General features: G+C 70.8%; 111 protein-coding genes and 1 pseudogene (1 of these 112 running past the window's edge). 65 read left to right on the top strand and 47 right to left on the bottom strand.

The window, feature by feature from the left end:
* Both pstB and KSO97_RS03920 read left to right on the top strand, forming a co-directional pair.
* Positions 1 to 772: the 3' portion of a phosphate ABC transporter ATP-binding protein PstB gene (gene pstB / locus KSO97_RS03925; RefSeq protein ID WP_232676625.1), read on the top strand. Its footprint begins 8 nt before the window's first position; the window shows 772 of its 780 coding nt (coding positions 9–780); the start codon falls outside the window, past its left edge; its stop codon occupies positions 770 to 772.
* A 922-nt stretch (positions 773 to 1,694) separates the two neighbouring features.
* The gene (locus KSO97_RS03920) at positions 1,695 to 2,177 is read left to right on the top strand and encodes a hypothetical protein (RefSeq protein WP_232676623.1); all 483 of its coding nucleotides are present in this window, start codon (positions 1,695 to 1,697) and stop codon (positions 2,175 to 2,177) included.
* 83 nt (positions 2,178 to 2,260) lie between these two features.
* Here KSO97_RS03920 and KSO97_RS03915 read toward each other — a convergent pair whose 3' ends face one another.
* Complete coding sequence (locus tag KSO97_RS03915) at positions 2,261 to 2,914, bottom strand: TetR/AcrR family transcriptional regulator (RefSeq protein ID WP_232676622.1); 654 nt, start codon at positions 2,912 to 2,914, stop codon at positions 2,261 to 2,263.
* A 143-nt stretch (positions 2,915 to 3,057) separates the two neighbouring features.
* Between KSO97_RS03915 and KSO97_RS03910 the strand changes: the two genes are divergently transcribed.
* From KSO97_RS03910 to KSO97_RS03895, 4 genes are all read left to right on the top strand, one after another.
* On the top strand, positions 3,058 to 3,891 hold the full coding sequence (locus KSO97_RS03910; RefSeq protein WP_232676621.1) for an SDR family oxidoreductase: 834 nt from the start codon (positions 3,058 to 3,060) through the stop codon (positions 3,889 to 3,891).
* Positions 3,888 to 4,838, top strand: a complete 951-nt coding sequence (locus KSO97_RS03905; RefSeq protein WP_232676620.1) for a ferritin-like domain-containing protein — start codon at positions 3,888 to 3,890, stop codon at positions 4,836 to 4,838. The genes KSO97_RS03910 and KSO97_RS03905 overlap by 4 nt, the downstream gene beginning before the upstream one ends.
* A 113-nt stretch (positions 4,839 to 4,951) precedes the next feature.
* Positions 4,952 to 5,518 carry a hypothetical protein gene (locus tag KSO97_RS03900; RefSeq protein WP_232676619.1) on the top strand — a complete coding sequence of 189 codons (567 nt, stop codon included), beginning with the start codon at positions 4,952 to 4,954 and terminating at the stop codon, positions 5,516 to 5,518.
* Complete coding sequence (locus tag KSO97_RS03895; RefSeq protein ID WP_232676618.1) at positions 5,515 to 7,065, top strand: NAD(P)/FAD-dependent oxidoreductase; 1,551 nt, start codon at positions 5,515 to 5,517, stop codon at positions 7,063 to 7,065. The genes KSO97_RS03900 and KSO97_RS03895 overlap by 4 nt, the downstream gene beginning before the upstream one ends.
* Here KSO97_RS03895 and KSO97_RS03890 read toward each other — a convergent pair.
* A complete protein-coding gene (locus KSO97_RS03890) occupies positions 6,987 to 7,967 on the bottom strand; it encodes an AraC family transcriptional regulator (protein ID WP_232676617.1) in 981 nt (326 codons plus the stop codon). The two genes, KSO97_RS03895 and KSO97_RS03890, sit on opposite strands and share 79 nt — an antisense overlap.
* A 49-nt stretch (positions 7,968 to 8,016) precedes the next feature.
* Here KSO97_RS03890 and KSO97_RS03885 point away from each other — a divergent pair, with 49 nt between their 5' ends.
* The 4 genes from KSO97_RS03885 to KSO97_RS03870 all read left to right on the top strand — a co-directional run bounded on the left by KSO97_RS03885 (position 8,017) and on the right by KSO97_RS03870 (position 11,591).
* Positions 8,017 to 9,492: an NAD(P)/FAD-dependent oxidoreductase gene (locus KSO97_RS03885; RefSeq protein WP_232676616.1), complete on the top strand. Its 1,476-nt coding sequence runs from the start codon at positions 8,017 to 8,019 to the stop codon at positions 9,490 to 9,492.
* A 206-nt stretch (positions 9,493 to 9,698) separates the two neighbouring features.
* Positions 9,699 to 10,175 carry a hypothetical protein gene (locus KSO97_RS03880; RefSeq protein WP_232676615.1) on the top strand — a complete coding sequence of 159 codons (477 nt, stop codon included), beginning with the start codon at positions 9,699 to 9,701 and terminating at the stop codon, positions 10,173 to 10,175.
* Positions 10,172 to 10,783 carry a hypothetical protein gene (locus KSO97_RS03875; RefSeq protein ID WP_232676613.1) on the top strand — a complete coding sequence of 204 codons (612 nt, stop codon included), beginning with the start codon at positions 10,172 to 10,174 and terminating at the stop codon, positions 10,781 to 10,783. Before KSO97_RS03880 ends, KSO97_RS03875 begins: the two co-directional genes overlap by 4 nt.
* A 64-nt stretch (positions 10,784 to 10,847) precedes the next feature.
* Positions 10,848 to 11,591: an SDR family NAD(P)-dependent oxidoreductase gene (locus tag KSO97_RS03870; protein ID WP_232676612.1), complete on the top strand. Its 744-nt coding sequence runs from the start codon at positions 10,848 to 10,850 to the stop codon at positions 11,589 to 11,591.
* A 19-nt stretch (positions 11,592 to 11,610) separates the two neighbouring features.
* Here KSO97_RS03870 and KSO97_RS03865 read toward each other — a convergent pair whose 3' ends face one another.
* Complete coding sequence (locus KSO97_RS03865) at positions 11,611 to 13,254, bottom strand: pilus assembly protein TadG-related protein (protein ID WP_232676611.1); 1,644 nt, start codon at positions 13,252 to 13,254, stop codon at positions 11,611 to 11,613.
* A gap of 210 nt (positions 13,255 to 13,464) precedes the next feature.
* On the opposite strand from KSO97_RS03865, the pseudogene mshA reads away from it, so the two are divergent.
* From mshA to KSO97_RS03845, 5 genes and pseudogenes are all read left to right on the top strand, one after another.
* Positions 13,465 to 14,460 (top strand): annotated as a pseudogene (gene mshA, locus KSO97_RS03860) (D-inositol-3-phosphate glycosyltransferase); the annotation flags it as partial.
* Between the two features lie 61 nt (positions 14,461 to 14,521).
* Positions 14,522 to 14,740 (top strand): hypothetical protein, encoded by a 219-nt coding sequence (locus KSO97_RS18180; RefSeq protein WP_308188252.1) that lies wholly within the window; start codon positions 14,522 to 14,524, stop codon positions 14,738 to 14,740.
* A 124-nt stretch (positions 14,741 to 14,864) separates the two neighbouring features.
* Positions 14,865 to 15,386 carry a YbjN domain-containing protein gene (locus KSO97_RS03855; RefSeq protein ID WP_269781986.1) on the top strand — a complete coding sequence of 174 codons (522 nt, stop codon included), beginning with the start codon at positions 14,865 to 14,867 and terminating at the stop codon, positions 15,384 to 15,386.
* Positions 15,387 to 15,520: 134 nt separating this feature from the next.
* Complete coding sequence (locus KSO97_RS03850) at positions 15,521 to 15,964, top strand: hypothetical protein (protein ID WP_232676609.1); 444 nt, start codon at positions 15,521 to 15,523, stop codon at positions 15,962 to 15,964.
* A 50-nt stretch (positions 15,965 to 16,014) separates the two neighbouring features.
* Complete coding sequence (locus KSO97_RS03845; RefSeq protein ID WP_232676608.1) at positions 16,015 to 17,712, top strand: DUF4012 domain-containing protein; 1,698 nt, start codon at positions 16,015 to 16,017, stop codon at positions 17,710 to 17,712.
* A 22-nt stretch (positions 17,713 to 17,734) separates the two neighbouring features.
* On the opposite strand, the gene KSO97_RS03840 is transcribed toward KSO97_RS03845, so the two are convergent.
* Positions 17,735 to 19,420, bottom strand: a complete 1,686-nt coding sequence (locus KSO97_RS03840; RefSeq protein ID WP_232676606.1) for a DUF4012 domain-containing protein — start codon at positions 19,418 to 19,420, stop codon at positions 17,735 to 17,737.
* Between the two features lie 114 nt (positions 19,421 to 19,534).
* Entirely contained in the window at positions 19,535 to 20,260 is a 726-nt protein-coding gene (locus tag KSO97_RS03835) for a response regulator transcription factor (RefSeq protein WP_232676604.1), read from the bottom strand.
* Positions 20,261 to 20,380: 120 nt separating this feature from the next.
* Between KSO97_RS03835 and KSO97_RS03830 the strand changes: the two genes are divergently transcribed.
* The 6 genes from KSO97_RS03830 to KSO97_RS03805 all read left to right on the top strand — a co-directional run bounded on the left by KSO97_RS03830 (position 20,381) and on the right by KSO97_RS03805 (position 24,006).
* Complete coding sequence (locus KSO97_RS03830) at positions 20,381 to 20,650, top strand: MoaD/ThiS family protein (RefSeq protein ID WP_232676602.1); 270 nt, start codon at positions 20,381 to 20,383, stop codon at positions 20,648 to 20,650.
* A 78-nt stretch (positions 20,651 to 20,728) separates the two neighbouring features.
* The gene (locus KSO97_RS03825; RefSeq protein WP_232676600.1) at positions 20,729 to 21,613 is read left to right on the top strand and encodes a hypothetical protein; all 885 of its coding nucleotides are present in this window, start codon (positions 20,729 to 20,731) and stop codon (positions 21,611 to 21,613) included.
* Positions 21,614 to 21,677: 64 nt separating this feature from the next.
* On the top strand, positions 21,678 to 22,112 hold the full coding sequence (locus KSO97_RS03820) for a thioredoxin family protein (protein WP_232676598.1): 435 nt from the start codon (positions 21,678 to 21,680) through the stop codon (positions 22,110 to 22,112).
* A gap of 196 nt (positions 22,113 to 22,308) precedes the next feature.
* On the top strand, positions 22,309 to 22,839 hold the full coding sequence (locus tag KSO97_RS03815) for a DUF4395 domain-containing protein (RefSeq protein WP_232676597.1): 531 nt from the start codon (positions 22,309 to 22,311) through the stop codon (positions 22,837 to 22,839).
* A gap of 22 nt (positions 22,840 to 22,861) precedes the next feature.
* Positions 22,862 to 23,710: a sulfurtransferase gene (locus tag KSO97_RS03810; RefSeq protein ID WP_232676596.1), complete on the top strand. Its 849-nt coding sequence runs from the start codon at positions 22,862 to 22,864 to the stop codon at positions 23,708 to 23,710.
* Entirely contained in the window at positions 23,710 to 24,006 is a 297-nt protein-coding gene (locus tag KSO97_RS03805; RefSeq protein ID WP_232676595.1) for a DUF1416 domain-containing protein, read from the top strand. Before KSO97_RS03810 ends, KSO97_RS03805 begins: the two co-directional genes overlap by 1 nt.
* 151 nt (positions 24,007 to 24,157) lie before the next feature.
* On the opposite strand, the gene KSO97_RS03800 is transcribed toward KSO97_RS03805, so the two are convergent.
* Positions 24,158 to 25,423, bottom strand: coding sequence for a sulfate adenylyltransferase subunit 1 (locus KSO97_RS03800; RefSeq protein WP_232676594.1), 1,266 nt, complete (start codon positions 25,421 to 25,423; stop codon positions 24,158 to 24,160).
* Positions 25,423 to 26,337 carry a sulfate adenylyltransferase subunit CysD gene (gene cysD / locus KSO97_RS03795; protein ID WP_232676593.1) on the bottom strand — a complete coding sequence of 305 codons (915 nt, stop codon included), beginning with the start codon at positions 26,335 to 26,337 and terminating at the stop codon, positions 25,423 to 25,425. Before cysD ends, KSO97_RS03800 begins: the two co-directional genes overlap by 1 nt.
* A 169-nt stretch (positions 26,338 to 26,506) precedes the next feature.
* Between cysD and KSO97_RS03790 the strand changes: the two genes are divergently transcribed.
* Positions 26,507 to 27,280, top strand: coding sequence for a DUF4143 domain-containing protein (locus tag KSO97_RS03790; protein WP_232676592.1), 774 nt, complete (start codon positions 26,507 to 26,509; stop codon positions 27,278 to 27,280).
* Between the two features lie 74 nt (positions 27,281 to 27,354).
* On the top strand, positions 27,355 to 28,521 hold the full coding sequence (locus KSO97_RS03785) for a nucleotide sugar dehydrogenase (RefSeq protein ID WP_232676590.1): 1,167 nt from the start codon (positions 27,355 to 27,357) through the stop codon (positions 28,519 to 28,521).
* 72 nt (positions 28,522 to 28,593) lie between these two features.
* Here KSO97_RS03785 and KSO97_RS03780 read toward each other — a convergent pair whose 3' ends face one another.
* The 3 genes from KSO97_RS03780 to manA all read right to left on the bottom strand — a co-directional run bounded on the left by KSO97_RS03780 (position 28,594) and on the right by manA (position 32,755).
* Positions 28,594 to 29,586, bottom strand: coding sequence for a sulfite exporter TauE/SafE family protein (locus tag KSO97_RS03780; protein ID WP_232676589.1), 993 nt, complete (start codon positions 29,584 to 29,586; stop codon positions 28,594 to 28,596).
* Between the two features lie 38 nt (positions 29,587 to 29,624).
* Complete coding sequence (gene cysC, locus KSO97_RS03775; protein ID WP_232676588.1) at positions 29,625 to 31,463, bottom strand: adenylyl-sulfate kinase; 1,839 nt, start codon at positions 31,461 to 31,463, stop codon at positions 29,625 to 29,627.
* Positions 31,464 to 31,564: 101 nt separating this feature from the next.
* Positions 31,565 to 32,755: a mannose-6-phosphate isomerase, class I gene (gene manA, locus KSO97_RS03770; protein WP_232676587.1), complete on the bottom strand. Its 1,191-nt coding sequence runs from the start codon at positions 32,753 to 32,755 to the stop codon at positions 31,565 to 31,567.
* A 93-nt stretch (positions 32,756 to 32,848) separates the two neighbouring features.
* Between manA and KSO97_RS03765 the strand changes: the two genes are divergently transcribed.
* Together KSO97_RS03765 and KSO97_RS03760 are read left to right on the top strand one after the other, a co-directional pair.
* Positions 32,849 to 33,295 (top strand): helix-turn-helix domain-containing protein, encoded by a 447-nt coding sequence (locus KSO97_RS03765; RefSeq protein ID WP_232676586.1) that lies wholly within the window; start codon positions 32,849 to 32,851, stop codon positions 33,293 to 33,295.
* 1 nt (position 33,296) lies between these two features.
* Positions 33,297 to 33,857 (top strand): hypothetical protein, encoded by a 561-nt coding sequence (locus KSO97_RS03760; protein ID WP_232676585.1) that lies wholly within the window; start codon positions 33,297 to 33,299, stop codon positions 33,855 to 33,857.
* Positions 33,858 to 33,941: 84 nt separating this feature from the next.
* On the opposite strand, the gene KSO97_RS03755 is transcribed toward KSO97_RS03760, so the two are convergent.
* Positions 33,942 to 35,063: a glycosyltransferase gene (locus KSO97_RS03755; protein WP_232676824.1), complete on the bottom strand. Its 1,122-nt coding sequence runs from the start codon at positions 35,061 to 35,063 to the stop codon at positions 33,942 to 33,944.
* On the opposite strand from KSO97_RS03755, the gene KSO97_RS03750 reads away from it, so the two are divergent.
* Positions 35,040 to 35,324: a DUF2516 family protein gene (locus KSO97_RS03750; RefSeq protein WP_232676584.1), complete on the top strand. Its 285-nt coding sequence runs from the start codon at positions 35,040 to 35,042 to the stop codon at positions 35,322 to 35,324. The two genes, KSO97_RS03755 and KSO97_RS03750, sit on opposite strands and share 24 nt — an antisense overlap.
* A gap of 12 nt (positions 35,325 to 35,336) precedes the next feature.
* Here the strand turns inward: KSO97_RS03750 and KSO97_RS03745 are convergent, their stop codons facing one another.
* From KSO97_RS03745 to gmd, 4 genes are read right to left on the bottom strand one after another with little or no spacing between them, the layout of a single operon-like run.
* On the bottom strand, positions 35,337 to 36,734 hold the full coding sequence (locus tag KSO97_RS03745) for a bifunctional dTDP-4-dehydrorhamnose 3,5-epimerase family protein/NAD(P)-dependent oxidoreductase (RefSeq protein ID WP_232676583.1): 1,398 nt from the start codon (positions 36,732 to 36,734) through the stop codon (positions 35,337 to 35,339).
* Complete coding sequence (rfbB, locus tag KSO97_RS03740) at positions 36,731 to 37,729, bottom strand: dTDP-glucose 4,6-dehydratase (protein WP_232676582.1); 999 nt, start codon at positions 37,727 to 37,729, stop codon at positions 36,731 to 36,733. The genes KSO97_RS03745 and rfbB overlap by 4 nt, the downstream gene beginning before the upstream one ends.
* Positions 37,730 to 37,748: 19 nt before the next feature.
* Positions 37,749 to 38,702 (bottom strand): GDP-mannose 4,6-dehydratase, encoded by a 954-nt coding sequence (locus KSO97_RS03735; protein ID WP_232676580.1) that lies wholly within the window; start codon positions 38,700 to 38,702, stop codon positions 37,749 to 37,751.
* A gap of 12 nt (positions 38,703 to 38,714) precedes the next feature.
* Positions 38,715 to 39,695, bottom strand: coding sequence for a GDP-mannose 4,6-dehydratase (gene gmd / locus KSO97_RS03730; protein WP_232676579.1), 981 nt, complete (start codon positions 39,693 to 39,695; stop codon positions 38,715 to 38,717).
* A 69-nt stretch (positions 39,696 to 39,764) separates the two neighbouring features.
* Here gmd and rfbA point away from each other — a divergent pair, with 69 nt between their 5' ends.
* From rfbA to KSO97_RS03700, 6 genes are all read left to right on the top strand, one after another.
* A complete protein-coding gene (rfbA, locus tag KSO97_RS03725; protein WP_232676578.1) occupies positions 39,765 to 40,637 on the top strand; it encodes a glucose-1-phosphate thymidylyltransferase RfbA in 873 nt (290 codons plus the stop codon).
* Positions 40,634 to 42,073: a bifunctional cytidylyltransferase/SDR family oxidoreductase gene (locus KSO97_RS03720; RefSeq protein ID WP_232676577.1), complete on the top strand. Its 1,440-nt coding sequence runs from the start codon at positions 40,634 to 40,636 to the stop codon at positions 42,071 to 42,073. The genes rfbA and KSO97_RS03720 overlap by 4 nt, the downstream gene beginning before the upstream one ends.
* A gap of 163 nt (positions 42,074 to 42,236) precedes the next feature.
* A complete protein-coding gene (locus KSO97_RS03715; protein WP_232676576.1) occupies positions 42,237 to 43,673 on the top strand; it encodes a polysaccharide biosynthesis tyrosine autokinase in 1,437 nt (478 codons plus the stop codon).
* A gap of 93 nt (positions 43,674 to 43,766) precedes the next feature.
* Positions 43,767 to 46,013 (top strand): LicD family protein, encoded by a 2,247-nt coding sequence (locus tag KSO97_RS03710; RefSeq protein ID WP_232676575.1) that lies wholly within the window; start codon positions 43,767 to 43,769, stop codon positions 46,011 to 46,013.
* Positions 46,010 to 46,858: a phosphorylcholine transferase LicD gene (locus KSO97_RS03705; protein ID WP_232676574.1), complete on the top strand. Its 849-nt coding sequence runs from the start codon at positions 46,010 to 46,012 to the stop codon at positions 46,856 to 46,858. The genes KSO97_RS03710 and KSO97_RS03705 overlap by 4 nt, the downstream gene beginning before the upstream one ends.
* On the top strand, positions 46,855 to 48,492 hold the full coding sequence (locus KSO97_RS03700) for an O-antigen ligase (protein WP_232676573.1): 1,638 nt from the start codon (positions 46,855 to 46,857) through the stop codon (positions 48,490 to 48,492). Before KSO97_RS03705 ends, KSO97_RS03700 begins: the two co-directional genes overlap by 4 nt.
* Here KSO97_RS03700 and galE read toward each other — a convergent pair.
* A complete protein-coding gene (gene galE / locus KSO97_RS03695) occupies positions 48,419 to 49,423 on the bottom strand; it encodes a UDP-glucose 4-epimerase GalE (protein ID WP_232676572.1) in 1,005 nt (334 codons plus the stop codon). The genes KSO97_RS03700 and galE overlap by 74 nt on opposite strands.
* 77 nt (positions 49,424 to 49,500) lie before the next feature.
* Positions 49,501 to 49,641 (bottom strand): hypothetical protein, encoded by a 141-nt coding sequence (locus KSO97_RS03690; protein ID WP_232676571.1) that lies wholly within the window; start codon positions 49,639 to 49,641, stop codon positions 49,501 to 49,503.
* A gap of 186 nt (positions 49,642 to 49,827) precedes the next feature.
* Here KSO97_RS03690 and KSO97_RS03685 point away from each other — a divergent pair, with 186 nt between their 5' ends.
* Positions 49,828 to 51,294: a sugar transferase gene (locus KSO97_RS03685; protein WP_232676570.1), complete on the top strand. Its 1,467-nt coding sequence runs from the start codon at positions 49,828 to 49,830 to the stop codon at positions 51,292 to 51,294.
* Between the two features lie 125 nt (positions 51,295 to 51,419).
* On the top strand, positions 51,420 to 52,574 hold the full coding sequence (locus KSO97_RS03680) for a glycerophosphodiester phosphodiesterase family protein (protein ID WP_232676569.1): 1,155 nt from the start codon (positions 51,420 to 51,422) through the stop codon (positions 52,572 to 52,574).
* A gap of 10 nt (positions 52,575 to 52,584) precedes the next feature.
* Here the strand turns inward: KSO97_RS03680 and KSO97_RS03675 are convergent, their stop codons facing one another.
* Positions 52,585 to 53,484 (bottom strand): dihydropteroate synthase, encoded by a 900-nt coding sequence (locus tag KSO97_RS03675; protein WP_232676568.1) that lies wholly within the window; start codon positions 53,482 to 53,484, stop codon positions 52,585 to 52,587.
* Positions 53,481 to 54,233 carry a dihydrofolate reductase family protein gene (locus KSO97_RS03670; RefSeq protein ID WP_232676567.1) on the bottom strand — a complete coding sequence of 251 codons (753 nt, stop codon included), beginning with the start codon at positions 54,231 to 54,233 and terminating at the stop codon, positions 53,481 to 53,483. The genes KSO97_RS03675 and KSO97_RS03670 overlap by 4 nt, the downstream gene beginning before the upstream one ends.
* A 104-nt stretch (positions 54,234 to 54,337) precedes the next feature.
* On the opposite strand from KSO97_RS03670, the gene KSO97_RS03665 reads away from it, so the two are divergent.
* Both KSO97_RS03665 and KSO97_RS03660 read left to right on the top strand, forming a co-directional pair.
* Positions 54,338 to 55,252, top strand: coding sequence for an LLM class flavin-dependent oxidoreductase (locus KSO97_RS03665; protein ID WP_232676566.1), 915 nt, complete (start codon positions 54,338 to 54,340; stop codon positions 55,250 to 55,252).
* Positions 55,249 to 55,836 carry a rhomboid family intramembrane serine protease gene (locus KSO97_RS03660; protein WP_232676565.1) on the top strand — a complete coding sequence of 196 codons (588 nt, stop codon included), beginning with the start codon at positions 55,249 to 55,251 and terminating at the stop codon, positions 55,834 to 55,836. The genes KSO97_RS03665 and KSO97_RS03660 overlap by 4 nt, the downstream gene beginning before the upstream one ends.
* Here the strand turns inward: KSO97_RS03660 and KSO97_RS03655 are convergent.
* Together KSO97_RS03655 and KSO97_RS03650 are read right to left on the bottom strand one after the other, a co-directional pair.
* The gene (locus tag KSO97_RS03655) at positions 55,833 to 56,906 is read right to left on the bottom strand and encodes an acyltransferase (protein ID WP_232676563.1); all 1,074 of its coding nucleotides are present in this window, start codon (positions 56,904 to 56,906) and stop codon (positions 55,833 to 55,835) included. The genes KSO97_RS03660 and KSO97_RS03655 overlap by 4 nt on opposite strands.
* Positions 56,907 to 56,959: 53 nt before the next feature.
* Positions 56,960 to 58,420, bottom strand: a complete 1,461-nt coding sequence (locus KSO97_RS03650) for an MFS transporter (protein WP_232676562.1) — start codon at positions 58,418 to 58,420, stop codon at positions 56,960 to 56,962.
* 124 nt (positions 58,421 to 58,544) lie between these two features.
* On the opposite strand from KSO97_RS03650, the gene KSO97_RS03645 reads away from it, so the two are divergent.
* Positions 58,545 to 59,177, top strand: coding sequence for a lysoplasmalogenase family protein (locus tag KSO97_RS03645; protein WP_232676561.1), 633 nt, complete (start codon positions 58,545 to 58,547; stop codon positions 59,175 to 59,177).
* Positions 59,178 to 59,204: 27 nt separating this feature from the next.
* Here the strand turns inward: KSO97_RS03645 and KSO97_RS03640 are convergent, their stop codons facing one another.
* From KSO97_RS03640 to KSO97_RS03620, 5 genes are all read right to left on the bottom strand, one after another.
* Positions 59,205 to 59,879 carry a hypothetical protein gene (locus tag KSO97_RS03640; RefSeq protein WP_232676560.1) on the bottom strand — a complete coding sequence of 225 codons (675 nt, stop codon included), beginning with the start codon at positions 59,877 to 59,879 and terminating at the stop codon, positions 59,205 to 59,207.
* A gap of 88 nt (positions 59,880 to 59,967) precedes the next feature.
* Complete coding sequence (locus KSO97_RS03635; RefSeq protein WP_232676559.1) at positions 59,968 to 61,269, bottom strand: APC family permease; 1,302 nt, start codon at positions 61,267 to 61,269, stop codon at positions 59,968 to 59,970.
* Positions 61,266 to 61,673, bottom strand: a complete 408-nt coding sequence (locus tag KSO97_RS03630; protein ID WP_232676558.1) for an arsenate reductase ArsC — start codon at positions 61,671 to 61,673, stop codon at positions 61,266 to 61,268. The genes KSO97_RS03635 and KSO97_RS03630 overlap by 4 nt, the downstream gene beginning before the upstream one ends.
* Positions 61,670 to 62,407 (bottom strand): aquaporin, encoded by a 738-nt coding sequence (locus KSO97_RS03625; protein WP_232676557.1) that lies wholly within the window; start codon positions 62,405 to 62,407, stop codon positions 61,670 to 61,672. Before KSO97_RS03625 ends, KSO97_RS03630 begins: the two co-directional genes overlap by 4 nt.
* The gene (locus KSO97_RS03620) at positions 62,404 to 62,817 is read right to left on the bottom strand and encodes an ArsR/SmtB family transcription factor (RefSeq protein ID WP_374198443.1); all 414 of its coding nucleotides are present in this window, start codon (positions 62,815 to 62,817) and stop codon (positions 62,404 to 62,406) included. The genes KSO97_RS03625 and KSO97_RS03620 overlap by 4 nt, the downstream gene beginning before the upstream one ends.
* On the opposite strand from KSO97_RS03620, the gene KSO97_RS03615 reads away from it, so the two are divergent.
* Positions 62,816 to 63,565 carry an SDR family oxidoreductase gene (locus KSO97_RS03615; RefSeq protein WP_232676556.1) on the top strand — a complete coding sequence of 250 codons (750 nt, stop codon included), beginning with the start codon at positions 62,816 to 62,818 and terminating at the stop codon, positions 63,563 to 63,565. The genes KSO97_RS03620 and KSO97_RS03615 overlap by 2 nt on opposite strands.
* Before the next feature lie 72 nt (positions 63,566 to 63,637).
* Positions 63,638 to 64,651, top strand: a complete 1,014-nt coding sequence (locus tag KSO97_RS03610) for a TIGR03617 family F420-dependent LLM class oxidoreductase (protein WP_232676555.1) — start codon at positions 63,638 to 63,640, stop codon at positions 64,649 to 64,651.
* A 43-nt stretch (positions 64,652 to 64,694) separates the two neighbouring features.
* On the opposite strand, the gene KSO97_RS03605 is transcribed toward KSO97_RS03610, so the two are convergent.
* Positions 64,695 to 65,783 (bottom strand): acyltransferase, encoded by a 1,089-nt coding sequence (locus KSO97_RS03605; RefSeq protein ID WP_269781952.1) that lies wholly within the window; start codon positions 65,781 to 65,783, stop codon positions 64,695 to 64,697.
* Between the two features lie 257 nt (positions 65,784 to 66,040).
* Between KSO97_RS03605 and KSO97_RS17770 the strand changes: the two genes are divergently transcribed.
* Positions 66,041 to 67,327, top strand: a complete 1,287-nt coding sequence (locus tag KSO97_RS17770) for a calcium-binding protein (protein WP_269781951.1) — start codon at positions 66,041 to 66,043, stop codon at positions 67,325 to 67,327.
* A 119-nt stretch (positions 67,328 to 67,446) separates the two neighbouring features.
* On the opposite strand, the gene typA is transcribed toward KSO97_RS17770, so the two are convergent.
* Positions 67,447 to 69,336 carry a translational GTPase TypA gene (gene typA / locus KSO97_RS03585; RefSeq protein WP_374198442.1) on the bottom strand — a complete coding sequence of 630 codons (1,890 nt, stop codon included), beginning with the start codon at positions 69,334 to 69,336 and terminating at the stop codon, positions 67,447 to 67,449.
* 157 nt (positions 69,337 to 69,493) lie between these two features.
* The gene (locus tag KSO97_RS03580) at positions 69,494 to 70,183 is read right to left on the bottom strand and encodes an aspartate/glutamate racemase family protein (RefSeq protein WP_232676552.1); all 690 of its coding nucleotides are present in this window, start codon (positions 70,181 to 70,183) and stop codon (positions 69,494 to 69,496) included.
* Positions 70,184 to 70,270: 87 nt separating this feature from the next.
* On the opposite strand from KSO97_RS03580, the gene KSO97_RS03575 reads away from it, so the two are divergent.
* Positions 70,271 to 71,350 carry an alpha/beta hydrolase gene (locus KSO97_RS03575; protein WP_232676550.1) on the top strand — a complete coding sequence of 360 codons (1,080 nt, stop codon included), beginning with the start codon at positions 70,271 to 70,273 and terminating at the stop codon, positions 71,348 to 71,350.
* Between the two features lie 119 nt (positions 71,351 to 71,469).
* Entirely contained in the window at positions 71,470 to 71,985 is a 516-nt protein-coding gene (locus tag KSO97_RS03570; RefSeq protein WP_232676548.1) for a TspO/MBR family protein, read from the top strand.
* A gap of 53 nt (positions 71,986 to 72,038) precedes the next feature.
* Here KSO97_RS03570 and KSO97_RS03565 read toward each other — a convergent pair whose 3' ends face one another.
* Entirely contained in the window at positions 72,039 to 72,452 is a 414-nt protein-coding gene (locus KSO97_RS03565; protein ID WP_232676546.1) for a MarR family winged helix-turn-helix transcriptional regulator, read from the bottom strand.
* 147 nt (positions 72,453 to 72,599) lie between these two features.
* Here KSO97_RS03565 and KSO97_RS03560 point away from each other — a divergent pair, with 147 nt between their 5' ends.
* Positions 72,600 to 73,712 (top strand): substrate-binding domain-containing protein, encoded by a 1,113-nt coding sequence (locus tag KSO97_RS03560; RefSeq protein ID WP_232676545.1) that lies wholly within the window; start codon positions 72,600 to 72,602, stop codon positions 73,710 to 73,712.
* Positions 73,713 to 73,779: 67 nt separating this feature from the next.
* Here the strand turns inward: KSO97_RS03560 and KSO97_RS03555 are convergent, their stop codons facing one another.
* The 11 genes from KSO97_RS03555 to urtA all read right to left on the bottom strand — a co-directional run bounded on the left by KSO97_RS03555 (position 73,780) and on the right by urtA (position 83,261).
* Positions 73,780 to 74,649: an urease accessory protein UreD gene (locus KSO97_RS03555; protein WP_232676544.1), complete on the bottom strand. Its 870-nt coding sequence runs from the start codon at positions 74,647 to 74,649 to the stop codon at positions 73,780 to 73,782.
* On the bottom strand, positions 74,630 to 75,370 hold the full coding sequence (ureG, locus tag KSO97_RS03550; RefSeq protein WP_232676543.1) for an urease accessory protein UreG: 741 nt from the start codon (positions 75,368 to 75,370) through the stop codon (positions 74,630 to 74,632). The genes KSO97_RS03555 and ureG overlap by 20 nt, the downstream gene beginning before the upstream one ends.
* The gene (locus tag KSO97_RS03545; RefSeq protein ID WP_232676542.1) at positions 75,363 to 76,061 is read right to left on the bottom strand and encodes an urease accessory protein UreF; all 699 of its coding nucleotides are present in this window, start codon (positions 76,059 to 76,061) and stop codon (positions 75,363 to 75,365) included. Before KSO97_RS03545 ends, ureG begins: the two co-directional genes overlap by 8 nt.
* A gap of 28 nt (positions 76,062 to 76,089) precedes the next feature.
* The gene (locus KSO97_RS03540; RefSeq protein ID WP_232676541.1) at positions 76,090 to 77,793 is read right to left on the bottom strand and encodes an urease subunit alpha; all 1,704 of its coding nucleotides are present in this window, start codon (positions 77,791 to 77,793) and stop codon (positions 76,090 to 76,092) included.
* Complete coding sequence (gene ureB / locus KSO97_RS03535) at positions 77,786 to 78,112, bottom strand: urease subunit beta (protein WP_232676540.1); 327 nt, start codon at positions 78,110 to 78,112, stop codon at positions 77,786 to 77,788. The genes KSO97_RS03540 and ureB overlap by 8 nt, the downstream gene beginning before the upstream one ends.
* Positions 78,113 to 78,124: 12 nt before the next feature.
* A complete protein-coding gene (locus KSO97_RS03530) occupies positions 78,125 to 78,427 on the bottom strand; it encodes an urease subunit gamma (protein ID WP_232676539.1) in 303 nt (100 codons plus the stop codon).
* A gap of 16 nt (positions 78,428 to 78,443) precedes the next feature.
* Positions 78,444 to 79,124 carry an ATP-binding cassette domain-containing protein gene (locus tag KSO97_RS03525; RefSeq protein WP_232676538.1) on the bottom strand — a complete coding sequence of 227 codons (681 nt, stop codon included), beginning with the start codon at positions 79,122 to 79,124 and terminating at the stop codon, positions 78,444 to 78,446.
* The gene (gene urtD, locus KSO97_RS03520) at positions 79,117 to 79,923 is read right to left on the bottom strand and encodes an urea ABC transporter ATP-binding protein UrtD (protein ID WP_232676536.1); all 807 of its coding nucleotides are present in this window, start codon (positions 79,921 to 79,923) and stop codon (positions 79,117 to 79,119) included. Before urtD ends, KSO97_RS03525 begins: the two co-directional genes overlap by 8 nt.
* Positions 79,920 to 80,981: an urea ABC transporter permease subunit UrtC gene (gene urtC / locus KSO97_RS03515; protein ID WP_232676535.1), complete on the bottom strand. Its 1,062-nt coding sequence runs from the start codon at positions 80,979 to 80,981 to the stop codon at positions 79,920 to 79,922. The genes urtD and urtC overlap by 4 nt, the downstream gene beginning before the upstream one ends.
* Positions 80,978 to 81,862, bottom strand: coding sequence for an urea ABC transporter permease subunit UrtB (urtB, locus tag KSO97_RS03510; protein ID WP_232676534.1), 885 nt, complete (start codon positions 81,860 to 81,862; stop codon positions 80,978 to 80,980). Before urtB ends, urtC begins: the two co-directional genes overlap by 4 nt.
* A 151-nt stretch (positions 81,863 to 82,013) precedes the next feature.
* Positions 82,014 to 83,261, bottom strand: coding sequence for an urea ABC transporter substrate-binding protein (gene urtA, locus KSO97_RS03505; protein ID WP_232676533.1), 1,248 nt, complete (start codon positions 83,259 to 83,261; stop codon positions 82,014 to 82,016).
* Between the two features lie 209 nt (positions 83,262 to 83,470).
* On the opposite strand from urtA, the gene KSO97_RS03500 reads away from it, so the two are divergent.
* The gene (locus tag KSO97_RS03500) at positions 83,471 to 84,817 is read left to right on the top strand and encodes a hypothetical protein (RefSeq protein ID WP_232676532.1); all 1,347 of its coding nucleotides are present in this window, start codon (positions 83,471 to 83,473) and stop codon (positions 84,815 to 84,817) included.
* Positions 84,818 to 84,919: 102 nt separating this feature from the next.
* Here the strand turns inward: KSO97_RS03500 and KSO97_RS03495 are convergent, their stop codons facing one another.
* The gene (locus KSO97_RS03495; protein ID WP_232676531.1) at positions 84,920 to 86,404 is read right to left on the bottom strand and encodes an ABC transporter substrate-binding protein; all 1,485 of its coding nucleotides are present in this window, start codon (positions 86,402 to 86,404) and stop codon (positions 84,920 to 84,922) included.
* A 192-nt stretch (positions 86,405 to 86,596) separates the two neighbouring features.
* On the opposite strand from KSO97_RS03495, the gene KSO97_RS03490 reads away from it, so the two are divergent.
* The 15 genes from KSO97_RS03490 to KSO97_RS03420 all read left to right on the top strand — a co-directional run bounded on the left by KSO97_RS03490 (position 86,597) and on the right by KSO97_RS03420 (position 100,671).
* Entirely contained in the window at positions 86,597 to 87,184 is a 588-nt protein-coding gene (locus KSO97_RS03490) for a TetR family transcriptional regulator (RefSeq protein ID WP_232676530.1), read from the top strand.
* Between the two features lie 20 nt (positions 87,185 to 87,204).
* Positions 87,205 to 88,050, top strand: a complete 846-nt coding sequence (locus KSO97_RS03485; RefSeq protein WP_232676528.1) for an LLM class F420-dependent oxidoreductase — start codon at positions 87,205 to 87,207, stop codon at positions 88,048 to 88,050.
* Between the two features lie 282 nt (positions 88,051 to 88,332).
* Entirely contained in the window at positions 88,333 to 89,919 is a 1,587-nt protein-coding gene (gene fadD1, locus KSO97_RS03480; protein ID WP_232676527.1) for a fatty-acid--CoA ligase FadD1, read from the top strand.
* A 130-nt stretch (positions 89,920 to 90,049) separates the two neighbouring features.
* Positions 90,050 to 90,622, top strand: coding sequence for a TetR/AcrR family transcriptional regulator (locus tag KSO97_RS03475; protein ID WP_232676526.1), 573 nt, complete (start codon positions 90,050 to 90,052; stop codon positions 90,620 to 90,622).
* Positions 90,622 to 91,857 (top strand): cytochrome P450, encoded by a 1,236-nt coding sequence (locus KSO97_RS03470; RefSeq protein WP_232676525.1) that lies wholly within the window; start codon positions 90,622 to 90,624, stop codon positions 91,855 to 91,857. Before KSO97_RS03475 ends, KSO97_RS03470 begins: the two co-directional genes overlap by 1 nt.
* A complete protein-coding gene (locus KSO97_RS03465; protein ID WP_232676524.1) occupies positions 91,854 to 92,642 on the top strand; it encodes an SDR family oxidoreductase in 789 nt (262 codons plus the stop codon). Before KSO97_RS03470 ends, KSO97_RS03465 begins: the two co-directional genes overlap by 4 nt.
* Complete coding sequence (locus KSO97_RS03460) at positions 92,639 to 94,006, top strand: cytochrome P450 (protein WP_308188251.1); 1,368 nt, start codon at positions 92,639 to 92,641, stop codon at positions 94,004 to 94,006. Before KSO97_RS03465 ends, KSO97_RS03460 begins: the two co-directional genes overlap by 4 nt.
* The gene (locus tag KSO97_RS03455) at positions 94,003 to 94,218 is read left to right on the top strand and encodes a ferredoxin (RefSeq protein ID WP_232676523.1); all 216 of its coding nucleotides are present in this window, start codon (positions 94,003 to 94,005) and stop codon (positions 94,216 to 94,218) included. Before KSO97_RS03460 ends, KSO97_RS03455 begins: the two co-directional genes overlap by 4 nt.
* 4 nt (positions 94,219 to 94,222) lie before the next feature.
* Positions 94,223 to 94,852 (top strand): hypothetical protein, encoded by a 630-nt coding sequence (locus tag KSO97_RS03450; RefSeq protein ID WP_232676522.1) that lies wholly within the window; start codon positions 94,223 to 94,225, stop codon positions 94,850 to 94,852.
* Complete coding sequence (locus KSO97_RS03445; protein WP_232676521.1) at positions 94,849 to 96,312, top strand: aldehyde dehydrogenase; 1,464 nt, start codon at positions 94,849 to 94,851, stop codon at positions 96,310 to 96,312. Before KSO97_RS03450 ends, KSO97_RS03445 begins: the two co-directional genes overlap by 4 nt.
* Positions 96,313 to 96,525: 213 nt before the next feature.
* Complete coding sequence (locus KSO97_RS03440) at positions 96,526 to 97,281, top strand: SDR family oxidoreductase (protein ID WP_232676519.1); 756 nt, start codon at positions 96,526 to 96,528, stop codon at positions 97,279 to 97,281.
* Between the two features lie 19 nt (positions 97,282 to 97,300).
* On the top strand, positions 97,301 to 98,164 hold the full coding sequence (locus KSO97_RS03435) for an NAD(P)-dependent oxidoreductase (protein WP_232676518.1): 864 nt from the start codon (positions 97,301 to 97,303) through the stop codon (positions 98,162 to 98,164).
* Position 98,165: 1 nt separating this feature from the next.
* On the top strand, positions 98,166 to 98,621 hold the full coding sequence (locus KSO97_RS03430) for a carboxymuconolactone decarboxylase family protein (protein ID WP_232676517.1): 456 nt from the start codon (positions 98,166 to 98,168) through the stop codon (positions 98,619 to 98,621).
* An 8-nt stretch (positions 98,622 to 98,629) separates the two neighbouring features.
* Positions 98,630 to 99,772 carry a hypothetical protein gene (locus tag KSO97_RS03425; protein WP_232676516.1) on the top strand — a complete coding sequence of 381 codons (1,143 nt, stop codon included), beginning with the start codon at positions 98,630 to 98,632 and terminating at the stop codon, positions 99,770 to 99,772.
* Entirely contained in the window at positions 99,769 to 100,671 is a 903-nt protein-coding gene (locus KSO97_RS03420; RefSeq protein ID WP_232676515.1) for an alpha/beta fold hydrolase, read from the top strand. The genes KSO97_RS03425 and KSO97_RS03420 overlap by 4 nt, the downstream gene beginning before the upstream one ends.
* 60 nt (positions 100,672 to 100,731) lie before the next feature.
* Here KSO97_RS03420 and KSO97_RS03415 read toward each other — a convergent pair whose 3' ends face one another.
* Entirely contained in the window at positions 100,732 to 102,540 is a 1,809-nt protein-coding gene (locus KSO97_RS03415) for an amidohydrolase family protein (protein ID WP_232676514.1), read from the bottom strand.
* An 89-nt stretch (positions 102,541 to 102,629) separates the two neighbouring features.
* On the opposite strand from KSO97_RS03415, the gene KSO97_RS03410 reads away from it, so the two are divergent.
* The 3 genes from KSO97_RS03410 to KSO97_RS03400 are packed head-to-tail and all read left to right on the top strand — an operon-like array spanning position 102,630 to position 105,861.
* Positions 102,630 to 103,697: an NAD(P)-dependent oxidoreductase gene (locus KSO97_RS03410; RefSeq protein WP_232676513.1), complete on the top strand. Its 1,068-nt coding sequence runs from the start codon at positions 102,630 to 102,632 to the stop codon at positions 103,695 to 103,697.
* Entirely contained in the window at positions 103,694 to 104,794 is a 1,101-nt protein-coding gene (locus tag KSO97_RS03405; RefSeq protein WP_232676512.1) for a TIGR03857 family LLM class F420-dependent oxidoreductase, read from the top strand. Before KSO97_RS03410 ends, KSO97_RS03405 begins: the two co-directional genes overlap by 4 nt.
* Positions 104,791 to 105,861, top strand: a complete 1,071-nt coding sequence (locus KSO97_RS03400) for a phosphotransferase family protein (protein ID WP_232676511.1) — start codon at positions 104,791 to 104,793, stop codon at positions 105,859 to 105,861. The genes KSO97_RS03405 and KSO97_RS03400 overlap by 4 nt, the downstream gene beginning before the upstream one ends.
* Positions 105,862 to 106,093: 232 nt before the next feature.
* Here KSO97_RS03400 and KSO97_RS03395 read toward each other — a convergent pair whose 3' ends face one another.
* From KSO97_RS03395 to KSO97_RS03385, 3 genes are read right to left on the bottom strand one after another with little or no spacing between them, the layout of a single operon-like run.
* On the bottom strand, positions 106,094 to 106,996 hold the full coding sequence (locus KSO97_RS03395) for an alpha/beta hydrolase (protein WP_232676510.1): 903 nt from the start codon (positions 106,994 to 106,996) through the stop codon (positions 106,094 to 106,096).
* Complete coding sequence (locus tag KSO97_RS03390; protein WP_232676509.1) at positions 106,993 to 107,625, bottom strand: TetR/AcrR family transcriptional regulator; 633 nt, start codon at positions 107,623 to 107,625, stop codon at positions 106,993 to 106,995. The genes KSO97_RS03395 and KSO97_RS03390 overlap by 4 nt, the downstream gene beginning before the upstream one ends.
* A gap of 11 nt (positions 107,626 to 107,636) precedes the next feature.
* Positions 107,637 to 109,034 carry an NAD(P)/FAD-dependent oxidoreductase gene (locus tag KSO97_RS03385; protein ID WP_232676508.1) on the bottom strand — a complete coding sequence of 466 codons (1,398 nt, stop codon included), beginning with the start codon at positions 109,032 to 109,034 and terminating at the stop codon, positions 107,637 to 107,639.
* A gap of 74 nt (positions 109,035 to 109,108) precedes the next feature.
* Here KSO97_RS03385 and KSO97_RS18175 point away from each other — a divergent pair, with 74 nt between their 5' ends.
* Positions 109,109 to 109,741, top strand: coding sequence for a PaaI family thioesterase (locus KSO97_RS18175; protein WP_232676506.1), 633 nt, complete (start codon positions 109,109 to 109,111; stop codon positions 109,739 to 109,741).
* A gap of 77 nt (positions 109,742 to 109,818) precedes the next feature.
* Positions 109,819 to 110,664, top strand: a complete 846-nt coding sequence (locus KSO97_RS03375) for an SDR family NAD(P)-dependent oxidoreductase (RefSeq protein ID WP_232676505.1) — start codon at positions 109,819 to 109,821, stop codon at positions 110,662 to 110,664.
* 154 nt (positions 110,665 to 110,818) lie between these two features.
* On the opposite strand, the gene KSO97_RS03370 is transcribed toward KSO97_RS03375, so the two are convergent.
* Positions 110,819 to 111,898 carry a hypothetical protein gene (locus tag KSO97_RS03370; RefSeq protein WP_232676504.1) on the bottom strand — a complete coding sequence of 360 codons (1,080 nt, stop codon included), beginning with the start codon at positions 111,896 to 111,898 and terminating at the stop codon, positions 110,819 to 110,821.
* 111 nt (positions 111,899 to 112,009) lie between these two features.
* Between KSO97_RS03370 and KSO97_RS03365 the strand changes: the two genes are divergently transcribed.
* On the top strand, positions 112,010 to 112,835 hold an 826-nt coding region (locus tag KSO97_RS03365), incomplete at its 3' end, for an AMP-binding protein (RefSeq protein ID WP_232676503.1).

The raw sequence follows: 112,835 nt of genomic DNA, 5'->3' as shown, positions 1-112,835 counted from the left end.
GAGCATCGACGTCTCCGACCTGAACATCTACTACGGCGACTTCCTCGCCGTCGAGGGTGTGAACATGACGATCAAGGCGCGCTCGGTGACCGCCTTCATCGGTCCGTCGGGGTGCGGCAAGTCGACCTTCCTCCGTTCGCTCAACCGGATGCACGAGGTCATCCCGGGTGCGCGGGTCGAGGGCAAGATCGTCGTCGACGGACAGTCCCTCTACGACCCGGCGATCGACCCGGTCGCCGTCCGGCGGCAGATCGGCATGGTCTTCCAGCGCCCGAACCCGTTCCCGACGATGTCGATCTACGACAACGTGCTCGCGGGCAACCGGCTGAACTCCAAGCGCATGAAGAAGTCCGAGGCGGACTCCATCGTGGAAAAGTCGCTGCGGGGTGCGAATCTGTGGAACGAGGTGAAGGACAGGCTGGGCAAGCCCGGCATGGGTCTCTCCGGCGGTCAGCAGCAGCGTCTGTGCATCGCGCGCGCCATCGCCGTCGAGCCGCAGGTGCTGCTCATGGACGAGCCGTGCTCGGCGCTGGACCCGATCTCGACGTCGGCGATCGAGGACCTCATCCACGAGCTGAAATCGGAGTACACGATCGTGATCGTGACCCACAACATGCAGCAGGCCGCCCGGGTCTCCGACGACACCGGGTTCTTCAACCTCAAGGCCGCGGGGCAGCCGGGTCACCTGGTGGAGTTCAACGCCACCAAGAAGATGTTCTCCAACCCTGACGAGCCCTCCACCGAGGCCTACATCTCGGGTCGGTTCGGCTGATCGGCCGCCCCGCGCCTCGCCCTGACGCCCGTCGTGCCCGTGTGGGTCGGCGGACGTCGTCGCGCGCGGGTCGGGGGAGCGGTGAGTATGGGACGGATTCGACATCGCCAACCCTCCCGTGTCCACCGCTATCGGGAGTCGCTGACGCGCGGCGGTGAGTGAGGGACGTTGGGGCCCGCCGGAACCGCTCCAGACTCACCGGCCCCAGGGAAGCCCCGTAGCGCGTCTGGTGTCCGGGGGCGTCGTCGGTGCCACTTCGTCAGGACGCTGTCCACAGGCCACATGGCGCGCGCCCCATCCACATGGCGGAGCAGGCGGACGGCGATGCGGGCGCGCTGTCGTGTCCGCTGCCGTATGCGACCCATCCCGGACACGTTGCTGCGTCGTCCTTTCACTGTCAATCAGGCCGAGGCGGCGGGACTCCCTCGCCACATGCTGCGTGGCAGCCGTTTCGTCAGGCTGTACCCCAATGTGTGGTGTGTCAGCGGCGCTGAGCTCGCGCACGATGATCGGGTGGCCGCGGTGCGGCTCATTCTCCCCGAGGACGCGCGCCCGACGGGTCTCACGCGCGTACAACTCGCTGGCCTCGACTTCGGGCCGCGCATCCCCTTGCGTTTCGTCGTGGCGCGCGACCACCACCTCGACATCGAAGGAGTCTTCCTGCATCGCACGAGAGCGATGCCGCCGACCGACGCTGTCGGAGTCTCGCCGGCTGCTGCGTTCGTCGCGTTCTGCGCCCAGAGCACCGTGATACGGGCGATTGCGGCATCGGCATATGACACGGCTGGAAGTCGGCTCATTGGTCACCGAGACACCGTGGCGCCGGGGTGCCCACGAGGCCGGCTGGGTCCTCGAGTACCTCGATGACCGCGCCGATTCGCTCATCGAGTCCGAGGTGCGGTCTCTCTTGATCTTCAGCGGCATGGCGGCACCCGCGGTGAACGCACCCCTGGTGGTCGCTGGCCGCACCCTGCACGGCGACCTCGCGTATCCCGACGTGGGCACGATCATGGAGGTCGAGGGGCTGCAACACCAGACCGATCGCCACCACTACCTGAACTACCTCGAGCGGTACGCGGCGTTCCGGCGCGCCGGTCTTCAGTGTGTGCAGCTAACTCGCGAATCGTTGAGAACGCCCCGGCGAACCGTCGAACAGGTTCACCGAGCGCTCACCGAGTTCGGCTACGACGGTCCGGCGCCCGCGTTCGACGAGCGCTCACCGAGTTCGGCTACGACGGTCCGGCGCCCGCGTTCGACGAGCGGTGGGACCTGCTCTGGTCGCGGACGACGTACGCGGCCGGCCCACGTCGTCATGGCGCTGCAGGGTGGTGAGTCTGGGACGTTCTTCGACCCGCGGAACGTTCCAGACTCACCAGCCCCGGCCCGCGCGCCGGGGTGGCGGTGACACTGGAGCGGTTCTGCCGTCGGCGACCGTCTCAGACTCACCGCTCACCGCCCGCCGCGGTGTCCGACAGCCCGGTGGTCCGACTAGGGCCAGGGTGTGACGAAGCGGGGAGCGAGATCGTCGCCGATGCGCACGGCGTGGGCGTAGAGCTCGTCGCGGGTCAGGTCGAGGGCGCCGGAGCGCCAGGCGAGCACGATCTCCACGAACCCTCCGATACCGGCGAGGGTGTGCACCCGCAGCGCCTTGACGTCGGCGCCCTCGCGCAGGTGGGTGCTGGCGAGGAGCACGAACATCTCGGTCACCTGCTGGATCGTGCTGCGACGCCGTGACTCCAGGACCTCGCTCCCCGCGTGGTCGCCGAAGAGGATCAGGGCGGACGGCGGGTCGTCTGCCACGACGCGGGTGATCGCGCCGATCGCCGCGTACATCTGTTCTGACGGCGACGCGCCCGCGGCGGTGACGGCGGAGGCGAGATGCGTGACGACGTCGTCACGCACGCGATCCCAGACGACGCCGAGGAGCGCGTCGCGGTCCTCGAAGCTCTCGTAGAAGTAGCGGTCGGTGAGCCGGGCGCGCGAGCACACCCCCCGCATGGTGACCGCGGCCCAGCCCTGCTCCTGCCAGATCGTGGTCGCCGCGTCGATCAGCACCTCGCGACGTTCCCGGCGGCGTTCGTCAGCCGTCTTTCCGCCGTAGCGGCGCGCGGGAGAGGCCGTCGTCGCAGCGGATCGATTCACCCGAGCATCTTGACGGCACCCGCCCTCAGAATGCAATGTGACGGCATGCGCCACCAGATCGACGCGTGCTCGCGCCGTCGCCCCAGTTGCCGAGGCACCGACGACGAGCCGGTGTGTGCGGGCCGTCGGCGGGAGGCCGCCTGATGGCACGACGACGCACCGATCGCGCCCGGGCCGTCGTCACCGGGGCGGGCAGCGGCATCGGCCGGGCGCCCGCCGTCGAGCTCGGACGCCGCGGGGGGCACGTGGTGTGTGCCGACCTCGACGACGTCAGCGCGAAGGAGACCGTCGGCCTCGTCGAGCGGAGCGGTGGTCGGGCGATCTCGGTGCCCACCGATGTCGCCGACCTCGACGACGTCACCCACCTGGCTGCCCGAGCGACCGAGTGGTTCGAGGAGCCACCCACCCTGGTGTGCAACAACGCCGGCATCGGTGCGGGTGGACGCCGGGTCGGCGACACCTCGATCGAGTCGTGGCAGCGCACCATCGACGTGAACCTGTGGGGGGTGATCCACGGGTGCCACGTGTTCGCGCCGCTGCTACGTGATGCCGGCCGGGGCGGCGTGATCAACGTGGCCTCGGCCGCCGGGTTCAGCGCGGCACCGCTCATGGCCGCCTACAACGTCAGCAAGGCCGGAGTGATGAGCCTCTCGGAGACGTTGGCGGCCGAGTTCTCCGGCACCTCGCTCGCGGTGACGGTGCTGTGCCCGACCTTCGTGCGCACCAACATCTTCGACGGCGAGCTGATCGAGGACTCCGCCCAGAGGATGGCCCGACGGGTGGCCGGCATCGCCAGCTTCTCGGCCGAGCGGGTCGCCCGGACGACGCTCGATGCCCACGACAAGGGCCGGCTCTACGTCGTCCCTCAGCCCGACGCCCAACTGATCTGGCGCACCAAGCGCCTGCTGCCCGCCCCGTACACCCGCGTCGCCGGCCTCCTCGGTCGCGTCGCCCCCACCGAGGAGTCATCCCGATGACCAGCACCACGAGCGCGGCCACCTACGACTTCGACGCGATGCTGCAGACGATCAAGGACAAGCAGTGGTCGCTGGCCGACATCGACTGGGAGGCGCCCGGCGCCGAGCTGATGACTCCGGACCTTCGCGCGAAGATGAAGCCGTTCCTGGCGGACCTGGTGTGGATCGAGCACGTGGGCGCTCGCGGCTTCGCCTCGTTGGCCACCAAAGCGCCGACATCGACGATCGCCGAGATCTACCGCTACTTCCATGCCGAGGAGCAGAAGCACGCGAACGCCGAGCTCGCGCTGATGAAGCGCTGGGGCATGCTCGACGAGGACGGCAGCGTCCCCGAGCCCAACATCAACGTCAAGATGGCGATCAAGACCCTCGACGACTTCGGCGACAGCCTGCCCCTGACCGGTCTGGCCACGCTGATCCCGCTGCTCGAGTGCGCCCTGGACGGCGCGCTGGTGAAGTTCCTGCTCGACGAGGTACCGGACCCGGTCTGTCACGAGGTCTTCCGGCACATCAACTCCGACGAGGCGCGCCACATCGCCGTCGACTTCCAGGTGCTGGAGCTGATCGGCGCCGGACCGCTCCACAAGCTGCTCATCGAGAGCATCGGCAATCTGAAGCCGCAGGTCGTACTCGGACTGATCGTCGTCTTCGTCCCGCTCATCAACAAGATGCGTGACAACATCGTCGCGATGGGCCTGCCGGAGCAGAAGCTCTACAACGCGGTGAAGCGGTTCGGCACGATCGGTGGACGCGGGGTCCACACCGCACGTATCCCCGCCTATCACGTGCTCAAGGCTCAGGCGGCGATGATCATCGACCGCACCCACCCCTATCACCGCTTCCTGGCCGATCCGCTGGTCAAGGTCACGTCGTTCGTGCCGGCCCGCGTCCTCGGCAAGCCCCAGTCATGGACCGAGGAGCTCACCCACGAACCGGTCGCCTCGTGAGCGGCGCACCCACGACCCCCGCGCCGTCGGGAGCCTCCGGGTCCAGGAGCCGCGACTCGCGTCGCACGACACCCCGCGCGGCGACGGCGTCCAGGGTCGGGTTCGCCGGTCCCGTGCTGCGCGACGACGCGTGGCGCGGCCGCGATTTCAGCGGTCAGCGGGTGGCGGTGATCGGTCCCGGTGACGAGGTGGCACGCATCGTGCCGTCCGTGATCGCGACGGCCGCGCGGGTGAAGGTCTTCCAGGAGGAGGCGCGCTGGCTCCGCCCGCCCGGGCCTCCCGCGGGTTCACTCGGAGGTTCCGTCGCGCGGCTGGTGACGACGCCGATCGGGCAGGTCGCGGACCTGCTGGGCGTGGCCGGCCCGGTCGATCGCCTCGTCGGTGAGCGGCTCTCGCGGCGTCACCTGCGGCGCAGCGTGGACGACGCGTGGACCCGGCGCCTGCTGACGCCGCATCGCCGTTTCGGCGCGCGCGGCACCAGCGTCGAGCGCGACTACTACCGCGCCCTGGCCGACGAGCGCTGCGTCCTGGTGGCGTGGCCCGTCTACGCCCTCGTGACTGACGGCGTCCGCTCGGCCGAGGGCGTGGAGCATCGGGTCGACGTCGTGGTCGTCACCGCCGGCTCGCGTCTGCGTGCGACCCTTCAGGACACCGACCGATCCGAGGAGCAGAGCCGATGACACCGGGCGAGACCTTCGTGGACGTGGCGATCATCGGGGGCGGCTTCTCCGGTATCGGCGCTGCGATCCTGCTCGACCGGGCCGGCTTCGACGACTACCTCGTGCTGGAGGCCGGTGACGGCCTCGGGGGAGCCTGGCACTGGAACACCTACCCCGGTGTCGGCGTCGACATCCCTTCCTTCTCCTACCAGTTCTCCTTCGAGCAGACCACGCGATGGTCGCGGGTCTACGCGCCGGGCCGGGAGCTCAAGGCCTATGCGGAGCACTGCGTGGACAAGTACGACGTCCGTCGTCGGGTCCGCCTCGGGGCCAGAGTCGTGTCCGCCCGGTTCGTCGAGTCCGAGGACCGGTGGCACCTCGAGCTCCATGGTGGCGACGTGGTGCGGGCTCGCTTCGTGGTGTCGGCGACCGGTGTGCTGACGCAGCCGAAGCTGCCCGACATCGCCGGCGTCGATTCCTTCGCAGGCGTCACCATGCACACCGCCCGCTGGGATCACGACGTCGCGCTCGCCGGGAAGCGGGTCGGCGTCGTGGGCACCGGGGCCTCCGCGGTGCAGGTGATCCCCACGATCGCTCCTCGGGTCGAGCAGTTGACGGTGTTCCAACGCACCCCGATCTGGTGCCTGCCCAAGCCGGACGTCGCCCTGCCGAGTCTCGCGCGAGCGGGGCTCCGGGCGGTTCCCGGGGCGAAGTTCGCCGCGCGGCTGGCCAGCCAGACGTTCGTCGAGGCGACCTTCCCCATCGCAGCGCACTTCCACGGCCTGCTCCCGACTGCGTCGGCGGGCGAGCGCATCGGGCGCGCCTACCTGCGTCGTGCCGTCCACGATCCGGTCGTCCGGGAGCGACTCACGCCGGCCTACTCCCTGGGATGCAAGCGGCCGAGCTTCTCCAACGCCTACCTGCCGGCGTTCAACCTGCCCCAGGTGCATCTGGAGACGCACGGCATCGCCGAGATCACGCCGTCCGGGGTGCGCACGGCCGACGGCGAGCACCACGACCTCGACGTCCTCGTGCTGGCCACGGGCTTCAAGGTGTTCGAGCGCGGCAACCTGCCCTCGTTCCAGGTCGTAGGGCGCGACGGTCGCGATCTCGAGGAGTGGTGGATGCGGGAGCGGTTCCAGGCCTACCAGGGGATCAGCGTGCCGGGATTCCCGAACCTGTTCTCGATCCTGGGGCCTTACGGGTACAACGGCTCGTCGTACTTCAACCTCATCGAGACCCAGATGACCCACATCACCCGGCTGCTCCGCCAGGCGCGACGCCGTGACGCCGCGCGGGTGGAGGTGACGCCCGAGGCCAACTCCGCCTACCACCGCAAGATGCTCGGACGCCGCAAGCACCAGGTCTTCTTCCAGGGCCAGTGCGGCGGCGCGAACAGCTATTACTTCGACGAGCACGGCGACGTGCCGTTCCGCGCTTCGCCGACGCTCGAGACGATGTGGGAGGCGGCCCGGTTCCCGCTGAGCGACTACACCTTCGAGGGATCGGTGGAGCCGAGCGCGTCGACGTCGACCGCGCGTGGCGAGCGTCCGGTCCAGCGCCGGTAGGCGTGGATGAAGCTCGCCGACTCGGCATAGCCCAGCCGGACGGCGATGTCGCCCACGGTGAGCGCCCCGATGGCGAGAAATTCTTCCGCGAGGGAGGAGCGGACCTCGTCGAGCAGCTCGCGATAGCTGGTCCCGGCCTCCGCCAGGCGACGGCGCAGCGTGCGCTCACTCCAGCCCGACTCGGCGGCGACCAGGCCGGCCGGGGCGCCGACGGCGAGATGGCGGGTGATCCCCGCCCGCACCGTCTGCGCGGCCCCGGTGCGGGACCGCCGACGTGAGACGGCGTCGAGGCAGGCCGCCTCGCATCGCGCGCGCGCCGCGGGATCCGATCGCGGCATGGGTGCCGCGAGCCAGGCGGCGCCGAAGGTGATCGACCGCCCTGTCCGGTCGATCGCCAGCTCGACGACGCCGCCGGTGCTCTCGTCGATGAGTCGCGCGATCGCGCTGAGGTCCCGGTCGGCGAGCAGGTGCGCCAGGTGGTCGGGGAGCCCGGACGGGACCGGAACCACGAGGCGCACCCGGTCGCCGTCCAGAGTCGGCTCGGGCGTCGCGAAGGCGAAGCTCAGATCGAGGAACCGCAGGCCGACGTCGATCGCCTCCTGAAGGGTGCGGCTGGTGGAGATCGCGAAGCCGAGCACCCCGTAGGTGCTCAGCCCGTAGTGCGCCCCGAGCTCGAAGCCGGAGACGCGCGGTCCTCCGAGGTCGACCAGGCGCTGGACGACCTGGAGCTCGCTCCGTGCCGGGATCTCCGTCGTGCCCTCGGTGACGTCGGACGGCGTCAGGGCGCTGGTCGGAAGCAGGCGCTCCGGTGCGATACCCAGAACGGCGGCGTAGCCGAGCAGCGGGACGAGTCCGCCGGCGCGGCGCGGGTGGTCCCATACCGCACGGGTCGTGGCCGCCATGGCCGGAATTATCAATCATGCCCGGCTCATCTCGGCCTACGGTCGTGGCATGTCGACTGGAGGACGTCTGCGCGTGGTCGTGATCGGTGCCGGGTTCGGCGGCCTCGGTGCCGCCGTCGCTCTGCGTCGTGGCGGGATCACCGAGGTCACCGTGCTCGAGCGTGCCGACGACGTCGGCGGCGTCTGGCGGGAGAACACCTACCCCGGCGCTGCGTGCGACGTGCCGAGCGCGCTGTACTCCTGGAGCTGGGCGCCGAACCCCGACTGGCCCCGTCGCTACAGCCCCCAGGCCGACATCCTCGGCTACATCGAGCGCGTCGCTCGCGAGACCGGCATCCGCGACAGCGTCATCACCGGCACCAGCGTCACCGCGCTGCGCTACGACGACGCCACCCACGTGTGGACCGTCACCGCCGAGGGACCTGACGGCGTCCGCACCTACGAGGCCGAGCTCGTCGTCAGTGCGGTCGGCCAGCTCTCCGCGCCTGTCGTGCCGAGCCTGCCGGGGCGCGAGGCTTTCGCCGGGCCGGCGTTCCACTCCGCCGAGTGGCGCCACGACGTCGACCTGCGCGGACGTCGCGTCGCCGTCGTCGGTACCGGGGCCAGCGCGATCCAGTTCGTTCCCGGTATCGCCGACGACGCCGCCCACATCACGGTGTTCCAGCGCTCGGCGCCCTACGTGATACCCAAGCCTGACGGACCCCGCGTCAGGGTGCAGCGTGCTGCTCTGCGTCGGATCCCGGGCCTCCAACGTCTCGAGCGACGCGCGGTCTTCTGGCTCACCGAGCAGATGAACCGCGCCTTGACCGAGGAGACCTGGCTCAAGGGCCTCATCCACCGGTGGTGGCGGATGCACCTGCGCCGCACCATCGCCGATCCCGCGCTGCGTGACGCGCTGCAGCCGGACTACGAGCTCGGCTGCAAGCGGGTGCTCTTCTCCAACACCTGGTACCGCACGCTGGCCCGCGACCACGTCGATGTCGTCACCGATGACGTCGCCGCCCTCGAGGCCGACGGTGTGCGCACCCGCGACGGCGTGCTGCACGAGGCCGACGTGGTGATCTGGGGCACGGGTTTCGCGGCCACCGACTTCCTGCGAGGGATCGACGTCACCGGCCGTGACGGCGCCCGGTTGGCCGATGTCTGGGCCGACGGCGCGTTCGCGCACCTCGGCGTCAGCGTGCCGGGCTTCCCCGGCCTCGCCGTCGTCTACGGCCCCAACACCAACCTGGGTGGCAGTTCGATCATCGGCATGATGGAGGCCCAGAGCGCCTATGTCGTCCAGCTCGCGCAGGCGATGACGCAGGGCCGGATCGTCAGCCCGGAGGTGAGGGCCGACGTCGCCGCCGCGTACGACCGCGAGATGCAGGAGCGACTCGGCACGAGCGTCTGGGCACGCTGCGACAGCTGGTACCGCACGGCGTCGGGCCGGGTGAGCACGAACTGGCCGGGCATGGTGGCGGAGTACCAGCGCCGGTTGTCGCAGCTGGACCTCGGCGACTTCGTCGATGCGGCCGCGTCGTAGTCCGGTGGGGCGGTGACCTGCTGAGGGTCGGGGTGGGCGGTGAGGTACTGAGTGATCGCGGGAGGTCATTCCTCTGCAGGTCACCGCCCCGGCGGGCGGCAGGGTGAGGAACCTCTGTAGGTCACCGCTCCGCCGCCCAGCCGACCCGCGCGCCTCGCCGACGACGGCATTCAGGCGACGTGCGGATGGCGGCATAGGCTCTCCGGGTGATCCGAGTCCTTCAAGCGCTCCTCGTCGCGGCGGCGATCGCCCTGGGGGTCACGGCGGTCTCGTTGCGTGCCGACGAGGCGGTCGAGAAGCCGCAGGTGTCGGCCGACGCGCCGTTGGACGCCGCGCAGCACGCCGTCGAGACCTTCTTCGGGCTGGCTCCCGGTCGGGCGCGTCGTGGCATGGCCACGCTGAAGGAGATCAGCACGGAGACCTTCGCTGCGGACTTCCGTGCTCAGCGCCAACGGCTGCTCCGCGAGCTCAACGACCGACGCCTCGTGCTCGTCGTCAAGGTGCCTGACACCGGTGCCGCGGTCGAGTTCCTCACGCCCGACCAGGCGTGGGTGCTCGTCGCCGCGGACGTCGTCAGCACCAGTGCGGAGGGCACGTCGGCGACGACGAAGTACCGGGTCCGGGTGCAGCTGAAGCACGAGGACGAGGAGTGGCTGGTCGCGGGGATGGAGCAGATCGCATGAGGTTCCTGGGTCGAGCACTCACCCCGATGCTGGCGCTCGTCGTCGTCGCTCTCTCGGCGCTCGTGTGGCGCCTCAGCGACGGCGCCGGCAAGCCCGCCCCCTCCGCGTCGCTGCCCGGGGTGACCGAGGACGGCTACCGCGTCGGGACCCTCGCCGACGACCCAGATGACGTCACCCCCCGCGACGACCGCGCTGCGGTGCAGGCTGCGGTCGACGCCGTCGTCCCGGTCTTGACCTTCGAGCCCGAAGCGCTGGACGAGAACCTCGCCGAGGCGACGTCGTGGATGACCGAGTCGTTCGCCGCGAAGTACAGCAAGGCCTTCGGATCGACCGTGCGACCGATGGCCACCGACAAGGACGCCTCTGCCACGGCTGTCGTGCTCGGGGCCGGCATCCTCGGAGCCGCAACGGACGGCGGAGAGGCTGAGGGCGAGGATGACGCCGGCACCGTCCGCGTCCTCGTCTTCGCCGACCAGACGGTCACCTCGACCGCGGGTGTGGTCGGTGGCGAGGCCCGACCTGCGCCGACCGAGGGTCAGCTCCGGTTGGTGCTCACCATGACGCGCGTCGCGGGCGACTGGAAGGTCGACGGACTGGTCGCCCTCTGACGTGATCGCGCCTGTCGACCCGACCCGTCGACGCATCGTGCGCGGACACGAGGAGGATGGGCCCATGACTCAGGAGCGGATCGCGGTCGTCACGGGTGCGAGCAGCGGCATCGGCGAGGCGACAGCGCGGCACCTGGCCGGTGCCGGATTCCACGTGATCTGCGCGGCCCGGCGTCGTGAGCGGATCGAGGCCCTGGCCGCCGAGATCGGTGGAACGGCGATCGCCTGCGACGTCACCAGCCCCGACGACGTCGCCGCGCTCGCCGAGGCGGCCGGCCCCCGGCTCCATGCCTTGGTGAACAACGCGGGAGGAGCGATCGGCCTGGAGCCGATCGCCGATGCCGGCCCGGCCCAGTGGCGGGAGATGTACGACGTCAACGTGGTCGGGCTCCTGCAGGTCACCCAGGCGGGGGTGCCTGCCCTGATCGCCAGCGAGGACGGCGTGATCTGCAATGTCGGCTCCATCGCGGGCCGGACGCCGTACGAGGGCGGGGCGGGTTACGTGGCGGCCAAGCACGGCACCCGTGCGGTCACCGAGACGCTTCGACTGGAGCTGTGGGACCAGCCCGTGCGGATCTGTGAGATCGCGCCCGGGATGGTGGCGACGGAGGAGTTCTCCCTGGTGCGGTTCGGCGGGGACGCTGAGCGCGCGGCCGCCGTCTATGCGGGCGTGGCCGAACCGCTGGTCGCCGACGACATCGCCGACGCGATCACCTGGGTGGTCACGCGCCCGCGGCACGTGAACATCGACACCATGGTGATCAAGCCACGGGCCCAGGCGGCGCCGCACAAGGTGCATCGCGCCTGAGTGCTGCCGGACGGGTGGTTCAGCCGACGAGCTTCGGGATTCCGCAGTCGACGGGTGCCGTGGCGTAGTAGTCGGCGCCGGCGACGTTGACGCCGAGCAGGTCGAGCAGCGGGCTCAGCAGGTAGCGGTCGAGCGTGGCGATCAGCGGGTTCAGCACGAGGGTCAGCAGCGGACTGATGATCCCGTCGGTGATCTGACCGAGCGGGAGGCCGAGGGCGCGCAGTCCGCTGGTGTCGACCGCGAGCGTCGGGACGCCCAGCGTGTGCTGGCCGGTCTCGACGACGTCGCCCTTGCCCGAGTCGGGGACGGGCAGCGAGATCACGGCGTCCGGGCTCGAACGCTGGGTGCTGACGTCGATGGGCACGTCGAGGAGGGTCACGCCGCCGAAGAGCGCGGGCAGCAGCACGAGCCTGGCCTGCAGGGCGATGTCGATGTCGAGGAGGCCGTTGGCTGCCAGCACCGAGACGCGTCGGCTCGTCGGAGTGCACTCCAGTGCGGTGATCGTGCCCTCGGCGGCGGCGAGCTTGATCTCGAGGCGGATGGGACTGGTGAGGGAGAGCAGGCCCAGGTCGAGGTTCACGAGCCGCCCGCTGAGCACGACCCGCACCTGCGATGCCTCGGCACGCGTGCCCACGGGTCCGCAGGTGAGGATCGGCTTCTGACCGATGTGCAGGCTGATGTCGAGGTTGGTGATCCCGAGATCGACGCCGAGCCCGGGGACGCTGACGACGTTGGTGCCGTTGGCGATGAACGCTGCGCCGGTGACCAGATCCAGCAGGTTCACTCGCGCCCCGAGCGCCTCGGCGCCGGCGGTATCGATCTCCACCAGTTCGCCGAGCGTGAGATCCAGGTGCGGGAGATCCAGCTGTGCGAGGTCCTCCAGGAGCCCGACCTCGGCGGTGCGGCCGGACTCCCGCTCCAGGGCCTTGGCCGTGAGCAGGTAGAAGTCGGCCAGGCCGAGGGAGGTGTCGAGCAGCTCGTCGAAGCTGGCGACCCCGGCGTCGGCGCCGACGAGACCGAGCAGGTCGATGCTGGTCGAGGCGAGCCCGTCGATGTCGAGGACGTCGAGCCGCACGTCGGTACCCAGCACGCCGAGGAGGCCGCCGAGCAGCCAGCTGTCGCCGAGGTTGGCGCGCACCGAGAACGTGCCGACCGAGAAGCACCCGAACGGGCGCGCCGACGCGATCGCCGTCCGGCTCGAGCTGCCGCTGTCGCCGTGGAAGGCGAAGTCGACGACGCCGCTCGCCGTCACGCGGACGGCTGTCGGCACCTGGCCCGGTGCGATGGTGCTGAAGGCGCCATGCTGGTCGACGCGCCCCAGCTCGTAGTCGACGTCGAGGTCCCGGCCCAGCACGGTGGCGTCGTTGCGCTCCACCGAGAGGTCGCGTTGGCGGTCGAACTCGGTGCGCAGTGTCGCCGAGCGGGGAGTGCCGTCGAGGAGGCGAGCCAGGTCGAGGGAGACGACGTCCGCCACGGACTGCAGGTCACGCCTCAGCACCCGCTGCATCCCGAGATCGACGGTGAACCCCGCGATCACCACGAGCGCCGTCATGACGGCTGCCGCCACCAGCGCGATCGCGCCGGCGTCGTCGCGTGCGCCGGGGCGGACGCGGGTCGATCGGCGAGCGCCCGCGGGCATCGAGGAGCCGTTGGTGCCGGACACGTCCACTCCTGCGAGAAAATGCACGTGACCGAGCCGTGCGAGATCAGGGAGCAGGACGCCGGGGGACGTCGTGTGCACCCTACACATGCCGGCCGGTGCCCGCCCAGACCACGGCGACCACCCGGGTGATGCCGCCGGGAATCAGGCACCTGGCAGGGTGGTTGTGTGCACGTGAGCCAGACCGAGGGGGAGCAGCCGCGTCGCGTCGCGATGATCAGCCTGCACACCTCCCCTCTCGACCAGCCGGGCACCGGCGACGCCGGCGGCTTGAACGTCTACGTCGTCGAGCTGGCCCGGCGCCTGGCACGCCAGGGCGTCGAGGTCGACGTGTTTACGCGTGCCACGAGCTCGCGGCTGGCGCCCGTCGTCCCTCTCGACGACGGTGTGATCGTGCGGCACGTGGCCGCCGGGCCGTTCGAGGGGCTGACCAAGCAGGAGCTGCCCGGACAGTTGTGCATGTTCGCGCGTGAGGTGCTGCGCACCGAGGCTGCGCAGCCGCACGGCTACTACGACGTCGTCCACTCCCACTACTGGCTCTCGGGTCAGGTCGGGGCGTTGGCGCGTGATCGGTGGGGTGTGCCGTTGGTGCACAGCATGCACACCATGGCGAAGGTCAAGAACGAGGCGCTCGCCGCCGGCGACACCCCCGAGCCACGGGTGCGGGTGATCGGTGAGCAGCAGGTGGTCGAGGCCGCTGACGTCCTCGTCGCGAACACCGACGTCGAGGCCAAGCAGCTCATCAATCTCTACGACGCCGACCCGGGCCGGGTCGAGGTCGTGCACCCCGGCGTCGACCTGGACCGGTTCCGGCCGAGCCCGGTCGACGTCGCGCGGGCGCGGCTGATGCTGCCGCAGGACGCCTTCGTCGTGCTGTTCGCGGGTCGGGTGCAGCCGCTCAAGGCCCCCGACGTCCTCGTGCGAGCGACGGCCGTGCTCGTCGAGCGGCACCCCGAGCTGCGAGGTCGCCTCGTGGTCCCCGTCGTCGGCGGCCCCTCGGGCAGCGGTCTGGAGCAACCGACGGCGCTGGTCGAGCTGGCGCACCGGCTCGGCGTCGCCGACGTCGTCCGGTTCGTGCCTCCGGTGAGCCAGACCGAACTGGCCCAGTGGTACGCGGCTGCCTCGGTGGTCGCGGTGCCCTCCTACAACGAGTCGTTCGGCCTGGTCGCCGTCGAGGCCCAGGCGTGCGGCACCCCGGTCGTCGCGGCGGGCGGGGGCGGGGGCCCCCCCGCCGGGGGGGGCGGCGCCCCCGGGCGGGCTCCCGACGGCGGTGCGCGACGGCGCCAGCGGACTGCTGATCGACTCTCACGACCCGACGATCTGGGCCGACACGCTCGCCCGACTCGCGCACGACCCGGTCGAGCTGGATCGGCTCGCGGGCGGCGCCCTGCGCCAGGCCCAGGCGTTCTCCTGGGACGTCGCCGCGCGCCAGATGATCGACGTCTACCGCCGCGCGCGCATCCCGACGACCGGGGCCCTCCGTGGCTGAGGAACGGTCGGTGGTCGAGGAGTCCGCCTCCGAGCGCGACCCGTCGGTGGTTGAGGAGTCCGCCCCCTCGTTCCTCGGAGGCGGACACCTCAACCANGGAGACCCGGTCATCGAGCTTGTCGAGATGCCGGTCTCGACAAGCTCGACCGCCGGTGTCATCCGCGCCTGGCTCGAGGAGAACGAGCTCGAGTACACCGAGGACGGCGCCCTCTTCTCCTTCGCCCTCCCGGGCGAGCGCAAGTTGTCGACGCCCGTGCGCCTCGACGTCGGTGCCCACGCCCTCGGCGTCCACGCCTTCGTGTGCCGGCAGCCCGATGAGAACCACGAGGGCGTCTACCGCTGGCTCCTGCAACGCAACCTGCGGCTCTACGGCGTCGCGTTCGCGATCGACCACGCGGGTGACATCTACCTCGACGGGCGGCTCCCGCTCGCGATCGTCACGACCGACGAGCTCGACCGGCTGATGGGCGCCCTCCTGAGCACCGCCGACGAGTCGTTCAACCACATCCTCGAACTCGGGTTCGCGTCCTCGATCCGCAAGGAGTGGGAATGGCGCAAGCTGCGCGGGGAGCCGACGGCGAATCTCGAGGCGTTCCGCGGTTGGCTGGAGAGCGACGGTGGCGGCGGATCGGACGAGGGTCGCTGACCCCTGCTCGCGGCTCTCGGGGTCTCCGGACCGCCTGCAGAACGAGCGGCTCCACCCGAAAGCACCCGTGACCACCAGGAATGTGGTCGAATACGGTTCTATCTGACAACTGTCAACTGCGTGACGTTTTCGACATGGGGAGAACGATGAAGAAGTACCTGGCTGCCATCCTGACCGCGCTGGCGATGACCGCCGGCCTGCTGGTCGGTGCAAGTGCACCTTCGTCGGCGGCGTGCCCGTACGTCGGATGTGCCCGGACGACCACGACCTTCCAGGCTCCGGCGAAGGTCGCCCGCGGCAACGCGCCGGTGGTCAAGGCGCGTGTGCGTACCCAGGGCAACGCCGTTCCCAAGGGTGTCTTCAAGGTGATCGCGCGCGGCACCAAGGGCAATGCCAAGGGCACCCGCGTCACGCGCATCGTGAAGGTGAACAAGAACGGTCGCGCCACCATCGCGCTCCCGAAGAACCTCAAGCTCGGCCGTTACAGCCTGGTGGTCCGGTACGTGAAGCAGGAGAACAGCGCCTTCAAGAGCTCGGGGTCGAAGAAGGCGCCGCTCCGGGTCGTCCGCCGGAAGTGAGTCGGCGCGACCCCGCGTCCTCTCGGCGCCGTCCGCGTCGTCGTCGGCTGGTGCGGAGGGTCCTGGGCGCCGCGTCGGTGCTGATCGTGGCCGGCGCGCTGTACAGCGTCTGGAACGGGTTCCAGACCGCGCGTGACCTCCGTGCCGCGCAGGACGCCGTGCTCGACGTCAACCGCGCGATCGGCGATGGTGATGCAGCCGAGCGCAATCGCGCGCTCATCCGGCTCGAAGCCGCCGCCAGCGACGCCAAGGGGCGCACCGACGGGCCGCTCTGGGGTGCGTTGACCATCCTGCCGTTCGTCGGCGACGACGCCGCGGGCGTCCGGGCGCTCAGCGCGAGCCTGGACCAGGTGGCCGCCGCAGGCGGCGACTTCGCTGCCGCGATGGACGAGCTCGAGCAGATGCCGGTGGCAGGCGGGGTCGACATCGGAGCTGTGCGTCGCTCCCAGGAGCCGGTCCGACGTGTGAGCGAGGCCTTCGCGCGTGCCGACGACCTGATCGAGGCTGAGCCCAGCGACGGATTCATCGGTGCCTTCCGCACTCCCTACGACGACTACGCCGAGCTCATCGCGAGCTTGACCCGCGCCTTCTCGGCCGCCGACTCCGCCAGCCGGGTGCTGCCCGACATGCTCGGCGCCGAGGGCCCGCGCACCTATCTCCTGGCCGCTCAGAACAATGCCGAGACCCGTGCCACCGGTGGCCTTCCCGGTTCGTGGTCCCAGGTCCGCGCCGACCGGGGCCAGCTTCGCATCGTGCGCCAGGGCGCCGGCACGGACTTCCCCGCGCTCGACGACCCCGTGATCCCGTTGAGCGCCGACGAGACCACCGTCTTCGGCCCCGAGCTCGGGCGGTTCTTCATCGACGCCAACTTCGTCCCCCACGTACCGCGGGTCGCGGAGCTGATGGCGGCCCACTGGGCGCGGGCGTTTCCCCAGGAACCGCTCGACGGCGTCGTCCTGATGGACTCGGTCTCGCTCTCCTACATCCTCGGCGCGGTCGGGCCGGTCAACGTCCGCGGCGTGCCGGTGACCGAGGACAACGTTGTGCCCGGCCTGCTCAACGAGGTCTACAAGGTCGTCTTGGACACCGACGAGCAGGACGAGATCTTCGAGGAGGTCGTCAAGGCGACCTTCGACGAGATCACGCAGGGCGTCCAGCAGCCGCAGAAGTTCCTCTCCGCGCTCGACCGCTCGGTGCTCGAGCGACGGCTGGCCATCGCCCCGTTCGTCCAGAGCGACATCGCCGAGCTCGCCGAGCTCGACGTGCTCGGCGACTGGACGACTCCACGCGCGGGGGATCGGATGTACCTCACGATCGACGACGCGACCGGCTCGAAGATGTCGTTCTACCTGCGGTACCTGGTCGAGGCCGAACGCTCCTGCACCGACGGCGAGTCGACCGTCGCCGGAGTGCTGCGCCTGCGTCAGACGGAGAGTTCCCAGCAGCTGGCGAACCTGCCCCCCTACCTGACCGGCGGCGGTGCCTACGGCATCGATCCCGGAACCGAGATGGTCGTGGCCCGGCTCTACGGAACGCCGGGCATGTCGTTCGCCGACGTCGCGGTCGACGGCGAGCCCCTCGACGTCGTGGTCGACGAGCTCGACGGCCGCCCGGTGGTCTCCCTGGTGCTGCTCGTCTCGGGCGAGGACTACCTGAACGTGACCTTCACCGCCCGTGGCGACACCACGGGGATCGCGGTCACGCCGTCGATCCTCGACGGCAGTCGCGACGTCGAGCTCGCCTGCTGAGTACACCTCGTCCGATCAGGCCCTAGGGGCAGACGACCGGCACCCGGCGCACCCCGGTGACCGGCACAACGCCGGGCGTGGTGTGCACCGCCAGCTCGCGCGCGTCGTCCGACGGCGCGGACAACCTGACGGCGACCGTCGTCGCGGTCGCTCCCGCCGCGACGCCGACGCGTACGGCAGGACGCCCGCCGACGTCGATCACGTCGGTCTCCACGGGTGCGCCGTCCACCCGGACGGCGTCGATGCGCGAGCCCGGCGGGCCGAACACCCGCACGGTGAGGGGCAGCAGCGCATCCGGATCCGGCTCTCCGGGAACGGGCCGGCGCAGCACCGTGAGTGTCGCCTCCAGGTCGGTGAGCTCCCCGCAAGCGACCGTGGTGACGGCGGACTCCCAACGCAGACCGAACGAGCTGGGGGAATCGGTCTCGGCGTCGACCGTCAGGTCGACGCGCGGTAGGTCACCGACCTCCGCGGTGCCGCCGAGCAGGCCGGTTCCCTCCAGAGCCCGACGGGCACCGTCGGCGAACGGCACGACGTGGGCGCGCCCCTGAGCGGCACCGTCGACGAGGGCATCGAGGGTGTCGCCTGCCCCGGCGTGCTGCACCAGCTGCTCGAGGACGGCGACGGCGGCGCGCTGCAGGAAGGCGGCCCGTTCGGCCGGCGACTGCTGGTAGGCAGCGCCCAGGAGCAGTTCCTGGGCGGCGTTGGCCCCGGTCAGCGTCACGTCGGGGGTGACGGTGACCGGAGGCAGGCCGCGCAGGAGGTAGCCCAGCGCCACGGTGTCGAGCGTGATGACGCCGTCGAGTGGCACCGGCGCGCCCGCGGCGTCCCACTGCGCCCGCAGGATCTCGGCCATCCGCGGGACGTCGGGCGTCATCGTCGCGTCCAGCACGTCGCGCGCCAGTGACGGTCCGTAGAGCGCCCGCTCTGCCGGGGTGAGGCGCAGGACCGGCCGCGTGCGGGTCGGATAGTCCGCGTCGGTGCCGTGGGCGGTGACGTCCCACTGCCCCTCATCGCTCTGCAGCAGGGCCCAGGCCTGAGGGGTACCGCCGGTCGCGCGCGCCTCCGCATTGTTCTGCAGGACGACGAGGTAGTGCTGCGGCCGGGTCTCGCCCAGCGCGCCGGGCAGCGTGGCGAGGACGTCGCGCGCGCGGTCGACGAGAGCGTCGAGGTCGGCGAGCTGGTCGACGTAGTCCTGGTAGGGACGGCGCACCCGGTCCATCAGCCCGCCGGCGTCGATCGGGGCCACCGGAGCCGAGGCGGCCGTCAGGGCCGTAGCAGCGTGATCGACGGTGCCCGAGATCTCCTCGAGGACGGCCAGGTCGACTCCGCCGCCGGCGAGGAGACCGTCGGCGCGCTCGACGGCGTCGAGCAGGGCGGGCCCGGCGCGGCGTGCCAGCAGGTCGAGGGACGTCGCGACGCCCTGTACCGCCCGGGCGTCGTCACCGAGGAAGGGGACATGGGTCAGCGGAGCCCAGCGCAACCCGCTGGTGCGGTCGTGCGCGGAGCCCGCGGCACCCTGGAGTCGGTCGAGCGCGCCGTCGCGAGCATCCGCGTCGTTCTCCCGGAGGGCGTCGCGCAGATCGCCCACGGCGGCCTGGGCGTCGCGGAGGTCGTCGGCGGCCCGCTGGGCGTTGAGGCCGAGGAGGATCACCACCGCAGCCAGGGTCGCCGCCGCCAGGAGGAGGGTCCGGCGGCGGGGCGGCATCCCTCTATCGTGACCGATCGCCGTGCTCGGTCTGTCACCGCCGTCCGGCGCGTTCGCCCGGGAGGGCGTCGCGAGCGCCCGAGAAGACCCGCGGCAGCCGAGCAGGCTCGGCGGTCAGCGCACGCTGAGCTGGGCGTCGTCGGCCGCGGCGTCCTTCTCCTTGGCTGGGAGCACGAACCGGTAGCCGACATTGCGGACGGTGCCGATCAGGGTCTCGTTCTCGGGCCCGAGCTTGGCGCGCAGTCGGCGCACGTGGACGTCGACGGTGCGGGTTCCGCCGAAGTAGTCGTAGCCCCAGACCTCCTGGAGCAGCTGCTGGCGGCTGAACACCCGGCCGGGGTGCTGGGCCAGGAACTTCAGCAGCTCGAACTCCTTGAACGTGAGGTCGAGCGGGCGCGCACCGATCTTGGCGGTGTAGGTGGCCTCGTCGACGACCACGTCGCCGGAGCGGATCACGTGCGCATCGGGGTCTGCCGCCGAGCGCGCCGCCGTCACCCGGCCGATCGCCAGCTTCAGGCGAGCCTCGAGCTCGGCGGGACCACAGGTGTGCAGCACGACGTCGTCCATGCCCCAGTCGTGAGTGACCACGGACAGACCGCCCTCGGTCACCACGAGCAGGACCGGGATCTCCGAGCCGGTCGTGCGGATCAGGCGGCACAGGTCGCGGGCGCCCGCGAGGTCCTGGCGACCGTCGACGAGGAGGAGGTCGGAATCGGGGGCCTCGAGCAGCGCGCTTCCCTCGGCGGGCAGGATCTTCACCTGATGACCGAGCAGAGCCAGCGAGGGCAGGACCTCGACGGAGGACTGCAAGGAGCTGGTGAGCAGCAGCAGAGCGCTCATGGATGGGTCTCCTCCCGGGGAACTGGGCGAGACCGCAGCACGTCGTCGGGCTCCGGCCGGTTAACTACTCATGCAGGATAGGGAAACGTGGGCGATACACACAGCGTTTGTCACGATTCTGTGACCGAGACCATCCTGGTTCGTTACTGGGCGTCGGTGCGTGCGGCGGCGGGGCTGGACGAGGAGACCCTGTCGGTCTCCGGCTCCACGACGCTCGCCGACGTGATCGCCCGACTGTGGCTGTTGCACCCGGATCGGCGCTTCACCGACGCCCTCGGCTGCTGCTCGGTGCTCGTGGGGGACCGGCCGGTCAACACCGAGGAACCCGAGGACGTCGTGATCCTCGCGGGATCGACCATCGAGTTCCTGCCTCCCTTCGCCGGCGGCTGAGCCCGTCCGGGCCGTACCCGTCAGTAGCACTCACCGGTAGCCGGAACGCCTCCGATCTCACCAGTAAGGTGCCGCTTCATGGCCTCCCCGACACCTGTCCAGCGCGCAGTCATGGCGCTGCGGCGATGGACTCCGATGTTCCTCGTTCCCCTCGTCGTGCGTTTCCGTGCGTTCCGTGACTGGCGCAACCCCGAGCGCCGCCGGCTTGCACGGGAGCAGATGGACTTCGTGATCGGCGAGCTGCGTCCCGAAGCCGACCTGGACGCCGTCGCCAAGCGGTTCGTCGAGCGCAACGCCTGGCGCGGCGAGCTCCGCTGGCACCCGGCGCCCCTCGCGACGCAGGAGGTCCGGGGCATCGAGCACCTCCGCGACCGCGATCCCGAGCGCGGATGCGTGCTGATCTTCATGCACCACGGCCAGTACGACGGGTTGGCGGCGTCCGTCGCCCGCGCCGGCGGCGGCATGGAGGTGCACGGGATCGTGCACCCGCGCATGATGCGCGAGGACGCTCCGACGTGGATGAAGCAGCACTTCAAGGTGTTGGCCGGCGGTGGCACGATGCACAGCACCGACATCGGCTCCGACGGCATCACCCAGCTCGTGCTGGAGAAGAAGATCGTGGGTCTCGCGCTCGACGTCCCCGGCCGCAGCGCCACCCGGTTCCTGGGGCGCGACGTCATCGGCAGCAGCGGTGCCATCCACCTCGCGCGCGGCACCAACAGCCCGCTCGTCGTCGCCACGTCCTCGCCGGGCCCGACCTGGTCGAGCATGCCGGTGGTCACGATCCACCCGCCCCTGGAGCCGGCCGACTACGAGACGGCCGACGACCTGCGCGCCGCCGCGCTGAAGATCCAGGAGGACGCGTTCCTGGCCTGGCCCGAAGGCGCCGACTGGCCGCGGACGCGCTGGACCCGGCTCGACGAGGGCGGTCAGCCTCTGCCGGAGGAGAAGCCCAGCTTCTGACCGTGCGACGCCCACGAGCGAGACCGGCCGGGAACATCTGCGGTCGCGCTCGGGTTCACCCGAGGTGACCGGTCTCCTGGTGCTCGTGGGTGTCGCGCTCTTCGTGGCCGTCGTCGCGTGGCGTCGCTCGCGCACCGACGGTCGGGTCGCGCAGCGATCCGGCACGGCGCCGGCGGGGGGGGCGGCGGCGGTGGGCGTCCTCGACGGCACCCCCTGGGCGGGCGCGCTCGGCGATCGGGCGACCCTGGTGCAGTTCTCCTCGGCCTTCTGCGCTCCGTGCCGCGCGACGCGGGTGGTGCTGGCCGACGTCGCGGCCGAGGCCGACGGCGTCGTCCACCTCGAGATCGACGCCGAGCAGCACCTCGACGTCGTCCGCGCGCTCAAGGTGCTGCGCACGCCGACCACGTTGGTACTCGATCGGGACGGCGTGGAGCGCGGTCGGGCGACGGGGGCGCCGTCACGTGACCAGGTGAAACACTCATTGAGTCTCATCAAATGAGACTGCCGTCCATGATGTGGACAACGATGCGGCGATCCGACCTCGCCTTCCCTACTGTGGTGCTCGTGTCGACGACCATGCTGACCAAGCGCCGCGCAGTGGATCACTGCCGCACGCGCTCGGCCCTGTGTCGCTGAACCCTCGTTAACTAGATCTATTTAGTAAACTTTGGGCACTGCCCATCCGAGGAGTTCACATGTCCACCCCGTCTGTCGCGGGTATCGACCCGCGTGGGCCGCGGTTCACCGCGGCCGTGACATCAGCCGTCCTGGCCGCGGTACTGCTGCTCGCACCGCGGCCAGCTGCGGTCGTGCTGCTCGCCGTCCAGACAGGCCTGTTCGCCTGGGGGGCGGCTCTGGGAGTCCAGCGCACACCGCTGGCCTGGCTGTTCCGGACGGTCGTCCGGCCCCGGCTCGACGGTCCTGCCGTGCTCGAGCACCCCACGCCGCCGCGCTTCGCCCAGGTCGTCGGCCTCGCGTTCGCGGTGGTGGGCCTGGTCGGCTTCTCCATCGGCGCAGACGCTCTCGGATTCGTCGCGGTCGGCATGGCGCTGGCCGCGGCGCTGCTCAATGCGGTCACGGGCTTCTGCCTGGGCTGCGAGATGTACCTGCTGGCGTTGCGTCTGCGGCGCCGTCACCCACCGGCGGTCGCGTCTGCTCAGACGCCCGCCACCGCGACGAGCACGACCGGCGATCCGGCCGAGCACGTCCAGACCACCGTCAGCTGACACCAACCCGAAAGGCATCACCATGTCCCGCGAGAACGCACTCGTCTCGACCCAGTGGGTCGAGGAGAACCTCGACACCCCCGGCATCGTCCTGGTCGAGGTGGACGAGGACACCACGGCCTACGACAAGGGCCACATCAAGGGCGCCATCAAGCTCGACTGGACCACCGACCTCCAGGACCAGGTCCGCCGCGACTTCGTGAGCAAGGAGCAGTTCGAGGCGCTCCTGAGTGCCAAGGGCGTCTCCAACGACGACACCGTCGTGCTCTACGGCGGGAACAACAACTGGTTCGCGGCCTACGCCTACTGGTACTTCACCCTCTACGGCCACGCCGACGTCAAGCTCATGGACGGCGGCCGCAAGAAGTGGGAGCTGGACTCTCGCGAGCTGACCGACGAGCTGCCCGAGCGCGCGGCGACGTCGTACACCGCCACCGAGCAGGACCGTTCGATCCGTGCCTTCCGTGACGACGCTGTCGCGGCGATCGGCGTGTCGAACCTGATCGACGTGCGGAGCCCCGACGAGTACGCCGGTCGCCTGCTCGCCCCGGCCCACCTGCCGCAGGAGCAGTCCCAGCGCGCCGGCCACGTCCCGACCTCGCTGAACGTGCCGTGGAGCAAGAACTGCAACGACGACGGCACCTTCAAGTCCGACGACGACCTCAAGGCGCTCTACGCCGAGGCCGGCATCGACGACTCCAAGGACACCATCGCCCTGTGCCGCATCGGTGAGCGCTCCTCGCTGACCTGGTTCGTGCTCAAGGAGCTCCTGGGCCACCAGAGCGTGAAGAACTACGACGGCTCGTGGACCGAGTACGGCTCCCTCGTCGGCGTCCCGATCGCGCTCGGCGACGAGCCCGGTGACGCCTGATGTGTGGGGCAACCGAGGGCGGCCTCTCGCTCGACGGCGTCAACGTCGCCAAGGAGGCGATCATCCAGGGCCAGGTGCTGCGTGACGGCGAGCCCGTCGGCAACGCCTACGTGCGCCTGCTCGACCGCACCGGCGAGTTCACCGCCGAGGTCCCGACGTCCGCGTCCGGCCACTTCCGGTTCTTCGCCGGCGAGGGCGACTGGACCCTGCGCACTCTGGCGCCGAAGGCCGACCCGGTCGACCGCGCGGTGAGGGCCAGCGTGGGCAGCATCGCCGAGGTCAGCATCGCTGTCTGACCTGTCTGACTCAGCGCTCGACGGTGACATCGGCAGAACGACGAAGGCCCCCTCCCGATCGGGAGGGGGCCTTCGTGGTCGGTGGNCCCCCACGCCCCCCGGAGCCCCCCCCCGGGGGGGGGGGGGGCCCTTCGTGGTCGGTGGTCCGTGCTCAGCCGTTGATCATGCCCGCGCCGACGGTCACGCCGGTCGCCTCGTCGATCAGGATGAACGAGCCGGTCGTGCGGTTCTTCGCGTAGGGGTCGCAGAGCAGGGGGACGGTCGTGCGCAGCTGCACGCGGCCGATCTCGTTGACGCCGAGCTCCTTGGTGTCCTGGTCGCGGTGCAGGGTGTTGACGTCCAGGCGGTACTGGATGTCCTTCACCAGGGCACGCCCGGTGCGGGTGGTGTGCTTGATGGCGAGCTTCTGACGCGGCTTGAGCGGCGTCGTCGTCATCCAGCACACCATCGCGTCGATGTCCTGGCTGGGCGTCGGGGCGTTGTTCACGCGGGCGATCATGTCGCCCCGCGAGACGTCGACGTCGTCCTCCAGGCGGACCGTGACGCTCATCGGCGGGAACGCCTGCGGCACCTCGGTGCCGAAGAGGTCGATGCCGGCGATCTTGCTGGTCATGCCGCTCGGCAGCACGACGACCTCGTCCCCGGGCTTGAGGACGCCGCCGGCCACCTGGCCCGCGTAGCCGCGGTAGTCGTGGTGCTCGTCGCTCTGCGGGCGCACCACGTACTGCACGGGGAAGCGGACGTCGACGAGGTCGCGATCCGAGGCCACGTGCACGTGCTCCAGGTGGTGCATGAGCGTCGGGCCCGAATACCAGTCCATGTTGGTGGAGCGGTCCACCACGTTGTCACCCTGCAGCGCCGAGATCGGGATGACCTCGAGGTCGGGGATGTTGAGCTTCGTCGCGAACTGCGTGAACTCGGCGTGGATCTTCTCGTAGGTCTCCTGCGAGTAGTCGACGAGGTCCATCTTGTTGACGCACAGCACCAGGTGCGGCACCCGCAGCAGACTCAGCAGGACGGCGTGGCGCCGGCTCTGCTCGGTCAGCCCGTGACGGGCGTCCACCAGCACGAGGCCGAGGTCGGCCGTCGAGGCGCCGGTCACCATGTTCCGCGTGTACTGCACGTGGCCCGGGGTGTCGGCGATGATGAACTTGCGGCTCGGCGTCGCGAAGTAGCGGTACGCCACATCGATGGTGATGCCCTGCTCGCGCTCGGAGCGCAGCCCGTCGGTCAGCAGCGAGAGGTCGACATAGCTGTGACCCTTCGCCTCCGACGTCTTCTCCACGGCCTCCAGCTGGTCTGCGAAGATCGACTTGCTGTCGTAGAGGAGGCGCCCGATCAGGGTCGACTTGCCGTCGTCCACCGATCCGGCGGTGGCGAAGCGGAGGAGGTCCATCTGGCCGGTCTCGGTGCTCATCAGAAGTAGCCTTCCTTCTTGCGGTCCTCCATGGCGGCCTCGGAGAACCGGTCGTCACCGCGAGTGGCGCCACGCTCGGTGAGCCGGGCCACGGAGATCTCATCGATGATCTCGGGGATGGTGCTGGCCGTGCTCTCGACGCAGCCGGTCAGGGTGATGTCGCCGCAGGTGCGGAAGCGCACCGTGCGCTCCTCGACGACCTCGCCCTCGCGCAGCGGGTTGAGGGGCGTCTCGCTCATCAACATGCCGTCGCGCACGAAGACCCGGCGCTGGTGGCTGAAGTAGATGTCGGGGATCTCGATGCCCTCGCGACCGATGTAGTCCCACACGTCGAGCTCGGTCCAGTTGCTGATCGGGAAGATCCGCATGTGCTCGCCCTCGTGCAGGCGGCCGTTGTAGAGGCTCCACAGCTCGGGGCGCTGGTTCTTGGGGTCCCACTGCCCGAACTCGTCGCGGTGGGAGTAGACGCGCTCCTTGGCGCGCGCCTTCTCCTCGTCGCGGCGTCCACCACCGAAGGCGGCGGTGAAGCCGTTCTCCTCGATCGCGTTGAGCAGCGTGCCGATCTGCAGGCGGTTGCGGCTCGTCTTGCCGTCGTCGACCACGACGCCGTTGGCGATCGCGTCGTCGATGCTCGCCACGACGAGCTTCACGCCGAGGCGGTTGACCCAGTTGTCACGCGTCGTGAGGACCTCGTCGAAGTCGAGGCCCGTGTCGACCTGCAACACCGGGAAGGGGATCTTCGCCGGGAAGAAGGCCTTCTCCGCGAGGCGGAGCATCACGATGGAGTCCTTGCCACCGGAGAACATGAGCACCGGCTTCTCGAACTCGGCGGCGACCTCACGGAAGATGTGGATCGACTCGGCTTCGAGTTGGTCGAGCTGGCTCAGTCGGTAGTCGCTGTGCGTCTGCGTCATGCGCGGGCGACCCGTCCTTTCGTTGTCACTGCGAGAGAGCACTACAGGCGAACTGCCCGGCACCGACCGGTGCTTGGGCGCCGCTCATCGTGCCATGACCGATCGCGGCGGGACGCACTGACGATCCCGTTCTAGACAAATCGGCGAGATTGACGATTAGCCTGGAGGGGTGGTCACCGATCTCGTCGCGCGCCTGGGGTCACGAGCGCTCGTCCCGGCGGAGGTTCAGACGGGCTGGGACCTGTCTGACTACGTCGGACTGCTCTACCGCGACGGCGTCGGCGCCGAGGTCGAGTCGATCGTGCGACGCGCACGCGAGCTGCGGCGGCTCGACCCGGCCCGGCTCCGCGCCGTCCTCACGGCGCTGGCCGATCCTCCCGGCGCGGAACTCAACAAGGCCCGCATCGCGGCCGCGTCCGGGGTCCCGGTGACGACGCTCGCGCCGTACGTCGACGCCTTGGTCGAACTCGGTGTGGTGGTGCTGCTGCCCGGCTGCCGCGCTGCTGTGGCCAAGCGCGCCATCCGTCGACCGCGAGCGCTGGTCGCCGACGCCGCGCTGGGGCGCCACCTCGGCGCACGCCGGTTCGCCTCGCGGTCCGATCTCGGTGCGCGGCGATGGCTGGCACCGCATCTGCGCAGCCTCGTCGCGACCGAGCTGGTCCGCCAGCAGGCCACGAGCGTCGTCGGCCACCGGGTGGGCTACCTGCGGGAGCGCAACGGCCTCGCGGTCGATCTCGTGGTCGAGCTGCCCGACGAGCGCGTCTTCAGCATCGAGGTGCGCACGGCCGCCGCCCTCCGTCCGCATCAGTTCGACGCCCTGCACGCGCTCTCCCGACGGGCGGGTAGCCGGATGATCGGGGGTGTCGTGCTCAACACCGCCTCGCGGGGGCATCGGTACGGCCCGCAGATGTGGAGCCTGCCGATCTCGGCCGTGTGGGAGTAGGGCGTGGCCCGATCGTCGTCCCACGGCCACCCGACGTCTGCCCAACGTTCCACCGACCTCGTAGGGTCACGTGGGTGAAGATCGCCGTCGTCGGCCTGGGCTATGTCGGACTCTCGAACGCCGTCGTGCTGGCTCGCCACCACGACGTCTGGGCAGTCGACCTGGACGTCGAGCGCGTCGCGGCGGTCGCGCGTGGTGAGTCTCCTGTCGCGGACCCCGAGCTGGAGGAGTACCTGGGTCGCGGCGACCTGGGGCTCACGGCGACGACGGACGCCGCGGCGGCCATCGTCGACGCCGAGTTCGTGGTGGTCGCCACGCCGACGAACTACGACATGGACACCAACGCGTTCGACACCTCCAGCGTCGAGGCGGTGATCGCGTCCGTGGCCGACCTCGAGCCCTCGTCCACGGTCGTCATCAAGTCCACCGTGCCCGTCGGGTTCACGCGCAGGATGCGGGAGGCGCATCCGGGGCTCGCACTCGTGTTCAGCCCCGAGTTCCTGCGGGAGGGGCGGGCTCTCTTCGACAACCTGCACCCGTCGCGCATCGTGGTGGGGGAGCGCGGCGAACGGGGACGACGGTTCGCCGACCTCCTCGTCGAGGGCTCCCTCGACGACGATGTCCCGGTGCTGCTGGTGGGCTCCACCGAGGCCGAGGCGATCAAGCTCTTCGCCAACACCTACCTGGCGCTGCGGGTCGCCTACTTCAACGAGCTCGACACCTACGCCGTCTCGCGCGGCCTCGACGCGGCGCAGATCATCGCCGGCGTCGGACTCGACCCGAGGATCGGCGATCACTACAACAACCCGAGCTTCGGCTACGGCGGCTACTGCCTGCCCAAGGACACCAAGCAGTTGCAGGCGAACTACAGCGACGTGCCGCAGAACCTGATCAGCGCGATCGTCGATGCCAACACCACACGCAAGGACTTCATCGCCGCCGACATCCTGCGTCGCGAGCCCGCGACCGTCGGCGTCTACCGGCTGGTCATGAAGGAGGGCTCCGACAACTTCCGGATGTCCTCGATCCAAGGCGTGATGAAGCGGATCAAGGCCAAGGGGGTCGAGGTCGTGGTCTACGAGCCGACGCTCGACGACGAGACGTTCTTCCACTCCGAGGTGATCGCCGACCTGGCGGAGTTCAAGGCACGGGCCGACGTGATCATCGCCAATCGCCGCGCACCCGAGCTCGACGACGTCGCACAGAAGGTCTACACCCGCGACATCTACGGCCGCGACTGACGGGGTTCGCGGCGGGTGGGGGTCTCGACAGGCTCGACCACCGGGTCGGTCATCGAGCTCGTCGAGATGCGCCTACCGCCGACGATGCCGCTCCGTGGTGCCCTCGAGCTCGGCGACCGTGGGAGCGCCGAACATCGGGAGCCCCTGCCCTCGTCGCAGGAAGCCCCACACCAGCGGCACCAGCACCACCATGGCGACACCCACGCCCGCGATCAGGATCGGATGCGTCTCGTCGCGGCCGAGGGGCGCCCAGCCGGCCTTGTCGAGCAGTGCGACGCCCGACATCGTGAGGACGACGACGATGCCGCGCCGGATGAACGACTGCGGCACACGCGGCGCGAGGCGGCTGCCGAGGATGGTGCCGGGCACGCTGCCGATCACCAGCGGCACCAGCAGTTCCCAGTCGAGGCCGTGGATCGCGACGTTGGAGATGGCCGCGGCCATGACCAGCGGGACGGCCTGCACGAGGTCGGTGCCGACCAGCTTCACCGCGGAGAGGCCGGGGTAGAGCATCAGCAGCGCGACCATGATGACCGAGCCGGAGCCGACGCTGGTCACGCCGACCAGGATGCCGCCGAGGGCCCCGACCAGCAGCGTGGCGACCGGCCGGATCCGCGGGTTCTCCTCGCCCGGTGAACCGCCCGCCCGCACGCGGCGCAGGTTGATGTAGAGGCGAGCGGCATAGGTCCCGGCTGCGAGCAGCAAGGCGAAGCCGATCGACATCTTGAGCACGAAGTCGAGCTGCTCGGGGTCGTCGGTCAGCGCCTTGACGACGTAAGGCCCGAGGAGGGCCATCGGGACCGAGCCGATGATCAGCCACTTCGCCAGCGTCCAGTTGGGCGAGCCCTCGCGCGCGTGCACGGCGGCGCCGCCCGTCTTGTAGATCGCCGCTGCCGTCAGGTCCGCAGCGACGACGGTGGCGGCCTCGCCCTCTCCCGCCCCCAGGAACAGCAGCGCCGGTGTCATCAGCGCACCGCCGCCCATACCCGTCAGGCCGACCACGATGCCGACCAGGAAACCCGCGGCGAGAATCGAGTAGAAGTCGTGGCTCAACAGATCAGGCACGCGCGGAGTCTCCCAGGTGAGGTCAACGGATGGTCGGATCAGCGCCGGGTCAGGGCGGGGACGGCGATCCGGAGCAGGTAGTCGATCGTGGCAGCGGCGCGGCGGGCCGCTTCGTCGCCGCGCCCGTACGGGTCGGCGACATCGGTGTCGAGGTTCGCCGGCGCGCGACGCTCGACGATCCGCTGCAGGAGGGTGTCGCGGTCGAGCTCCTCGTTCGCCTCGACGCCCTCGACGAACTGCCCGAGCGTGAACACCTTGCGGAAGGCCTCCGGGTGCTCCTCGAGGATCAGCGACCGGTGGCTCGACTCGGCCGTCAGCACGAGATCGGCCCACGCGAGCAGGGTGGGCGTGACCGGCTGGCTCCGGAACTCGCCGGTGTCGATGGCGCGCTCGCGCAGGAGCGATGCCATGGGCTCGTCCATCGGGTGGGCGCGCATGCCGTGGGTTCCGGCGCTGGCGAAGACCACATGACGCTCGGGCTCGGCGCTCGCGCGAGCCGTCAGCTCCATGTACGGGCTGCGACAGATGTTGGCGGTGCAGACGAAGAGCACGTGGAACGGCTTCGCGTCGGAGGCGGGGGTCTCGAGACGGCCCCGTTCCTCGGCGTCCTCGACCCGCGAGTGCGACGGTGTCCGAGCAGCGAGTGCCGCCGAGTCCCTCGAGACCCCGTCGGTACGCAGGTCGAGGTACCCCGCCTCGGCGAGAGCATCGACGACGTCGTCGAGTGCGTCGTCGATGGTGCGACCGGTGGTGTCGACCCGGACGTCGGCGTCCTGCGGCTCCTCGTACGGCGAGGAGATGCCGGTGAACTCGGGGATCTCGCCGCGCCGTGCCTTGGCGTAGAGGCCCTTGCGATCACGCCGTTCGCACTCCTCGAGCGGGGTCGCGACGTGCACCAGGAAGAAGGCGCCGCCGGCGTCGTCCACCATCTGTCGTACCTGCTGGCGAGTCTCGTCGAACGGCGCGATCGGGCTGCACACCGCGACGCCCCCGTGCCGGGAGATCTCGGCGGCCACCCAGCCGATGCGGCGGATGTTGGTCTCGCGGTCCTCCTTGGAGAAGGTCAGACCCGCCGACAGGTTGCGGCGCACCACATCGCCGTCGAGGCTCGTCAGGGATCGCACGCCCTGCTCCAGCAGGCGATCCATGAGGGCGCGCGCGAGGGTGGACTTCCCGCTGCCGGAGAGACCGGTGAAGAAGAGCACCAGGCCCTGCTCGGCAGGTGCCGGCAGGTCGGCCTCGATGATGTCGAAGAGGTGGGCCAGGGGCTCCCCGGCGTCGGGGAGACCCAGGACGGGATCCTCCCCGGCGTAGTTCGACACCACCTGCACGCCGAGTGCGTGGTCGGCTTCGGCGTCGCCGTGCGCAGCGAGCGGCACCGCGACCACGACGGCGTCCAGGTGCTCGGCCACCCGCAGGGTGGCACGCAGGGTCGCGACCGAGGACAGGTCCGAGGTGCCCGCGCCGACCAGCGCCAGCAGCACGATCGGTCCCATGCCGACGAGCAGGTCGAGCTGGGTGTCGGTGATCGGCCCCGTCACGGGGACGACCGTGCGCCCGGCGTGCTCGGCGCGCACCTGGTCCGGCGTCAGGTAGAGGCGACGGAAGGGACCGTAGGCCGCGCGTGAGAGGGGCGTCAGCGCCCGGGAGCCGTCTTCGGCGCGCGTCGCGGTGGCGAGCGGCAGGCCCTCGGGGTCGACCAGCTCGATCTCGGCGACGTCGGCGAGCGCTGGGGGCAGACTCAAGGTGACGACGCTGCCGGGCTCGTCGAAGCCGCGCAGTGGAGCGAGGGCTCCGGAGAGCAGGAGTTCGAGGTCGTCGAGCTCGCGTGGGCTCGGGCAGTGCTGTGGGGCGGGCTGCGGAGAGGGGCTCGACACGGCGGTCATCCTGCCAGGGGAGGCCGCATGCCGGGCGACGGGCGGAGTTTCGAGACCACCGACGGTGGCCGTCTCAGGACCAGGTGAGCCGACGAGCCGCCTCAGACGACGTCGATCAACCGGGAGTGCACGGCGCGTCTGGCCGGCTCGAAGGCCTGCGCGACCTCGCCCAGGCCGACCACCACGCAGTCGCGGTCGTCGGGGCCCAGGTAGATCGACTCGCCCCGGGCCAGCCGCGCGGTCTCGCCGGCGTCGCTGCGGACCTCGACCTCCCCGCCCGTGCAGATGAGCAGTGATCGCTTGGCGTTGACCAGCGAGACGCCTTCGGGGTCGGCGTGCGACACCTGGGTGACGGCGAGCGCGAACTCGACGTCGGCGGGGCTGAAGACCTCGGTGTCGGCCAGGGCGAACTCCGGGTTGACGCGCGCGATCCGCGCCATGCCGGTGTGCCCCAGGCAGGCCACCAGACCGGCGGGGTCGACGTGCTTGGCGGTGAGACCGGCGCGCAGCACGTTGTCGGAGGAGGCCATCACCTCCAGGCACAGGCCGCGGAGGTGCGCGTGGATGATCCCCGCGCCCAGGTAGGCGGCCTCGCCCGGCTGCAGCGTCATCCGGTTGAGCATCAGCGAGATCACCACGCCGACGTCGTCGGGGTGGTACTCGGCGATCTCGACGGCCGTGGAGTAGGCGCGTTTGATGTCCAGGCCCAGCCGGCCCAGGGCCCGGCAGGCGCCGACGACCTCGCCGACCTGGGCGGCCGTCACCTCCTCGGTGAGCAGCCACTCCAGTCGGCGCACGATGCCCGCGAAACCGGGGTCTGCCCGCAGGTCCTCGACCAGCCGCTTGGTCAACGGGGTCTCCAGCGGCGCCAGCACGCGCAGGATCTCCACCGTCGGGCGGAAGCCGATGAGGGTGTCGAAGGTGGTGAGCGCGTAGACCATCTCGGGCTTGTGGTTGGCGTCCTTGAAGACGCGGTCAGGAGAGTCCAGCGGGATCCCCGCACTCTCCTCCATCGAGAACCCGTCCTCGGCCTGCGACTTGCTGGGGTGGACCTGAAGCGAGAGGGGCTGGTCGGCGGCGAGGACCTTGAGCATGAAGGGGAGGTCGCCGGCGACGTCGGAGAGCTGCTTGACGTCGCCGTCGGAGTCGATGGCCGTCGACGGCTGGAGGGGGTGGGTGCCGATCCAGACCTCGGCGACGGGGGTGCCGTCGGCGCGCTCGCCGAAGAACCGCGGGATCGCCTCCGGGGACCCCCACGAGTAGTTCTGGACGCCGTTGCGCAGGCGGTACATGGGGCCCAGGGTAGGACGGCCGTCGCCGGCGAGTGACGGATGCCACGCTTGCTGAGTTTGCAAAGTGCTAACTATTGCTAGCACCATGGAGTCATGGCCAAGGGAATGGTCGGGCAGACCGTCGAGTCGCTCGGTGACTACCTCAAGGAGCAGCGCACGGAGTCGCGCCTCTCCCTGCGGCAGCTCGCCCAGCAGGCAGGCGTGTCGAACCCGTACCTCAGCCAGATCGAACGCGGTCTGCGCAAGCCCTCGGCCGAGGTGCTGCAGCAGCTCGCCCGGGCGCTGCGGATCTCTGCGGAGCAGCTCTACGTTCGCGCAGGAATTCTCAGCCCGGGCGACGGTGTCGGGGGCTCGGTGGAGATCGCCGTGCTCAACGATCCCGCGCTCACCGAGCGGCAGAAGCAGTCCCTCCTCGATGTCTACTCATCGTTCCTCGCCATGAACGCGGCCGCGGAGGCTCCCGCCGTCGTCGGCCCGGTCGAGAGCGAGACGGCGGGCGACGAGGAACCATCCATCCCTCACCACACTCAGGAGAGCTGACATGGCCAAGGCCAAGTTCGACTTCAAGTCCATCGAGATCCCCGCGGCCGCCCAGAAGCCGCTCTACGCCGGTGTCGGCGCCGGCGACCTCGTCGTCGCCGCCGTCAAGGAGTACGTCGACGACGTGCAGCAGAAGCTGACCGGCTATCAGAAGGACGCTCAGGCGCGCGTCTCCGACGTGCAGAAGACCGTCACCGCGATCGACGCCAAGACGCTGCGCGCCGTCGCCGTCGACTCCGCCAAGACGCGCCGCGCGCGGGTCGAGGCCCGGGTCATCGAGCTGCAGGCCGACGCCAAGGCGATCCCGGCCAAGGTGCAGAAGAGCGTCGACGACAACGTCGCGATCGTGACCGCGACCTACGGTGAGCTCGCCAAGCGCGGCGAGGCCGTCGTCAAGGGCGCCAAGCTGCCCTCGACCGCCTCGGTCGAGGTGAAGGTCAACCCCACCAAGCCCGCCGCCAAGAAGGCCCCCGCCAAGAAGGCGGCTGCGAAGAAGGCGCCGGCCAAGAAGGCTGCCGCGAAGAAGGCCCCGGCCAAGAAGGCCCCGGCCGCTCAGGCCTGATCAGACCGCTCTCGAACGGCTCCCACGGCTTCGGTCGTGGGAGCCGTTCGTCGTCTTCCCCAGGTGGGAGGGCGATCGCCGGGGTCAGCGCGCCCGGGCGACGGTGAGGGCGTAGGCCGTGTCGAGCTGCTGGGTCAGCTGTTCGGGGCGACGCGCGGCGTGGAACGTCGCGGATCGGCCCGCCTCGGCCGTCAGGGCGTCGGCGTTCTCGATGAGTCCGCGCAGGACGTGGGCGGCCGCCTCCGGCGTCCTCACCTTGGACAGGTCGGTGTCGCTGAGGCAGGCGATGTCGCGGGCGACCACCGGAGTGCCCACCGCGGCGGCGTCCAGGATGCTCATCGCGAAGCCTTCGTAGCACGCGGTGTGGAAGTAGACCGTCGTCGCCCGCAGCACCTCCGCGACGCCGGCGGGATCGAGCCACCCGGTGACGTCGACGCCGAGGTCGCGCAGGCGCGCGGTCGGCTCGTCGTCCCCCGCCCCGACCCACGTCCACTCGGCGTCCCAGCCGGCGGCACGAGCCGCCTCGATGGTGCGGGCGAAGAACTCGGGGTCCTTCTGGCCGGTGACGCGGCCGACCATCGTGATGCGTGGGCGGGCGGGCGGGGACCAGCCACCGTGGAGGCCGACGTCGAGGTCGGTGAGGTTCTCGATCGGCACGACGGAGGCAGAGGCGTCGAGGCCGTGCGCCAGCCGCCCCTCGTGGGGAGTGAGGACGGCGAAGGCGTCGGTGTGGCGCGCCGCCCACCGCTCGACGGCGCGGAACGCCGCGCGCGCGGGCCCGCTGCGGGCGCCCGGCTCGAAGGCGAAGCCGTGCGGCTGGTAGAGCACCGGCGCGGAAAGCGGGCCACGACGCGCGAAGAACCCCGCCCAGCTGGAGTGCACGTGCACGACGTCGGGCGCGAGCTCTGCGACGCGCTCGACGATCGCGCGACGTCGGCCGCGCTCGCCGACCAGGCGCACCGAGGCGACGTCCGCGGGCGGGAACTCCTCCTCCACGCCGGCGATGAGCAGGTGGTGCTCCAGATGCGGTGTGGCCGCGATGTAGCGCTGCAGCGCGGTGCGGAGCCCGCCGCCGTAGGCGAGCGTGACATGCAGCACCCGGAACCGCTCGGCCTCTGACATGGCCACATTGTGTCCGCTGCTCGTGACGACGCGGGTCGCCGGGCCGGATACGGTGACGTCGTGGCCGAGGTCTTCGAGGTTCAGAGCACGATGATGCTCATCGTCTTCTTCGTCATTCTGGCGACCACGATCTTCGCCTTCGTGAACTCGCTGCTCTACTCGGCCGAGTCGTACCTGGCGGCGGGCAAGCTCACCAAGCCGACCTGGTGCATCATCCTCGGCATCGCGGTCGTGCTGCAGTTCGTGCCGCTGGGGTTGTCGATCCTCAACATCGCGTTCCTGATCGCCGCGCTCGTCTATCTCGCCGACGTCCGACCGGCGCTGGCGGGCCTGCGCCGTCGCTGACTCCCGCGTCGTTCAGCCCGCGAGGTAGCGACGCAAGGCCGTGAAGGCGTCCTCGGGATCGAAGCCGGTGGCACGGAGCTTGGCCAGGTCGAACGCGCTGTGAGACGGACGTGGCGCCATCGTCTTGCCGGCGAAGTAGTCCGCGGTGGTCACGGCCGTGACGTCGTCCGCCTGCCGTCCCCGCAGCCGGAACACCTCGGCGGCGATCTGCGCCCACGAGGTCGCCGGGCCGCCGTTGCTGACGTGATAGGTGCCGAACGGCGCCGAGGCGTCGAGCAGGTGCCGGGTGGCGCGCACCAGCTCGTCGGTGAAGGTCAGGCGACCGACCTGGTCGTCGACCACGCTGGGAGACACGCCGTCCGTGGCCAGGCGGGCCATGGTCCGCACGAAGTTCCCACCGTCGCCGATCAGCCAGCTCGTGCGCAGCAGGTAGTGACGCGGGGTCGTGCCGACGGCGACCTCGCCCGCAGCCTTGCTCTGGCCGTAGACGCCGAGCGGTGCGACGGGCTCGTCCTCGCGATGCTCGGGCACGATGCCGTCGAAGACGTACTCGGTGGAGTAGTGGACGAGCGTGATCCCGTGGTGGCTGGCGATCTCGGCGAGGGTCGCGGGCGCGACGGCGTTGGCTGCCCACGCCTCCGCACGACCCTCGCCCTCAGCGGCGTCGACGGCGGTGTAGGCGGCGGCGTTCAGCACCACGTCGTGGTCGTGCCAGGGCCAGGTCCGCACCGCGGCGACGTCGGTCAGGTCGAGCTCGACGGGGGCACCGGTGCCCGGTCGGTCGATGCCGACCGCATCGGGGAACGCCGTCATGAGCGCGCGGCCGAGCTGTCCCCGGCATCCGGTGACCACCGGGCGGCGCGGCGGCATCGGGGTCACGGCGTCCAGCCTCGGGTTCTTCCGGTCCTTCTCCGAGATCTCGCACTCGGGCAGCGGGATCGGCCATCGGATCGCCGCGGTCGGGTCGTCCAGCGCCAGTGCGGGATAGCTCACTCCGGGGCGCCAGTGGTCGTTGACCAGGTAGCTGTAGGCGACGTCGTCGGTGAGCGTCTGGTAGCTGTTGCCGACGCCACGCGGCACGAACACGGCGACACCCGGCTCGAGCTCGATCGTGAAGGTCGCCCCGAAGCTCGAGCCCTCGCGCAGGTCCACCCAGGCGCCGAAGGCGCGCCCGGTGGCCAGGGAGACGAACTTGTCCCAGGGCTCGGCATGGATGCCGCGTGTCGCGCCGCGGGCGTGGTTGAAGGAGACGTTGTTCTGCACGGGCCCGAAGTCGGGCAGACCCAGCGCGACCATCTTCTGCCGCTGCCAGCTCTCCTTGAACCAGCCTCGCGCGTCCTCGTGCAGCGGCAGGTGGACGACGAGCAGCCCGGGGATCGGCGTGGTATCGATGCGCAGGTCGCTGCTCACGCCTGGCCCTTGGCGGCGTAGCCGGCCTCGACGGCGGCCTTGTGGGGGCGCCACCACGACTCGTGGGCGCGGTACCAGTCGATCGTCTGCGCGAGGCCGCGTGCGAAGTCGCGGTAGGCGGGCTGCCAGCCCAACTCGGTCTGCAGCTTGGTGGCGTCGATCGCGTAGCGGAGATCGTGTCCGGCGCGATCGGTGACGAGGTCGTAGTCGTCGCTCGCGCGCCCCAGTGCCGTCAGGATCTGCCGGACGACGTCCAGGTTGTCGCGCTCGCCGTCCGCCCCGATCAGGTAGGTCTCGCCGATGCGTCCGCGCTGGAGGATCTCCCAGACGGCGCTGCTGTGGTCGGCGACGTGGATCCAGTCGCGCACGTTGGCCCCCGAGCCGTAGACCTTCGGGCGGTCGCCGTCCAGGACGTTGGTGATCTGGCGCGGGATGAACTTCTCGATGTGCTGCCAGGGGCCGTAGTTGTTCGAGCAGTTGCTGATCGTGGCCCGGACGCCGAAGCTGCGCACCCAGGCCCGCACGAGGTGGTCCGAACCGGCCTTCGCGGCGCTGTAGGGGCTGCTCGGGTTGTAGGCGGTGGTCTCGGTGAAGCGCGCCGGGTCGTCGAGCTCGAGGTCGCCGTAGACCTCGTCGGTGGAGATGTGATGGAGCCGGACGTCGTGCTTGCGGCAGGCCTCCAGGACGCAGAACGTGCCCACCAGGTTGGTCTGGATGAACGGCCCGGGCTCGGACAGGGAGTTGTCGTTGTGGCTCTCCGCGGCGAAGTGCACGACCGCGTCGTGCTCGGCCACGAGCTTCTCGACCAGCGGCTGGTCGGCGACGTCACCGACGACGAGCTCGACCCGATCGCCACCACCGTCGAGCGACTCTCGCGACGCGGCATAGGTGAGCTTGTCGAGCACGGTCACCGCGGCGTCGGAGGCGCCGAGGGCGTGGTGGACGAAGTTCGAGCCGATGAAGCCGGCGCCACCTGTCACGAGGATGCGTCGCATAGGCCCGAGGGTAGTGCCGCTACTGCGCGAGATCGTGCTCGACCATCCGGCGCACCAGGTCGTCGAAGCCGACCGTCGGACGCCAGCCGAGCACGTCCCGGGCGAGGGTCGCGTCGCCGACGAGCTCGTGGGCGTCCGCGGGTCGCACGAACTCCGGATCGGTGCGCACGAACGCTGCCCAGTCGTCGATCCCCGCGTGCCGGAACGCCGCCGCCACGAAGTCGGCGACCGAGTGGGAGACGCCGGTCGCGACGACGAAGTCGCCCGGCGTCTCGGTGCGTGCCGCGGCCCGCATCGCCTCCACGTAGTCGGGTGCCCACCCCCAGTCACGTCGGGCATCGAGATTGCCGAGCACGAGTGACTCGGCGCGGCCCTGTCGGATGGCGGCGACCGTCGAGGTGATCTTGCGGGTCACGAAACCGGTCGGACGGCGCGGCGACTCGTGGTTGTACAGGATCAGGCTGGAGGTCGCGAGGCCTCGCCCGCGGTAGACGCGCGCCATCAGATGGCCATAGGCCTTGGCGGCGCCGTACGGGTTGACCGGGGCGAGTGCGGTCGACTCGCTCTGGGGCGTCGTGGTGGTGACGCCGAAGATCTCCGCGCTCGAGGCCTGGACGAACGACACCGGGTCGCCGTGCTTCTCCTGGCAGCGCCAGGCGGACTCCATCAGCGCCACAGCCGCCGTGCCGTTGACGGCGGAGGTGAGGTCGGGCTGATCCCACGAGCGGGCGACCGAGCTGATCGCGGCGAGGTTGTAGAGCTGTGCCGGCGCGAGCTCCAGCACCAAGGTGCGGACGGCGTCGACGTCGCGCAGGTCCAGCGCGTGCACCGTGACGTCGTCGGGCAGGTGGGGGATCGGCGTCGGCGCGGTGTCGATGGCGTGCACCTCGACGCCGTCGGCGAGCAGCGCCTCCGCGAGGTAGGTGCCGTCCTGGCCGCCGACGCCGGTGATCAGTGCGCGCTGTGCAGGCATGATCACGAGCACCTACCAGCCGGTGCGGAACGCGTCGATGTCGGTGTCGACCATCATCGCCACGAGCTCGGCGAAGCCGACCTTGGGCTTCCAGCCCAGCTGTCGGTGTGCCTTGGAGGCGTCCCCGACCAGCTGGTCGACCTCGGCGGGCCGCATGAAGCGCTCGTCGTAGCGCACGTGGCGCTCCCAGCCGTCGATGCCGACGTGGGCGAAGGCCGCCTGCACGAACTCGCGCACCGAGTGGGTCTCCCCGGTCGCCACCACGTAGTCGTCGGCGACGTCCTGCTGGAGCATCAGCCACATCGCCTCGACGTAGTCGCCGGCGAAACCCCAGTCGCGCTCGGCGTCGAGGTTGCCCAAGGTGACGTGGTCCTGCAGGCCGAGGTGGATCCGAGCCACCGCCTGGCTGATCTTGCGGGTCACGAACTCCTGCCCGCGTCGTGGCGACTCGTGGTTGAACAGGATGCCCGAGCTGGCGTGCATGCCGTAGGACTCGCGGTAGTTGATCGTCATGTAGTGGCCGAACACCTTCGCCACGCCGTACGGCGAGCGGGGCCACAGCAGCGTCGTCTCGCGCTGGGGCACCTCCTGCACCTTGCCGAACATCTCCGAGCTCGAGGCCTGGTAGAAGCGGACCGAACTCGGGTCGTCCCCTGCGTGCAGCCGCACCGCCTCGAGCATGTTCAGCACGCCCTTGCCTGTGACGTCGGTGGTCAGCGCCGCGTTCTCCCACGAATACGCCACGAAGGAGACGGCGCCGAGGTTGTAGACCTCGGCCGGGTCGCACTCGCGGAGCGCGCGGATCAGGCTCGACATGTCGGTCAGGTCGCCGTTGTGGAGGGTGACCTCGGGAAGCAGCTCCTCGACCAGGTCGCGCTTGGGGTTGTTCTGCCCGCGCAGGAGCCCGTGCACGTCGTAACCCTGACCCAGCAGGAACTCCGCGAGGTACAGGCCGTCCTGGCCGGTGATGCCGGTGATGAGTGCGCGGGGCATGGCAGGAGTGTGGCAGGCTGTCGCGGCGTCAGCCGATCCGCCGGTCCGGGGCGGCGAGAGGGAGTGATGATGCGCGGGATCATCTTGGCCGGTGGCACCGGCAGCAGGCTGCACCCGATCACGTACGCGGTGAGCAAGCAGCTGATGCCGGTCTATGACAAGCCGATGATCTACTACCCGATCTCCACGTTGATGCTCGCCGGCATCCGGGAGATCCTGGTGATCACCACGCCGCACGAGGCCGACCAGTTCGTCCGGCTGCTCGGCGACGGCTCGCAGTGGGGCATCTCGATCACCTACGCGGTGCAACCGTCGCCGGACGGCCTCGCCCAGGCCTTCCTGATCGGCGAGCAGCACCTCGACGGTGACCACGCCGGACTCGTGCTCGGCGACAACATCTTCTACGGAGGCGGGCTCGGCACGCGTCTACGGCGCTTCGAGGACCTGGACGGCGCCGCCGTCTTCGGCTATCCCGTCGCGGACCCCTCGGCCTACGGCGTCGTGGAGTTCGACGGTGAGGGGCGCGCGATCTCGCTGGAGGAGAAGCCCGCGCGTCCCCGCAGCCGCTACGCCGTCCCGGGGCTCTACTTCTACGGCCCCGACGTCGTCGAGCGGGCCAAGACGCTGCGTCCCTCGCCGCGGGGCGAGCTGGAGATCACCGACCTCAACCGCCTCTACCTCCAGGAGGGCCGTCTCCAGGTCGAGGTGCTGCCCCGTGGCGCAGCCTGGCTCGACACCGGCACGTTCGACGACCTCAACGACGCCAGCAACTACGTGCGTGCGATCGAGGCGCGGCAGGGTGCGAAGATCGGCGCGCCCGAGGAGGTGGCGTGGCGGATGGGGTACCTGGACGCCGACGCGCTCGCTGCGCTGGCCGAGCCGCTCGTCAAGAGCGGGTACGGCGCCTATCTGTTGACGTTGCTCGAAGAGGAGATCGCGTGAGTGCAGTGCCGTTGGGGTCGTCGGAGTCGGCGGCCCCGTTGAAGCGGGTCGCGGTGATCCTCGCCGGTGGCACCGGGACGCGGGTCGGCCTCGCTCTCCCCAAGCAACTGATCACCGTGGCCGGCAAGCCGATCATCGAGCACACCATCGCGACGTTCCAGGCCTCCCCGGTCGTCGACGAGATCATCGTGATGATGGCGCCCGGGCACCTCGACGCCGTGCGCTCGATCGTGCGCTCGGGCTCCTACGGCAAGGTGTCGGCGATCCACGAGGGCGCAGGAACACGCTCGGACACCACCCGCGCCGCGCTGGACGCCGTCGCGGGGACGCTGCCCGACGGCGAGGACTGCCACGTGCTCCTGCACGACGCCGTCCGCCCGTTGGTCTCCCACTCCATCATCGAGGCCAACGTCGAGGCGTTGCGCACCTACGACGCCGTCGACACCGCGATCCCGTCGGCCGACACGGTGATCCGGGTCGCCGGCGAGGCGCCCGTCATCGCCGAGGTACCGCCCCGCGCGGATCTGCGGCGTGGGCAGACGCCCCAGTCGTTCCGTCTCAGCGTGCTCCGACGTGCCTACGAGATCGCCGCGAGCGATCCGGAGTTCACCGCGACCGACGACTGCACGGTCGTGCTGCGTTACCTCCCGGACGTCCCGATCGCGGTGGTGAACGGCGCGGAGCGCAACCTGAAGGTCACCGAGCCGATCGACATCCACATCGCCGACAAGCTCTTCCAGCTCGCCTCGACCGACACCTCGCCGATCGACGACGCCGGTCTGCGGGCCGCCCTGGAGGGCCGGACGATGGCCGTGTTCGGCGCGTCCTACGGCATCGGCGAGGCGATCGCCGCACAGGCCGAGGGCTTCGGTGCGCACGTCCACCGGTTCAGCCGCTCGGGCAGCGGCACGCACGTGGAGTCCCGTGCCGAGGTCGCCGCGGCCCGCGACGTCGCTCTGGAGACGACGGGTCGCATCGACTTCGTCGTCAACGCCGCGGGCGTGTTGCCGCGCGGCGAGCTGCACGAGCTCTCCGAGGAGGCGGTCTTCCACGCCACGGAGGTCAACTACCTCGCACCCGTGTGGATCGCCCAGGCCTTCGGGGAGGCGCTCCTCGCCTCGCGCGGCTCGATGCTGCTCTTCACCTCCTCCTCCTACACCCGGGGTCGAGCCGGCTACGCGCTCTACTCCTCGGCGAAGGCCGGTGTCGTCAACCTCACCCAGGCCGTCGCGGCCGAGTGGGCCGAGCGCGGCGCACGGATCAACTGTGTGAACCCCGAGCGCACCGCGACACCCATGCGGAGCGCCGCCTTCGGCGAGGAACCGCCGGAGTCCCTGCTGGAGGCCGACGTCGTCGCACGCCGGTCTCTGGAGGTGATGGTGTCCGATCTCACCGGCCAGGTCGTCGACGTCCGTCGGAACCAGCTCGTGCCGTGACTGCTCAGGTAGGGGCCCGACGAGCCGATCTGACCGGCGCCGCGAACCGACTGCGGAACATCTTGAGCGGCGGGTATCTCGGACACGCCGGACGTGTGCGCTTAGGCTGCTCTCAGTTGCCGGGGCCCGAGGGTCGGCGCCTGGCATCATCGATGGGAGAACTGTGAATCTTCGCGGCTACGTGCGCGCGCTTCGTCGGCACGCCGTCCTGATCGCGCTGTGTGTGGTGGTGTCCACAGCCGTGATCTCCACGGCTGTCCAGTTCGCCTCGGACACCTACGAGTCACGTGCGCGCGTGATCGTCTCGTCGGCTCAGTCGGAGATCGGCGAGGCTTACACCGCCGGTCTGCTCTCCGCCCAGCGCGCAGGCACCTACGTGCAGGTCTTGAAGAGCCGTCTGGTGGCGCAGCGCGTGCGCGACGAGCTCGGCATGACCGAGTCGCTCTCCGACGTCATCGGCAAGGTCGAGGCCTCGGTCGTGCCGGACACCTCGGTGATCGAGCTGAAGGTGCGCGAGAGCGATCCCGCGGTAGCGCAGGAACTCGCGCAGTCCTACGCCGAGCAGCTGGTCGCCGTGGCGGCCGACATCGAGACCCCCGCCGACGGCAGCAACCCGCCGACCACGGTGACCGTGATCGACTCCGCCACCTTCAACGCCCAGCCGGTGGCACCCAAGCCGATCCTCTACGGAGTCCTGGCGGCGATGCTCGGCCTGATCGTCGGAGTCTCGATCGCGCTCCTGCGTGAGCTCCTGGACACCAGCATCTCCTCGACCGAGGACCTCGAGAGCGTCACGGACCTGCCCGTGCTGGGGTCGATCGCTCATGAGGGTGCCAACGCCAAGCGTCGCCTGGTGTCCCAGGACGATCTGCACACCCAACGGGTGGAGGCTTTCCGCGTCCTCCGCACCAACGTGCAGTTCGTCGACGTCGACTCCTCGCACAAGTCGATCGTGGTGACCTCCTCGATGAAGGAGGAGGGCAAGACCTCCACGGCGGCCAACCTCGCCATCGCGCTGGCCCTCAACGGTGCGCGCACCCTGCTGGTCGACGGCGACCTGCGGCGTCCGCAGGTGGCCGAGCTGTTCGGGATCGACGGCAGTATCGGTGTCACGACGGTGCTGCTCGGCAAGGTCAGCCTCCGCGACGCGATCGTCGAGCACGCCGACTCGGGCCTGCACCTGCTGCCCTCGGGCGTCGTGCCGCCGAACCCGGCCGAGCTGCTGCAGACGCATGCGATGGAGCGGATGATGGCTGAGGTCAAGAACGAGTACGACATCGTCATCATCGACACCCCGCCGCTGCTCCCGGTGACCGACGCGGCGATCCTCTCGGCCGGCGTCGACGCCACCCTGCTCGTCGTCCGGCACGCCCGGTCCAAGCGTCCTGAGCTGCGGACCGCCCTGGAGCGCCTCAACCAGGTCAACGCCGTCCCGGTCGGTGTGGTGCTCAACGACATCCCGCTCTCCCGCGAGCGATGGGGCTACGGCGGCTACGCCGCCTACGGCTCCTACATCAGCTACGGAAGCCGTGACCAGGTCTCCTCCTCGCGTGATGACGCCGGCGCGCGACGTGCGCGGCGAGGACGTTCGGCGGAGTGATGTTCGCTGTCGGCGCGCTGGCCGCGCCGACGGCATGTTCGGCCGCACCGTCACCTGCCGGTGCCATCCCAGCGCACGATTGATGTGAACCAGATGAGCGAGTCGACGTTCGACGACCTCCAGGTCGCCACCTACCTGGATGCGACGCACCACGTGGGCGAGTACCTGCTCGGCACGCTCGACGACCTGTGCCGTCGCCACGACGTCGGCTACTTCGTCACGTCGGGGACCCTGCTCGGCGCGGCACGCTCGGGCGGATGGATCCCCTGGGACGACGACGTCGACGCGATCATGTTCCGCGACGACTACGAGCGCCTCGTATCGGTCGTCGGCGGCTCGGACCGCGGCGGCCTGCCCGACGACGTGATCTTCTCCTCGCAGGAGACCCGCCGCGATCACATCACCGTGATCCCGCGACTCCTGCACACGGGCAGCGAGCGACTCCACGTCGGTCGGACGCGCTCGCGAGAGCCGATCGAGACCCGTCACGTGCCTCTCGACATCTTCGTCCTGGACCGCGGGCCGCGCTCGCACCGGCTGCGCCAGGCGTGGTCGCGTGGCGCGCGGGCGCTCGACCTGTGCGCCGTGGCCCGCTACACGACCGTGCGCGACGTGCTCGCCGAGGCTCAGGTCTCCCGGGCTCGCAAGCTGGTGGAGGTGCTGGTCGTCCTGGCCGCCCTCGTCCTGCCCCGGCGAGGGTGGATCGGGCTGCGGACGTGGTGGGTGCGGTTGCCGGCCCGCTGCCGGATGCGCGGCCCGTTCGTGGCCACCAACTACTCCACGCCGCGCGGCCGCCGGATGTCCTTCGAGGAGGACTGGTACCGGCCGGGCTCGGAGATCGAGTTCTGCGGCCGCGCCTACCCGGCGCCGCAGAGCCCCGTCGCGGTGCTCACCGAGCTGTACGGCCCCGACTACCTGACCCCGCCCGACGCCGCGATGCGTCAGCCCGAGCACATCCGGGGCGGCCTGCGGGTCCGGCTCGGAGACCGGTCCTGGGAGATCGGCCAGCACGACCGTGACGACACGTCGACCGTCGAGGGGCCCGACGGCGTGGTCGACGTCGGTGGCACCGAGGCCCCAGCGGACCCCGACGACACCCCGCCGCCCGCGACCGACCATCTCTCCGGCGCCACCTTCCGCCGTCAGGTGCTCTGGTCGCTGACGGCGCGCCTGACCGCCGCCGTGCTGCAGATCGTCATCCTGGTCCTGCTCGCGCGCGGGTTGCCGCCGGCGCAGTTCGCCTTCGTCATCGGCGCGAACACGGTGATGCAGATCGTGGTCGCGGTGAACGGCTTCGGGCTCCTGCGCCAGATCCAATTCCGGCGCAGCCGCGACCCGCACGACGCCAGCCTGGCTCCCCTCTTCCGGCTCCGACTCAACTTCAGCTGGGGCAGCGCCGCCGCCTGGGTCGTCCTCTGCGTGATCGCGTGGGCGGTCACCGGCCACGAGTACGTCGTCGCGCTCCTGCCGGCCGCGATCTGGCTGGTCGCCGAGCAGACCACGCAGGTCTGGAACGGCGTGTCGGTCGCCGATGGCCGCTCCCAGGACCTGCTCCCCTCCTACGTGGCCCGCCGGCTCCCGGTCGTGCTCGTCGTGGGCGCCGCGCTGGTCCTCGACGCCAGCGGCGAGGAGCTGTTGTGGTCGTGGACGTCGGGCCTCGCGCTCGGTGCGGTGCTCGCCTACCTGATCGGGTTCCGCGGGCAGGAGTCCTGGGCCCGTGCGCTGATGCCCGGACGTCCGCAGCTCGCCGAGCGCTTCCCGTTCGAGATGGGGTACTGGTGGGGCCTCGTCGGCGTCCAGCTCCGTGACCTCGACGTCGCCGCCGCCGGCGCGGTCAGCGCCCAGGTCGCCGGCATCTACGCGTTCCCGGCCCGGCTCGTGGCGCCCATGAACCTGGTCACCCTCGCGACGGCGGGGACGGCGTTCCCGCAGGTCGCGCGGCACGGGATCACCCGCCGTCAGCTCAGTCGCGGTCTGGTCGTGGGCCTGGCGCCCGTCACGATCTTCGGGGTGCTGACGGCGCTGTGCGCTCCGCTCCTGCCGGTGATCATCGGCGACGACTACCAGGACGCCGTCGGCGTGCTGCGGATCGCCTGCATCACGGCGGTCGCCACGGGCGCCGGCTCGCTGATCGGCATGATCGCGCAGGCGCTGTCCACCGAGATCGCGCGCATCGTCGGCTACTTCTCGCTCGGCTTCGCGGTACTGCAGGTTGCCGGAGCGGCGATCGCCGCCTCGCTGGGCGACGCCACGACGGTCGCCGCGACCGTCGCGGTGACGAACACGCTCGGAGCCCTCTGGCTGTGGCGCTACACCGCACGACAGGTGGCGGATCGATGAGCACGGGTCCCGAGATCGACCGCGAGGGCCTCGCGGCGCTCCAGGCGCTGGTACGCGGCCTGATGGCGGAGTTCGACCGGGCGCTCGGCGTCCTGCAGATCCCGTACCACCTGGCGTACGGCACCGCGATCGGAGCGGTCCGCGACGCCGACCTGATCCCGTGGGACGTCGACGCCGACGTGTGGGTGGAGCACCGGCACTACCGCCGGCTGCTGGCCGAGCTGCCCGCTGTGCTCGGCGACGACTTCGAGCTGGTCGCGCCGGAGAACACCCCCGGCTACGAGTACCTCTTCCCGCGGCTGGCCTACCGCCGGATCCATCACGTGCTGATCCGACTCGATGTCTTCCCGCTCGACCCCGCGTGGCGCCGGCCGTGGAGTCGGCGGGTCTACACCCGGTTGATGCGAGCGCTCGACCGCGCCTACTTCGTCAAGCAGGCGGATCTGGCCGAGCGCCGGCACTACAGCGCGCGGAAGCGGATGCTCACCACGGCCCTCCGCACGCTGCTGGCGCCGGTGCCTGCCGCGGCGTTGCGCGGTGTCTTCCGGCGCCTGCAGGCCTCGGGCAGCCGCGACCATCTGGTCAATTCGTGTGGCGCCTACGGTGCCCGGGAGACCTTCCGCGCCGCCTGGTTCGACGGCGAGCAGCGCTATCGGGTGGGTTCGATGAGCCTTCCGGTGCCGCGCGAGGTGGAGGCGGTGCTCGGACAGCTCTACGGTGACTTCATGACCCCCGTGTCGGCCGAGCAGCAGGAACGCGAACTGGTGGCCGCCACCGATTTCTGTGTCGCGCCGCTCCGGGCGCAAGGTGTTCTCGCCGGACCGAACGAGGAGGGAAGCCGATGACCGCTCTGGCGCTGCCACCCCGCTCCCGCACATCGCCGGACGACGACGCGCCGGCCTCCGACGGACGCTGGATGCTGGCTGTCGCCAGCTGTGTGCTCGGCGTGCTGCTGATCCTCACCTGGCTCGTCGCGCGGTCGATCGCGCTCAGCCGCGGCGGAGTCTCGCCCGACGGCATGCTCGCGGGTGGCGTTGCGCTGATCGTCTCGGCGCCGTTCTGCCGCAACATCGTGGACACGATCGTCGTCTCGTGTCCCTTCATGTTCTACATGCTCTCGCCGATCGGCGGCGCGCTCACCGTGGGCAGCTCGGACGCCCTGATGCCGTTCTTCATCGGTGCCATGGCGATCGGCTACGCCATCCACAAGTACGACCGGCGCGAGTTCGAGCCGATTCCGATCGCCCTGCCGCTGCTGATCCTCAGCGGGCTGACCGGCGCCGCGACGACGGTGCTCTGGACGGTCTTCAGCCCCGACTTCCTGCTGGCCCGCGCGGTCGCCGATCTCTTCAAGCTGGCCATCTGCCTGGTCTACATGGTGGTCGTCGCAGCCGTCGTCCGACGGTCGGGCTGGGACGCCGCCGTCCGGGCGCTGCGCCTGTGGGCGTGGACCGCGACGGTGCTCTCGGTCGGATCGCTCATGGGCGTGACGGGTGCGATCACGGTCGTGCCCAGCGACGGATTCCGCTCCTACGGCTACTTCGGTGACGCCAACCTCTACGCGGGCTACCTGCTGGTCTCGCTGGCCATCGTGATCTTCCTGGCTCTCGAGCGGCCCTCGCCGGTCCTGCCGGCGCAAGCCTTGCTGATCGTCGGCGGCGTCGTGATGACCGGGTCGCGCGGTGGTCTGCTCTCGCTGGGCCTGCTCGTGGTCTTCTCGGTCGTCGTCATCAACTCGGCGCGTCTGCGCATCGCCATCACGATCCTCGGTGGTCTGCTCACCCTGGCCGGCGCCTGGCTGCTCGGACAGCGGGACTCGGGAGTCCAGATCCTCGGCCTGGACCGGCTCTTCTCGGCCACCGACACCCGCTCGGTGGAGGAGGACCCGCGCTTCGCGCTGTGGCGTCTGGCCGTGGAGAAGTGGGCCGAGTCGCCGCTCTGGGGCATCGGTCCTGGTCAGTTCGAACGCTTCTCAGGTGAATCGATCCGCACGCTGAAGTCGACCGGTGTGGGCTATGTGACCCACAACTCGTTCCTGTTCTTCCTGGTGAGCTTCGGGCTGATCGGGTTCGTGTTGTTCGTGTTCCTCATCGCGTGGGTGGTGAAGTACGTCTTCTCCATCGACTCGATCTCCCGCAGCTCGCGATGGGCGCTCATCGCCGGCCTCGTGGCGATCACCAGCCAGATGATGACGCTGAACCTGCAGAACCTGCGCTACGTCTGGATCTACTTCGGCCTGCTGCTCGGGATGGCGACGATCGCCCGGCCCCTGTCGGGCGGGCGCCGGGCGGAGTACCGGGGCTCACAGGACGCCGGGGCCCCGGCTGCCGACGCCGAGCGCCTCGATGCCGTAGGAACGCGATCGCGCCAGCTCGTCGGGGGGCTCGCTCTGCCGCCCCGCGGCGCTACTCGTAGCCGAGGATCTCGAGACGTCGGTCGGCCCAGGCGAGGGCGGAGCCGATCGCGTCGTCGATGGTGAGCTCGGTCTGCCAGTCGAGCAGCTCGCGGGCACGGTCGACGTTGGCGAACGCTCCCACGGCGTCGCCGGGTCGCGGCGGCGCCTCGGCCAGGGGCACCGCGCGACCGAACACGCGCTCGAAGGACGCGACGAGCTCGCGGACCGTCACCCCGGAACCCGTGCCGATGTTGAGGACGGCGGAGGGCGCCCCGGCCGATGCCAGGACGTCGTCGAACCGCTCGACGGCGCGCACGTGGGCGCGGGCGAGGTCCCAGACATGGATGTAGTCGCGGATGCCGGTGCCGTCGCGGGTGGGGTGCTCGGTGCCGGTGATGGTGAAGGCCGGCTTGAGCCCGCGCGCGGCGAGCACGAGCTGTCCCAGCACATGGCTCGGCTCCTTGACGTAGATGCCCGACTCCAGGTCCGGGTCGGACCCGATCGGGTTGAAGTAGCGCAGGATGATCGCGCGGAGCTCGCCGGCGCTGGAGAGGTCCTGGAGGGCCTCCTCCATCATCCGCTTGGTCCGTGCGTAGGGCGAGGTGGGGGCGAGGGGATCGGCCTCGGTGACCTCGAAGCCCTCCTTGACCGCGTACAGCGACGCTGAGGAGGAGAACAGCACCCGGTGGAGCCCGAGCGTCGTCAGCTGGTCGAAGAGCTCGAGTGACTTCGCGACGTTGTCGCGGTAGTACTCGTAGGGCAGCTCCATCGACTCCGGCACCACGATCCGCGCCGCCATGTGGATGGTGGCGTCGATGTCGGGGTGCTCGGTCGCGATGCGCTCGATCAGTGCACGGTCGGCGATGTCGCCCTCGTAGAAGATGCGGTCGCGGACGAAGGCCCGCGGGCCGGACAGCAGGGAGTCCAGGATCACGGGCGTGTGCCCGGCCGACTCGAGCGCCTTGGCGGTGGTCGACCCGATGTATCCGGCTCCGCCGGTGATGAGCACCTTCATGCTCACGAGCGTAGCGAGATGCGACGACGCCGCCGACGACCTCCCTCCGGCCGTCGGCGGGGCCGCTCGCAGTCGTGCTAGACGGCGAGGTGGTAGTCGCTGCGACGCGATCCGGGCTCCCAACCGGATGCGCCCAACCCGCGACCGAGGGCGACTGCCACCGGAAGTGACAGTGCCGTCCAGGTCGCGAGTCCGATGACCAGCCACAACGTCAGCACGTGACCGATTCTGTCGAGCGGCGATCACCGCGGCATCGGCTCCGGAGCGCGGTCCGTCTAGTCACATCTACCTAGGCCGTCGGTCCGAAAGTTGGCTCGTAGTCGGCGCGTAACTGTTCTGTTGATGAGTCGTTGAAGTCGTGTCTATTCGGAGACGCCCGTGGGGAGAACGGGGAGGAGGGCCCGATGGCAGCAACTGCAGCAATGGCGACCGAGGTGATCGTCGCACCCGAGCGCGCCCGCGGAAGGGCGGCACAACGCCTCATCGTGCGGGGCCTCGCCCTGCTCGACCTGGGGATCGTCGCCCTCGTCTGCGCCGTCGCCCTGATGGCGCGCGACCTGCTCGCCCCGATCTGGGGCAGCGAGACGGCCAGCATGTCGCTCTGGGCGGCAGCGATCGTCTTCGGCCTCGGCTGGGTGGTCGCACTGCGCACCTGCGGCGCCTACGAGCCGCACGTCCTCACTGTCGGCAGCGACGAGTTCAAGCGGGTCGCGCGAGCCACGGCGGCCAACGTCGCCGCGGTCTCGATCGCCTGCTACTTCGCCGGCTTCACGCTCTCGCGCTCGTTCGTGGCGATCACGGTGGTGGTCGGGCTGCCGTGCCTGTTGGTCGGCCGGCTGTCGATGCGCCGTGCGCTCCACCGGGCGCACCGCCGCAACCGCCTGACCTCCCGCGTGCTCCTCTCCGGTGTCGCGCAGCACATCGACGAGATCGCCGAGATCCTCGAGCGCCAGGCCTGGCTCGGTTACGAGATCTGCGGGGCGCTCACGCCGGGAGGCATCGGGGCGACGACGCCGCGCGGCATCCCGGTGGTCGGTGCCGTGGAGTCCCCGCGTGCCGCCATCGACCTCGTCGGCGCCGATGTGCTCTTCCTCGCCGACACCTCGATCTCCTCCAGCCAGCAGCTGCGCGAGATGGTGTGGGAGCTGGAGGAGCACGACGTCTCCCTGGTCGTGGCGCCCCGCGTGGCAGACATCTCCCACGAGCGGGTGCGCGTCCGCCCGGTCGGCGGCCTTCCGCTGATCCACCTGGAGAAGACCCGCGGCCTCGCCGCGACCCGGCGCCTCAAGCGCATCTTCGACGTCGTGGTCACCCTCGGCCTGATCGTCGCGATCGCGCCACTGATGTTGCTCATCGCGGCTCGTGTGCGCTTCCACGACGGGGGCCCGGTGCTCTACCGCCAGGACCGCGTCGGCCGGGACGGCTCGGTCTTCGGGTGCCTGAAGTTCCGCACGATGGTGACCAACGCCGACGACCTGCGGGCCGAGCTGGCCGAGGCGAACGGCATCAGCCTGTTCTACTTCAAGCTCGCCGACGACCCGCGGATCACCCGGCCAGGACGCTGGCTGCGCCGGCTCTCGCTCGACGAGCTGCCGCAGCTGTTCAACGTGCTGCGCGGCGAGATGAGCCTGGTCGGACCTCGTCCGCTGAGTGTGGCCGAGGTGGCCGCCTACAGCGGCTCGATGCAGCGTCGGCACCTGATCAAGCCCGGGCTCACCGGCCTGTGGCAGGTCTCGGGACGCAGCGAGCTGTCGGCCGAAGAGGCCATGCGGCTCGACCTGTTCTACGTGGACAACTGGTCCATCGTGCAGGACTTGATCATCCTGTGGCGTACCTTCGGCGCTGTCCTCGGATCTCGCGGAGCGTACTGAGCCCACGCTGGGATCACGGGGAAACCTGAGCCACGACGTGGTGGCGCACCGGACGGCGACGCCGTCGCGGTGACGTCGCACGCCGCCGCCCGGCAACGACCGGGGGCGACACGAGAGGAGAATCGGTGAGGAAGGCGCTACTCGCGGCAGCGATCTGCCTGGTGTCGATCGGCATGGTCGCGGCAGGAATCGTGCTCGGCGGCCGCGGCGACGACCCCGCCTCCGGGCCGGTCAGCGGCTTGGAGACCGACGTCGCCATCGCGTCGCCCGGAGCGACGGACCGGCGCGACCTCACCGAGGAGTTCCAGCGCAACCGCCCGATCGTCGTGGGCCACCGGGGCGCGTGGGCCACCTGGCCGGACTACACCGAAGGTGGCTACCGGGCCGCTGTCGAGGGCGGCGCCGACTTCGTCGACGTCGCGACCGTGATGACCAAGGACGGCGTCCTGCTCGCCCGCTACGACGGCGACCTGGCGATCTCCACCGACATCGCCTCCCGATCCGCCTTCAAGGGCCGTCGGACGACCCGCGTCGTCAACGGCCGCGAGGTCAAGGGCTGGTTCGCCGAGGACTTCACCTGGCGCGAGCTCTCCAAGCTGCGCAGCCGCTCCTCCCTCGGCGACTACCGGCGCGCCGCCCAGCAGCGCGACGACCGCGAGCAGATCCTCCGCCTGGAGGACGTGCTCGACCTGGTGCGCCGGCTCTCGCGCGAGAGCGGTCGCGACATCGGCGTGGTCATCGAGCCGCGCGACACCGAGTACGTGCGAGGTCTGGGCCAGCCGATCGAGCCGCTGCTCACCGCGCTCCTGAAGGACTCCCCGCTGGCCGAGGAACCGGGCCGGGTCCTCGTCCAGACCGACGACACCCGCACCGTCACTGCTCTCGCCGACTCCCTGCCGGCGTCGGTCGCGACCGCCTTCCAGGTGACCGAGGAAGTTCTCGAGGGCGGGATATCGGGTGAGTCCCTGCGCGCGCTGCCCTCCAAGATCGACCTGGTGGTCGCCGACATCGACCTCTTCGTGCGCTATCCGGTGCGCGACGCCGTCACCGCGGCCCACGAGGAGGGCCTGGCGCTCTTCGTGCGGATGATCGCACCGGAGAACGCGCTGCTCCTGCCGCAGTTCCGACAGGGCGATGACCTTCGCGCCAACGGCGACCAAGCCGCCGAGGTGCGCTTCTTCCTCGCCGCCGGCGTCGACGGCGTGTTCGCCGACGCCCCGGCAGAGGTGAGCGCCGCGGTCGACCGCCTGCTGCCCGTCTGGCGACGGGCCCGACGCTGATCCAGGCCCTCTAGAGCGGCAGCGCGTCGAGCTCGCCGAGCGCGTCGAGCACGGCGACGACGTGCGGGACCTCGTGCGTGCGGTAGATGCCCGTGCGTCCGAGGTGCGCGAGCACCGTGAAGAAGCCCTCGGCGGTCCGGAACTGATCCTCGAAGAGGTCGAACGCATGCGGCATCGCGTGGCAGACCGGCACGCCGAGCGAGCGGAGCCGGAACGTCTGCAGCAGCGTGGCGGCCTGGTAGCGCGCACGCGCACGCTGGTCGCCGAGCCGGAACCCGAACCCGAGACCGGGGTCGATGGCGATGCCCGGTACACCGAGCTCGCGGGCGCGTGCGATGCGGGGGCCGAACCGGTCGAGCATGCCTGGAACCGGGTCTGCGTCGACGTCGGAACCGTCGAGCGCGCGCGCATGCGTGCCCAGCACGTGGCACAGCACCACGGAAGCGCCGTGCTCGGCCGCGAGCGCGAAGATCGCGTCGTCGTCGGTGCTGCCGGTCAGGTTGACCACGGCCGCGCCCGCCGTGAGGCCGGCCCTCACCACAGCGGTGTCGTAGCCCTCCACCGACACGCAGAGTCCCTCGGCCGCCAGGGCCTCCACGACCGGCACCAGCCGGGCCGACTGGGCGGAGGCATCGACCCGATCCGCAGTGGCCCTGCTCGACTCAGCGCCGACGTCGATCAGGTGCGCGCCCTGGGCCGCCATCACGCGGCCCTTGCGAATGGCGGACGCGGTGGTGACGGCGACGCTCTCGCGGTAGGTGGAGTCGCGACTGAGGTTGATCGCACCCATCACGATCGGGCGCTCGTCCGTGTCGTGGCTGCGCCCGCCCATCACGAACGGCTCCACGCTGCGCGCGAGCTCGTCGGCGTGCGTCGTGGCGAGCGCCGCCAGCGTCGCGAGGTCGATCATGCGTCGTGCCGGACGTAGCGCATCATCAAGAAGTCGTCGGCGGTGAGCACGTGCTCGAGTCTCAACCATGCGACCGACTCCGGTCCGACGCCGTTCGGGGAGTGGGCGGTGCCCGCGAACCCGGGGGAGAGGCTGATGTCCGCCTCGTCGAGAAGCCCGGTGCGGACGAACTCGTCCAACAGCGTCGGACCGCCCTCGCACACGATGCGGCGCAGCCCGCGCCGCTCGAGGACCGCCACCACGTCGCCGGCCGAGGGGCGCGGGGAGTCCACCACCTCCAGGTCGCACTGGGTACGGGCCCAGGCGACCTGCATCGGATCGGCGTCGGTGCCGGTCACGACGATCGGCGTCTGGGCCGACTCCGCGAACACCGGCTCGCTCCACGGCAGGTCCAGCGAGCCGCTGACGACGACGAGCGTCGGGGCGGGCAGCTGACCGGCAGCGCGACGACGCTCGGCATCGGCGTCCTGGGCCCGCATCGGCCGGTACCGCTCGGCGCGGAGCGTCCCGGCGCCGATCAGCACGGCGTCGGCGAAGCGACGGACGGCGTCGAAGACCGCCTTGTCCGCCTCCGAGGAGATCGATCCGCTGAGTCCGTCGGGCCCTGCCGCCGCGCCGTCCAAGGTCGTGACCATCATCGCCCGGACCCAGCGGCCCTCCTCGGGCCAGCGGTAGAGGTCGGCGACGTCGTCGTGCGACAGGTCGCGGCCGGCCTCGGCTCCCCACAGACAACGCACACGCGAGCTCACGCTCGGACTGTAGCGACGGCTGCCGCCGCGGACCCCACCCCGTGTCGTCGGACGCAGGTGCCCGCACGGACGAGACCGAACGCGCCATCTGCCAAGGTGTGCGCATGCAGATCGGCATGACGCTCCCGGTGATGGAACCCGACGTGTGGGCACGTGGCCCCGAGACGCTGGAGGCGTGGGCCCGCGCGAGCGACGAGGGACCGTTCTCCGCCCTCTCCTTCGGCGAGCGGATGGCCTTCGACAATCCCGAGACCCTGACGCTGCTCGGCGCCGTCTCGTCGTGGACGTCGCGGGTCCGCCTGGTGACCACGGTCATCGTGCCGCAGCTGCACGATCCGGTGCTCCTGGCCAAGTCGCTGGCCACGGGCGACCAGCTGTGCCGCGGCCGTCTCACCGTGGGGGTGGGTGTCGGCGGACGCGAGGAGGACTACCGCGCTGCCGGCGCGGACCCCGCCACCCAGACCATGCGCCAGATGGCCGAGCGGGTAGCGACGATGCGGCGCGTCTGGGCAGGCGAGAACGTCACCGGCGCCACCCGTCCGGTCGGTCCGGCACCGGTGCAGGACGGCGGCCCGCCGATCCTGGTCGGCACGCTCGGCCCCAAGACGATCCGCAACGCCGCCGGCTGGGCCGACGGGCTCGCCGGCGTCACGCTCGACCTCGACGTCGACGCCGTCGGGGGACTCTTCGATCTCGCGCGCTCGGCGTGGGCCGAGGCCGACCGCGGCACGCCGCGCCTGACGACGTCCTTCTGGTTCGCGCTGGACGAGGACGGCGCCTCGGGTGCCGCGCGGGCCCAGGTGCACCGTCACCTGCGCCACTACATGAACTGGATCCCCGCGGAGTTCGTCGACGCGATGGCGCCGACCACCGGTTTCGCGGGCACAGCGGCCGAGCTCGTCGAGGTGCTCCAGCGGTTCGAGGACATCGGGGCCGACGAGGTGCAGCTGATCCCCACGGGTTCCGACGTCGAGCAGGTGCACCGGGTGGCCGAGGTGATCGGACGCTGGGCGGCGTGACCCGACGCGCGGGCGGGCCGCACGCCACCCGCCCGACGTGGCAGACGGCCGGCGCGACCGTCGTCGGGTTCGTCGTCGTGCTGTGGGCGATCGAGGTCGTCGACACCGTCGCGTCGCACCGGCTCGACCAGTACGGCGTCCGCCCGCGCACCGACGAGGGCCTGCTCGGCATCGTGGTCGCGCCGCTCCTGCACAGCGGCTGGACGCATCTGGAGGCCAACTCCGTGCCCGCCCTGGTGCTGGGCTTCCTCGTCCTGGTGACCGGTCTGCGTCGCGGACTGATCGCCACCGCCGTGATCTGGGTGTTCTGCGGCGTCGGGGTGTGGCTCCTCGGGCCTGCCCACACCAACCACATCGGCGCGTCCGGTCTGGTCTTCGGCTGGCTCGTCCTCGTGATGATCCGCGGGTTCCTCGCCCGCCACGTCGGTGAGATCGCGCTGGGCGTGGCGGTGTTCGTCGTCTACGGCAGCCTGCTGTGGGGCGTCCTACCGGGCGAGCCGGGCATCTCCTGGCAGGGCCACCTCTTCGGTGCCCTCGGAGGGGTCGTCGCTGCCGTGGTGACGCGCCCGCGCGCGCGGCACTAGCGGGCGGATGCGGCGTCCGGGCTCAGTGTCGAGGCCTGCGATCCGGTGAAGGGTCGCTCGAGCCAGATGTAGCTGAGCCACGTCGCACCGCAGCTCAGCACGAGGAGTCCGACGCCGGTGACGCTGCCCGGCACGCCGGGGACGTCGACGTCGAGGAATGCGGCGGGCACCGCGTGCCACAGGTACAGGCTGTAGCTGATCTGCCCCAGCGCGACGAGGGGTGCCCAGGTCATCACGCGCTCCAGAGCCCCGCTCCCGCCGGCGTAGTGCCACCACAACAGTGTCGCGGTGCCGAGGGTGGCGAGCGGGATCCCGACCAGGCGCACCGCCCAGGTGTCGAAGGCGTACGGGACCACGAGCACGTAGGCCGCGACCGCGATCGTCACCGCCCAGGCGAACGACGTCGGGATCGGTCGCAGCGTCGTGCCGGCGTCGCGAGCCGCCGCGACAGCGAGCGCCACCGAGCCCCCGACCATCAGCTCACCGAACCGGGGGAACGGGGCGTAGTAGAACGCCTCGGCCGGGATCCACAGCATCGCGAGGTAGAGCACGACGCCGCCGACGAAGGCGATCCGAGCCGCGCGACCGGGTGCGACGCCGGCCTTGCGGGCGCGCCAGACCAGCCAGGGCCACACCAGGTAGAACATCCACTCCGCACCCAGCGACCAGGTGACCCCGAACGGGAGCGGTGCCTCGCCACCCATCCAGGGCAGCCACGACAGCTGGGTGAGGGTGAGCAGACCGTTGGTCAGGGCCGTCGCGTCCGACTCCGGCTCGGCGTCGGGCACGAGGAGCACGAGCGCCGTCGCCACGACGACGACGCCGACCAGCGCCGGGTAGAGCCGCCGGACGCGTCGACGCAGGAACTGCACGACGTCGGCGGCCGGGGTGGTCATCGTGGCGCGCCAGAGGATCGTGGTGATCACGAAGCCGCTGAGGACGAAGAACACGTCGACGCCGATGAGGCCGCCGTAGCCGAAGCCGGCGATCGGGTCGACCCAGTGCGTCATCAGCACGGCTCCGATGGCGATACCGCGCACACCGTCGAGGAAGGCCACCCGATTCTGCACGGGGGGACTGTAGCCGCCGCCGTGCCCTCGCCGGACCCGAACGCCCGACGCCGTCAGGGGGTGGGCCGGCGACGGCGCGCGCGGGGGCGTCCCCGCGTCACTGCGGGCACTGCGACGGCGAGCCCGGCGGCGAAGCACACGGCGGCCAGGATCGCGAGGGTGTGGCGCAGCGCCTGGTCGTCCGCGCCGAAGAGGTCGAGGAGCGCGACCGACAGCGCCGAGCCGACGGAGAAGCCGAGATAGCGCAGCAGCTGGTTGAAGGCCATCGCGCTGCCGGTCTCGGCGACCGGCACCCGAGGCACGATGAGGACGGCGAGGGAGGAGAAGGTGAAGCCGCTGCCCAGGCCTCCGATGCCCATGGCCACCAGCACCTGCCACAACGCGTCGTGCCACAGCATCAAGAACAGCAGCGACGAGGCGAACACGGTGCAACCGATCGGCAGCAGCACCTGGGTGCCCACCCACGCCGCCACGGCGCGCGCCACTCGCGCCCCCAGGACCGACAGGACGGCGTAGGGCAACAGCACGAGCCCGGCCGCGGAGACACCGAGGCCGAGCCCGAAGCCGGTCGTCGGTCCGCCGCCGTCGGACTGCACGATGAGCACCACCAGGGTGAGCAGCCCGTACATGCCCACTCCGGCGCAGCTGGCGACCAGGTTCGGGCCGCCGACGCCGGGCCGGACCGCCAGGCGCAGATCGACGAGCGGATGGGCGCGGCGCCAGGTCCACCGCGCCCAGGCGAAGACGACGAGCAACCCGCCGAACCCCAGCGTGAGCACGACGGAGGAGAGCCAGCCCCACCGCTCGCCCTGGCTGACGGCGAGCAGCACGCCGACCATGCCGACGGAGAGCAGGCCAGCCCCGACCAGGTCGACCCGCGGACGCTCGTCACTCGAGGCGGCCGGGATGTCCCGCCACGCCGCGAGGAGCGTGCACGCCACGAGCAGCGTGCCGAACCAGTAGGCGCCGGCCAGGCCGAGGTGCTCGGCGACCGACGCCGTCACCGGGTAGCCCAACCCCGCACCGGCGACGGTGGTCACCGAGAGCAGCGCCACGATCGACGACAGCTCCTCGCCGACCCAGGAGTCGCGGGTGACGGCGAGGGCGAGAGGCACGAGGCCCAGCCCGATGCCCTGGAGCGCGCGGCCCGCCACCATCAGGCCGAAGCCCTCGCCCACCGCGGCCGAGATCGCGGAGAGCACCGTGCCGAGCAGCACCGCACCCAGCCCGCCGAGCATCACGGGGCGGCGCCACGGTCCACTGCCCCAGCGGCCCAGCAGCGGGGCGCAGACCGCGCCGACCAGCAGGGTCGCTGTCAGCGCCCATTGCGCGGAGACCAGCGGGACGTCGAAGGTCGCGGCGATCTCGGGCACCAGCGGTGCGCCGAGGCTGCTGACCACGGCCGTCACCGTGGTGATCAGGGCGAGGGTGCCGAGGAGACGGCGGTCGCCCGCCGTGGTCGGCGAGCCCGGGCCGGTTGCCGCGTCGGCGAACTCACCGCTGATGGTGCGCACCTCCCGTGACGGGCCGCCTGACCGGGCCCTTCCGCGATCGTAGGTCAGTCCTCGTCGACGACGGCCCGTGGTCCTCTCCGCTCCAGGACCACCCTTCGCCCGTCGGGTCGGACAGGATGAGCCCATGAGGTCACCCTCGGTGCGTGCCACCTACGCCGCGACCGCCGTCGCCACGGCCCTCGCGGGAGCGCTCGAGCGTCGGCGTCCGCTGATGGTGAGCAAGTCGCTGCTGATGCCGGTGCTGCAGGCCCGGCCGTCGCCACCCCTCCTGCGGGTCGCCCTGGCGGCCGCCTGGGTCGGCGACGTCGCGCTGCTGCCGCCCGCCTCCCCCGAGGACGACGCCGCCGCGCGCCGTCGTCTGCGTCGAGGTGCCGCGGCGTTCGCCGTCCAGCAGGGCGCCTACCTCGTGGCGATGCGGCGTGCCGGCATCACGCCGGCCACCCGGGTCGCCGTGCCGGTCGCCGTCTGGATGGGCGCGTTGGCGTCGCTCGACGCACGGGCCCGCCGCAGCGCCGTCGACCCGATGATCGCCGGCTATGGCGCGCTGCTCGCCGCCATGGCGGCCACGGCGATGAGTTCGCAGGATCCGGTAGTCGCTCGTGGCGGGGCCAGCTTCCTCGCCTCCGACTCCACGATCCTGATGCGCGAACTGCTGTTGCGTAGTCACGCGTCGCGGGCGCTCGCCGAGGGCCTCGTTCTCAGCAGCTACGCGTTCGCCCAGTGGTCGCTGGTCGACGGTCTGACCCGTCGGTCCTGAACTATCGGGCCGTCGAATCGATCGGCCTCACCCGGCGAGGTTCGCTCGCGCCCGTTCGGCCAGCCGCACGGCCGCGTGGCGCACGATCGGCAACTCCTCGGGGTCGCGAGCGGCCTCGTGCGGGACGGCGCCGCCGAGCAGTGCGGCGGGCTGGGTCAGCCAGGCCCACACCTTCCACGGGTCGGTTCCGACGGACAGCAGCGGCTCGAGCACCGCCGCCAGCTCCGCCCGGAGCTCGCCGGCCGCGTCGAGCTGGAAGGCGGGCACGAGCACCGAGGTGGTGCCCGAGCGCGACGACTGGTGCGAGATCACCAGGAGCGCCGAACGCTCGGCGGCCTTGTGGACGGCGAACCGGGTGGCGTTCTCGCTCGCCCCGCGGACCGCGGCCAGGCTCGCGTAGTCGTGCGTGGGGCTGTCGAGCAGCGCCGCTCGCACCCGCGCGAGGTGCCGCAGTTGCACCAAGGCGACGGGGACGGCGTGTTCGGCCTCGTCGCCGTCGCGGCGCAGCTGGGTCTCGAGTTCGGCGAGCCGGTCGGCGTCGAGGGCCGCACCGGTGCGGGGGTCGAGCCAGCGCGCGACGCCGTCGTCGTCGCGGGTGAAGGTCGGGAGGCCGGCGGTGGCGAGTTGCTCGGCGAGCCCGAGCCCCTCCAACCAGCTCGCCATGCGCTCGGCCCGCTCGGTGCTCGGGTTCGACTCATCCACGTCGCCAAGCCTCCCACGGTGCCCGCCGCTCGCTGGTGCGTCTCCATCGCGCGGCACCGAGGCCGGTCGTCGTCGCACGCGGTGACAGCTAGGGCCGAACCCAGCGCAGGCGCACCACTCGCCAGGAGAGTCCCAGCGCTAGGACGCCGCCGCCGACCGCGACCGAGACGGCGGGCAGCGTCGCCATCAGCACCACGCAGCCGACCGCGCCGAACACCTGCAGTGCCCGCGGGAACCGGCGCGCGTCGCGCTGCTGGGTGTGGGCGGCGAGATTGGCGACGAGGTAGTAGAAGAGCACCCCGAACGAGGAGAAACCGATCACGCTGCGCAGGTCGACCACGAGCACGAGACCGCACACGACGGCGGTGAGTGCGAGCTCGGCGCGGTGCGGCACCAGGTGACGCGGGTGGACAGCGGCCAGCCAGCGCGGAAGCTCGCCGTCGCGGGCCATCGCCAGCGTGGTGCGGCTGACGCCGAGGCACAGGCCGAGCAGCGCGCCGAGGGCAGCGGCACAGGCGCCGAGACGCACGAGCGGCTCGGCCCACGACCAGCCGCTCGTCTCCACGACGACGGCGAGCGGCGCCGGTGAACCGGCGGTGGCTCCCGCGCCCAGGGCGAGCAGCACTGTGAGTGCCATCAGGGCGTAGATCGCGACGGCGAGTGCCAGGGCGATCTGCACGGCCCGTGGAATGGTGCGTGCAGGATCGCGCACCTCCTCGCCCAGGGTCGCGATCCGCGCGTAGCCGGCGAAGGCGAAGAAGAGCAGGCCCGCCGACTGCAGCACGGCGTACCAACCGACCTCGCCAGCGTCGGCGAGCGGAGCGACCCGGGCGACGTCGGGCCCGGTGCCGATCAGCCCGGCCAGCGCGACGACGACCAGGGCCGTCAACGAGACGGCCAGGATGACGCGGGTGGCTCGCGCGGTGCGCGTGACGCCGCGGTAGGTGATCGCCGAGATCACGATCATCGCGCCGACCGCCGTCGGGCGGTGCCATCCGTCGGGTGCGGCGTAGGCGGCGAAGGTCAGCGCCATCGCCGCGCAGCTGGCCGTCTTGCCGATCACGAAGCCCCACCCCGCCGCGAACCCCCAGCCCGGGCTCAGCCGCTCGCGGCCGTAGACGTAGGTGCCGCCCGACGACGGGTACTGGGCCGCCAGCTGCGCCGACGACGTCGCATTCGCGTAGGCGATCGCCGCCGCGACCACGAGTCCGATCAGCAGGGCCGAGCCCGCTACCTCGGCCGCCGGCGCGAACACCGCGAACACCCCGGCTCCCACCATCGAGCCGAGGCCGATCGTGACGGCGTCCGCGGTTCCGAGGTGGCGGGCGAGGGGCGGCTGGGTGGTCGACGGGCGGTGCCCGGCCGGGCGCCTGCCGGGGTCGCCGGTCACCGATCCAGGCTCGCGATCAGCGCCACCACGCGGCTGCGGGTCTGGTCCCGGATCGCGCGGACCGCCGCCAGGTCTTGGCCGGCGGGATCCTCCAACGTCCAGTCCTCGTAGCGGGTGCCGGGGTAGTACGGGCACGCGTCGCCGCACCCCATCGTCACGACGACGTCGCTGGCGGCCACGTCGTCCGCGCTCAGTACGCGTGGCTGGGCGGCGCCGAGGTCGATGCCCTCCTCGAGCATCGCCGCGACCGCCGTCGGATTGATCTGGTCCGCGGGCATCGACCCGGCCGACCGGACCTCGATGCGATCTCCGGCGAGGTGCCGCAGGTAGCCCGCAGCCATCTGGGAGCGCCCCGCGTTGTGCACGCACACGAAGAGGACGGCAGGACGAGTGCTGCTGGTCATCGGAGCTCCTGAGGTTCGTCGGCCGGGTCGGTGACGGGGTGGTCGTCGTGCGCGCTGCTCAGAGCGCGGCACAGCGCCAGGGCCAGCACACCGCCGAGCAGTTGCATGCCGATGAACATCGGTGCCGATGCTGGTGAGATCCCGGTGAAGGTGTCCGACAGGGTGCGCGCGACCGTGACCGCGGGGTTGGCGAAGCTGGTGCTGCTCGTGAACCAGTACGCCGCCGTGATGTAGCCGCCGACGGCGAGCGCCACGGGGACGTCACCGGGCGCAGCCGACTCGGGCGCGGGCGGAGAAGCCCATCGGTGTCCCGTGCCGAGGACGACGAGCACCAGGCCGGAGGTCGCGACCACCTCGCCGAGCCACAGGCCCGCGCCGGTGCGGTCGGTGCCCGCGACGCTGACGACGTCGAGTTCGAACATCAGGTTCGCCACCAGCGTGCCGAGGATCCCCCCGGCCACCTGGGAGGCGATCAGCGCGATGGCCTGACGTGCGTCGAGGCGATGCAGCGCCAGTTCGACCACCGTGATCACCGGGTTGAAGGCCGCCGAGACCGGTCGCAGGGCCAGGATCAGTGCCACCAGCACCGCTCCGGTCGCGAGACTGTTGACCAGCAGTTGGAGGCCGACGTCGTCGGTCAGCCGGGTCGCCGAGATCCCCGAGCCGACGACGGTCGCCACGAGGAGACCCGTACCCACCAGCTCGGCCAGGCACCGCTGCGCCGTCGTGCTCATCGGGCGACCGATCCCAGCAACGCGCAGAGATCGGCGAGCACATCGCGTCGAGCGGCGTAGTAGACCCAGACGCCGCGCTTGCTGCGATCGACGAGCCCGGCCTCGTGAAGCACCTTCAGGTGGTGGCTGATGGTCGGCTGGCTCAGGTCGAACGCGTCGTTCAGGTCGCACACGCACGCCTCGCCGTCGGCGTGCGAGGCGATCAGTGAGAGCAGCCGGAGTCGGACCGGGTCGGCGAGCGCCTTGAGGACGGGTGCCACGCCACCCGCCGTCTCGGCCGACATCGGCTCGGTGAGCAGTGATGAGCACCGGGCCACGGCGTGGGGTGCGGTCGGGTCAGCCCCGAATGAATTCGACACCCGTCTATATTGACAGATGTCGATGCCATGGGCCACTACGCTGCCGCCCATGACCCGCGACCTGGCCGTCATCACCGGTGGCAGCCGTGGCGTCGGCGCCGCGACGGCGCGCGAACTGGCGCGCCGGGGGTGGAACGTGCTGCTGACCTTCCGGGCCGAGGAGGCCGCCGCGGCCACGGTCGTCGGCGACTGCCGCGACCTCGGGGCGTGGGCAGGGGCCGTGCGGGTCGACGTCAGCAGCGAGGAGGACGTCCGCGGGCTGTTCGCGGACGTGCCTGGGGAGGCCGGTGCTCTGCGGGCACTGGTGAACAACGCCGGCATCGTCGCGCCGACCGGACCGCTCGCCGATCTGGACGGCGAGCGCATGCGTCGCGTTCTCGAGGTCAACGTGCTCGGGGTGCTGCTCTGCTCGCGCGAGGCGGTGCGTCGGATGGCGACCGATCGCGGCGGCGTCGGGGGATCGATCGTCAACGTCTCCTCGCGCGCCGCGGTGCTGGGATCGCCCGGGGAGTACGTCGACTACGCGGCGTCCAAGGCCGCGGTCGACACGATCACCACCGGCCTCGCCCGCGAGGTCGCCGACCGCGGGATCCGCGTCAACAGCGTCCGGCTGGGCCTGATCGACACCGAGATCCACGACCGCAACGGCCAGGCGGGCCGGGTGGAGAGGATGGCGCCGGGCATCCCGCTGGGCCGCGCCGGAGCACCCGAGGAGGTCGCTCGTGCGATCGCCTGGCTGCTGGGGGAGGAGTCGTCGTACACGACCGGCACCCACCTCGATGTCGCGGGCGGCCGCTGATCGGTCAGCAAATGCCGACGGGTCAGCGTGGGGTGGGCGCGGAGGAAGGACGACGGTGAGAGGGTGGCGCCGATGAAGCTCGACGTGCAGTTGGACGGACGCCCCGATCAAGCCGCCGAACGCGCCCGCGCCCTGATCGCGGCCGGGGTCGACGGCCTCTTCACCTTCGAGGGGCCGCACGACGTCTTCGCGCCTCTCATCGTCGCGGCGGGCTCCTCCGACGTACCGCCGACCGACCTGATGACGAACGTCGCGATCGCCCTGCCCCGCAGTCCGATGCACCTGGCCAACCTGGCCTACGACCTGCACCTGCTCTCAGGCGGGCGGTTCCGCCTCGGTCTCGGGTCGCAGATCCGCCCGCACATCGAGAACCGCTACGGGTCGACCTGGAGCCGGCCCGCTGCTCGGATGCGCGAGACGGTGCTGGCGGTCAAAGCGATCCTCGCGTCCTGGCAGGACGGCACCCGACTCGACTTCCGCGGCGAGTTCACCCGTCACACGTTGATGCCGCCGACCTTCGTGCCCGGTCCCAACCCCTACGGCGTCCCGCCGGTGCTGCTCGGCGCCCTGGGGCCGGTGATGACGCGTACTGCGGCGGAGGTCGCCGACGGTCTGCTGGTGATGCCGTTCCACAGCCATCGCCACGTACGGGAGCGCACCCTTCCGGCCGTCGCCGAGGGGCTGGCGCGGGCCGGTCGGGAGCGGATCGACCTGTACCCCCAGGCGATCGTCGCCACAGGCGAGACGCCCGAGGCGATCGAGGCCGCCACGCTCGGCGTCCGGGGACTGCTGGCGTTCTACGGCTCGACCCCGGCCTACCGTTCGGTGCTCGAGGTCGAGGGGTGGGGAGACCTCCAGCCCGAGCTCAACACGCTCTCCAAGACCGGCGACATCGCCGCGATGATCGATCTCGTCGACGAGGACATGCTGCGCACGCTCGCCGTCGTCGGGACGCCCGTCGAGTGCGCAGCCGAGATCGGCCGCCGGTTCGGCGACATCGCCGATCGGGTCTGCGCCTACTTCCCCGGCTCGACCCACCCGCCGCACGTGATCTCCGCGCTCGCCGGCGCCCTGCGCGACGTCTGACGCGCCGCGAGGCCGGCCAGCTCCCCGGAGCCCGCCGAGGGGCTCACGCCCGGGTGTCGGACGGCGTCACCGGCGCCCCGGGCGCGGCGAGGATCCCCGCGCGCGAGCCGGTGAAGGGCCGCTCGAGCCAGCGATAGCTCGCCAGTGCTGCGACCACGCTGAGTCCGAGGAACGCCGCGCCCGCCAGTGCGCCCGAGGAGCCGGCGATCTCGACGTCGAGGAACGAGGCTGGAACGGCGTGCCAGAGGTAGAGGCTGTAGCTGATCCGACCGAGAGCCACGAGCGGCGACCACGTCAGCAGGGTCTCGACGAGGCCGGTGCCGCCCGCGTAGTGCCACCACAGGATGAGCAGCGTCGTTGCGGTGGCGAGCGGGATTCCGACGAACCGGGTCTGCCACGCCTCGACCGCCCACGGGGCGATCACGACGTACACCGCGAAGGCGACCACGCTGCACCACACGAGCGCCGTCGGGCACGACCGCATCCTCGTGCCGTGCTCGCGATGATGCGCCACGAGCAGAGCCAGTGCGGCGCCGGCGAGCAGCTCGCCGAAGCGCGGCACCGGGAGGACGTAGAAGACGTCGCCGTCGACGGCGAGCGTCGAGAGGTAGCAGACCGCGCCGATCGCGAGGCTCGCCCGTGCCGCGCGCACGGCGGTCCACCCACGGTCACGCCAGGTCAGGACGAGCCAGGGCCAGAGCAGGTAGAAGGTCCACTCGATGCCGAGGGACCAGGTGACGCCGAACGGGTCGGTGTCCGCGCCGGTCGCCGAGACGAGCCAGGTCAGCTGGGCGAGTGCGGCGGCGCCGAGCTCGGCCGCACGTTGCCCGGATGGTTCGGCCCCCGGCGTCAGCGCGACGAGAACCGTGGCCGCGACCACGACCCCCGCGAGAGCGGGGTAGAGCCGCCGCACGCGTCGCCCCAGGAAGTGGGTCGTCCGAGCGACGAGCGGGCCTGGATCCGTGCGCCACAGCAGCGTGGTGATGATGAAGCCGCTCAGCACGAAGAAGACGTCGACGCCGAGCAGGCCGCCTTGCCCCCAGCCCAGCGTCGGCTCGAACCAGTGGGTGAGCAGCACACACCCGATAGCAACCCCCCGCACCCCGTCAAGGAATGCGACCCTCGTCCCCATCCGGGGAGCCTAAGTGATCCCGCGGATCGGGCAGATGTCGGCTGGCCGCCGCCCCCGCACGCACCTGAGCACCTTCGACTCGGTCGCCGTGCCTCCGGCACGGCTCCCTCCTCGGCGGCACCCATGCACGCGCCGGGACGACGCCCACCACGACAGCCCCTATCCGCGGAATCACTAGACCAGCCCCGATCGCGACGGCCGGTGAGTTGGCGACCGGCCTCTGGACGCCGCGGGCCGGTCACGACAGGATCGCCGACATGACGAGCACGATCATGCGCCGGATGTCCCACGCTGCCGCAGCGATCACGGTTGCGGCCGCCACCACGGCGCTCGCCTCGCCGACGCACGCGTCCGCGCCTCAGGCGCGGGCGGGCGCACCCGCCGGGGGGGGGGGGATGACCCCCGAGGCTGCCGCGGAGAACGGCCTGCCGGAGGCGACGATCGTCATCGACGCGACCAGCTCCAAGGGCGAGCTGTACCTGACGTGGAACAACGCCCTGAGCCAGGTGGCGATGACCTTCCGCGAGAGCACCGGGAGCGCTGCGCCCGGGTTCAGCTCGGTGCCCCAGGGGTGCTCGGCCGAGTTCGGTGTCGTCTCCTGCCCGCTGGACGCGGTCGTCGCCTACCTGGGAGCAGGAGACGACCAGATCACGCAGAGCGGCGTGTGCATGGCAGCGCTGGTGGCGAACCTCGGAGACGGGGCCAACAAGCTGTATGCGGGCGACGACTGCCCGAACCAGTCCACGGTCGTCAGTGCGGGGAGCGGGAAGGACGAGGTCGCCTTCTGGGGAGCACGGCTCGCGGGGAGCTATGTCGAGCTCGGCGGAGGCAACGACAGCTTCGTCGGCAGCGCAGGCCCCGACGAGGTGCGCGCAGGCGGGGGGAACGACGACCTGCGTGGTCTCGCCGGTGACGACAAGCTCTTCGGCGACGGCGGCAACGACCGGCTGTGGGGCGGGCCGGGTGCGGATATCCAGAACGGCGGTGCCGGCAACGACACCTTCTACACGGAGTCCGGCAACTCCGGGAACGGGCCCGACAGCCTCCTCGACAGCGGGGCGGACGACGTCCGGGGCGGACCCGGGCGCGACACCGTCGACGCGAGTGGCGACGTCAACGCGGTCGTGATCAGCCTCGACGACAAGGCCAACGATCGAGCGGCAGGCACCGGAGGCGACAACTACCACTCCGACATCGAGCGGATCTACGGATCCAGCGGGAACGACCGCATCGTCGGCGGTGGCAAGGCCGAGGAGATCAGCGGCGGTGCCGGAGACGACACGATCATGGGCGGAGGCGGCAACGACGTCCTCTCCGGCGGGGGCGGCAGCGACCGGATCGTCGGTGGACCGGGCCGCGACTCCGTGTACGGCGACACCGGCACGTGCTGCCTGGACAACGGCAACGACACCATCGATGTCCGCGACGGACAGCGCGACCAGGTCAACTGCGGGGGCGGTGCCGACGTCGTGCTCGCCGACAAGTCCGACCTCGCGGCTCGCGAGGGCTTCCAGCGATGTGAGTCGGTGCGGCGGAAGAAGTAGCGGAACGGCTCGGTCCGCCCGCCGCCGATCTCAGGCGCGGAGCGGCGTGACCGACCAGACCGCGCCCGCTGAGTGCTGGTCGAGCACGCAGCGGGCGCCGGTCGTTCGGGTCGTCGGCGCTACTTGTTGGCCTTGCGCGCCCGCGAGGCCGACTTGGCCCGCACATTGGCGTCGAGCTCGACCTTGCGGATGCGCACCGACTCCGGCGTCACCTCGACGCACTCGTCGTCGCGGCAGAACTCCAGGCACTGCTCCAGCGAGAGCCGCTTCGGCGGGATGAGCTTCTCGAAGTTGTCGGAGGTGGCAGACCGGATGTTGGTCTGCTGCTTCTCCTTGGTGATGTTGACGTCCATGTCGTCGGCGCGGGAGTTCTCGCCGACGATCATGCCCTCGTAGACCTCGGTGGTCGGCTCGACGAACATCACGCCACGCTCCTGCAGCGACGTCATCGCGTACGCCGTCGCGGCACCCGCGCGGTCGGCCACCAGCGAGCCCGAGGCGCGCGAGCGGATCTCGCCGGCCCACGGGAAGTAGCCCTCGGAGATGTGGTGGGCAATACCCGTGCCGCGGGTCTCGGTGAGGAAGTCGGTGCGGAAGCCGATCAGGCCGCGCGCGGGCACGACGAACTCCATGCGCACCCAGCCGGTGCCGTGGTTGGTCATGCCCTCCATGCGGCCCTTGCGGTTGGCGAGCAGCTCGGTGATCGTGCCGAGGAACTCCTCGGGGGAGTCGATCGTGAGTCGCTCGAACGGCTCGTGCAGCTTGCCGTCGACCTCCTTGGTGACTACCTGGGGCTTGCCGACGGTCAGCTCGTAGCCCTCGCGACGCATCTGCTCCACCAGGATGGCGAGCGCCAGCTCGCCGCGGCCCTGGACCTCCCAGGCGTCGGGGCGGTCGGTCGGCAGGATGCGCAGCGAGACGTTGCCGATGAGCTCGGAGTCGAGGCGGTCCTTCACGAGCCGCGCGGTCACCTTGCCGCCCTTGACCCGGCCGACGAGGGGAGAGGTGTTCGTGCCGATGGTCATCGAGATCGCCGGCTCGTCGACGTGGATGAGCGGCAGTGCGACCGGGTTCTCGACGTCGGCCAAGGTCTCGCCGATCGTGATCTCCGGGATTCCGGCGACCGCGACGATGTCGCCCGGCCCGGCCTTCTCGCCCGGCTTCCGCTCCAGGCCCTCGGTGATCAGCAGCTCGGTGATCTTGACGTTCTTCACGGTGCCGTCGCGCTGGATCCACGCCACCTGCTGGCCCTTGCGCAGCTCGCCCTGCTTGATACGCAGCAGCGCGAGGCGCCCGAGGAACGGCGAGGCGTCGAGGTTGGTGACGTGCGCCTGCAGCGGGGCGTCCGCGTCGTACACCGGCGCCGGGATGGTGTCGAGGATCGTCTTGAAGAGCGGCTCGAGGTTCTCGCCGTCGGGCATGGTGCCGTCGGCGGGCTGGGTGAGGCTCGCGATGCCGGCCTTGCCCGAGGCGTAGACGACGGGGAAGTCGAGGGCGTCCTGGCTGTGGCTGTCGTCGAGCAGATCCATGAACAGCTCGTAGGTCTCATCCACGACCTCGGAGATCCGCGCGTCGCCGCGGTCGGTCTTGTTCACGACCAGGATCACCGGCATGTCGGCGTTGAGCGCCTTGCGCAGCACGAAGCGCGTCTGGGGGAGCGGGCCCTCGGAGGCGTCGACCAGCAGCACGATGCCGTCGACCATCGAGAGACCCCGCTCGACCTCGCCGCCGAAGTCGGCGTGGCCGGGGGTGTCGATGATGTTGATCGTCATGCCGCCCTCGGGGGCGTGCTCGCCCTGGTACCGCACGGCGGTGTTCTTCGCGAGGATCGTGATGCCCTTCTCGCGCTCCAGGTCGCCGGAGTCCATCACGCGCTCGGCCACGCCCTCGGCCTGGTGCGCGGTGAACGCGCCGGCCTGGTGGAGCATCGCGTCGACGAGGGTGGTCTTGCCGTGGTCGACGTGCGCGACGATCGCGACGTTGCGCAGGTCAGAGCGGGTGGAAGTCACGGGGGGCAAGCCTAGTTGCGCGACGACGTCTTCCCCGCATCGTGGGCGCTGTGATCCGAGCCGGGGTCTCGACGAGCTCGACCACCGGGCTCCGCTCGACCACCGGGCTCCGCTCGACCGCCGGGCCCGGTCATCGGGCTCGTCGAGATGCGCCGCCTCAGGCCAGCGCGCGGTCGAGCGCTGCGGCGACGTGCAGCGTGGTGGAGGGGAAGACCGGGATGTCGGCGTCGGCCTGACGGACCAGGAGCTCCAGCTCGGTGCAGCCGAGGACGACGCCGCCGGCGCCGGCGTCCCAGAGCTTGTCGATGAGACCGACGACGAAGCGGCGGGACGAGTCCAGCACGCGCCCGTGCACGAGCTCCTCGTAGATGATCCGGTTGAGCTCGGCGTGGTCGGCCTCGTCCGGCACGTGTACGGCGAGCCCGTTGGCCTCGAGGCGCTCGGTGAAGAACCGGCGCGACATCGCGAACGTCGTCCCCAGGAAGCCGATCGACCTCACGCCCTGGTCGGCGCAGGCCGCGGCGACGACGTCGCCGAGGTGCAGGACGGGGATCGAGATCGCCTCGCTGATCTGCTCCGCGACGCGATGGAACGTGGTCGTGCACAGCAGGAGGAAGTCGGCTCCGGCAGCCTCGGCCGAGTGGGCCGCTGCGATGAGGATGGTGGCGACCTCGTCCCAGCGCTCGGCCTCCTGCAGGGCGGTCACCTCGGCGAAGTCGACCGAGACCATGACCGACCTGGCTGACGAGAGGCCCCCGAGGCGTGCCTCGACGCCCTTGTTGAGCAGCTCGTAGTACGCCGCGCTGGATTCCCAGCTGAGCCCGCCGATGAGTCCGATGGTCTGCACGCCGACCAGTGTTCCACCTGCGCTGTCGCCGATCTCACAACCCCGCGGGTTGGAGCCGCGAGTGCTTATTGACGTACGTTCAACAGCATGCGTCGACTGCCCGCCGCCCTCGTCCTGCCGCTCGCCCTGCTGCTCGGCACGGCGACGCTCGCCACCGCGTCTCCGTCGGCCCAGGCGGCGGACGGCGTCCGGGCCGAGCGCCCCGCCTCCCAGCAGGTGGCGTCGCGCGGCATCGTGTTCGATCTGGTCAATGCCCCGTACGGCTTGGTCGAGACGCTCAGCGGCTGCCCCGCCGACCGGCGCTCGCACCGGGTGGTCGCGCGGCTCGTGGGCCCGCGGCAGGTCGTGCGCGGCCGCGCCGGCACCTCGACCGCGAACGTGCTGGTGCACGACGCGGGCACGGGGGCCTGGTTCTGGAACCTGCGCTCGGCGCCGTCCCTGGACTACGCCACGCAGCTCGCGCGTCGTGGTCAGACCTCCGTCGTGCTGGACCGGCTGGGCTATGGCCGCAGCGCGCTGCGCGACGGCAAGCGCACCTGCCTGGACGCGCAGGCCCACATGCTCGGCCAGGTCGTGCAGCACCTGCGTGCCGGCAAGTTCACCTACGCCGACGGCCGCGGTGGCAGCACTCAGCACTTCACCAAGGTCGTGCTGCAGGGCCACGGCACCGGTGCCCTGCTCTCCCAGCTCGCTGCGGCGCGCTACCCGGCCATCGCGGGCGTCGTCCTGATGTCGCCGCCGAGCACCAGTCCGACGTCGGCCGCGCTCGGCCTGCTCGGCCAGCAGGGGCGCGCCTGCCTGACCGCGAGCTTCGCGCCCTTCGGTGCCTCCGCGACCGACTTCAAGAACATCCTCTTCGCCTCCGCCCCGCGCGCGGTGCAGAACACGGCAGCAGCCCTGCGCAACAGCACGCCCTGTGGAGACGTGAGCAGCACCGCGGGCGCCCTGCTCGCGAGTGTGCTGCCCACCGGGACGATCCCGCGCGACGTACCCGTCCTGCGTCTCGTCGGCGCGCGCGACGCGCTCTTCCCGCGCGGCGATGTCCACACCGGTACCTCGGCGCGCACGACCACGCGCGTCTTCGCCCGCTCGGGCAACGCGCTGCCTCTCGAGCGCGACGCCGCGGCCGTACGAGGTGCGGTGCTGCGGTTCCTGCGCACCCTCTGACGCCGGGTCCCGGGTCGACTGGCTCCGGTTCGACTGGCTCCGGGTCCTGCCGCGACGGCCCGTGACCGCGCCCTCCCTCGGGGTGGTCTGCGCGCGACCAGCGCGGGGACGGTGACGGCATGAGCAGCTTCTCCGCGACCGCCCCCCGCCACGCGCACGTCCCCCCGTCGCGCCGCGGCACGACCTCGGTGGCGGCTCTCGCCGTCTTCGCACTGGTGGTCGTCGGCGCGGCCGTGGTGGGGAGTCTCGCCGCGACGTCGTCGAAGGAGACCTACGCCGCTCTCGACAAGCCCTGGTTCGCCCCGCCCTCGTGGGTCTTCGGACCGACCTGGACGGCGCTCTACGTGCTGATCGCGATCGCAGGGTGGCGACTGTGGCGGGCCTCGGGTGTGGACGCGGCGGTGGTGTGGTGGGGCGTGCAGATCGTGCTGAACGCCGCCTGGACGCCTCTCTTCTTCGCTGCCGACGCCTACGGTCTCGCGTTCGCAGAGCTCACGCTGCTCGTCGTCTCGGTGATCGCCACAGTGCTGCTCGCCCGTCGTCGCGACAAGATCGCCGCGCTGCTCCTGCTGCCCTACCTCACCTGGGTCGTCTTCGCGGGCGCGCTGAATCTCGGTGTCTGGCTGCTCAACTAGGAGCTTCAGGCCCTGGCGCGGCCGGCCCGTGTCGGCATGGTCGCCGTCGTGGGTCAGCCGACGATGGTGGTGAGGTCGGCCACGAGCGCGTCGAAGCGGTCCGGACCGAGTCCGGCGCGTAGCTCGCGCTCCAGACGCTCCTCCGCGGCACGCAGATCACGCGCGACCTCGGCGCCGCGTGGCGAGAGCGCGCCGACGACGCGTCGGCGATCGTCGGGATCGACACGACGCACCACGACGCCGTCCTCGACGAGGCGGTCGACCAGACGGGTCAGGGTCGCGGCGGGAACGACGGCGGCGTCGGCCAACTCGGTCATGCGGGTGCCGGGCGCGTCGAGGAGCACCCCGACGACGCGCCATTGCTCCGCCGACAGGCCGGCGGCGTCCAGCACCGGCTGGAGCCGCGAGCGCAGCGTGGCCTCGCTCTGCTTGATCAGCAGACTCAGGCTGAGCGGCTGGTCGGGCACGACGGCCTCCCGTGTGGATGTCGTCTCATCGAGCGGCATTCCCATTACTTCCGGACGGAATCAGTTTACCCTCGATGGCAAGGGACACCCGACGACGTGAGTCCACCCTCCGAGCGGCCGTGCGGCCGTCTCCCCACGGAGGCTCCTGTGAGCTCACTCGCCCTCGCGCCCCACCCGCGCGGGGTCAGGCGCGCTCGGGCGACCGACACACTGTCGGTCGCGTTCGTCGTGCCGATGCGCGGCCCCACCGGCATCTACGGCCCGTCCTGTCTGGCCTGCGGCGAGCTCGCCGTCGAGCAGCTGAACGCCAGAGACGGCATCGGCGGGCGCCGGATCGAACTCGTGCTGGTCGACGCCGGCGACGCGCCCGCCACGGTCGCCGCCGAGGTCGCCGAACTCGTCGACGCCGGGTGCGTGGAAGCCGTCGCGGGCTGGCACACCTCGGCGGTGCGGCAGGCCGTCACCAGGCGCGTCGGAGGGCGCGTCATCTACGCCTTCTCCGCGATGCACGAGGGCAGGGACGACACCCCCGGGCTCTTCATGCTCGGTGAGCGGCCGATCAACCAGCTGCTGCCCGCGGTGCGGTGGATGCGGGAGGAGCTCGCGGTCGGGCGGTGGGCCGTCGTCGGCAACGACTATGTGTTCCCGCGGGTCACCGGCGCGACCGCTCGGTTCGCGTTGGAGGACAGCCCGTCCAGCGTCGTCAGCGAGACCTACGTGCCGCTGGGCACCACCAACTTCCGCTCGGTGCTGCACGATCTCGAACGCACGGACGTCGACGGCGTGATCATGCTGCTGATGGGCCAGGACGCGGTGCACTTCAACCGCCAGTTCGCTCGCGCAGGTCTCAGCGCGTCGCTGCCCCGGCTGAGCCCCGCCGTCGAGGAGAACACCCTGCTGGCCGGCGGGGCCGGTGCCCACGAGGGGCTCTATGCCGCCGCCGCCTACTTCGACGGCATGGCGACGACCGAGAGCGCCGACCTCGCGGCCGCCTACTACGCCCGGTGGGGGCGTTGGGCGCCGGCGCTGAACGCGGTGGGCGAGTCCTGCTACGAGTCGATCATGTTCCTCGCCCAGGCAGCACGCGCGTGCGGCTCCCTCGACGTGGCGGCGGTGACGGACATGCGCGACGGTCATTTCTACGACAGCCCGCGCGGGCTGATGCGGCTGGCGGGGAATCTGCTGGACCAGGACGTCTACCTGGCGCGCGCCGACGGCGTCGAGTTCGCCGTCGAGGACCAGATCGCCTGGATCCGCTGACGCGCTCGGGCCAGGGCCGTGGAGCGGTGAGTCTGGGACGGATTGACGCCTGCGAACCACCTCGGACTCACCGCCGAACCAGGGTCGCCGCCGGCGGCGGTGAGTCTGGGAGGGTCCGGCACGGGTGAACCGTCCCGGACTCACCGCTCACCGGCCCACCGCGCGACGTCGGGCCCGCGGCGGAGACCGCGTCACGAGCCGCGTGCCAGGCGGGATGGCGAAGGGTGGCGTGCACCTCGTTGCCGAGCGCGCGCCACAGCACTCCGCCCGCCTCCAGGTCGAACCGGTCACCAGCGAGATCGTCGGCGGGTCCGTCAGCGCTCGCACCGAGCAGCAGGACCGACGACATCACCCGGTGTCGTCCCCACAGCCCGACGGCGTTGAGCGGGTCGAGGACGAGTTCCTCGACGAGCTCGGGGCCGGCAGGCCCGGTGATGGCGAGGTCTTGGCGCAGCGCACCCGGCCATTCGCCGTAACGACCCAGCACCACGGTCTCGCGCAGTGCCAGGACGGCGCCGACGGCGCGCGTGACCACCGTCGTGCGCTCGACGTCGGCGCCCGCGGCCACGACGAGCGGCTGACCGCCCCACGTCAACCGCGCACCGGGGCCGAGGGTGATCGACACGGCCCACCGCGCGGTACCTCCGCGCATGTCGTAGGCGACCGTGCCGGCCGGCTCGACGATCTCCAGGGCGGCATCGGGCCCGACGTCGACGCGGACATCGAGGTGATCGCCGGCCAGGAGCATGGCGCCCTCCGGCACCAGGGAGACTCGCGCGGTCCTCCCCGCGCCGTGCAGCAGCATCGGACGCAGCAGCGCACCACCCTCGGGGCCGTCCGCCTCGACGAGGACGCGGGGACGCGTTCCGGTCGCCTCGACGGCGACGACCGTGCGCCCGACGCGCGGTGCGACCCGGTCAGCGGTGGGCGTGCTCATGCACGTGCAGGCCGTCGTGGTCGTGCACGTGGAGAGTGCCGCCGGTCTCGTCCGCATGGAAGTGCGGCGCCATCGGACCCGGGTCCTGCGGCACGAGCGTGCCCGCCGTGTGGGTGGAGAGCTGGCTGCGCACCCACGAGACGAGCGCGTCGATGCTCGCCCGGTCTGTGCGACTCAGCGCGACGACGGGTCGGCCCTCGCGAGCCGCCGTCGCATCGGCGACCATCTGCTCGCGATCCACGCCGACATGGACGGCGAGATCGGTCTTGTTGACCACCAGCAGGTCGGCGCGCTCGATGCCGGGCCCGCCCTTGCGCGCGACGTCTCCGCCGCCCGCGACGTCGAGCACGAAGATCTGGACGTCGACCAGCGCGGGCGAGAACGTGGCGGTGAGGTTGTCGCCGCCGGACTCGATCATCACCAGCTCGAGGTCGCCGTACTCGGCCTCGAGCTCCTCCACGGCGAGCGCGTTGGCGGTGATGTCGTCGCGGATCGCGGTGTGCGGACAGGCCCCGGTCTCGACGGCACGGATCCGGTCCGGGTCGAGCACGCCGGCCGAACGCAGGAAGCGGGCGTCCTCGTCGGTGTAGATGTCGTTGGTGACCACGCCGAGCCCGAGTCCGCCGGCGAGTTCGCGGCAGAGCAGGGCGATGAGCGAGCTCTTGCCGGTGCCGACGGGGCCGCAGACCCCCAGTCGCAACGCACGGGATGAATCACGCACTGAACAACCTCCTGGTCGCGGTGGCGTGGGCCTGTGCCCACGCCTCGATCTGGGGAGCACCCGACGCCGGGATCTGGTGCGGCAGCTGGAGACCTGCGACCTCGTCCGCGAGCCGGTCGACGAGGGGGAGGGCGTCGAACACCCACCCGGTGACCACAGCCGGGTCGAGCGGCACCAGCTTCAGCGCGGCCGCGCAGACCGTCTGCACGTCGTCGTAGGCGACGAGGCGGGCCAGCGATCGCGGTGACAGTCCCGCGCGATCGGCCGCGTGAGCCAGCGCGACGGCGCGGCTGGTGGGGCGGCGGTCCTCGAGCCTGTCGAGATGCGGGGTCTCGACAAGCTCGACCACCGGCGGCGCGGGTGCCGGCCACAGCCGCGACGTCAGACGCAGGAGCGCCCGCGCCTGGGTGCGCGACGTCGCCCGCATGGCCGGAGACGGGGTGCGCGCGGCCCATGCCCGCTCGACGTCGTCCAGTTTCAGCCCGCTCCTGATCCGGTGGAGCGCGACGACCGCCGTGGCGGCCTCGACCCGGGTGACGGTGCGCAGCCGGGTCGCGACGAAGAACGGCACGTCGTCGACCGTCAGACCACCCGCGAGCGCCGGTTCCAGAGTCCCCGACTGGGTGTGGCCCGCGACCGGCAGGCGGGCGTCGGCCAGCAGCAGGAGAAGCGAGTCGGCGTGGGCGTGCACGGTCGGCCGCCTCCTCTCGGGGTGCGGATCAGAACAGGGAGTAGAGCTGCGCCAGCGGAAGCCGCTCCGCCGGCGCAGGCTCGATCGACTCGCCGTCGACGGTGATGGCGAAGGTCTCGGGATCGACGTGGATGTCGGGCAGGGCGTCGTTGTTGACCATGTCCGCCTTGGTGACCTCGCGCGTCGGCTTGAGGGGTGCGAGCCGGCGACGCAGGCCGAGCCGGCCGGTGAGGCCGCCGGCCAGCGCGGCAGGGGAGACGAACGTCAGGGAGTGGGGCGCGCCGTCGGTCACCAAGGTCGGACGCATCAGCACCGGTTGCGGTGTCGGTATCGAGGCGTTGGGGTCCCCCAACGCGCCCCACACCAGTGCGCCCGCCTTGAGGACGACGGCGGGGCGGATGCCGAAGAACCGGGGATCCCACAGCACCAGATCGGCGAGCTTGTCCGGTTCGATCGAGCCGATCTCGTCGTCCAGGCCGTGCGCGATCGCCGGGTTGATCGTGTACTTCGCGACGTACCGCTTGGCGCGAGCGTTGTCGGCCGGGCCGGAGAGGTCGGCGTGGTCGCCGAAGCGGACCTTCATGGTGTGCGCCACCTGCCAGGTGCGGCAGACCACCTCGCCGATCCGGCCCATCGCCTGGGCGTCGGAGGAGGTGATGGAGAGTGCGCCGAGGTCGTGCAGCACGTCCTCCGCGGCGATGGTCGTGGCCCGGATCCGCGATTCGGCGAAGGCGAGGTCCTCGGGCACCCGGGGGTTGAGGTGGTGGCAGACCATGAGCATGTCGAGGTGCTCGGCCACGGTGTTCACCGTGTGCGGCAACGTCGGATTGGTCGAGCCGGGAATCACATGCGGCAGCCCCGCGACGCGGAGGATGTCGGGCGCATGCCCGCCGCCCGCGCCCTCGGCGTGGAAGGCGTGGATGCCGCGCCCGCCGATCGCCGCGACCGTCGACTCCAGATAGCCCGCCTCGTTGAGGCTGTCGGAGTGCAGCGCCACCTGCAGGCCGTGCTCGTCGGCCGCGCGGAGGGCCGCATCGATGGCGGCCGGGGTGGCGCCCCAGTCCTCGTGCACCTTGTACGCGCCGGCTCCGGCGAGCGCCTGCTCGGCGAGCCCCGCGGCGCTGACGGTGTTGCCCTTGCCCATCAGCAGCACGTTGAGCGGGACGGCGTCCAGCGCGCGGTGGATGGTCTCCAGGTGCCACGGCCCGGGCGTGACCGTCGTGGCCTTGGAGCCCTCGGAGGGGCCGGTACCCCCACCCCCGACGGTCGTGATGCCCGTGGCCAGCGCTTCCGCGAGCTGCGACGTGGAGAGCAAGTGCACGTGGACGTCGATCGCGCCGGCGGTCAGGATCTTGCCCTCGCCGGCGATCACGTCGGTGCCGGGGCCGATCACGAGCTTGGGGTGCACGCCGTCGGCGATGTCGGGGTTGCCGGCACGGCCCAGCGCGACGATGCGGCCACCGCGCAGTCCGACGTCGGCCTTCACGATGCCCCAGTGGTCGAGCACGATCGCGTTGGTGATCACCGTGTCGAGCGCGCCATCGGCGCGCGACCGGGTGGACTGGGCCATCGACTCGCGGATCGACTTGCCGCCGCCGAACACGGCTTCCTCGCCGCCGATGGTGTGGTCGCGCTCGATCTGGATCCACAGGTCGGTATCGCCCAGCCGGACCTCGTCGCCCGTCGTCGGTCCGTAGAGCGCGGCGTACTCGGCGCGACTGATCTCAACCATCGGTGCGCACCTGGATGCCGGGTACCGAGCGCGCCCCACCGAGCGCGACGATCGCGACCTCCTGGGAGGCGCCCGGCTCGAAGCGGCGTGACGTGCCGGACGGGATGTCGAGCCGGTGCCCGGTCGCTGCCAACCGGTCGAACGCGAGCGCCGGATTCACGTCCGCCAGGTGGATGTGCGAGCCGATCTGCACCGGGCGGTCCCCGGTGTTCACGATGACCAGCAGGCCCCGCTGATCGGCGCCGCGGTCGTCGTTCAACCTGATGGTGCCGGGCGCGACGCGGATCGCTCCAGGGCCCTGCGATACGGGGCTGGCCACGGGCTGCTCCTCTCAGGCAATCGGCTGGTGGAGGGTCACGAGCTTGCGCCCGTCGGGGAAGGTCGCCTCGACCTGGACGTCGGTCAGCATCGCCGCGACGTCCGGCATCACGTCGGCGCGACTGAGGACGCTGCGTCCGGAGGTCATCAGCTCGGCGACGCTGGCGCCCTCGCGGGCACGCTCGATCACCCAGGTGCTCAGCAGCGCCACCGTCTCCGGGTAGTTCAGCCGGACGCCGCGCGCGAGACGATCGCGCGCGACCATGCCGGCCACGGAGAGCAGCAGCTTCTCGGTGTCGCTGGGGGTCAGGTGCATCCGTCGGCCGTCCGCTTCAGACGGCCATCGCGGCGCGCACGTCGTCCACGGCGCCGGGACCGCCCACGCCGTGGGAGGTGATGCGTCCGGACTCGATGACGTAGTAGCTCTGGGTCGCGCGCAGCGCGAAGCCGACGTGCTGCTCGACCAGGAGCACTGAGAGGTCGCCGCGCCGGGTGAGCTCGGTGATGACGGCCTCGATCTCGGCGACCACGTTGGGCTGGATGCCCTCGGTCGGTTCGTCGAGGATCAGCATCCGTGGCCTGGTCAGCAGGGTGCGCGCGATGGAGAGCTGCTGGCGTTGGCCGCCCGAGAGCAGCCCCGCGCGCCGGCTGAGCAGCCCGCGGAGTGCGGGGAAGGTGTCGAGCACCTCGTCGATCGCCGCCCGGTCGGTGGTGACCAGGTGCAGGTTCTCCAGCGTGGTCATCTGGGGGAAGGAGAGCTGCCCCTGCGGCACGTAGCCGAGTCCGCGGCGCACGCGGGCGCTGGGGCGCAGCCGGGTGACGTCCTCGCCATCGAGCAGGACCTGGCCGCGCATGACCGGGAGGAGGCCGACGGCCACGCGCAGCAAGGTCGTCTTGCCGGCGCCGTTGTGCCCCATCGCGGCGACCGCACCGCCGTCGTCGACCTGGATCGACACGTCGTGCAGCACCTTGGTCCGGCCGTACCCGGCCGTCACACCGCGCAGCTCAAGCATGGTCGCCCTCCTCGACTTCGGTGGTCGCGGCCGCCTCGACCTGGCGGCCCAGGTAGACCTCCTGGACCTGTGGGTTGGCCTGGATCTCGGCGACGCTGCCCTCGGCGAGCACCGTCCCGGTGTGCATCACGGTGACGACGTCGGCGTAGTTGCGGACGAAGTCCATGTCGTGCTCGATGACGACGATGGTGCGCTCCTGGCCGATACGGCGCAGCAGCTCGCCGGTCTCCTCGCGTTCCTCGGCGCTCATGCCGGCGACCGGCTCGTCGAGCAGCATCACCTTGGCGTCCTGCACGAGGAGCATGCCGATCTCCAGCCACTGCTTCTGGCCATGCGCGAGGGTGCCGGCTGGCTTGTCGCGCAGCTCGGTCAGGCCGATCGCCTCCAGCGCATGCTCGACGTAGGCCGGGACGCCACGCCGGGCCAGGACCATGCCCCACGCGCGGCGATGCACGCCGCCGGCGATGTCGAGGTTCTGCAGCACGCTCAGCTCCTCGAAGACCGTCGCGGTCTGGAAGGTGCGGCCGATGCCCGCGCGCACGATCTGGTGGGAGCGCATCGTGAGCAGGTCCTGGTTGCGATAGCTCGCCAGTCCGGTGCCGCGCACGAGACCGGTAACGGCGTCCACCACCGTGGTCTTGCCGGCGCCGTTGGGGCCGATCAGGAAGTGGAGTCGGCCCTGGAGCAGGGTGAGGTCGACCCCCTTGACCGCCTTGAAGCCGTCGAAGTCGACGGTGAGCCCGCGGATCTCCAGGTAGTCCTGACCGAGCTCGTCGGGGGTGCGGGTCTGGATGCTCATGCCGTGCTCCTCTTCAGCGCGGAGCGCAGCGTCCGCGGCAGGTCGCCGACGCCGCGCGGCAGCAGCAGGATCACCACGACGAACAGCAGGCCGAGGAAGTAGGTCCACTGCGTGGGGAAGGTCTCCGAGAGCGTCGTGCGTCCATAGCCCACGGTGAGAGCGCCGAGCGCGGGGCCGAGCAGGAGCGCCCGGCCGCCGAGTGCGACGCCGGCGATGAGGAAGATCGAGGCGGTGGCATCGACGTCGGAGGGGGAGATGATGCCCGCGATCGGCGCGAACATCGCGCCGCCGACGCTGGCCATCATCGCGGCCACGACGAACGCGACGAGCTTGATGTTCGCGGGGTCGTGGCCCAGGAATCGCACCCGCTCCTCGGCATCGCGGGTGGCGACGAGCAGTTCGCCGAAGCGGCTGCGGTAGAGCTGCCACACCACGAGCAGGCAGGCGATGAGCAGGCCGGCCGCGATGGAGTAGACCATGCGCTTGTTCACCGGGTCGTAGAGGTTGTAGCCGAAGAACGAGGTGAACTGGTTGAGACCGTTGAACCCACCGGTCTCCTGGATGGTCGCGATCAGCAACGTCGCGAACACGACCGCGAGGGCCTGGGTCAGGATGGCGAAGTAGGCGCCCTTGACCCGGCGCTTGAAGATCGCCCAGCCCAGGATCGTGGCGGCGACGGCGGGCAGCACGAGGATGGCCACCAGGGTGAACGCCCCGCTGCGGAACGGCTCCCAGAAGCCGGGCATCGTGCCGTTGCCGTAGAGCGTCATGAAGTCCGGGATGCCTTCGGGGCCGGCGGCCTCCAGCTTCAGGTGCATCGCCATCGCGTAGCCGCCGAGGCCGAAGAAGACACCCTGGCCCATCACGAGCATCCCGCCGCGCCCCCAGGCGAGGCCGATGCCGACCGCGGCGATGGCCCAGCAGATGTACTTGCCGAGGTTGTTGAGACGGAACGAGCTGAGGGTCGCGGGCGCGACCACCAGCAGCAGGACGGCGAGCGCGGCGATGGCGATCAGCGGTGCGGCACCGCGCACCAGTGCGGTCAGTCGGGGATTCACACCAACCCCCTCGTTCGGATCGTGAACAGCCCCTGGGGTCGGAGCTGGAGGAAGAGGACGACGAGGGCGAACGTGGCGACCTGCGCCATGCTCGCGCTGGTCCAGTCGGCGAAGTAGGCGGTGGCGATGCCGACGGCGAACGCGGCGATCACCGTGCCCTTGAGCTGCCCGAGCCCGCCGGCGACGACCACCAGGAACGCCGAGATGATGTAGCCGCGGCCCAGGTTGGGGTTCGTGCCACCGATCAGGGAGACGGCGACTCCGCCCACCCCGGCCAGGCCCGAGCCGACGAAGAAGGTGATCCGGTCGACCACGCGGGTCGAGACGCCCATCGTCTCGGCGAGATCGCGGTTCTGAACCGTGGCGCGGATCTGGCGGCCGAACGGCGTGTACTTCAGCAGCGCGGCGAGTCCGCCGAGCGCTGCGAGGGCCAGCACGATGGTGAACATCTGGCGATAGGGCCAGTTGTAGCCGAACACCCCGATGTTGCCGGCGAGCCAGCTCGGACCCACCACGGGGTCGCCTTGGGCGCCGAAGATGTCCTTGGCGAGCTGCTGGAGGACCAGGCTGACGCCGACGGTGACCAGCAGCGTGTCGAGCGGGCGGCGATACATCCAGGAGATCACGGCGACTTCGAGCAGCAGCCCGAACATGCCCGCGACCACGAAGGCGAGCGGGAGGGCGAGGAGGATCGAGACGTCGGCGTTGGTGACGACCTGCTGCGTCACGAACGCCGTGTAGGCGCCGATCATCAGGAACTCGCCGTGAGCCATGTTGATGACGCCCATCTGACCGAACGTGAGCGTGAGTCCGAGCGCGGCGATGAGCAGCAGGGCGCCGGTAGCGGTGCCGGCGAGCAGCGGTGTGGTGAACGCGTCCACGCGTTCTCCTTCCGGAGGCGAAGGGTGCAGTCGAGACGGCCGCCGCACGACGGCGACGTCGGAGCCGGGCCCGGAGCCCCGCGCCGATGCGCGGAGCCCCGGACCGTCGTCGGCTCAGGTGTTGCTCAGCTGGTGGTCGAGACGGCCGAGATCACTCGGCGGTCGGGTCCCACCACGAGTAGCCCTCGAGGAACGGGTCGGGCTCGATCGGGGTCTCCGAGGACCACACGACGTCGAACTGGTTGTCGTCGTTGATCTTGCCGATCAGTGCGGTCTTGGCGATGTGGTGGTTCTCGCCGTCGATCGTGACCGTGCCCTCGGGTGCGTCGAAGCTCACGCCGTCGCTGGCCGCGTTGACGTCGTCGACGTCGAAGGACTCGGCCTTCTCCACGATGGCCTTGTAGAGATAGAGCGAGGTGTAGGCCGCCTCCATCGGGTCCGACGTCGGGCGGCTCGCGCCGTACTCGTCCTGGAAGGCCTTGATGAAGGCGGCGTTCGTCGGGGTGTCGACGGACTGGAAGTAGTTCCAGGCGGCGTACTGCCCGGTGACGCTGTGCCCCATCGCCGGCGCCTCCTCCTCGGCGATCGAGACCGAGATGATCGGCGAGGTGTCTGCACCGAGGCCCTGCTCGTAGTAGGCCTTGATGAAGCCGACGTTGGAGGAGCCGTTGATCGTGTTGAACACGAAGTCCGGCTTGGCCTTGACGATCTTGGCGACCTGCGTGGTCCAGTCGTCGTCGTCGAGCGGGACGTACTCCTCGCCGACGATCTCGATGCCCAGCTCGGCCGCGTACTGCTTGATGATCTTGTTCGCCGTGCGCGGGAACACGTAGTCCGAGCCGGCCAGGAAGAGCGTCTTGGTGCCCTCGGAGGCCAGGAAGTCCATCGCGGGGATGATCTGCTGGTTGGTGGTCGCGCCCGTGTAGTAGATGTTCTCCGACGCCTCGAGACCCTCGTACTGGACGGGGTAGAACAGCAGACCGTTGTTGGCCTCGACGACGGGGAGCATGGCCTTGCGGGACGCCGACGTCCAGCCACCGAAGACGGCGGCGACACAGTCGCCGGTGAGCAGCTTCTCGATCTTCTCGGCGAAGATCGCCGGGTCGCTCGCGCCGTCCTCGACGACGGCCTCGATCTGCTTGCCCATGATGCCGCCGTCGGCGTTGATCTCCTTCATGGCCAGGCTGAGCGAGTCGCGCACGGTCTGCTCGCTGATCGACATGGCGCCCGAGGTGGAGTTGAGGAAGCCGAGCTTGACGGTGTCGCCGGAGGTGTCGACGCAGCTCTCGCCGGCGGCACCCTCCTCGCCGGACTTGGCGCCGCCGCACGCGCTCAGGAAGAGCGCGCCGGCCAGCGCGAATGCGGTACCCGTCGCCAGACGAGTGCGTGATTTCAACACGGGGATCAAACCTCTCGGTCGCACCTGCCGAGCACGCCGCTGTGCTCCTTCTTGCGGCAGGAACGTAGGAAGCCCGCGTTGCAGATTGCTACCAAATGGAATTAATTCCGTGTTACGGCCGTCGAGCCGGGAGCTCGCGCGCGGCTGAACATAGGTTAGGCTCACCTCAGTTCCGCGCCGGGGGAGGCGTGGAGGAGAAGAGGAGTCTGATGATCACCCGCACCACGCGGCGTCCCGTGCGCCGCTCCCTGATCGCCGCCGGCGCGTTGGTGGCCGGCGCGCTCGCCGCCGCCGTCCCGACCGCGCCCGCGCAGGCGGCGGGCGCCGGCTCCGGCGGCACGATCACCTGGGGCATGTCGACCTACCTGGGTTCGACCAACCCCGGCCGCCCCAACCCCTACGCCGCCGGCTACGTCGCTCCGGCCACCTTCGACGCCACCTCGCGCCTCTCGACCTGGGGCGCAGGGTCCGGCACGATCGCCGACACCGGTGCCGCCGACCTCGACTTCGACGGCACCTCGGTGAACTTCGCCTCCACCAGCGGCTCGTGGCTGCGCATCTCCGATCTCGCGGTCGACGTCGACGCCACCGGCAACGGCACGCTCAGCGGCGAGGTGTCCTACGGCATGTCGACCACGGGCACCCCGGGCGCGCTCACCTACGACCCCGCGCAGGCGCCGTCCAACGGCCCGACGCGCGTGGCCATCGTGGCCCTGGCCGGCAACACCGCCGCGGACGTCGCGCGCACCGACGCCGGAGTGACCTACACCGGCCTCGACGGCACGTGGACCGACGAGTTCAAGAGCTTCCTCGCCGCCTGGCCCTATGCGGCGACCTTCACCACGGCCGCCGACCGCCAGCCGCTGCCCGTCTCGATCGCCGCGACGACGGCGACCGCCGCCGTGCAGACCGGGATCATCAGCGCCACGCCGTCGGGTGGACTCAAGGTCGGCGTCGCCGGCACCGGCTTCACCTCCGCCCTTCACTCCAAGGGCGTCTACGCCGGGCTCGCCGTCGCCGGCGGCCTCCCCGAGCTCGACGGCCCGGACCAGGGCATGGGCGCGTTCGTCCCGGGCGCGATCGACTTCGTGATGGCGAACCGCATCACCGACGGCTCCTTCACCTCGATCCTCGCCGCGGCGACATCGGACCTGGATCGCACCAAGAGCTACTCGGTCTACGTCTGGCCCCACGCCACCAACCCGACACCGGCGAACACCATCGAGGCGCCGGTCGCCATCAACTGGTCGAAGCTCATGCCGGCCTCCAAGCGCAAGCCGACGGTCAAGGTCGCCTGGCTGACCAAGCCCAGCGCCTCGCGCACCAGCAAGGCGAAGGTGACCGTGCGCGGCCAGGCCGGCGCGGCCACCGGCAAGGTGACCCTGCGGCTGGTCGACCCCGACGGATGGAAGTCGACCAAGACCCTGAAGAAGGGCGCGACGACGTTCGTCGTCCCGCGCCTGCGCCCCGGCAAATGGACCTACGTCCTGCGCTACGCCGGTGACCGCACCTACCAGGCGTCGACCACGCGAGGGAGCTTCCGCGCCACGCGCTGAGCCCATCGCCGCTCGACGACGACGGCCCGCTGCGACCTCGGTTCGCCGCGGGCCGTCGTCGTCTGCCCACGGCCGACTCGCCGCGTGGCGGATGTCGAGGGATCAGCCCACGCCGGTGCTGATGAGCGGTCCGCAGAGGAAGTCGCCGGAGGAGACCTGCGTCCATCGACTGCCGGACAGGCGGATCATCTTGACGCAGCCGCTCGTGGTCTTGCCGCCGACGTCCATCGGCGCGTGCACCCCGTTGCCGTCCCACTCGCGCACGCCGCGCAGCGCCGCCACGAGCGACTCGCGGGTGAGCTTGCCTCCCAGCTCGGTGGCCTGCTCCACGAAGAGCCGGGTGGCCGACCAGGCGAACAGGCCGTAGTAGTCGGGGATCGAGCCCGGAGAGGTCTGGTTGAGCCACTGGCGGTACAGCACCATCTCCGGGATCCGGGTGCTGTCGAACAGCTCGATCGGTGAGAACACGTAGGAGCCCTCGCCGACGCCGGCAGCCTGCTCGACGTAGGTGTCGGTGTAGATGGTCGGATCCTGCAGGTAGACCTTCGGGGTGAAGCTCTGCTGCTTCATCGCCTGCTGCAGCCGGATGGCGAACTGGTAGGGCCCGAAGTACATGACGAACTCGATGCCCTTGTCCTTCATCTGCTGCACGAACGGCACGTAGTTGAAGGCGGAGGTGTCGATGCCCTGCACCAGGTCGACGTTCATGCCGCCCTTGTCGAACCCCGCGGCGAAGCTCTCGGCGTTGACCTTGGCGGCCTCCACATTGACGTAGAAGACGGCGACGTGCTGGCTCGCGCTGCGTTCGCGGGTGGTCCAGAAGCGAGGTTGGGACGCTGCGATCCGATCGACCTTCACCGAGTAGGCGGCGAAGCACGATCCGCAGCCGATGCGCTGCGGCGTCACGCCGGCCGAGCGGATGTCGGGGATGCCGCATGCGCCCGCCGTCGCGGCGCCGCCCTGGTCCTGCGAGGACATGGAGCCGACGACGGCGAACGCGCGGTCGCACGCCGTCGCGTAGCCCTGTTGGTCGCCGGAGGCCTCCGCGCGCGTGTCGAGCTTGATCAGCTCGAGCTTGCGACCGCAGAGGTCGCTGGTGGCGTTGAAGTAGGAGACGAACGCCGCGGCGCCGTCCTGGGCGGGCTTGAAGATGCCGGGCACCGGACCGGAGATGTCGGACACGTTGGCCAGGGTGATCGTGTCGTCGGTGATGCCGCGCTGATTGGCGAACCCCGCGCAGTCGCCGGCGTCCCCGTCGCCCGTCGCCGGTGCGGGCTCCTGCTCGCCGCCGCCTCCTGCCTCGGGGTCGCCCGCGGTCTCGGGCCCGGGACCGGATCCTGTCCCTCCCGGTGCCTGGTCCGGAGACGTCGCGGAGGTCGGGTCGACCGTTCCGGGCGGGGCATTCGATGCTCCGCCGGAAGCCGGTGACGTCGAGTCCAGTTCGGGTGTCGTGACGCTGGACTGCGTGCCGCCCTGCGCGAGTGCGACGTCGTCGGGACTCAGGTTGCTGCCGCAGGCCGCGAGCAGCAGGGCGGCGACGGCGGCGCCGACGGCGACGGGCGCGCGACGGTGTGGGTAGGTCGCCACGGGGAGCTCCTCGAGAGATGTCAACGACGTTGACCCGGGACGGTAGGTCGATGACGTGTGACTGTCAACACTGTTGACCGGCGCAGGATCGACGCAGTTCCGAGCGTCGGCCCGACGATCGGGATCGCGCTCGTCGGCGCCCCGAGCGGTGGCGCGACGGCCGCGACCTGCGCGACCTCTAGGGTCAGGCGCATGACGGGAGAGGGGCTGCAGCGCTCCGGGGCGGCTGCGACCAAGGACGCGATCCGCGAGGCCGCCCGCGCGCTCTTCCACGAGCGCGGCTACACGGGCGCCTCGGTCCGCTTGATCGCGGGAGCCGCGCAGGTCGACCCAGCCCTGGTGATCCGGTACTTCGGGTCCAAGGAGGGGCTCTTCCTCGACGTCGTCCAGGCGATGTTCGCCATCGATGAGGTCGATCATGGGCCACTGGAGGACGTCGGCTGCGAGATCGTGCGCGCGATCCTGACGCGCACGCCGCCCGCGATGTTGGAGATCTGGCGCGCGATGGTCCGCGCCTCTGACAGTGAGCGCGTCCGTGAGCAGATGATCGACACCATGGAGCGGGTGATCATCGCGCCGCTCGCGCCCCGCCTCGCCGGGCCGGAGCCGGAGCTGCGAGCCCGGCTGGTCGCCGCCCAGGTCTCCGGCCTCCTCGACGCGATCGCGTTGTTGGGCGACGCGCGGATCGTGTCCGCGAGCACCGACACCCTGGTCGAGCTGTACGGGGCAGCGATCCAGACCCTGGTCGACGGCGTCCCGGCCGTTGACGATGCCAGGTAGAACACGTTCTAATTCCGTCCATGCGCAACGGACTCGTCCTCTTCACCTCCGACCGCGGCATCACGCCGGCCGAGCTGGCCGTCGCCGCGGAGGAGCGGGGCTTCGACACGATCTACGTACCGGAGCACACCCACATGCCGATCAAGCGGCAGGCGCTGCACCCCACCGGTGGCGAGGAACTGCCCGACGACCGTTACACGCGCACGCTCGACCCGTGGATCTCGCTGGCGACCGCCGCCGCGGTGACCTCGAAGATCCGCCTCTCGACCGCCGTCGCGCTGCCGGTCGAGTCCGACCCGATCACGCTGGCCAAGCAGATCGCCACGCTCGACCACCTCTCCGGCGGCCGCGTCACCATCGGCGCCGGCTTCGGCTGGAACGTCGACGAGCTGCAGGACCACCACGTGCCGCCCAACAAGCGCCGCACGGTGCTGCGCGAGTACGTCGAGGCGATGCGGTCGCTGTGGACCGAGGAAGAGGCCTCCTACGACGGCGAGTACGTGTCGTTCGGTCTGTCCTGGGCCTACCCCAAGCCGGTGCAGGCCCACATCCCGCTGGTGATCGGAGCTGGTGGCGGCCCCAAGACCTTCGAGTGGATCGCGCGCACCGCCGACGGCTGGATGACCACGCCGATCGAGCAGGGCATCGGTGCCAAGGCCGACGACCTGCGCGCCGCCTGGAAGGACGCCGGTCGCACCGGTGAACCGGAGATCCACGTGCTCATCGCCATGAAGCCCTCGCCCGACGACCTGGCCGAGTGGGCAGCGGCCGGCACCACCGACCTGATCTGGGGCGTGCCGGACAAGCCGGCCGACGAGGTCATCGCCTACCTCGACCGGCTCGCGGGTCGCCTCGGTCTCGGCTGAGAGTCGCATTCGTCTCCCGCTGCCCCGGTGCGGCGTGGTCGAGGTCGCGCCCGGTGGGGCGGTGACCTACTGAGGTTCCTGGTGGCGCGGCGGTGACGTGCTGAGGTTTCGCCGCCGTCGAAACCTCAGCACGTCACCGCCGCCGCGGACTCGGGCGACGCAAAGCCTCGGCGACTCACCGCCCTGGGCGGACCGGCAGCAGTCGAGTGACGTGTGACCGTTGACACACCCTGGTGCCGGACCTAAATTGACGCGCGTCAATTTTGTTCGGAGGGGGAGCACATGGCCGAGACGGTGCAGCAGCTGCTGCGGGAGCGGATGGGCGACGACTCGGTCGGCCTCAAGCACGGTGACGTCGAGATCAGCTGGCGCGAGCACTGTGCGACGGCGCAACGCCAGGCGGCAGCGCTCATCGGGCTGCTCGACGACGCCCGCCCGCCGCACGTCGCGGTCCTGCTGGGCAACACTCCCGCGATGCTCGAGGCGATGGCCGGTGCTGCGCTCGGCGGCTACGTGCTCGTCGGCATCAACACCACCCGCCGCGGCGAGGGACTGGTCAAGGACGTCGTGAAGTCGCACGCCCAGGTGCTGGTCGTCGACGACGAGCATGCCGCGCTGCTCGACGGCGTCGAGGCCGACCTCGCGGCAGCCGGGGTGCGCGTGATCCGTGCGTCGGGCTCCGAGTGGTCGGACCTGCAGGACGGCGCGGCGGAGTTCGTCCCGCTCCGGGAGGTGACCGCGATGGACACCTTCATGATGATCTTCACCTCCGGCACGAGCGGCGACCCCAAGGCCGTGCAGGTCGCCCACCTGATGGTGCTCTTCGCCGGTGCGACGCTGATCGACAAGTTCTCGATCACCGCAGACGACGTCTGCTACCTCTCGATGCCGCTGTTCCACTCCAACGCGGTGCTCGCGGGCTGGACCGTGGCGGTGGGGAGCGGTGCAGCGATGGTGCCGGCGCGATTCTCGGCGTCCTCGTTCCTCGACGACGTCCGCCGCTACGGCGTCACCTATCTCAACTACGTGGGCAAGCCGCTCGCGTACGTGCTCGCGACGCCCGAGCGGCCCGACGACGCCGACAACCCGCTGCGGATCGCGTTCGGCAACGAGGCCAGCGACCGCGACATCGACGAGTTCATGCGGCGCTTCGACTGCGAGGTCTGGGACGGCTTCGGTTCCACCGAGACGGCGGTGATCATCACCCGCGAGCCGGGAACCCCGCCGGGCTCGATCGGCAAGGGCTTCGACGGCGTCGCGATCTACGACGCCGAGAGCGTCACCGAGTGCGCCGTCGCCGTCTTCGACGAGCACGGCGCGCTGGCGAACCCCGAGGAGGCCGTCGGCGAGCTGGTCAACACCACCGGCGCCGGCTACTTCTCCGGGTACTACAACGACGAGCAGGCCATGAACGACCGGATGCGCCACGGCATGTACTGGTCGGGCGATCTGGCCTACCGCGACGCCGACGGCTGGATCTACCTCGCCGGCCGCACGGCCGACTGGATGCGGGTGGACGGCGAGAACCTCGCGGCCGCGCCGATCGAGCGGGTGCTCATCCGGTTGCCCGAGATCAGCCAGGTCGCGGTGTACGCCGTCCCGGACGAGCGGGTGGGCGATCAGGTGATGGCCGCCGTCGTGCTGGTCGACGGCGCGAGCCTCACGCCGTCGGACTTCGAGAGGTTCCTCGACGAGCAGGCCGACCTCTCGCCGAAGGCGCGCCCGCGCTTCGTGCGCGTGGCCGCCGAGCTGCCGGCCACTGCGACGAACAAGGTGCTCAAGCGCGAGCTCGCCGCGGAGGGTCCGACGGCCGGCGACGGCGTGCTGTGGGTGCGCGAGGAACGGGGCACCGCCTACGCCTTGGCCTGAGGCCGTGTGGCGTTGACCCGTCTTGAAGTAGAGACGGGTCAACCCGCGCAACCCGGTCGACCCGTCTTTGTCTGAAGACGGGTCAACGTGGGGCCTTGCGGGGAGTCGTCGATGGCTCTAACCTGGACAGGTGTCCAGCCACGTGTTCAAGGTCTCACGGCAGGGTTTGCGCGCCCGCCAGGCCGAGACGCTCACCAAGCTCCTGGCGGCAGGTGAGGAGGAGCTGCGGCTCGTGGGCCACGAGGCCGTGACGGTACGCACCGTCGCCGCGCGCGCCGGCGTCTCGCCCGCCACCGCCTACACCTATCTCGCCTCGAAGAACCATCTCTTCGCCGAGCTCTTCCTGGGCTACCTGCAGGCCCACGAGATCGACATCCCCGATGCGGACGCTGTGACGCGCGTACGGGCCGTGACCCGTCACATGGCCACGCTGCTCGCCGACTCGCCCGCACTCGCTGCTGCCGCCACCCCGGCGCTGCTGAGTACCGACCCGGACGTCGACCGGCTGCGGGTGCGCATCGGTGCGGAGCTGATCACCAGCTTCCAGCGCGCCTTGGGCGACGACGCCACCGACGACCTGCTGGAGACGCTGATCCTGGCCTACTCCGGAGCCCTGCTCCAGGCCGGGATGGGCCTGTTCACCTACACCGAGATGGGCGAGCGGCTCGATGCCGTGGTCGCCGTGATCATGAAGGGGCACTGATGACCCTGCTCGAACCGGGGCACGCCGCCTCCTCCTGGGCGCTCGACCCCTACGACTACGACTTCCAAGAGGACCCGTATCCCGCCTACGCCCGGTTGCGGGCCGAGGCGCCGCTCTACTACAACGCCGAGCAGGACTTCTGGGCGCTCTCCCGGCACGCCGACGTCGTCGCGGCGTTCCGTGACGACAGCACCTACTCCAACGCCATGGGGGTCTCGGTCGACAAGTCCGCCTGGGGTCCCGACGCCCACAAGGTGATGTCGTTCCTCGGCCTGGACGGCCAGCGTCAGCAGCGGCTGCGGTCGTTGGTCTCGCGAGCCTTCACCCCGCGACGCGTGCGCGAGCTCGCCCCACGCGTGCAGGAGCTCACCGACCACTACTTCGACCTCGTGCTCGAGGGCGACGGCGAGTTCGACTGGATCGCGGAGTTCGCCGGCAAGCTGCCGATGGACGTCATCTCCGAGATGATGGGCGTGCCGGTGGAGGACCGCGCCGAGGTGCGTCGTCAGGCCGACCTCGTCGTCCACCGCGAGGAGGGCATCCGCGACGTGCCGCCGGCGGCGATGGAGTCCTCGCTGTGGCTGGTCGGGTACTACGCCGACATGCTCGAGCAGCGGAAGAGGCGCCGCACCGACGACCTCACCTCCGCCCTCCTGGACGCCGAGATCGACGGCGACAAGCTGCTCGACCAGGAGATCATCGCCTTTCTCTTCCTGATGGTCGTGGCGGGCAACGAGACCACCACCAAGCTGCTCGGCAACGCGCTCTTCCACCTGGCCGCGAACCCCGAGCAGCTCCGTCAGGTGCTCGCCTCACCCGACGACGTCTCGCTGGTGACGCCGTGGATCGAGGAGACGCTGCGTCACGACACCTCCAGCCAGATGCTCGCCCGGCACCTGCTCAAGGACGTCGAGGTCGAGGGTGTCGTCGCCCCCGCGGACTCCAAGATGCTGCTGATCATCGGCTCGGCCAACCGCGACGAACGCGTCTTCACCGATCCGGCCCGCTTCGACATCGGCCGCCCCAAGGAGGAGCTGTCGCAGATCGTCAGCTTCGGCGGCGGTCGGCACTTCTGCCTCGGCGCCAACCTGGCGCGGCTCGAGGCACGGATCGTGCTGGAGGAGATGGTGCGACGGGTGCGTCACCTCGAGGTCGATGCCACCACGGCGCGTCGCGTGCACTCGGTGAGCGTGCGTGGCTTCGCGGGCCTCGACGTCACGATGGCGACCCGATGAGCGCCCCCTCGAAGTACGCCCGGCCCGATCGCCGTCCGGTCGTCATCGCAGGCGCCTCCTCGGGCATCGGCGAGACGACGGCGCTCACCCTGGCCGCGGCCGGCTACCCGGTGGCGCTCGGTGCCCGCCGCGTCGAGAAGCTCGACGACCTCGCCGCCCGAATCCGCGAGAGCGGCGGGGAGGTCGTCGTCTCCCACCTCGACGTCACCGACGACGAGTCCGTCGCGACGTTCGCGGAGAAGGTCACCGCCGATCTGGGCGACATCGAGGTCGTCGTCTCGAACGCCGGCCGCACCGAGCCGGGCAAGATCCACGAGGTCGGCGCCCAGCGCTTCACCGACGAGCTGAACCTCAACATCATCGGCGCGCAGCGCCTCGTGCAGGCGTTCGTGCCCGGGATGATCGAACGCCAGCGGGGCGACGTCGTGTTCGTCTCCTCCGACGTCGCCGTGCGCGCACGGCCCTTCATGTCCTCCTACGCGGCCGGCAAGTGGGGGCTGGAGGGCATGGTGCACGCCCTGCAGATGGAGCTCGAGGGCTCGGGCATCCGGGCGAGCATCGTGCGGCCGGGCCCGACCTGGAGCGAGATGGGCACCGAGTGGGACGACGGCGACGCCGCCGACGTTCTCACCGGCTGGATCAAGTTCGGTCTCGCGCGGCACCCGCACTTCCTCAAGCCCCAGGCGCTCGCCGACGCGATCCGCTTCGTCGTCGACGCCCCCCGCGGCGTCCACGTGAACCTCATCGAAGTCAATCCCGAAGCCCCCGTGGAGGACCGACCGTGACGACCACCGCGCCCAGCCCGGCCTCGATCGGCGACATCCCCGAGGTCTCGGTCGCCGTCCCGGACCCCGACGGGCACGGTCACCTCGCGGAGATGCGCACCGACCCGGTCGCGCTGCTCGAGCGCGTGTACGCCGAGTGCGGCGAGATCGGTCGGTTCCGGATCGCCGGCAAGGAGGTGATCATGGTGACCGGTGCCGAGGTGAACGAGCAGTTCTTCAAGGCGCCCGACTCCACCCTCGACCAGGCGGCGGCCTACCCGTTCATGACGCCGATCTTCGGCAAGGGCGTGGTCTTCGACGCCTCGCCCGAGGAGCGGCAGCAGGCACTGAAGAACCAGGCGCTGCGCGGCGACCAGATGCGCGGTCACGCCACCACGATCGAGAACGAGATCAACCGGATGGTCGCCGCGTGGGGCGACGAGGGCGAGATCGACCTGCTCGACTTCTTCGCGGAGCTGACGATCTACAACACCGCGGCCTGCCTGGTCGGGCTCCCGTTCCGCGAGGAGATCGACCACCGCTTCGCCGAGGCCTACCACGGGCTCGAGCGCGGAACCGACGCGTTGGCCTACGTCGACCCGTACATGGAGGGCGTGGAGGCCTTCGAGATCCGCGACCGCTCCCGCGAGACGCTCGTGGCCCTGGTGCAGGACATCATCGACCGGCGCAGGCAGCGAGGAGTGGTGCCGCGCGACGAGCGCGACCTGCTCGACGTCCTGATCTCGATCGACATGAGTGCCGACTACATCACCGGCGTGTTCATCTCGATGCTCTTCGCCGGACACCACACGTCGTCGGGCACCTCGGCGTGGACGCTCATCGAGTTGATGCGCCACCCGGAGGTGATGGCCGACGTGGTCGCCGAGCTCGACGAGCTCTACGCCGACGGTTCGGAGATCTCCTTCCGCTCGCTGCGCTCCATCCCGCAGCTGGAGTCGGTCATCAAGGAGACGTTGCGGCTGCACCCGCCGCTGATCATCTTGATGCGCCAGGTCGTGGAGGAGATCGAGCTGGCCGGGCACGTCATCCCGCCGGGCACGATCGTCGCCTCCTCGCCGCGGGTGTCGAACCGGATCGAGGAGGACTTCCCGAACGCCCAGTCGTTCGACCCGGCCCGGTACCAGGACCCTCGCCAGGAGGATCTGCAGAACCGCTGGACCTGGATCCCCTTCGGCGCCGGCAAGCACCGGTGCGTGGGCAACGCGTTCGCGATGATGCAGATCAAGGCGATCTTCTCGGTGCTGCTGCGCGACTTCGAGTTCGAGCTCGTCCAGCCGAGCGAGACCTACCGCGACGACTACTCCAAGATGGTCATCCAGCTGCAGCGCCCGTGCCGTGCGCGCTACCGGAGGCGGACGTCGTGACCGGCGCCTCCTTCACCGTCGTCGCCGACCTGGACCTCTGCCAGGGGCACCAGATGTGCCAGGGCGAGGCCCCCGACGTCTTCGGCTTCGACGAGGACGCCGACCTGGTGACGGTGCTCGAGGAGCACCCCGACGAATCCCTGCGGCCCGACGTGGTGTCGGCCGTGAAGTACTGCCCAGCGATGGCGCTGAGCATCACCGAAGAGGACTGAGCAGATGAGCGACCTGACCCGGGCCGAGATCGAGGAGTTCTGGCAGAGCTGGCTCGACATCAACCGCGAGGCCGAGCGCACCGGCGACTGGCGCGTGATGGCCGAGCACTACGCCGTCGACGCGACCTACGGGTGGATGTACCACCCCGACGAGCACTTCATGGCGGTCGGCCGCGACCAGATCCGCGACTGGGCGATCGGCATCGAGATGGACGGCCTCGACGGCTGGCACTACGACTACGTCTGCACCATGATCGATGAGCAGAAGTCGATGGTGCTCGGCTTCTGGAAGCAGCGTTCGGGCATCCTCGACGACTCCGGCGAGGAGTTCGAGATCCTCGGCATCGGTGGCTCCTGGTTCGGCGTCGAGCGTCAGACCGAGGGTGAGGACGCCGGTCAGGTGAAGATCGCCTGGCAACGCGACTGGTTCGACATGCCGTCGACCGCGCACACCTTCATGGAGATCATCAAGGCCGACAAGGCGCCGGACACGCTGCTCAAGCGGATGAACGTCTACGGTCACGAGGTGCCGGGGCACTACCACCACAAGGACCTGCCCTCCACGGTGTGGCCGCCGCCGGTCGAGGCAGGCCAGTACGTCACGCAGGCGCCGGCGCCGGAGGCCACGGCGTGAGCACCCTGAACACCCCCGCCGCCCAGCAGCTGATCGACGGCAAGCTCGGCCCGGCCTCGAGCGGCGCGACGTATCCGATCTTCAACCCCGCCACCGGTGAGGAGATCGGCGTCGCCCCCGACAGCACCGCCGACGACGTCGACGCCGCCATCGCCGCCGCCCGTCGCGCGTTCGACGAGACCGACTGGTCGACCGACCGCGACTTCCGCGTCCGGTGCCTGCGCCAGTTGCACGATGCGCTGCTGGAGGTGGCCGACGACTTCAAGGACCTCACGACGGCCGAGGTCGGCATGCCCGGCTTCATGATGGGCGCGGCTGGTTTCGACGTCCCGGTCGGCGGCCTGAAGTGGGTCACCGACCTCGCCGAGACCTACGAGTTCGAGTCCGACCTCGGCGTCGCGGAGCCGATGGGCATCCCCTCGCGTCGCACGGTTCGCCGCGAGCCGGTCGGCGTCGTCGCCGCGATCACGCCGTGGAATGTGCCCACGCAGATCAACCTCGCCAAGGTCGGCCCGGCGCTCGCCGCCGGTTGCACCGTCGTCCTCAAGCCGGCGCCGGACACTCCGTGGGTTGCCGCCGAGCTGGGTCGGCTCGTCGCCGAGCGCACCGACATCCCGGCCGGCGTCTTCAACGTCGTGATGCCGCGCTCCAACGAGGTCGCCGCGCAGCTGAGCGTCGACCCGCGCGTCGACATGGTCTCCTTCACCGGCTCGACGTCGGTGGGCAAGGCGATCATGGCCGCGGCCGCGCCGACGCTGAAGAAGGTCTTCCTCGAGCTCGGCGGCAAGTCCGCCGCGATCGCCCTCGACGACGCCGACGTGGCGGCCGTCGCTGGTGGCACGGCGTTCGCCGCCTGCATCCACGCCGGGCAGGGCTGCGCGATCACCACCCGCCTGATCGTGCCGCGGGAGAAGTACGACGAGGCCGTGCAGGTCGCCGCGGCGACCATGGAGTCGATCGGGGCCAAGGACCCGGCCGACCCCGGCGCGATCTGCGGCCCGGTCATCTCGCCGCTTCAGCGCGAGCGCGTCGCGGCGTACTTCGACGTCGCCCGCGCCGAGGGCGGCACCTTCGCCACCGGCGGCCACGTGATCGACCAGCCGGGCAACTGGATCGCCCCGACGGTCGTCGCGGGCTTGGACAACTCCTCGCGTCTGGCGCAGGAGGAGATCTTCGGACCCGTGCTCGTCGTCATCCCGCACGACGGCGACGACGACGCCGTCCGGCTCGCCAACGACTCCGCCTACGGCCTCTCGGGCTCGGTGGACTCCGCCGACCTCGACCGTGCCAAGGCCGTCGCCGACCGCATCCGCACCGGCACCCTCGCCGTGAACGGTGGCGTCTGGTTCAGCCCGGACGCGCCCTTCGGTGGCTACAAGCAGTCCGGCATCGGTCGTGAGATGGGCGTCGCCGGATTCGAGGAGTACCTCGAGACGAAGACGCTGGCGTTTCCCGCCTGAGGAACGATGGCGGGAAACAAGCCAGCGGGTTGAGCGAGCCCGCGACCGAGGAACGAGGTCGCGATGGTGAGTCGAAACCGAGTGAGCCGACAGACCAGACGAGCCGCCGTCGCGGCGACCGAGGAACGAGGTCGCGACGGCGAGTCGAAACCGAGTGAGCCGACAGACCGCACCAGCGCATCACATTGCGAGCACCGTGAGAACAGGAACCCCATGAACAACCGCTTCGAGAACAAGACCGTCGTCGTCACCGGCGCGGCCCAGGGCATCGGCGAGGCCTACGCCCGCGCGCTGGCCGCCGAGGGCGCCGCCGTCGTCGTGGCCGACATGAACGCCGAGTCCGGCGCGAAGGTCGCCGCGTCGATCAACGGGGACGGCGGCCGGGCGATCTTCGTCGCCTGCGACGTCTCCTCCGCGGAGTCCGCGGCCGCGCTCGTCGAGCGCACCGTCGAGGAGTTCGGCGGCATCGACCACCTGGTCAACAACGCCGCCATCTACGGCGACATGGAGTTCAACCTCCTGATCAGCGTCGACTGGGACTACTACCGCCGGTTCATGGCGGTGAACATGGACGGCGCGCTGGTGATGACCCGGGCGATCTACCCCGAGATCGCCAAGCGTGGCGGCGGCGCGATCGTCAACCAGAGCTCGACGGCGGCCTACCTCTACTCCGGCTTCTACGGTCTCGCCAAGGCGGGGATCAACAGCCTCACCCAACAGCTCGCCCACGAGCTCGGCGGCCAGAAGATCCGCGTCAACGCGATCGCCCCCGGTCCGACGGCGACCGAGGCGACCAAGGTGCAGGCCGGCGACGCCGCGAAGGACATCGTGCGCAACAGCCTCGCGATCAAGCGGATGGGCTCGGTCGACGACATGGTCGGCGCGCTCCTCTTCCTGCTCTCCGACGACGCCTCCTGGGTGACCGGCCAGATCCTCGCGGTCGACGGCGGCCAGACCTTCCGTCTCTGATGCGCGAATAGGACACGACATGACTCTCACCGTCGGATTCGTCGGGCTCGGCAACATCGGCAAGCCGATGGCGCTGCGGCTCGCCTCGCAGCGTGAGGATGCCGACCTCGACGTCCTCGTGTACGACATCGCGGCCGAGCCGCTGGCCGAGGCCGAACGGGCGGGTGCCCGCGCCGCCGAGAGTGTCGCGGCCATGGCCGCCGTCTGCGACGTGCTGTGCCTGATGGTCCGCGACGACGCCCAGGTGCGGGAGGTGATGGGGGAGATCCTCGGCGTGGCCGGCGACCGGCTCACGGTCGTCATCCACTCCACCGTGTCGGTGCACACCCCGCGCCAGCTCGCCGTCACCGCGGCTCGTCAGGGTGTGCGCGTGGTCGATGCACCCGTGTCCGGTGGCGCGATGGGCGCGGCCGACGGCTCGCTGGCGATCCTGGTCGGCGGGGAGGAGGAGGCGTTCCTGGCCGCCGAGCCGGTGCTGCGCACCATGGGCAGCAAGGTCGTGCACGCCGGTCCGATCGGCTCGGGCACGACGTTCAAGCTGGCGCGCAACATGATGCACTTCGTCTCCTTCACCGCCGCGACGGAGGCGATGAGACTGGCCGAGGCGGCCGGCCTCGACCTCAAGGCACTGGGCGACGTCGTGCGCCACACCGACGCGATCACCGGCGGTGCGGGCGCGATCATGCACCGCGAGTCCACCTCGGCCCTGCCGGCCGACGACTTCTGGTACGGCGTCTTCAGCAACGTCACCTCCCTCGGCGAGAAGGACCTCGGCTTCGCCATCGAGCTGGCTCGCGAGCTCGGCGTCGAGGTGCCGCTCGCCGAGCTCGCCATCGACCGACTCGGCCCCGGTCTCGGGGTTCCGGCTGGAAAGGACTCCTGACATGGGTGACATGGGCGGCACCGGCAAGTTCGACGATCTTCCGGAGGCGCGCCGTCGCGGGCTGGAGAAGATGGAGCACGTCTACGGGTTCGAGATGAACGACATGGAGGGCGACTTCTTCCGCTACACCGTCGAGCACCTCTTCGCCGACATCTGGAACCGGCCCGGCCTGTCCGATCGCGACCGTCGGCTGTTCCTGATCGGGCTGCTGGTCGGCAGCAATCAGCACGACGTCCTGAACATCCAGATCCCGGCGGCGCACGCCGCCGGCGAGTTGGACGACGAGGCGTTGCGCGAGCTGGTCATCTTGATGTGCCACTACGCCGGCTGGCCCCACGGCGCGCGGCTGAACTCCCTGGTCGAGCAGACCATCGACAACGCGGCCAGGGCGCGGGCCAAGGCGGCCCGGGCCGCGGAGTCTGCCGGCGCCGCGGAGGCCGCCGCCGAGCAGGAGTGAGCGGCGCCGTGGAGTCCGCGGTCGGCGCGGAGGGGTTGGGCTCGCCACGGTTCCACGAGCTCGCCGAGCAGCTCGCGGGACTCGACGGGAACCCGTGCGAGGACGCGAACCCGATCGGATACGTCACCAACCCGTTCGGGCTGACCGACGCCCTCATGCCGGTCATCGAACTGGTCATGATCAGCGGTGCGATCGCGGCGCTCGTGTGGGGAGTTCGCGCGCTCCGGCGCGACCGCGACGCGGTGCCGCTCGGCATCTGGCTGGCGGCCATCGTCTACGTGCTGGTGCTGGAGCCGCCGCTGTACTTCCCGCACGTCTTCGGCATCGAGGACCAGGTCGGCGTCGTGTTCGTGCACAACGAGTTCACCGTGGGCCTGATCAAGCAACGCATGCCGCTGTACATCCTGCTGCTCTACCCGGCGATGGTGTCGCTGGCCTGGGCGATCGTGGCGCGTTGGCAGGTCGACGTCGGCCGCTCACGGCTGCGCGCGGCGCTCGTGACGGGTGCCTGCGTCGGCGCCGTCCACCACGTGTTCTACGAGATCTTCGACATGCTCGGTCCGCAGCGCGACTGGTGGATCTGGGACCTCACGGTCGCGACGAACGGGCCGCGGGTCGCCTCCGTACCGATCTCGAGCATGGTCAACTTCGCGGTCGTGATGCCGGCGGCGTTCGCGTTCTGCGCCGTCATGATCCTGCAGCGCCGCCCCCGCAGGACCGCGCGTTCGGTGCTGGCGCCGGCGATCGGCGTCGGCGTCCTCACCCCGATCGCCTCGGCCCCGGGGCAGCTGCCGGCCACGCTGCTCCAAGCGGCTCCGGATCTGCCCGACGTGATCTCGACCGTCGGCATGGTGGCCCTGCTCGGGCTGTGCGGGGTGATCGCGGCCCGGGAGCTGACCCGCGTCGTCGCGACGCGCGGTCCTGTGCGTCGCGACTTCGGCACCGTCTACGGGGTGGCCTACCTCATCGCCATGGCGGGGCTGTGGATCGTCGCGTTGCCGCAGACCATCGACGGCGGGCCGGACGTCGGCTCGTTGCCCTACGTGGCGGTCTGCTTCGTGCTGGCGGCCGTGGTGCTCGCCGTGACGACGCGAGCGCCGGCGCGCGCCGTCGTGTGCGGGGGGCCGACGCGCGAGAGGGTGGAGGCGTGACCGACCAACCTGCAACGTTGACCGTCCCGCTGCCCACCCACACCGCGAGCGTGCTGACGTGGGGTGAGCCGGGCGCGCCGTTGGTCATCGCGTTGCACGGGTTCCCCGACACCGCCTGGTGCTGGCGCCACCTGGGGCCGGCTCTCGCCGAGCACGGCTTCCGCGTCGCGGCGCCGTTCCTGCGTGGCTACGGACCCAGCGGGATCCCCAGCGACGGCCTCTACACGGTGCCCGCCCTGATGTCGGACGTCGTCGCGCTGCACCGCGCGCTCGGTGGCGACGAGCGCGCGATGCTGGTCGGCCACGACTGGGGAGCGATCATCGCCAACGGCCTCGCCGCGCATCCGGACTCGCCGTTCGCCCGCGTCGTCGCGCTCGCGGTGCCGCCGTTCGAGGCGCTCGGACCGCGTCGGGACGGTCTGCGCACCTGGCTCGGCGCGATCCTGCGCCAGCCGCGCAAGAGCTGGTACATCGGCGCCAACCAGGTGCCCGGCCTGAGCGAGCGGTGGTTCGAGCGCCTCCTCGGCAAGCTGTGGCGTGACTGGTCGCCCGGCTACGACGGTCGTGAGGACGTCGCCCGCGTGAGAGCCGCCGTGCCCGACCAGTCGCGGGCGCGCGCCGTCCTGAGCTACTACCGGCACCTGGCCAGACCGTGGCTGTGGGCTCGCGCGCCGTACACGACCTGGGCCCAGGGGTGGATGGACCTCCCGCGCGTGCCCTACCTCTACCTGCAGGGCGCCGACGACGGCTGTCTCGACATCCGCTTCGCCCGCCTGGCAGAACGCGCACTCCCGACCCACGCGCGCGTCGACGTCGTCCCCGGCGCCGGCCACTTCCTCGCCGTCGAGCGACCCGACGCCGTCAACGCGTTGATCGCGGAGTTCCTCACCGCCGACTGAGGAGCCGCCCGCCGTCGCGGTGAGTCGCTGAGGACGGGCCTCCGACCTTTCCTCAGCAGGTCACCGCTCCCGGCTGCCACCCACCACCCGGGCGGGCACCGGCGCGGTCCGCTGGCCGACGCGGAGGAATGACCCGGTGCGTTCGCGTCCGAGCAACTCCGTCGGAACGCCATGGTCGACGACCTGGCGGCCGGAGACGAAGACGGCGCGGACGGCGTCGTCGTTGCGGTTGACCATGCGGGACAGTCCGCCGTACTGCGCCACCGGCGCCTCGTGGTACTCCTCGAGCCGCTCGTCGAGTGCGTCGGGGTCGAGGATCACCAGGTCGGCGCGGTCGCCCTCGCGGAGGTGGCCCGCGTCGATGCCGTACCAGTCGGCGAGCTCCCCGGTCAGTCGGTGGGCGGGGTGCTCGGCGCTCATGAACGGGGGACCGGCGGGCCGGGCGTCGCGCACGTGCTTGAGCAGGCGCAGGCCGAAGTTGTAGAAGGCCATGTTGCGCAGGTGGGCACCGGCGTCGGAGAAGCCGAACTGGATGCCGGGCTCGACGGCCATCTTCTTCAGCAGCTCGGGGCGATGGTTGGAGATCGTCGTCCTCCACCGCAGAGCGGTGCCGTGGTCGAGCACGAGGTCGAGGAACGCGTCGACAGGGTGCAGGCCGCCGCGGTCGAGCCCGACCTGACCGAAGGACTTGCCGACCACCGAGGCGTCCGGGCACGCGACGATCTCGGCGTCGAAGAAGTCGCGGTGCCATACGCGCGGGCCGTACTTCTGGTCATAGTCCTCGCGGAAGGCGCGGCGGTAGGCCTCGTCGCGCATCAGCTCGTCGCGGGCGACGTGGTCCGCCAGGTGCAACGCGGCGGCGCCGGCACCGAACTCCTCGAAGATGACCAGATCGATGCCGTCGGCGTAGACCTCGAACGGCACGGGCAGGTGCTGCCACCGGAAGTCGCCACCGAGGCGATTGATCAGCCCCGCGAGCGGACCCATGATCTTGATGACGAACGGCAACGCCTTGATGTCGGCGGCCGAGAGCAGCGAGGTCTTCAGCTTCGGTCGGCCGATGCCGAGCGAGGTGAAGGCCTGGGAGGCGATCGACTGGGGGTTCTTGATGTCGGGACCCGACTGCAGCACGCGGCCGCGGCGGCGCAGGATGCGGTTGAGACGGCGCAGCTCGCGCGCCTTGGCGTAGGTCGAGGGCAGCGTGCGGGAGCGGCAGACCTCGCCGTCGAGCTTGTCGAAGAGCAGTTGCTGGCTGCTCATCCCGACGAAGCCGGCGTCCAGGGCGGCGTCGAGCATCTGCTCCATGCGTGCCTGCTCCGACGACGTCGGGCGCACGCCCTCGCGCGTCGAGCGGTCCAACCCCATCGTCGCGGCGCGCATGTCGGAGTGGCCGATGAATCCGGCGATCTGCGGGCCGAGCGGCAGTGCCTCGAGCGCCGCGACGTACTCCGACGGCGTGCTCCAGGAGCGGTGGCGGCCGACGGCGTCGATCACGTGCTCGCGCGGGATCGCCTCCACCCGGCCGAAGAGGTCGCCGGCATCGGTCTCGTCGACGTGGATGGTCGAGAGGGAGCAGGAGCCGAGGAAGATCGTGGTCATGCCGTGCCGCACCGACTCCTCCAGGGACGGCCCGTCGAGCACCTCGACGTCGTAGTGGGTGTGGATGTCGACCATGCCCGGCATCACCCAGTGACCCTGCGCCTCGATGATCCTCGTGTCGGGCCCGGCAGCCAGTGAGGTCGTGCGGGGATCGACGACCGCGACGACGACACCGTCGCGGATGCCGAGGTCGCGGACCGCCGGTGGTGCGCCGGTGCCGTCGAACCAGGTGCCGCCGACGATGAGTGTGTCGTAGGTCTCAGTGGTCACCCGCCCATGGAACCCGTTCAATTGACACGCGTCAAGAAGTTCCGCGTTCTTGCTGGACAGGTGTCTGATTTCGGACCACGATGACCGGCATGGCACGACATGAGAACTCGGTCCCGGTCCTGGTCACCGGCGCCTGCGGACTGGTCGGACGCGCGACGGTCGCGCGGTTGGCAGAGTTGGGCGTGCCGGTGGTGGCGACCGACATCCGTACGCCGTCGACGGAGCGAGTCGCGCGCGGCTGGCGGGATCGCCCCGGTGTCCGTGTCGAGTGGTGCGACCTCACCTCCTCGGGCGAGGTGGAGGGGCTGCTCACGCTGGTCGCTCCCTCCGCCGTGGTGCACCTCGCTGCGATCATCCCGCCGCTCTGCTACGCCCAGCCCGCGCTGGCGCGGCGGGTCAACGTCGACGCGACACGCCTCCTGCTCGAGCACGCGGAGGCGTTGCCGAGGAGCCCCCGCATCGTGCACGCCTCGAGCGTGGCGGTCTACGGCGCTCGCAACCCGCATCGTGTCGACCTCGCCACCGGAACAGACGGGGCCGTGCTCACCGCGGACCTCCCGATGCGACCGACCGACCTCTACGGACTGCTCAAGGCCGAGGCCGAGCAGATCGTGCGTGAGAGCGCGCTGGAGTGGGTCGTGCTGCGACTGGGCGGTGTGATGAGCACGGAACGGCAGAGCGGCGTGGACCTGGACATGCTGCACTTCGGCACCCTGCTGCCCAGCGATGGTCGCATCCAGACCGTCGACGTCCGCGACGTCGCCCACGCCTTCGCCGCGGCCACCACCGCGCAGGTGACCGGGGAGATCCTGCTGATCGGCGGCGACGACACCCACCGTCTCCACCAGCGCGACATCTCGCGCGACCTGACCGCCGCCGCCGGCCTCCCCGGGCTGATGCCGCTCTCGCCCCCCGGAGATCCCGACGACGACACGACCTGGTTCGCCACCGACTGGATGGACACCACGCGTGCCCAGGAGGCGCTCGGCTTCCAGCACCACTCCTGGGCCGACGTCGTCGCCGACACCCGACGCAATGCCGGACCGATGAGGCTGGTGGGCCGGCCTCTGGTGCCCGTGCTCCGTCCGGTGCTGGGGCGCAGGATCGCCCAGCGCGGACGGACTCGCCCCTTCGCCACGATGCCGGCCCAGGCATGAGCGGGGCGGTGCTGCGCCAGGAGTTCCCCGAGCTGGCCTGCTACGGGCTGGCCGGGCACTCCGCCTCGCCCCGCGATCTGGTCGACGAGGTGCGCCACGCAGAGGGTCTCGGCCTGGGCTCGGTCTTCCTGTCCGAGCGCTTCAACGTCAAGGACGCCGCGGTGATGGCCGGCGTCGCGGCCGGGGTGAGCACGCGGATCGGCATCGCGACGGCCGCCACCAACCACAACACCCGCCACCCGCTCGTCACTGCCACGATGGCGATGACCGCGCACCGGGTCTCCGAGGGCCGCTACGCCCTGGGGCTCGGGCGGGGCTTCGGGGTGCTGTTCGACCTGATGGGCATCCCCCAGGTCACCGGCGCGCAGTTGGTCGACGTCGCGGGCATCTACCGCACGCTGTGGTCGGGCGGCGCCGTGGCGGGGCACCAGGGGCCGGCAGGCACCTTCCCTTACCTGAGCCAGGACAGCTCCTTCGATGAGCGCATCCCGATCATGATGATGGCGATCGGCGACAAGTCCCTCGAACTCGCAGGGCGGATCGCCGACGGCGTCGTGCTGCACACCTTCTTCGCCGACGAGACGCTGCGCCGCGCCGTCGGAGTGATCCGGCGCGCTGCGCAGGAGGCCGGCCGCGACCCCGATTCCGTGCGCGTCTGGTCGGTCCTCGCCACCGTCACCGACGACGTCCCCGAGGAGCTGCGGCTGCGCAAGCTCGTGGGTCGCCTCGCCACCTACCTGCAGGGCTACGGCGAGGTGCTGGTGCGGGCGAACCGGTGGGACCTCGCCGACCTCCAGCGCTTCCGCGAGCACCCGCTCGTGCAGGGCTACCCCGGCGCCTTCGACGCGATCGGCACCACCGGGGAGCTGAGCCGGCTCCGCGACGAGGCACTGCCCGCCCACTGGCTGGCCGCCAGCGCGACCGGTACGCCGGAGCAGTGTGCGCGGCGCATCGCCGACCAGTTGGACGCCGGCGCCGACAGCGTCGTCCTGCACGGGGCGACGCCCACCGAGCTCGAGCCCGTCGTCGCAGCGTGGCGGGGGATCCGTCCGGCCACGCTCGACGCGCTCCCCGCCAACCCGGGCTGGGCGCGATGAGCGCCCGTGGTCGCCTCGTCACCACTCCCGAGGAGTTGACGGAGTCGTGGGCCAGCGCTGTGTTCGGCGCGGAGATCCGCGAGGTACGTCGTGAGCAGGTCGGCACCGGTCAGATCGGCACCTGCTTCCGGTTGCACCTCGATGCGATGGACGACAGCGGATCGCGGGTTCCGGCGAGCGTGCTCGTCAAGCTGCCGGCCGCCGACCCGGGGACGCGGGAGCTGGTGGCGGGCACCTACCGCGGCGAGATCCGGTTCTACGCGGAACTCGCCCCCACCGTGGCGATCCGCGTGCCCGCCTGCCACCTCGCCGTCTCGACCGACTCGGGCGCGGAGTTCACGCTGGTGATGGCCGACCTCGCGCCCGCTGAGCAGGGCGACCAGATCGCCGGGTGCGACCGTGCCCGCGCCGAGGACGCCGTGGTGAATCTCGCGGGTCTGCACGGACCGCGCTGGTGCGACCCGGCTCTGCTCGACATCGACGGCCTGACGCTGAGCGGACCGGACGACGCCGCGATGCTGGCCGAGCTGTACGGGCCGACGAACGAGCTGTTCCTCGACGGCATCGGGCACCTGCTCGACGATGACACCGCCGCGACGCTGCGCGACGTCGTCCCGCACATCGAGGCGTGGACCCTGGCACGGGCCGAGCGGTTCGGCCTCGTGCACGGCGACTACCGCCTCGACAACCTGCTCTTCCCACCCGACGTCGGGCAGGGCTACCCGGGCGGCGTGGTCGCCGTCGACTGGCAGACGCTCTCGCTGGGCCTTCCCGGCCGCGACCTCGCGTACCTGCTCGGCACCTCGCTCGACGTCGAGCTCCGCCGCGAGCACGAACGTGCCCTGGTTGCGGCCTATCACCAGGCCCTGCTGGGCTTCGGTGTCACGGACTACTCGTTCGACGATTGCTGGGACGACTACCGGTTCGCGATGCTGCAGGGCCCGCTGGTCGCGATCTTCGGTTGCGCCTACGGCACCCGGACCGCGCGCGGTGACGCGATGTTCGCCGCGATGGTCACCCGCGCCTGTGCGGCGATCCGCGACCTGGGCTCGCTCGCGCTGGTCTGACCCGCGCCGGTGGCCGAGGAGGTCGCCGGGACGTCCGTCGGAAGACCCGGTGGGTCGGGCGTCTGCGTTGGCTGGTGGGGGTTTCGAGACGCTCGCTGGCGCGACCGACGGTGGTCGAGGAGGCCGAGGAACGAGGCCGTCTCGAAACCGGGTGGGTCGAGCGCCGACGTCGGCTGACGGGGGGTTTCGAGAAGCCGTCCATCGTTCCTCGGGACGGCTTCTCGACCACCGGTCAGCCGAAGAGCTGCTGCAGGAACCTCACCTGGTGGAGCACCGCGGGGTCGTGCCACGCCCGTGAGGGCCAGACGTCGAAGTGGTCGCCGGGGTAGTGGTGCACGCGCGCTCGCGCCGCGAAGGCTGCCTTCGCGGCGGCGTGGGGTGGGGCGGAGCGATCGTGATCCGCGATCTGCACCAACGTGGGGGCGCTGACCCGCTCGGCGTCCTTGACCGCCTTGAGGCCACCGAGCTCGAGGGTGACCGACGCGTCGATCTCGTTGCGCCATGTCGGCCCCGCGATCGCCTGGTAGTCCTCCAGCGCGCCGTCGAGGGTGAGTGCGCCGACCTGGCCCGGCCGAGCGACGATCGGGATCATCCGCGCTTCGCCGACCCGGCTGCGCATGCCGATCAGGCTCGAGCGCGCGAGCTGGCCGACCGAGTGGTGCTGCAGCGCCAACCGTCCCGCAGCCACGCCGTCGACCAGCGGCGTCACCGAGATCACCGCCGCCACGTCGTCGCGGCCCGCAGCGAGGGTGAGCACGTGACCGCCCGAGAGCGAGACGCCCCAGAGCACGACCCGGTCCGGGTCGACGCCGGGGAGCGTGCGCGCCCACGATGTCGCGGCGCGATAGTCGTCGAGCTGCCGCGCGACGGAGACGGTCTGGCGCGGCGTGCCGCCCGAGGCGCCGAAGCCGCGGTAGTCGAAGGCGACGACGTCGCATCCCGCGGCCGCCAGCGCGTCGGCGAAGGGTGCCAGGCCAGAGTCCTTGGTGCCGCCGAAGCCGTGCGCCATGACGACCACGGGCCGGCCCGCGGCTGACGACAGGGCGTCGCCGCGCCCGGTCCAGTGCCAGGCGTCCAACGGGTCGCCGTGGGAGTCGATCGCGACCGTTGCGGGGGGCGCGCTGGTGACGGTCATCGATTGCTCCCGTAGATCGAGGTGAGCCACACGTGGACGACGGTGGAGACGAGTTGCTCCCGAGGGAGGGGGCCGCCGAGCGCGAGGCGCTCCAGCATGCGGTCGTTGAGTTCCAGCAGGACGCTCGCGAGCGCCTCGGCGGCCACAGCATCGTCCGCCGACGGCGCCCGTCCGGCGTCCCGTTCCGCGGTGATCATCGCTGCGACGAGGGGGACGAAGGAGTTGCGGTCGTTCTCCCACAGCTCGCGCACCGTGGCGCTCGTGCCGCGCGCCTCCAACATGGCGCGGTAGAGATGGCGGTGCCGTTCCCAGGTGTCGAAGAGGCTGCGGACCGTCGCCTCGATGTTCTCCGCCGGGGTGCCGGTCTCGGTGAGGAGCGCCGTCGCGCGGATGGAGTCGTCATACATCTCCGCCATCAACGCGCCGAGGGCCGCGGCCTTGTTCTCGAAGTAGAAGTAGAAGGCCGACCGGGTGACGCCGGCACGCCGGGAGAGCTCGGCGATGTTGATCGACTCCAGGCTGCCGTCGACCTGCAGGTGCTCCTCGAGCGCGTGGAGGAGTGCCGCCCGACGACGGTCTCCCTTGGCGTGTGTCGGGCCGGCGGGACCGGCGGGATCGTCAGTGGCCACGGCGACGTCGTTCATGCGCTCGGCGCGGCGGTGTCCAGGGCCCGAGGGGCACGTCCGCTGAGCGGGGGAGCCCCCAGCCGCTGCGCACGATCGCGCCCGCGGGGGATCTCGCGGGTGCGCAGGTCGTGCTCGTAGACGAAGTAGTCGAGCTGGTGGGTGTGACGGGGCCGATCGAGCATGTGACCCATGTACTTGCGGTGGTCGGCTGCGATCACCTCGTGCTGGGTGGCGATGTCGGGCAGTCGGTAGTGCCCGGCTGCGTAGGCACCCACGAGCCGCGCCTGGGCTTCGACGAAGGGGAAGAGCGTGGGCGTGGCCTGGGCGAAGCCGACGAACAGCAGGTCGTCGATGCCGGGCTTGAACATCCGCTTGTAGAGGTCGATCTTGTTGTCAGGCGCTGAGATGAAGTCGGGGTCGAAGAACGGGAACGTCAGGTTGTAGCCGGTGGCGTAGACGATCACGTCGAAGTCGCCGTGGGTTCCGTCCTCGAAGTGCACCGTCGGTCCCTCGAACCGGACGACGTTCGGCTTGGGGGTGACGTCGCCCGACTTCAGGCGCAGCGGCAGCTCACCGGACTGGGTCGGGTGGGCCTCGAAGAACTTGTGGTTGGGCGCGGGCAGTCCGTAGAGCGTCGGGTCGGAGGCGGTGAAGCGCTGCCCCCACTGCGCCATCTTGCGCTGCCACGCGAGCGGCACCTGCGGGATGGTGCGGTAGCTCATGTCGGCGGCCTTGCCGTTGATCAGCTTGGGCACGATCCAGGCGCTGCTACGGGTGGAGACGGTGACCTCGTTGCGCAGCGCGCGTTGGGAGAGCTCGACGACGATGTCGGCGGCCGAGTTGCCCAGGCCGATCACGAGGATCCGCTTGCCCATCAGCTCCAACGGCGCCCATGGGTCGACGTAGTGGTGCGAGTGGAAGCTCTCGCCGGTGAACTCGCCCGGGAAGGTCGCCATCCGCGGGTCCCAGTGGTGGCCGTTGCCGACCACGAGCAGGTCGAAGTGCCGCGTGGCACCCGCCTGGTCGCGGATCTCCCAACCGCCGCCGTCGAGGCGCGCGGCGTGCTCGACGCCGTTGCCGAACTCGATGCGCTCGCGCAGATCGAAGGCGTCGCAGTAGTCGTCGAGGTAGGCCTTGATCAGGGTGTGGTGGGGGAAGTCGGGGTAGTCCTGCGGCATCGGGAAGTCCTTGAAGGACAGCTGATGCTTGGATGTGTCGATGTGCAGCGAGCGGTAGGCGCTGCTCATCCCGTTCGGGTTCTCGAAGGCCCAGTTCCCGCCGACGCGGTCGGAGACCTCGAACGTGGTGAACGGGATGCCGTAGTCGGCGAGCATCTTGGACGTCGTGAGCCCGCTGATGCCCGCGCCGATGACGGCGACCGTGGGCGGAGCGGAGGGGGTGACCTGAGGCACGGCGTGGACACTACGCCTTTTTTGACACGCGTCAACTATTTCTGGCGACTCCAGGGGTGCACTAGATTGGACAGGTGTCTAGCCTCGCTCAGTCCTTCGAGTTCGTGGACCTGCCCGACGCGTACTTCGACGAGATCGAGACGCGTTTCGCACCGCTCACCGCGCAGGCCCGGCGTCTCGTCGACCTGACGATCCGGAGCGAGGCCGACGAGGCGGACGTCGCCGAGGCCGCGGAGCTGCTGCGTCGCGCGAACGACCTGCTGGAGCGCCGCACCCGTCCGTTCGCGGCGGGGGTGCGGTTCAACGCCAGCGGGCGCGCGGCCAACTGGGGCAATGCCGCGGTCGGGCTGCGCAACGCGATCGCACCGCCGATGCAGACCCGCCACGGCGACGACGGCGTCGTCAGGGCCTCCCTGCATCTCGGCGCTGCCTATGAGGGACCGCCCCGCCACGTGCACGGGGGAGTCAGCGCGCTCCTGCTCGACCACCTGATGGGCGAGACGGCATCCCAGTTCAAGCGCTTCACCGCGACCGGCACGCTCACACTCCGCTACGTCGCGCCCCTCCCGCTCGGCCCCGTGGAGCTGGAGGGACGCATCGTCTCCGAGGAGGGCCGCAAGATCCGCGTGCACGCCTCGATCGCCGGCGGCGCCGGGGTCGCCGTCGAGGCGGACGGACTCTTCATCGTCCCGCGCGACGCCGCCTGATGGTCGCGCCGTCTGAACATCTCAGTACGGGGGCCGGTCCTGATGATGGTGCCGGGCTGACCGAGAGGGTGGTCGTCGTGATCGGCGGCTCGCGCGGGATCGGCCGCGCGGTGGCGGAGGCCTACGCCGTCGCCGGCGCTCACGTCGTCGTGAACGGGCGCGCGCCTGAGGCGGTGGGTGACACCGTCGGCGCCGTGCTGCGTGCCGGTGGCTCCGCCATCGGCGTCGTCGGGTCGGCCTCGGAGCCGGCGGTGGTGGCTGAGTGCCGGCGGATGGCCGAGGTCGAGTTCGGCGCGGTCGACGCGCTCGTGGTGTGCGCGGGGGCGCCCGAGCCGCCGGGCTCCTCGATCCTCACGATCGGGGTGGAGGAGTGGCGCGAGCTGATCGACGCCCACCTGACCACGGCGTTCCTGGCCTGTCGGGAGTTCGCCCCGGGCATGGTCGAGCGAGGCCGCGGGTCGATCGTGCTCACCAGCTCCCACGCCGCCACGGGCATGTACGGCGGCACCGGCTATCCGGCCGGCAAGGGCGCGATCAACAGTCTCGTCTACGCGCTCGCCGCGGAGCTGGGCGAGCACGGCGTCCGGGTCAACGCCGTCGCGCCCGGTGCGCGCACCCGGCTCTCCCAGGGCCCCGACTACGAGGCGCAGATCGCCGACCTCCATGCCCGCGGTCTGATCGACGACGTCGTCCGCGACGCCTCGTTGTCGCCGTCCGCGCCCGAGTACGTCGCGCCCCTCTATCTCTTCCTGGGCTCCGACGCGGGCTCCCAGGTGAGCGGCGAGGTGCTGGTGGCGGCCGGCGGGTACCTCGGTCGCTTCGCGCCGCCCGCCGACCAGTTCCTCGCGTGGCGCGACGCCGGCAGCCACCCGCCGTACACACGTGCGGAGATCGCCGACGTGTTCGCGCCGGGGGAGCGGTGATCTACGGAGGTTCTGTGCACCGCGCGGCCGGGAGGCGGTGACCTACGGAGGATTCGCCCGCGCGGTTTCCTCCGTATCTCACCGACCGTCGGGTCGCCGTCCGGCCCTTTCCTCTGTATCTCACCGCCCACCCCGCCGCCGGTCGGCGATGGGGCTACTGCGCGAACCGGCCGGCGAACGCCCGCAGCGGCAGGTCCGCGCTGGTGACGATGCCGGGCGGTGCCGCGACGACGGAGGCGATCGCGTTGAGGGCTGGCAGGCCCGTGACGGTCATCCCGATGGCGGCGAACGCCTCGACGGAGGAGAAGTCGGTGCCGGGCTTGGGGAAGATCATGTGCTTGGAGTAGATGCACGGGTCGCCGGTGATCTTCGTGATGTAGCAGCCCTCGACCTTCCAGCTCGGCGTGGTCTCCGGCGTCATCTGCCACTCGATGTGCAGCTCCACCCGTGCGACGCCGTCCACGCGTCCGACGTACTGGAACGCCGCGCCACCCACCGACCCCTTCGGGAGCCGATACCAGCCGAGGTCGACGTCCTCGTCGCAGGCGCCGAGCTCGCAGTGGAAGGTCACCTCGTCCAGCTCCAGGCCCAGGCAGTCGGCCATCAGGTGGACGCCGTCGCCGAAGACGCGGGTGCCCATCTCCAGCTTCCGCGGCACCTCCGGGTCGTCGGCGGGGTCGCCGAAGCCGCAGTTGCGCCAGGTCTCGGCCGAGTGGTGGCAGGAGACGTCGACCGACTCGACGCAGGTGACGTTCTCGATGTCGGCGACGTCGGCGGAGTGGACGACCGTGAGGATCTGTGCGAGGCCGGGGTTCATGCCGGTGCCGTAGAACGTCGATCCGCCCCGCTCGCAGGCGTCCGCGATGATCTCTCGTTCGCTGCGACCCGAGGGGTGCGACTTGTTCGCCACCCGATGGTGCCCGGTGATCCAGTCGGCGGTGGTGACGATGTCGATGCCGGCCTCGAGCACCCGCTCGTACAGGTCGACGTCGGGCCACACGCCGTGGAAGGTCACGACGTCGGGGCGCGCAGCGAGGAGCTCCTCGATCGTGCCGGTGGCGCGGATGCCCAGCGGCGGCAGGCCGGCGAGCTCACCGACGTCGCGGCCGATCTTCTCGGCGGAGTAGCAGTGCACGCCGACCAGCTCGAGGTCGCGATGCGCCGGCAGTCGCTTGACCATCTCGCTCCCGACGTTGCCGGTGGCGACCTGGAAGACCCGGATGGGCTGGGGCATGACGTGGCTCCTGGTGTGGGGAGGGGGTGGTCGCGGGCCCAAACTGGACAGGTGTCCACCATAGGAGCGTGACGCTTGCCACGCTATAGAACCAGTTCTAGTTTTGCGCGCATGGCCGCTGTGATGGACCCGTCCGGATTCGCTCTCGCCTCCGTCTTCGGTGCCGTCGCGGGAGCGGTGCCGGACCAGGAGGTGATGGTCTGGCGCGACCGTCGCGTCACCTACGCCGAGATGGATCGCCGCGCCGACGGCCTCGCGCACTTCCTCGTCGCCCAGGGCCTGGGCTCTCACACGCCGCGTGAGGAGCTGCCGGGCCACCTGTCGGGCCAGGACCACCTCGCGATCTTCTCCCGCAACCGCACCGAGTACCTCGAGGCGTTGATCGGCTCCTACCGAGCCCGCGTGGTGCCGTTCAACGTCAACTACCGCTATGTGGTGGAGGAGCTCACCTACCTGTTCGACGACGCCGACGCTCGTGCGGTGATCTTCTCCTCCGAGTTCGCGCCCGAGGTCGCGCAGCTGCGGGAGCAGGTTCCGGGGCTGCGGGTGCTGGTGCAGATCCCCGACGAGTCCGAGAACGAGCTGCTGCCCGGCGCGGTGTGGTGGAGCGACGCCCTCGCGACACCCGCCCCCGCCGCCGGCATGCCGACGCCGACCGGCGACGACGTCTTCATGATGTACACCGGCGGCACGACCGGGATGCCCAAGGGCGTGCTCTGGCGCCAGGACGACGTCTACGTCTCCTCGATGGGCGGCACGCCGTTCGGCACGACCGAGCCGTTCGCCTCCTACGAGGCGATCGCCACGCACGCGGCATCGGGCGCGGGCCGGATGACGCTGCTGGTGGTCCCGCCGTTCATGCACGCGGCCGCTCAGTGGTCGACCTTCCACATGATCACCGGCGGCGGCACCATCGTGCTGCCCGACAACGTGCACA

This window comes from Nocardioides sp. R-C-SC26 (assembly GCF_021246465.1).
Lineage (GTDB): Bacteria > Actinomycetota > Actinomycetes > Propionibacteriales > Nocardioidaceae > Nocardioides.
The sequence above is the reverse complement of the archived record's forward strand: the minus strand, read 5'-3'. Positions and strand labels throughout refer to the sequence as shown.

Bases quoted from the DNA above. Each gene is read 5' to 3' on its own strand.
- KSO97_RS03920 (WP_232676623.1), top strand. From the start codon at position 1,695: ATGGCGGCACCCGCGGTGAACGCACCCCTGGTGGTCGCTGGCCGCACC.
- KSO97_RS03910 (WP_232676621.1), top strand. From the start codon at position 3,058: ATGGCACGACGACGCACCGATCGCGCCCGGGCCGTCGTCACCGGGGCG.
- KSO97_RS03905 (WP_232676620.1), top strand. From the start codon at position 3,888: ATGACCAGCACCACGAGCGCGGCCACCTACGACTTCGACGCGATGCTG.
- KSO97_RS03895 (WP_232676618.1), top strand. From the start codon at position 5,515: ATGACACCGGGCGAGACCTTCGTGGACGTGGCGATCATCGGGGGCGGC.
- KSO97_RS03890 (WP_232676617.1), bottom strand. From the start codon at position 7,967: ATGGCGGCCACGACCCGTGCGGTATGGGACCACCCGCGCCGCGCCGGC.
- KSO97_RS03885 (WP_232676616.1), top strand. From the start codon at position 8,017: ATGTCGACTGGAGGACGTCTGCGCGTGGTCGTGATCGGTGCCGGGTTC.
- KSO97_RS03875 (WP_232676613.1), top strand. From the start codon at position 10,172: ATGAGGTTCCTGGGTCGAGCACTCACCCCGATGCTGGCGCTCGTCGTC.
- KSO97_RS03870 (WP_232676612.1), top strand. From the start codon at position 10,848: ATGACTCAGGAGCGGATCGCGGTCGTCACGGGTGCGAGCAGCGGCATC.
- KSO97_RS03855 (WP_269781986.1), top strand. From the start codon at position 14,865: ATGCCGGTCTCGACAAGCTCGACCGCCGGTGTCATCCGCGCCTGGCTC.
- KSO97_RS03850 (WP_232676609.1), top strand. From the start codon at position 15,521: ATGGGGAGAACGATGAAGAAGTACCTGGCTGCCATCCTGACCGCGCTG.
- KSO97_RS03840 (WP_232676606.1), bottom strand. From the start codon at position 19,420: ATGCCGCCCCGCCGCCGGACCCTCCTCCTGGCGGCGGCGACCCTGGCT.
- KSO97_RS03835 (WP_232676604.1), bottom strand. From the start codon at position 20,260: ATGAGCGCTCTGCTGCTGCTCACCAGCTCCTTGCAGTCCTCCGTCGAG.
- KSO97_RS03825 (WP_232676600.1), top strand. From the start codon at position 20,729: ATGGCCTCCCCGACACCTGTCCAGCGCGCAGTCATGGCGCTGCGGCGA.
- KSO97_RS03815 (WP_232676597.1), top strand. From the start codon at position 22,309: ATGTCCACCCCGTCTGTCGCGGGTATCGACCCGCGTGGGCCGCGGTTC.
- KSO97_RS03810 (WP_232676596.1), top strand. From the start codon at position 22,862: ATGTCCCGCGAGAACGCACTCGTCTCGACCCAGTGGGTCGAGGAGAAC.
- KSO97_RS03805 (WP_232676595.1), top strand. From the start codon at position 23,710: ATGTGTGGGGCAACCGAGGGCGGCCTCTCGCTCGACGGCGTCAACGTC.
- KSO97_RS03800 (WP_232676594.1), bottom strand. From the start codon at position 25,423: ATGAGCACCGAGACCGGCCAGATGGACCTCCTCCGCTTCGCCACCGCC.
- cysD (WP_232676593.1), bottom strand. From the start codon at position 26,337: ATGACGCAGACGCACAGCGACTACCGACTGAGCCAGCTCGACCAACTC.
- manA (WP_232676587.1), bottom strand. From the start codon at position 32,755: ATGTACCGCCTGCGCAACGGCGTCCAGAACTACTCGTGGGGGTCCCCG.
- KSO97_RS03765 (WP_232676586.1), top strand. From the start codon at position 32,849: ATGGCCAAGGGAATGGTCGGGCAGACCGTCGAGTCGCTCGGTGACTAC.
- KSO97_RS03760 (WP_232676585.1), top strand. From the start codon at position 33,297: ATGGCCAAGGCCAAGTTCGACTTCAAGTCCATCGAGATCCCCGCGGCC.
- rfbB (WP_232676582.1), bottom strand. From the start codon at position 37,729: ATGCGACGCATCCTCGTGACAGGTGGCGCCGGCTTCATCGGCTCGAAC.
- KSO97_RS03735 (WP_232676580.1), bottom strand. From the start codon at position 38,702: ATGCCTGCACAGCGCGCACTGATCACCGGCGTCGGCGGCCAGGACGGC.
- gmd (WP_232676579.1), bottom strand. From the start codon at position 39,695: ATGCCCCGCGCACTCATCACCGGCATCACCGGCCAGGACGGCCTGTAC.
- rfbA (WP_232676578.1), top strand. From the start codon at position 39,765: ATGCGCGGGATCATCTTGGCCGGTGGCACCGGCAGCAGGCTGCACCCG.
- KSO97_RS03710 (WP_232676575.1), top strand. From the start codon at position 43,767: ATGAGCGAGTCGACGTTCGACGACCTCCAGGTCGCCACCTACCTGGAT.
- KSO97_RS03705 (WP_232676574.1), top strand. From the start codon at position 46,010: ATGAGCACGGGTCCCGAGATCGACCGCGAGGGCCTCGCGGCGCTCCAG.
- KSO97_RS03700 (WP_232676573.1), top strand. From the start codon at position 46,855: ATGACCGCTCTGGCGCTGCCACCCCGCTCCCGCACATCGCCGGACGAC.
- galE (WP_232676572.1), bottom strand. From the start codon at position 49,423: ATGAAGGTGCTCATCACCGGCGGAGCCGGATACATCGGGTCGACCACC.
- KSO97_RS03685 (WP_232676570.1), top strand. From the start codon at position 49,828: ATGGCAGCAACTGCAGCAATGGCGACCGAGGTGATCGTCGCACCCGAG.
- KSO97_RS03675 (WP_232676568.1), bottom strand. From the start codon at position 53,484: ATGATCGACCTCGCGACGCTGGCGGCGCTCGCCACGACGCACGCCGAC.
- KSO97_RS03665 (WP_232676566.1), top strand. From the start codon at position 54,338: ATGCAGATCGGCATGACGCTCCCGGTGATGGAACCCGACGTGTGGGCA.
- KSO97_RS03645 (WP_232676561.1), top strand. From the start codon at position 58,545: ATGAGGTCACCCTCGGTGCGTGCCACCTACGCCGCGACCGCCGTCGCC.
- KSO97_RS03630 (WP_232676558.1), bottom strand. From the start codon at position 61,673: ATGACCAGCAGCACTCGTCCTGCCGTCCTCTTCGTGTGCGTGCACAAC.
- KSO97_RS03625 (WP_232676557.1), bottom strand. From the start codon at position 62,407: ATGAGCACGACGGCGCAGCGGTGCCTGGCCGAGCTGGTGGGTACGGGT.
- KSO97_RS03615 (WP_232676556.1), top strand. From the start codon at position 62,816: ATGACCCGCGACCTGGCCGTCATCACCGGTGGCAGCCGTGGCGTCGGC.
- KSO97_RS03620 (WP_374198443.1), bottom strand. From the start codon at position 62,817: ATGGGCGGCAGCGTAGTGGCCCATGGCATCGACATCTGTCAATATAGA.
- KSO97_RS03610 (WP_232676555.1), top strand. From the start codon at position 63,638: ATGAAGCTCGACGTGCAGTTGGACGGACGCCCCGATCAAGCCGCCGAA.
- KSO97_RS03605 (WP_269781952.1), bottom strand. From the start codon at position 65,783: ATGGGGACGAGGGTCGCATTCCTTGACGGGGTGCGGGGGGTTGCTATC.
- KSO97_RS17770 (WP_269781951.1), top strand. From the start codon at position 66,041: ATGACGAGCACGATCATGCGCCGGATGTCCCACGCTGCCGCAGCGATC.
- KSO97_RS03575 (WP_232676550.1), top strand. From the start codon at position 70,271: ATGCGTCGACTGCCCGCCGCCCTCGTCCTGCCGCTCGCCCTGCTGCTC.
- KSO97_RS03570 (WP_232676548.1), top strand. From the start codon at position 71,470: ATGAGCAGCTTCTCCGCGACCGCCCCCCGCCACGCGCACGTCCCCCCG.
- KSO97_RS03555 (WP_232676544.1), bottom strand. From the start codon at position 74,649: ATGAGCACGCCCACCGCTGACCGGGTCGCACCGCGCGTCGGGCGCACG.
- KSO97_RS03540 (WP_232676541.1), bottom strand. From the start codon at position 77,793: ATGGTTGAGATCAGTCGCGCCGAGTACGCCGCGCTCTACGGACCGACG.
- KSO97_RS03530 (WP_232676539.1), bottom strand. From the start codon at position 78,427: ATGCACCTGACCCCCAGCGACACCGAGAAGCTGCTGCTCTCCGTGGCC.
- KSO97_RS03525 (WP_232676538.1), bottom strand. From the start codon at position 79,124: ATGCTTGAGCTGCGCGGTGTGACGGCCGGGTACGGCCGGACCAAGGTG.
- urtD (WP_232676536.1), bottom strand. From the start codon at position 79,923: ATGAGCATCCAGACCCGCACCCCCGACGAGCTCGGTCAGGACTACCTG.
- KSO97_RS03500 (WP_232676532.1), top strand. From the start codon at position 83,471: ATGATCACCCGCACCACGCGGCGTCCCGTGCGCCGCTCCCTGATCGCC.
- KSO97_RS03490 (WP_232676530.1), top strand. From the start codon at position 86,597: ATGACGGGAGAGGGGCTGCAGCGCTCCGGGGCGGCTGCGACCAAGGAC.
- KSO97_RS03485 (WP_232676528.1), top strand. From the start codon at position 87,205: ATGCGCAACGGACTCGTCCTCTTCACCTCCGACCGCGGCATCACGCCG.
- fadD1 (WP_232676527.1), top strand. From the start codon at position 88,333: ATGGCCGAGACGGTGCAGCAGCTGCTGCGGGAGCGGATGGGCGACGAC.
- KSO97_RS03470 (WP_232676525.1), top strand. From the start codon at position 90,622: ATGACCCTGCTCGAACCGGGGCACGCCGCCTCCTCCTGGGCGCTCGAC.
- KSO97_RS03465 (WP_232676524.1), top strand. From the start codon at position 91,854: ATGAGCGCCCCCTCGAAGTACGCCCGGCCCGATCGCCGTCCGGTCGTC.
- KSO97_RS03450 (WP_232676522.1), top strand. From the start codon at position 94,223: ATGAGCGACCTGACCCGGGCCGAGATCGAGGAGTTCTGGCAGAGCTGG.
- KSO97_RS03440 (WP_232676519.1), top strand. From the start codon at position 96,526: ATGAACAACCGCTTCGAGAACAAGACCGTCGTCGTCACCGGCGCGGCC.
- KSO97_RS03435 (WP_232676518.1), top strand. From the start codon at position 97,301: ATGACTCTCACCGTCGGATTCGTCGGGCTCGGCAACATCGGCAAGCCG.
- KSO97_RS03430 (WP_232676517.1), top strand. From the start codon at position 98,166: ATGGGTGACATGGGCGGCACCGGCAAGTTCGACGATCTTCCGGAGGCG.
- KSO97_RS03410 (WP_232676513.1), top strand. From the start codon at position 102,630: ATGGCACGACATGAGAACTCGGTCCCGGTCCTGGTCACCGGCGCCTGC.
- KSO97_RS03405 (WP_232676512.1), top strand. From the start codon at position 103,694: ATGAGCGGGGCGGTGCTGCGCCAGGAGTTCCCCGAGCTGGCCTGCTAC.
- KSO97_RS03400 (WP_232676511.1), top strand. From the start codon at position 104,791: ATGAGCGCCCGTGGTCGCCTCGTCACCACTCCCGAGGAGTTGACGGAG.
- KSO97_RS03395 (WP_232676510.1), bottom strand. From the start codon at position 106,996: ATGACCGTCACCAGCGCGCCCCCCGCAACGGTCGCGATCGACTCCCAC.
- KSO97_RS03370 (WP_232676504.1), bottom strand. From the start codon at position 111,898: ATGCCCCAGCCCATCCGGGTCTTCCAGGTCGCCACCGGCAACGTCGGG.